The organism is Streptomyces sp. NPDC102490, from assembly GCF_044765285.1.
Lineage (GTDB): Bacteria > Actinomycetota > Actinomycetes > Streptomycetales > Streptomycetaceae > Streptomyces.
The window spans coordinates 228,345-312,527 of the sequence record NZ_JBIWJU010000013.1 but is presented as its reverse complement, the minus strand read 5'-3'; the positions used below and the strand labels follow the sequence as shown (position 1 = coordinate 312,527).

The following is an 84,183-nucleotide window of genomic DNA, read 5'->3' as shown; positions in this document are numbered from 1 at the left end:
AAACGCCCGGTTACATTTCGAACCCGGAAGCTAAGCCTTACAGCGCCGATGGTACTGCAGGGGGGACCCTGTGGGAGAGTAGGACGCCGCCGAACAATCATTGAAAGGGCTGGTCCCGGAACTTCGGTTCCTGGACCAGCCCTTTTTTGTTTTGCTTTACTTCGAGTTCACGTTGCGCCCCGACCATCCCACATATGGGTACTGCAGCATTGCTCAGGGCCGCCGGCGTGGGCGTCGGTGACGAGGTCGTCGTCCCTGCCTTCGGGAACGTGGAAGTCGCCGAGGCCGTGGCCCAGGTGGGCGCGTCGCCGGTCTTCGCCGACATAGATCCGGCGACGTACTGCCTGGACGCCTCTCTAGTGGAGGCCGCGCTGACGCCTCGGACCGCAGCCGTCGTCGTCGTGCACCGGTTCGGGCGGCCGGCGGACATGGGCTCCCTGCACCGGATCGGGCAGCGGCACGGACTGCTCGTGCTGGAGCGGGGCGAGTCCGAGGTGCCGTACGAGGAGATAGCGCGGCGCAGGCAGCGGGCGGCCTACCTCGACGGGAAGTTGAGGGGCGTGCGGACCCCCGACGGGGGTGACGGCCACACCTATCAGCAGTACGTGGTGCGGGTGCCGGGCAACGGGCGGCCCGATCGCGACGCGTTCGCCCGTGCCGTGCGGGGGAGGGGAGTCGAGTGCCGGGTGCCGGTGAAGACGCCCGTGCACCGGATGCCCGGATTCCGGCGGTGTGTGTCCCTGCCGGAGACGGAGCGGGCCGTCGACGAGACGCTCGCGCTGCCCGTCGAAGCCGCGTTGACCAAGCGGGACATGCAGCGGATCGTGTCCGCCTGCAATGCGCTCGGAGGGCTGCTGCAACCCGCGCACTGAGAGAAAGGCCGTGGTTGGGAGCACCGGCTTGTTCGGGGTATGATCTATTCCGTTGCCGCGAGGGACACCTCGAAAAGCGACAGGCCCCTATAGCTCAGTCGGTAGAGCGTCTCCATGGTAAGGAGAAGGTCAACGGTTCGATTCCGTTTGGGGGCTCCAGCACGAAGGCCCCGCCCGAATGGGCGGGGCCTTTCGCATGTCCGGGGCCGGACCCCGGGCCAAATCCCGGGGCCCGCAGGCTAGTCCGCGTGGGGCTCCGGGACGCGCATCGCGAGAATCGCCATGTCGTCGGACGGGGCGTCGGACGCGAAGCGCTCCACTGCGCGCATGATGCGGGCCGCCACCGCGCCCGCCGTCAGACCCGTGCAGGTCGTGAGGACGTCGGCGAGGCCGTCGTCGCCCAGCATGCGGGTGCCCTCGCGGCGTTCGGTGACGCCGTCCGTGACACAGAGCAGGACGTCGCCCGGATCGAGGGTGACCGTCTGCTCGTACAGCTCCAAGTCCTCGATGACGCCGAGGAGGGGCTGCGGTTCGGCCGCCGGCTCCACCGTGCCGTCCTGGCGCAGGCGGAGCGGGAGCGGATGGCCGGCGCAGACCACCTTCAGCTCCGCGCTGCCGTCCTGCTGCGGGCGCATCTCGCCGTACAGCAGCGTGAGGAAGCGGCTGCGGGCGCCCTCGTCGAGGATGGCGGAGTTGAGGCGCTCCAGGACCGCCGGGCCGCTCAGGCCCTCGCGGGCGAGCAGACGCAGGGCGTGCCGGGCGAGGCCCGTGACGGCGGCCGCGTTGGGGCCCGTACCGCAGACGTCGCCGATGGCGAAGCCGTACGCGTCGTCGCTGATGGGGAAGAGGTCGTAGAAGTCGCCGCCGACCTCGTTGCCCTCGCCGGCCGCGCGGTAGATGACCTCGACCTCGACGCCGTCGATGACGGGCAGCTCCGGGGGCAGCAGGCTGCGCTGGAGGGACTGGCTGATGGCCGTGCGCTCCGAGTACAGCCGGGCGTTGTCCAGGGCCAGGGCGGCCCGGCGGGACAGGTCCTCGGCGAGTTCGAGGATCTCCTGGCGGAAGTGGTCGTCGGTGGGCTTGCCGAGGGTGAGCATGCCGATGACGCGGTTGCGGGCGACCAGCGGCAGGACGACGGTCTCGCCGCCGACCGCGGAGGCGGTGGCGAGGGACGGGCCGATGCCGGTGTTCATCGGCTGGGAGGCGCCGCCGCTCAGGCCCAGGTCGCGCATGGAGGTGCGCAGCGCCGCCTGGTGGGCCAACTCGGCGGGGGCCGTCCACACCCGTGCGCCCGGCGTGGGGACCGGGTCGGGCGGGGCGATCTTCGACAGCAGGGACTTGATGCCGTCGATCAGCTCCTCGTCCTCGTGCAGGACGTAGGACAGGTACGGGTCCGAGGCCTGGTCGGCGATCGTGTAGACGGCGCACCAGGTGGCCAGCGTGGGAACCGTCATCTGGGCCATGAGGGCCAGCGTCTGGTCGCGGTCGAGGGTGCCGGCGAGGAGGTCGGAGGCCTCGACGAGGAAGCTGAGCGAGCCGCGGCGCAGCCGCTCCAGCTCGCCGAGGCGGGCCGACTCGACGGCCAGCGCGATGCGGTCGGCCGCGAACTGGAGGCGCAGCGCCTCCTCGTTGGAGTACCGGCCGGGGGCCTCGGCGGCGACGCCCAGGGAGCCGGTGAGGCGGCCCTCGACCTTGAGGGGGACGGTGACGACCGAGCGCATGCCCGTGCCGTTGAGCAGCGGGACCGCGCCGGGGACGGACTCGAGGTCGTCGTGGACGGCCGGCATCCGCGCCGAGCCGTAGCGGCCGGGTCCGGCCTCCACGGGGACGCGGGCGAAACGCTGGCGGGCGGAGGGCAGGCCGGTGGAGGCGCGGACCTCCAACTCCGTTTCGTCGTCGGTCGCCAGGAGCAGGAAGGCGGCGTCGGCGTCGAGCATGTCGCGGGCGCGTTCGACCGTGCGCTGGAGGAGCCCGTCGAGGTCGTCCGGGGCGGGGGAGCCGATGAACACCTCGAAGGGGTCCGCGCTCTGGCCCTCGGAGGACGCCGAGTCGGAGGCCGGCACGCGCAACGGGGTCTGGAGCACCGCGCGTTCGTGGTCGCGGACCAGGAGGCAGACCGTGGACGGCTCGCCGTCGGAGTCGCGGACGCGCAGGTGGGAGGCGTAGACCGGGGTGACGCGGCCGTTGGCGCCCCGCATGCCGTAGCTGCCCTCCCAGCGGGAGAGCTGGAGCGCCTCGGCGATACCGGTGCTGGTGCCGGGGGTGTGCGGCCAGGCGGCGAGGTCGGTCAGGGGCTTGCCGGTGACCTGGTCGGCGGCGTAGCCGAAGAGCTCCTCCGCGTCCTCGTTCCACGACGTGACCGCGCCGGTGCGGTCGATCTGGACGACGGCGACGCGGACCCGGCCGTCGGCGAGCGGCAGCAGCGCGGCCGGGAGGGACGGGCCGGCCGCGCGGGTGCCGACCTGACGCTCGGGCAGATGGAGGTGGAACCAGACGTTCTTCAGCGTGGGCGTGTACTCCACGCCCCAGCGGTCGGCCAGGGCCGCGCACAGTTGGAGGCCGCGGCCGCCCTCGCGGTCGGGGCTGCCCATGTCGGCGGGGGAGCCCTGGAGGGGCACCTCGCGCTCCGGGTAGTGGTCGGCCACCTCGATCCGTACGCCGTCGTCGCTGCGCAGGCACAGGACGTCGGCGGTGGTGCCGGCGTGGACCACGGCATTGGTCACCAGTTCGCTGGTGAGCACCACGGCGTCGTCGACGATGTCGGCATGGCCCCAGCCCTGGAGCGTGTCGCGGACGAAGGACCGGGCGCTCGCCACGGATCGTCCGACGGGCTCGAAGCTGGCGGCCGCGCGCGCGGTGATCACAGAACTCCTCGACCCTCTCTCCCCGGGCACGGCCTCACGGCCGACCGGCTCGTGCCGCTGCTGCGGCAGTCCACCCGTCGGCCCGGGATCCGGGGGCTGCTCCCCCGGGATCAGTCCGGTGGTCATTCCGGCCGCCCCTCCGATGCCCGCTCGTCTCCGTGCCACCGCCCAGACCGGACGGACCGGTTTGGCTGGACAGCCGTATGCAAGGTTACTTACCTTCGCCGTCCATCCGGATGCCGGTCTGCAGTGTTTCCGCCCAGAGGGTGTGCGGACGATGTGCGAAGCTGCCGAACTGTTATGGCCTGGTTCGGCCGGGGTGAAACACTGGGCAGGCTGCTGGTGAAGGTCCGGGCAGGTGAATGCGCGCCGAGCCGGATGGGCAGCAGCCCTGGAAGCGGTCCGGCGCGCCGGGCCGGACCGCCGGGCAGTACGGGAAGCAAGCGGCAGAAACCGGTCCGCCGAGTGTGGGCGGCCGGGCACAGCGGTATCGGTCGACCCCTGCGGGAGGGACACAGTGGAGTCTGGCGCAGCGACGCGGGCCACGAAGACGCGCGCGAAAGGCGGACAGTCCCTGAGTAACCAGGGCACATCGCGGGGTGGCGGCGCGCGGAGCGGCAGTACGACGGTGGACACGGCCGCGCTGAACCGGCTGCTGGCGGCGCTGGTGTCCATGCGCGAGGGGAATTTCCGCCGGCGGCTCACGGTGTCCGGCGACGGCGTGATGTCGGAGATCGCGGCGGTCTTCAACGAGGTGGCCGACCGCAATCTGCACCTCACGGGTGAGCTGGCGCGGGTGCGGCGCGTGGTGGGACGTGAGGGAAAACTCACGGAACGCCTGGAGACCGGAGCCTGCGAGGGGTCCTGGGCAACCGCGATCGACCACTCGAACGCGCTGGTGGACGATCTCGTACGGCCCGTCTCCGAGGTCAGCCGGGTGCTGTCGGCGGTGGCGGACGGTGATCTGTCGCCGCGCATGGAGCTGCGGACGCAGAACGACGAGGGCACCGGGCAGCCGCTGCGCGGTGAGTTCCTGAAGGTCGGCCGGACCGTGAACAACCTGGTCGACCAGTTGTCGACGTTCACGGACGAGGTCACGCGGGTGGCCAGCGAGGTCGGCACCGAGGGCAAGCTGGGCGGTCAGGCCCGGGTGCGCGGAATGTCCGGTTCCTGGAAGGACCTGACGGACTCCGTCAACACCATGGCGTACCGGCTCACCGCCCAGGTGCGGGACATCGCGCTGGTCACGACGGCGGTGGCCAAGGGCGACCTGTCCCGGAAGGTCACGGTGCACGTGGCCGGGGAGATGCTGGAGCTGAAGAACACCGTCAACACGATGGTGGACCAGCTCTCCGCGTTCTCCTCCGAGGTGACGCGGGTGGCCCGCGAGGTGGGCACCGAGGGCGCCCTGGGCGGGCAGGCGCAGGTGCCGGGCGTGGCCGGGGTGTGGAAGGAGCTGACCGACTCCGTCAACACCATGGCCGGGAACCTGACGGCCCAGGTGCGGGAGATCTCCCACGTGACGACGGCGGTGGCCAACGGCGACCTGTCGAAGAAGGTGACCGTCCCGGCCCGCGGCGAGGTCGCGCAGCTCGCCGAGACGATCAACCAGATGACCGAGACGCTGCGGATCTTCGCGGACGAGGTCACGCGCGTGGCCAACGAGACCGGTGGCGAGGGGCAGCTCGGCGGGCAGGCGAACGTGCCGGGCGCGGCCGGCATCTGGAAGGACCTGACGGACTCCGTCAACACGGTCTTCCGGAACCTGACCACCCAGGTGCGGGACATCGCCGCGGTGACGACCGCCGTGGCCAGCGGCGACCTGTCGCAGAAGGTCACGGTGGACGTGGCCGGGGAGATGCTGGAGCTGAAGAACACCGTCAACACGATGGTGGACCAGCTGTCCGCGTTCGGTGCCGAGGTCACGCGGGTGGCCCGTGAGGTCGGTGTCGAGGGCGAGCTGGGCGGGCAGGCGCAGGTGCCCGGGGCGGCGGGGACGTGGAAGGACCTGACGGACTCCGTCAACACCGCGTTCCGCAACCTCACCGGGCAGGTGAGGAACATCGCCCAGGTGACGACGGCCGTGGCCAACGGCGACCTGTCGCAGAAGGTCACCGTGGACGTCTCCGGTGAGATGCTCCAGCTGAAGAACACCGTGAACACCATGGTGGACCAGCTCTCCAGCTTCGCCGACCAGGTCACGCGGATGGCCCGGGACGTGGGCACGGAGGGCCGCCTCGGCGGTCAGGCCCGGGTCGACGGTGTCTCGGGGACCTGGAAGGAGCTGACGGACTCCGTCAACTCCATGGCCGGCAATCTCACCTCGCAGGTGCGCAACATCGCGCAGGTGACGACGGCGGTGGCGCGCGGTGACCTGTCCCAGAAGATCGACGTCGACGCGCGCGGGGAGATCCTGGAGCTGAAGAACACCATCAACACGATGGTCGACCAGCTCTCCAGCTTCGCCGAGCAGGTCACCCGGGTGGCCCGTGAGGTGGGTACGGAAGGCCGCCTGGGCGGGCAGGCGCAGGTGCCCGGTGTCGCCGGTGTGTGGCGTGACCTGACCGACTCGGTGAACGGCATGGCCGGCAACCTCACCGCGCAGGTGCGCAACATCGCGCAGGTCGCCACGGCCGTGGCGCGCGGTGACCTGTCCCAGAAGATCACCGTGGACGCGCGCGGGGAGATCCTGGAGCTGAAGAACACCCTGAACACGATGGTGGACCAGCTGTCGTCGTTCGCCCAGGAGGTCACGCGCGTCGCGCGCGAGGTGGGCACCGAGGGCATCCTCGGCGGCCAGGCGGAGGTGCAGGGCGTCTCGGGCACCTGGAAGGACCTCACGCAGTCCGTGAACGGCATGGCCAACAACCTGACCATGCAGGTCCGCAACATCGCCGAGGTCACGACGGCCGTCGCCAAGGGCGACCTGTCGAAGAAGATCACCGTCGACGCCAAGGGCGAGATCCTCGAACTCGTCACCACCGTCAACACGATGGTCGACCAGCTGTCGTCCTTCGCCGAGCAGGTCACGCGGGTGGCCCGTGAGGTGGGCACGGAGGGCATCCTGGGCGGCCAGGCGAGCGTGCCCGGTGTCGTGGGCATCTGGAAGGACCTCAACGACAACGTCAACCTGATGGCCAAGAACCTCACCGTCCAGGTGCGGAACATCTCCCAGGTGGCCGCGGCCGTCGCCAACGGCGACCTGACGCGGACGGTGACGATCGAGGCCCGCGGCGAGGTCGCGCAGCTCGCCGACACCTTCAACACCATGGTGCGGACGCTGCGGTCCTTCGCCGACCAGGTGACCAAGGTGGCCCGCGAGGTGGGCACCGACGGCATCCTCGGCGGCCAGGCGCAGGTGCCGGGGGTGGCCGGCACCTGGAAGGACCTCACCGAGTCGGTGAACCAGATGGCGTCCAACCTGACCGGTCAGGTGCGCAACATCGCCATGGTCACCACGGCCATCGCCAAGGGCGACCTGACCAAGAAGATCGACATCGACGCGCGCGGCGAGATCCTGGAGCTGAAGACGACCATCAACACGATGGTCGACCAGCTGTCGTCCTTCGCCGAGGAGGTCACCCGGGTGGCCCGCGAGGTGGGCACCGAGGGACAGCTCGGCGGCCAGGCACGTGTACGGGACGTCGACGGCACCTGGCGGGACCTGACCGAGTCGGTGAACGAGATGGCCGGGAACCTCACCCGGCAGGTGCGTGCCATCGCGCGCGTGGCGACCGCGGTGACGCGCGGCGACCTGAACCTCAAGATCGACGTGGACGCCTCGGGCGAGATCTCCGAGCTCCAGGACTACATCAACAAGATGATCGCCAACCTGCGCGACACCACGATCGCCAACAAGGAGCAGGACTGGCTCAAGGGCAATCTGGCCCGGATCTCCGCGCTGATGCAGGGCCGCCGGGACCTCCAGGACGTGGCCTCGCTGATCATGAGCGAGCTGACGCCGGTGGTCTCCGCCCAGCACGGGGCGTTCTTCCTCGCGATGCCCCTGGTCGACGGCCAGGAGCAGGCGGGGGCCGAGGACGACGCGTACGAGCTGCGCATGCTGGGGTCGTACGGCTACTCGATGGGCTCCATGCCCACCTCGTTCCGGCCGGGGGAGGCGCTGGTCGGCACGGCCGCCGAGGAGAAGCGCACGATCCTGGTGGAGAACGCGCCGAGCGGCTACCTGAAGATCTCCTCCGGGCTTGGGGAGGCCCCGCCCGCGCAGGTGATCGTCCTGCCGGTGCTGTTCGAGGGGCAGGTGCTCGGCGTCATCGAGCTGGCCTCCTTCACCCCGTTCACGCAGATCCAGAAGGACTTCCTCAACCAGATCGCCGAGATGATCGCGACGAGCGTCAACACCATCTCCGTCAACACCAAGACGGAGGTGCTGCTGAGCCAGTCGCAGGAGCTGACCGAGCAACTGCGGGAGCGGTCGGAGGAGTTGGAGCAGCGGCAGAAGGCGCTCCAGTCGTCCAACGCCGAACTGGAGGAGAAGGCCGAGCTGCTGGCGCAGCAGAACCGCGACATCGAGGTGAAGAACACCGAGATCGAGGAGGCCCGGCAGGTCCTGGAGGAGCGCGCCGAGCAGCTCGCGGTGTCCATGCGCTACAAGAGCGAGTTCCTCGCCAACATGTCGCACGAGCTGCGTACGCCGCTCAACTCGCTGCTGATCCTGGCCAAGCTGCTCGCCGACAACGCCGACGCGAACCTCACCCCGAAGCAGGTCGAGTTCGCCGAGACGATCCACGGTGCGGGCTCCGACCTGCTCCAGCTGATCAACGACATCCTCGACCTGTCGAAGGTGGAGGCGGGCAAGATGGACGTCTCCCCGACGCGCATCGCGCTCGTCCAGCTCGTCGACTACGTGGAGGCCACCTTCCGGCCGCTGACCGCCGAGAAGGGCCTGGACCTGTCGGTGCGGGTGTCGCCCGAGCTGCCCGCCACGCTGCACACCGACGAGCAGCGGCTGCTCCAGGTGCTGCGCAATCTGCTGTCCAACGCCGTGAAGTTCACCGACTCGGGCGCCGTCGAGCTGGTCATCCGGCCGGCCCGGGACGACGTTCCGCAGGCCATCCGGGAGCAGTTGCTGGAAGCCGGTTCGATGTCCGACCCGGACGCGGAGCTGATCGCGTTCTCCGTGAGCGACACCGGCATCGGGATCGCGGCGAGCAAGATGCGGGTGATCTTCGAGGCGTTCAAGCAGGCCGACGGCACCACCAGCCGCAAGTACGGCGGTACGGGCCTCGGGCTGTCGATCTCGAGGGAGATCGCGCAGCTGCTCGGCGGTGAGATCCACGCGCAGAGCGAGCCGGGTCGCGGGTCGACGTTCACGCTCTACCTGCCGCTGCACCCGAGCGAGCTGCCCCCGCAGGGCTACCAGCAGCCGCTGCCCTCCGTGGAGGCCGGTGAGCTGCCGGCGTCCACGGGCGGCGCGGGCGAACGGTCGGACACGGAGTCCGAGACGCCGGCCGAGTCGGCGTCGTACCAGGACGCGCGGAACGGTGCGACGGCGCTGTTCCGACGCCGGCCCAAGGCGGCCGCCGAGACCGAGGACCGGCCCGAGCCGCAGGAGCGGCAGCCGGCCGCCGGACAGGAGACGGCACCGCGTTCCAGCCGGGGCATCCGGTTCGGCGGGCAGAAGGTGCTGATCGTCGACGACGACATCCGCAACGTCTTCGCCCTCACCAGCGTCCTGGAGCAGCACGGCCTGTCCGTGCTGTACGCCGAGAACGGGCGCGAGGGCATCGAGGTCCTGGAGCAGCACGAGGACGTGGCGGTCGTCCTGATGGACATCATGATGCCGGAGATGGACGGGTACGCGACGACCACGGCGATCCGCCGGATGCCGCAGTTCGCCGGTCTGCCGATCATCGCGCTGACCGCGAAGGCGATGAAGGGCGACCGGGAGAAGGCGATCGAGTCCGGCGCGTCCGACTACGTGACGAAGCCGGTAGACCCCGACCACCTGCTGACGGTGATGCAGCAGTGGATGCGCGAGGAGTGAGCGCGGGCAGCAGCCGGTGGCGGCGGCCGGAGGCGAGGGGCTCGCGGGAAGTGACCGGTACGTCCGGACGCCGGGCCCGTAGTACGTTCGGGCACGGTGTCCCCGTACGTACGGGCACCTTCCGTGCGGTCCGCTCGGGCGGTGTGCGAACGTGGGGTGTGTGTAAACGGCGGGAACCCGCGACGTGCACGCGGCGTCGCTGACTCAGCGTGCCCGAAGCCGTGTAGGAGTACGGGATTCGGGGAACCTTCTGGTCCCCCGCCGCGTTTCTGCTATGAGCACAGTGACATCACGGTGACAGGGTGTGGCGACAGGCGGGGTGCGGCTACGATGACCGGCACAAGGACGGACGGCGCAAGGGAGTCGTCCCCCGGGGCGGCACCCGCCGGTGCCGCGCCAAGTCCTGTGGACAGGGGAGGCCCCACGCCGGGGCGAGGAGGGCGGGCCATGGTGCAGAAGGCCAAGATCCTCCTGGTCGATGACCGGCCGGAGAATCTGCTTGCGCTGGAGGCGATCCTCTCGGCGCTCGATCAGACGCTGGTGCGGGCATCGTCCGGGGAGGAAGCGCTCAAAGCACTGCTCACGGACGACTTCGCGGTCATTCTGCTGGACGTCCAGATGCCGGGCATGGACGGTTTCGAGACCGCCGCGCACATCAAGCGGCGGGAGCGGACCCGGGACATCCCGATCATCTTCCTCACCGCGATCAACCACGGCCCGCACCACACCTTCCGCGGGTACGCGGCGGGCGCGGTGGACTACATCTCCAAGCCGTTCGACCCCTGGGTACTGCGGGCCAAGGTCTCGGTCTTCGTCGAGCTGTACATGAAGAACTGCCAGCTGCGTGAGCAGGCGGCCCTGCTGCGGCTCCAGTTGGAGGGCAACGGCAAGGCGGAGGCCGGCGAGGCCAAGGAGCCGGCCGGGCTGCTCGCCGAGCTGTCGGCGCGGCTGGCGGCCGTGGAGGAGCAGGCGGAGGCGCTGTCCAAGCAGCTCGGCGACGAGTCGACGGACGCGGCGGCGGTGGCGACGGCCGCCCACCTGGAGCGCAAGCTCACCGGGCTGCGGCGGGCGCTTGACGCCCTGGAGCCGGGCTCGTCCGGCGGCCAGGCCGCCGTCAACTGACGCCGCGCGTGCCCCTGGTGCCCGCGCGTCCCGCCGGGGCGGTCCGTGTGGCCGTCCGTGATGCGGCCTGTGCGGCGGTCCGTGAGGACTTGTCAGCAACTGTTGCGGAAGCGTCAGTTCCGTCCGCACGTCTGGGCGACACGAACGGGTGAAGCGGTAGGCACACGTGTCGACCGCCGTCTCCCCCGGTAACCTCACACCCATGGCCTCACGTCCCTCCGCAGCCAAGAAGCAGCCCGCGAAGAAGGCGGCCGCTCCCGCGAAGGGTCCCGCCAAGAAGGCCGCCGCGAAAAAGGCGCCCGCGAAAAGGGCCCCCGCCAAGAAGGCCGCGGCGAGGAAGCCCGCGCCCCCACCGGCTCCGAGCCCCACCGGAAGCGTCTACCGACTGGTGCGCGCGCTCTGGCTGGGCCTCGCGCACGGCGTGGGCGCCGTCTTCCGCGGCATAGGGCAGGGCGCCAAGAACCTCGACCCGGCCCACCGCAAGGACGGCGTCGCCCTGCTGCTGCTCGGCATCGCGCTGATCGTCGCCGCGGGCACCTGGGCCGACCTCAAGGGCCCCGTCGGCGACCTCATCGAGATCCTCGTGACCGGCGCCTTCGGCCGCCTCGACCTGCTCGTGCCGATCCTGCTCGGCGCCATCGCCGTACGCCTGATCCGGCACCCCGAGAAGCCCGAGGCCAACGGGCGGATCGTGATCGGCCTGTCCGCGCTCGTCATCGGCGTGCTCGGCCAGGTGCACATCGCCTGCGGCTCACCGGTCCGCAGCGAGGGCATGCAGGCCATAAGGGACGCCGGCGGCCTGATCGGCTGGGGCGCGGCGACCCCGCTGTCGTACACGATGACCGACGTGCTGGCCGTGCCGCTGCTGGTGCTGCTCACCGTCTTCGGGCTGCTCGTCGTCACGGCCACCCCGGTCAACGCCATTCCGCAGCGGCTGCGGCAGCTCGGGGTGCGGCTCGGCGTGGTCGACGACCCGGAGGCCGACGCGTTCGCGGACGACGACGAGCGCTACGACGAGCAGTGGCGCGAGGCGCTGCCCGCCCGGCCCCGCAAGCGCGGGGCACCGGCCGCCGCCGAGCCCTACGATCCCGACGCGGCCGAGCAGGAGGCACTCGGCCGGCGCCGCGGCAGGCCCCGGCGGTCGGCCGTGCCGCAGCCCGAGATGAACCGTCCGATGGACGCCGTGGACGTCGCCGCGGCGGCCGCCGCCGCGCTCGACGGCGCCGTACTGCACGGGATGCCGCCCTCGCCGGTGGTCGCCGACCTCACCCAGGGCGTGAGCACGGGGGACCGCGAGTCCACGACCCCGACGCCCATGCCGGTGCCGGCCGCGCGGCCGCAGCCGGGCAAGCTCAAGAAGGACGCCGCAGAGGCGCCCGGGCGGGAACCGGCGGGCGGCGCGGTCCCCGACCTCACCAAGACGCCGCTGCCCAAGGAACGGGACCTGCCGCCGCGCGCCGAGCAGCTCCAGCTCTCCGGCGACATCACCTACGCGCTGCCCGCCCTCGACCTCCTCACGCGCGGCGGCCCCGGCAAGTCGCGCAGCGCCGCCAACGACGCCATAGTGGCCTCCCTGACCACCGTCTTCACCGAGTTCAAGGTCGACGCCGCCGTCACCGGCTTCACCCGCGGCCCGACGGTCACCCGGTACGAGGTCGAGCTGGGCCCCGCCGTGAAGGTCGAGCGGATCACCGCGCTGACCAAGAACATCGCGTACGCCGTCGCCAGCCCCGACGTGCGGATCATCAGCCCGATCCCCGGCAAGTCCGCGGTCGGCATCGAGATCCCCAACACCGACCGGGAGATGGTCAACCTCGGCGACGTGCTGCGCCTGGCCGAGTCCGCCGAGGACGACGATCCGATGCTGGTCGCCTTCGGCAAGGACGTCGAGGGCGGCTACGTCATGCACTCGCTGGCGAAGATGCCGCACATGCTGGTCGCCGGCGCCACCGGCTCCGGCAAGTCGTCCTGCATCAACTGCCTGATCACCTCGATCATGATGCGGGCGACCCCGGAGGACGTCCGGATGATCCTGGTCGACCCCAAGCGCGTCGAGCTGACCGCGTACGAGGGCATCCCGCACCTGATCACGCCGATCATCACCAACCCCAAGCGGGCCGCCGAGGCGCTCCAGTGGGTCGTGCGCGAGATGGACCTGCGCTACGACGACCTCGCCGCCTACGGCTACCGGCACATCGACGACTTCAACCGCGCGGTGCGCGAGGGCAAGGTCAAGCCGCCCGAGGGCAGCGAGCGCGAACTCCAGCCGTACCCGTACCTGCTGGTGATCGTGGACGAGCTGGCCGACCTGATGATGGTCGCGCCGCGCGACGTCGAGGACGCGATCGTGCGCATCACGCAGCTCGCGCGCGCGGCCGGCATCCACCTGGTGCTCGCCACCCAGCGGCCGTCCGTGGACGTCGTCACCGGTCTGATCAAGGCCAACGTGCCCTCGCGGCTCGCCTTCGCCACCTCCTCGCTCGCCGACTCCCGGGTCATCCTCGACCAGCCCGGCGCCGAGAAGCTGATCGGCAAGGGCGACGGTCTCTTCCTCCCGATGGGCGCGAACAAGCCGACCCGTATGCAGGGCGCGTTCGTGACCGAGGAGGAGGTCGCCGTCGTCGTCCAGCACTGCAAGGACCAGATGGCGCCGGTCTTCCGGGACGACGTCACCGTCGGGACCAAGCAGAAGAAGGAGATCGACGAGGACATCGGCGACGACCTCGACCTGCTGTGCCAGGCGGCCGAGCTGGTCGTCTCCACGCAGTTCGGGTCGACCTCGATGCTCCAGCGCAAGCTGCGCGTCGGCTTCGCCAAGGCGGGGCGGCTGATGGACCTCATGGAGTCGCGGAGCATCGTCGGACCGAGCGAGGGCTCGAAGGCGCGTGACGTTCTCGTGAAGCCCGACGAGCTGGACGGCGTGCTCGCGCTGATCCGGGGGGAGTCTGAAGGGTAGGGCCCGGGTAGGCGAAGGGTTACGCCGACGGAGGGTCACGAGGGCCGGGCGGCCGATCGTGACTCACCCGTTAGGGATCATTGAGCAACCGTTTCCCCAGGCCCTACGTCAAGTTGAGGGAAGTGACAAACAGGTAGTCCACCATCGGGGTGCCGGGCCATTCCGATGGCGTAAAGGTCGTACCGCCCGGTTGCCCCACCCGTTTGCACCCCCCCTAGACTGAACGCCCAGCACAGGCGGCTAACGCTCGAAAGGCGCCCCCGTGTCCAACGGCAACTCCCCCGAAGACGAGCGTCCGATCGAAGACGTGTCCCACGACGCCCCTGCACACGTTCCCGAGGAAGCCCGCCCCTCGGTGGGCCGCGCCCTGCAGCAGGCCCGGATCGCCGCCGGGCTGACCGTCGACGACATCTCCACCGCCACCCGCGTCCGCATCGCCATCGTGCACGCCATCGAGGCGGACGACTTCGCGCCCTGCGGCGGCGACGTCTACGCGCGCGGTCACATCCGCACCCTGGCCAAGGCCGTCGGGCTCGACCCGGCCGACCTGCTCGCGCGGTTCGACGCCGAGCACGGCGGACGCCCGGAGCCGACCCCCGCCGCGCCCCTGTTCGAGGCGGAACGCATCCGTCCCGAGCGGCGCGGACCCAACTGGACCGCCGCCATGGTCGCCGCGATCGTCGCGGTGATCGGTTTCGTGGGCTTCACCTTCGTCAAGGGCGGCGACGACGGCGGCAACGAGGCGAGCGTCGCCGAAGGGGCCCAGCCGTCGTCCGGCGAGTCCGCCTCGTCGGGCGCCAAGCCCGACAAGCCCGCCGACGCCAAGACGGAACCGAGCGACAGCGCCATCGCCGCCGCGCCCGCGGACAAGGTGACCGTCAAGGTCAGCGCCACCGAGGGCCGCAGCTGGATCTCCGCCCAGGACCACAACGGCCGGCTGCTCTTCGACGGACTGCTCAAGCAGGGCGACTCCAAGACCTTCCAGGACAACGAGAAGGTCAGGGTGGTTCTCGGCGACGCCGGAGCCGTCCAGCTCTACGTCAACGGCAAGAAGATCGAGGACGACTTCCGGCCCGGCGCCGTCGAGCGCCTCACGTACACGAAGGGCGACCCGCAGGTCGGATAGGGACGCGGGGGACGAGTCGGGACGGGGTTGGCCGGGATCGGCCAACCCCTTCGACATGGGCCGTCGGCGGGACGAAGTAGTCTTGAGCCCATGCCTGAAAGCCGTACCGTCGCACTCGTCACCCTTGGCTGCGCCCGTAACGAGGTGGACTCGGAGGAGCTCGCAGGCCGTCTGGAGGCGGACGGCTGGAAGCTCGTCGACGACGCCGAGGAAGCGGACGTCGCCGTCGTGAACACCTGCGGCTTCGTCGAGGCCGCCAAGAAGGACTCCGTGGACGCCCTCCTGGAGGCCAACGACCTCAAGGGCCACGGAAGAACGCAGGCCGTCGTGGCGGTGGGCTGCATGGCCGAGCGGTACGGCAAGGAGCTGGCCGACGCCCTCCCGGAGGCCGACGGCGTCCTCGGCTTCGACGACTACGCCGACATCTCCGACCGCCTGCAGACCATCCTGAACGGCGGCATCCACGCCGCCCACACCCCGCGCGACCGGCGCAAGCTGCTGCCGATCAGCCCCGCCGAGCGGCAGGAGGCCGGCGCCTCGGTCGCCCTGCCGGGGCACGCGCCCGCCGACCTCCCGGAGGGCGTCGCCCCCGCCTCCGGGCCCCGCGCGCCGCTGCGCCGCCGGCTGGACGGCTCCCCGGTCGCCTCCGTGAAGCTGGCCTCCGGCTGCGACCGGCGCTGCTCCTTCTGCGCCATCCCGTCCTTCCGCGGCTCCTTCATCTCGCGCCGCCCCAGCGACGTGCTGAACGAGACGCGGTGGCTGGCCGAGCAGGGCGTCAAGGAGATCATGCTGGTCTCCGAGAACAACACCTCCTACGGCAAGGACCTCGGCGACATCCGGCTGCTGGAGTCGCTGCTGCCGAACCTCGCCGACGTCGACGGCATCGAGCGGGTGCGGGTCAGCTACCTCCAGCCCGCCGAGATGCGCCCCGGTCTGATCGACGTGCTCACCTCCACCGAGAAGGTCGTGCCCTACTTCGACCTCTCCTTCCAGCACTCCGCGCCGAACGTGCTGCGCGCGATGCGCCGCTTCGGCGACACCGACCGCTTCCTGGAGCTCCTGGACACCATCCGGAGCAAGGCGCCCGAGGCGGGCGTCCGCTCCAACTTCATCGTCGGTTTCCCCGGCGAGTCCGAGGCCGACCTCGCCGAGCTGGAGCGGTTCCTCAACCACGCCCGGCTGGACGCCATCGGCGTCTTCGGGTACTCCGACGAGGAGGGCACCGAGGCGGCGACCTACGACGACAAGCTGGACGAGGACGTCGTCGCCGAGCGGCTGGCCCGGGTCTCCCGCCTGGCGGAGGAACTGGTCTCGCAGCGGGCCGACGAGCGCGTCGGCGCGACCGTGCGGGTACTCGTCGAGTCCGTGGCCTCCGCCGGGGACGGGGACGGTGTCCGCGGCCGCGCGGAGCACCAGGCCCCGGAGACGGACGGCCAGGTGCTGCTCACGAGCGGCGAAGGTCTGAGTGTCGGTCGTATGGTCGACGCGAAGGTGGTCGGTACGGAGGGCGTCGACCTGGTGGCCGAACCGCTGCTGGGCTCGCCCGAGTGGAGTGAGGAGGCCGGCAGATGACCGGAGTCCCGGCGTCCGCGGCGGGCGGCTCCTCCAGTGCGCGCAGGACCGGCCCGCGCGGCGCCTCGGGCGCGGCACAGGAACCGGGCGAGTGTACGGGCTCGGGGCCTGTCGTGGACCGGGGCACGGCGGCGCGGGGCGCGACCGAGGGCGGTGCGGCCGGACGCGGTGGCAAGATCGCGGCCGCGGCCGTCAATCAGGCGAGCGTCTGGAACGTCGCCAACCTGCTGACGATGCTCCGGCTGCTCCTCGTGCCGGCCTTCGTCGCGCTGATGCTCGGCAACGGCGGGTACGACCCGGCCTGGCGCTCCTTCGCCTGGGCCGCTTTCGCCGTCGCCATGATCACCGATCTCTTCGACGGGCATCTGGCGCGCACCTACAACCTGGTCACCGACTTCGGGAAGATCGCCGACCCCATCGCCGACAAGGCGATCATGGGCGCGGCGCTCATCTGCCTGTCCGCGCTGGGCGACCTGCCGTGGTGGGTGACGGCCGTCATCCTCGGCCGGGAACTCGGGATCACCGTCCTGCGTTTCGTGGTCATCCGGTACGGAGTCATCCCCGCGAGCCGGGGCGGCAAGCTCAAGACGCTCATCCAGGGCATCGCCGTCGGCATGTACGTCCTGGCGCTGACGGGACCCCTGGCCACCCTGAGGTTCTGGGTGATGGCCGCGGCGGTCGTCCTGACCGTGGCGACCGGGCTGGACTATGTGAAGCAGGCCATTGTGCTGCGCCGCCGGGGAATCGCCGAGCGCAGAGCGGCGTTGGAGGGGACGGAAGGTTGAGTTCCACGGCCGCCGACGTGGTGCGACTACTCACGGTCAAGGGCGAGACCCTCGCGGTCGCCGAGTCACTGACCGGTGGAATGGTCGCCGCCGCGCTCACGGCGGTCCCGGGAGCGTCCAAGGCCTTCCGGGGCTCCGTCACCGCCTACGCGACGGAACTGAAGCGGGAGCTGCTCGGCGTCGACGGCGAGCTGCTCGCGGCGCGCGGGGCGGTGGACCCGCAGGTCGCCGCCCAGATGGCGGCGGGTGTGCGGACGGCGCTGGGCGCCGACTGGGGCGTCGCGACGACGGGCGTCGCCGGCCCGGACCCGCAGGACGGGCAGCCCGTGGGAACTGTCTTCGTGGCCGTGGCCGGGCCTTTCGGGGCCGGGCGGGGTTGCGCCGATGGCGGAAAAGTGGAGGCGCTGCGGTTGAACGGCGACCGCGCGGAAATTCGTATGGAGAGTGTACGGAGCGTACTCGCGCTTCTTCTGAGGGAGCTTGCGAGCGAACAGACCGGGAATGAGCGGGCACAGGATACGGAACGGAACGGGGGGTTTTGATGTTTGCAGCCCTGAGTGAACACGACATCGCTCCCCGCACGGCCGCGGCGCGAGGCGGTACGGTGGGGCGTGAAGGATGCGGTTACACGGTCCGAGGAGGGAGCCACCGATGATTCTGCTCCGTCGCCTGCTGGGTGACGTGCTGCGTCGGCAGCGCCAACGCCAGGGCCGTACTCTGCGCGAAGTCTCCTCCTCCGCCCGAGTCTCACTCGGCTATCTCTCCGAGGTGGAGCGGGGGCAGAAGGAGGCGTCTTCCGAGCTGCTCTCCGCCATCTGCGACGCGCTGGACGTACGGATGTCCGAGCTCATGCGGGAAGTGAGCGACGAACTCGCCCTCGCCGAGCTGGCCCAGTCCGCTGCGGCGACGCCCAGCGAGACCGTACCGGCACCGGTGCGCCCGATGCTGGGTTCCGTCTCGGTGACCGGCGTGCCACCGGAGCGGGTGACCATCAAGGCGCCCGCCGAGGCAGTGGACGTCGTCGCCGCCTGAGCGCCCGAGAACGTGTGCGTGTGAGGCCCCGGCCGGGGTCGCTCCGGGAGACCGGAGGGACGAGGCCGGGGCTTCCGCATGCCCGGGCGCGTCCCCGGCGCGCGGTGGTCCGCGGGTGGGTGGGCGCCGTCGGCGGGGCGGCCGCCCCGTTTGCCGGTCTGCGGGGGTGCGGTCATCGTGGAGGGAGATGTCCGGGGGGCGAACCGACGGAGGCGTGGATGTACGTCGTCAAGAGCCCGTTGTCCGACGCGGACCTCAAGATCGTCTCGGAGGCGTTGCAGGGCGCCCTCGTCGACCTGGTCGACCTGGCCCTGGTGGCGAAGCAGATCCACTGGAACGTGGTCGGCCCGCGCTTCCGCTCCATACACCTCCAGCTGGACGAACTGGTCGGCACCGCCCGCACCCACTCGGACACCGTGGCGGAACGCGCCTCGGCGCTCGGCGTTTCCCCGGACGGGCGGGCCGCGACGGTCGCCGTCGGCAGCGGCATCGACGTGACCCCCGAGGGCTGGGTGGACGACACCACCGCCGTACAGACCATCGTGGACGCGCTGCGCGCGGTGATCGGGCGGATGCGCGAGCGGATCGCGGCGAGCGGTGACCCCGACCCGGTGAGCCAGGACATCTTCATCCAGATCACGGCCGATCTCGAGAAACAGCATTGGATGTTCCAGGCCGAAAACGGATGACGCGGGATGACCTCGGCGCGGACGGCTCGCCGGGCGGCCGCGCTGGGCCTGGGCGTGCTGTGGTGGTGGGCCGTGCTGCGCCTGGCGCTGGAGCCCGGCGCCGGGGTGATCGAAGGGACGGTCGCGCTCGGCGGCTGGGGGCTGAGCGTGCTGCCGGTGCACTGTGTGCCGCGACGCCGGGCCGCGGGGGCCCTGGGCGCGGGGCGGTGGCGACGGGCGCTGCGCGGGGCGGGGCGGGGCGAGGACCGGGCCCGGCCCGCCCGGACCGGCGCTGACCTTTACCGCGGGGCGTGACGTTCCGGTGGCGGGTGGCGGGTGGCGGGTGGCGGGTGGCGGGTGACCGGTGGCGGGTGGCCGGTGGCCGGTGGCCGGTGGCTACGGTCGGTGTCCCGGGGTCGCTGGAGTTCGCCGACGGGTTCGCCGACGGTCTGCGCGCAGTGCTGGTCGGCGGCTGAGACCGCCTCCGGCTGGGCCGGCCCTCGGCTTCCTCGGCGGTCTCGTCGGCGGTTTCGCGGCGGCTTTCTCAGCGCCGTGTCCGGGCTCCCGCGACGCCGCCCGGACGCGGCGCGGGTCCGCGCTGGCAGGCCGGGCACCAGTACGTGGGGCGCTCGCGGGAGCCGTCGCCCTGGTCGGCAACCCGGACCGACGTGCCGCAGCGCAGGCAGGGGCGGGGGGCCCGGCCGTACACGAACAGGTCCTGGCCGCGCAGTCCCGTGGTGCGGCGGACCGGGCGGTCGCGGTTGGCCTCCAGGAGCTTCTTCGCGAGCGTGGGCAGCAGCGCGGCCCGGTCGGCGGGCAGCTCGCCGACCGGCAGCCAGGGCGTGACGCCGAGCAGGAAGCACAGCTCGCTCTTGTAGACGTTGCCGATACCGGCGAGATTGCGCTGATCCAGCAGGGCCTCGCCGAGCGGGCGGGCCGGGTCCGCGCACAGGTTGTCCAGCGCCTTGGCCGGGTTCCAGTCGGGGCCGAGCAGGTCGGGGCCGAGATGGCCGACGGCGCGCTGCTCGTCGGCGGTGCGCAGGAGGTCCAGCACCGGGAGACGGTAGCCGACGGCCGTGCGGTCGGCGGTGCCGAGGATCACCCTGATCTGGTGCGCCGGGCCGCCGCTCCAGCGCTGGCCGGGCGCGAACACCTTCCAGGACCCGTCCATCCGCAGGTGCGAGTGCACCGTCAGGCCGCCCTCGACCCGGGTGAGCAGGTGCTTGCCGCGCGGGGTGACGTCCAGGACGGTGCGGCCGGTGAGGTCGACCGTGGCGTACCGGGGGACGCGGAAGTCGCTGCGGGTCAGCACCTTGCCCGCGAGGGCGTCGTGCAGCCGTCGCGCCGCCTGCCAGACCGTGTCTCCTTCGGGCATGGCTCAAGGGTGACAGGGTCACGCCCTGATGCGCAGACCGCGCGGGGTGGCGATGAACCCCGCTCCCTCCAGGAGGGGGCCGAAGGGGGACGTCAGGGCCGCCGTGCCGTTGACGCGCTCCACCGTGACCGTGCCGAGGGAACCGGCGCGGGCCGCCTCCGCGAGCGCCTCGGCTGCGGCCCGCAGACGCGGGTCCTCGGTGGGCAGCCGGTCGGGGTCGGAGGGCCACAGCAGGAGGGTCTTGCCGCCGCGCTCCATGTAGAGCGCCGGTTCGCCCTCGACGAGCACCACCAGGGAGCCCGCCTTGCGGCCGGGCTTGTGCGTGGCACCGGTGGGCGGCTCGGGCCAGCCGAGGGCCGCACCGTACGCGTTCGCCGGGTCGGCGGCGGCCAGTACGACTGCCCGCGGACCGGCGGCGCCGTGGCCGCGACGGCCGGGGAATCCTGCGTCGTACGGGCCGCGCGGGCCCTGGAAGCCCCCGTGCGCGCCGCCCCCGCGCGGGCCGCCGGCGCCGGGCTCGGCATAGTCGCGGGGTGAGATGTAGTCGCCCCGGGAGGGTGAACGGCCCAGGTGGTCGGGGTCGGCGAAGATGTCGTCGAAGGGCGCCGGGCCTCCGGGGCCTCCCGGACCCTCAGGGCCGCCTCCCGGGCCTCCCGGGCTGCCGGAGGCGAAGTCGGCGAAGGGGTCCGGAGCGCCGTCGGGCCCCACGGGGCCGCTGGACGCGGAGTCGCCGAAGGGGGCCAGGGGATCGAGGGGGTCGGGGGACGAGCCGTTGGCCGCCGCGGCGGAGCCGCCGGGTGCGGGCCGGTTCGCGGCGGCGCCGCGGGTGAACTCGTCCGGTCCTGCCTGGCCGTCACCGCGTTCGCGGGCGTTCGCCACCGCGCGCAACCGGTCCACGGCGCCCTCCATGGCGAACTGCGCCGCCCCGAGCCCCTCCACCACATAGCCGCGCCGGGCCTGGCCGCTCTCCTCGAACGCGGCCAGGATCCGGTACACCGCCGAGAGGCCGCCCTCGACGCCCTCCGCGGCGACGGCACCGCGGGTCACCACGCCGTGCCGGTCCAGGAGCGTGCGGGCCAGGGCGTGGGCCCGCACCGTGCCGTCGGCCTCGCGGGCCGGGAGCAGCGACCAGCGGCCCGCGACCGTCGGCGGGCCGGAGCGGGACGCCGGGCGGGCGGCGGCCGCCAGCGAGCCGTACCGACCGCGGGGCACCGCGCGCTTGGCACGGTGGGCCGTGGAGCCCGCGGTGCGCCCGGAGCCCAGCAGGGAGCGCAGGGGCGCCAGCGTGTCGTTCGTCAGCCGTCCGGACCAGGCCAGGTCCCACAGGGCGTCGGCCAGCTGCGGATCGGTGGCCTCCGGGTGGGTGGTGGCGCGGACCTGGTCGGCGATCTGGCGGAAGAACAGGCCGTATCCGCCCGAGAGAATGCTCAGGACGGACTCGTGCAGGGCGGTCGTCTCCAGGGGATGCGGGGGCGGCAGGAGCAGCGGGGCCGCGTCCGCGAGGTAGAGGGAGACCCAGCCGTCCTTGCCGGGCAGCGAACCCGCTCCGGCCCACACCACCTCACCGGCGGCCGTCAGCTCGTCCAGCATCGCCGGGTTGTAGTGCGCCACGCGGGAGGGGAGGACCAGCTTCTCCAGGGCGGAGGCGGGCACGGAGGCGCCCTGGAGCTGCTCGACGGCGCGGACCAGCCCGTCGACGCCGCGCAGCGTGTGTCCCTTGCCGATGTGCTGCCACTGGGGGAGGAACTGGCCGAGCGCGGCCGGCGCCACCGGCTCCAGCTCGTGCCGGAGCGCGGCCAGGGAACGGCGGCGCAGCCTGCGCAGGACGGTCGCGTCGCACCACTCCTGGCCGATGCCGGCCGGATGGAACTCGCCCTGCACGACCCGCCCCGTCCCCGCGAGGCGTTGCAGGGCGCCCTCGGTGACCGCGACGCCCAGACCGAAGCGGGCCGCAGCGGTGACCGAGGTGAAGGGGCCGTGGGTGCGGGCGTGGCGGGCGAGGAGGTCGCCGAGGGGGTCCTTGACCGGCTCCGTGAAGGCCTCCGGCACACCGACGGGCAGCGCCGTGCCCAGCGCGTCGCGCAGCCGGCCCGCGTCCTCGATCGCCGCCCAGTGGTCGGCACCGGCGATCCGCACCCTGATCGCGCGGCGGGCCGCGGCCAGCTCGGGCGCCCACTGCGGCTCCGCGCCCCGCTCGGCCAGCTCCGCGTCCGTCAGCGGGCCGAGCACCCGCAGCAGGTCGGCGACGCCCTCGGCGTCCTTGATGCGGCGGTCCTCGGTGAGCCACTGCAGCTCGCGCTCCAGCTCGGTGAGCACCTCCGCGTCGAGCAGCTCGCGCAGCTCCGCCTGGCCGAGCAGCTCGGCCAGCAGCCGCGAGTCCAGGGACAGGGCGGCGGCCCGGCGCTCGGCGAGCGGTGAGTCGCCCTCGTACAGGAACTGGGCGACGTAGCCGAAGAGCAGGGAGCGGGCGAACGGGGACGGTTCCGGGGTGGTGACCTCGACCAGGCGGACCTTGCGGGCCTCCAGGTCGCCCATCAGCTCGACCAGGCCGGGTACGTCGAAGACGTCCTGGAGGCATTCGCGGACGGCTTCCAGGACGATCGGGAACGAGCCGTACTCGCTCGCCACCTCCAGCAACTGCGCGGCGCGCTGACGCTGCTGCCACAGCGGGGTGCGCTTGCCCGGGCTGCGGCGCGGCAGCAGCAGCGCGCGGGCGGCGCACTCGCGGAACCGGGACGCGAACAGCGCCGAGCCGCCCACCTGGTCGGTGACGACCCGGTCGACCTCGCCCTTGTCGAAGACGACGTCGGCCGCGCCCACCGGCGCCTTCTCGGCGTCGTACTCGAGGCCCGGCTTCGCGGGGTCCTGGTCGAGGAAGTCCAGGCCCATCAGGTCGGCGTCCGGCAGGCGCAGCACGATGCCGTCGTCGGCGTGCATGACCTGGGCGTCCATGCCGTACCGCTCCGACAGGCGGGCGCCGAGGGCGAGGGCCCAGGGGGCGTGGACCTGGGCCCCGAAGGGGGAGTGGACCACGACCCGCCAGTCGCCCAGCTCGTCCCGGAAACGCTCGACCACGATGGTGCGGTCGTCGGGGACGTGGCCGCAGGCCTCGCGCTGCTCGGCGAGGTACGACAGCACGTTGTCCGCGGCCCAGGCGTCCAGGCCCGCGGTGACCAGGCGCAGCCGGGCGTCCTCCTTGGACAGGGAGCCGACCTCGCGCAGGAAGGCGCCCAGCGCGCGGCCCAGCTCCAGGGGGCGGCCCAGCTGGTCGCCCTTCCAGAACGGCAACCTGCCCGGCACGCCGGGCGCCGGGGAGACCAGGACCCGGTCGCGCGTGATGTCCTCGATCCGCCAGGAGCTGGTGCCGAGCGTGAAGACGTCCCCCACGCGGGACTCGTACACCATCTCCTCGTCCAGCTCGCCGACCCGGCCGCCGCCCTTCTTCGGGTCGGCACCGGCCAGGAACACCCCGAAGAGCCCGCGGTCGGGGATCGTGCCCCCGGACGTCACGGCGAGCCGCTGGGCTCCCGGGCGGCCGGTGACCGTGCCGGCGATCCGGTCCCACACCACGCGCGGGCGCAGCTCGGCGAAGGCGTCGGAGGGATAGCGGCCCGCGAGCATGTCCAGGACGGCGGTGAAGGCCGACTCCGGCAGCGAGGCGAACGGCGCGGCGCGGCGGACGGTGGCGAGGAGGTCGTCGACCTGCCAGGTGTCCAGCGCGGTCATCGCCACCAGCTGCTGGGCCAGCACGTCCAGCGGGTTGGCGGGGATCCTGAGGGCCTCGATGGCGCCGCTGCGCATCCGCTCGGTGACCACGGCCGACTGCACCAGGTCGCCGCGGTACTTCGGGAAGACCACGCCCGTGGAGACGGCGCCGACCTGGTGCCCCGCGCGGCCGACGCGCTGGAGCCCGGAGGCCACGGAGGGCGGCGACTCCACCTGGATCACGAGGTCGACGGCGCCCATGTCGATGCCCAGCTCCAGGCTGGAGGTGGCGACCACGGCGGGCAGCCGGCCCGCCTTGAGGTCCTCCTCGACGAGGGCGCGCTGCTCCTTGGAGACCGAGCCGTGGTGGGCGCGGGCGATCACGGGCGGGGCGCCCTGGGCGGCGCCCGAGCCGCCCATCAGCTCGGCGGGGGAGTGGTGCTCGTCCAGGGGCTCGCCGGTGGCCCGCTCGTACGCGATCTCGTTGAGCCGGTTGCACAGGCGCTCGGCCAGCCGCCGGGAGTTGGCGAAGACGATCGTGGAGCGGTGCGACTGGACCAGGTCGGTGATCCGCTCCTCGACGTGCGGCCAGATCGACGGGCGTTCCGCGCCCTCGTTGCCGTCCGCGACCGGGGAGCCGCCCAGCTCGCCGAGGTCCTCGACCGGGACGACGACGGACAGGTCGAACTCCTTGCCCGACTCCGGCTGGACGATCTCGACCTTGCCGCGCGGGGCGAGGAACCGGGCGACCTCGTCCACGGGGCGGACCGTCGCCGACAGGCCGATGCGGCGGGCCGGTTTCGGCAGCAGCTCGTCCAGTCGCTCCAGGGTGAGGGCGAGATGGGCGCCGCGCTTGGTGCCCGCGACCGCGTGCACCTCGTCCAGGATCACCGTCTCGATGCCGGTCAGCGCGTCGCGCGTGGCCGACGTCAGCATCAGGAACAGGGACTCCGGGGTGGTGATCAGGATGTCCGGCGGCCGCGTGGACAGGGCGCGGCGCTCGGCGGCCGGGGTGTCGCCGGAGCGGATGCCGACCTTGACCTCGGGCTCGGGCAGGCCGAGGCGGACGGACTCCTGCCTGATGCCGGTCAGCGGACTGCGGAGGTTGCGCTCGACGTCGACGGCCAGTGCCTTGAGCGGGGAGACGTACAGGACGCGGCAGCGCTTCTTGGGGTCGGCGGGCGGGGGCGTCGAGGTCAGCTGGTCCAGCGCGGCGAGGAAGGCGGCCAGCGTCTTGCCCGAGCCGGTGGGGGCGACCACCAGCACGTCCGAACCCTGCGAGATGGCCTGCCACGCGCCCGCCTGGGCGGAGGTGGGCGCGGAGAAGGCCCCCGTGAACCAGCCGCGGGTCGCGGGGGAGAAGCCGTCCAGGGCTCGGTGTGCGGAGCTGACCATGGATCCATCGTGCACCCGACCACTGACAATCGGCCCGAGCCGGGCGGACCGGCCGGACGTGGCCGGTGCCGGGCGCCCGACCGGCCGGACGTCGCGACTGCTCGGGCGAGCCGGGCGTGCGCGGGTGTCCGAGCCGGGCTGTCGCCGGAGGCGGGTACCGACGCCGCCTATGCCGGGGGCGAGGCGCACGCCTCCCGCGCTCCCCAGGCCCCGGGCGCCCCGTACCCCACGCCCCGCGGGGGCGGGGCGGGGAGCGCGTGCCGCATCGGCGTGAGTCACCGACGTGCGCCGGGCGTCCCGAGCCCGGCTGCCGGGATGGCCGCCCCGGACCGTCGCCGGGGACGAGGTGAGGCGCGGCGAGCGTGGCGGAGAATGGGGGGCATGGCGGGATCGGGTGAGCGGGCGCGGCACTGGCGGTACGCGGAGCTGCCCGACGTCGACCTGCTCCGCGCCCAGTACATACGGAAGACCTTCGTGCGCCACACGCACGAGCACTTCGTCATCGCCGCCATCGCCGACGGTGTGGAGGTCTTCCACCACGGCGGGAGCGACCAGTACGCCGGGGCCGGCTCGCTCGCCCTGGTCAACCCGGACACCCCGCACACGGGGCGGGCCGGCGTGCCGGAGGGATGGCGGTACGGGGCCGTCTACCCGGCGCCCGAGCTGGTGGCCGGGATCGCGGCGGAGACGACGACGTTGCGCGGGACGCCGGGGTTCGTCCGGCCGGTGCTCGACGACCCGTACAGCGTCGAGCTGGTGCACCGCGTGCTGCGGGCCGCCGACGACGGCAACGCGCTCGCCGCCGACACCCTGCTGCGGGTGGCCGTGACCCGGCTGCTGCGGCTGAACGGCGGCCCGCTGCCCCGGCGCCAGGTGCGTACGGCCGGGGCCAGGACGGCGGCACGCGCGCGTGCCGTGCTGGAGGAGCGGATGGCCGACCCGCCGAGCCTGGAGCGGCTCGCCGGGGAGCTGGGAAGCAGCCCGTTCGCGCTGCTGCGGGCCTTCCGGCAGACCTACGGTATGCCGCCCCACACCTGGCTGACGGACGCCCGCGTGCGCCGGGCGCGGCGGCTGCTGGACACCGGCACCTCCCCGGCCGAGGCCGCCGTCGCCGTCGGGTTCACCGACCAGCCGCACCTGAACCGGCACTTCGCGCGGATCGTCGGCGTGCCGCCCGGTGCCTACCAGCGCGAGCGCAAGAACGTACAAGACGCGCGGCGGGGGCTGCTCGTACCGTTCGAGGCGTGACAGAACAGACAGCCCTTCCCGATGCTCCCGGGACGCGGGGCGCCGGCCCCAAGCCGGACGCCGCTGTCGTACGGGACGCCCTCGGGGTCGGGGTCGCCGTCGGACTGTCCGGGTTCGCCTTCGGGGTGACCTCGGCCGGCAGCGGACTCTCCCTGGCCCAGACCTGCGCCCTCAGCCTCCTGGTGTTCACCGGGGCGTCCCAGTTCGCGCTCGTCGGCGCCCTCGCGGCCGGCGGGAACCCGCTCACCGCGGCGGCGGGGGCGTTCTTCCTGGGGGTGCGCAACGCCTTCTACGGGTTGCGCCTGTCGCAGTTGCTGGCCCTCCCGCGCGCGGTGCGGCCGTTCGCCGCGCAGTGGGTCATCGACGAGACGGCGGCGGTGGCGCTCGCGCAGCCCACGCGGCGCGCCGTCCGGATCGGGTTCACCGTCACCGGACTCACCCTGTACGTCCTGTGGAACCTCACCACGCTGCTCGGGGCGCTGGGCGCGGAGGCCATCGGGGACACCGACGCGTGGGGTCTCGACGCGGCCGGTCCTGCGGTCTTCCTCGCGCTGCTCGCGCCGATGCTGAAGAACACCACCGAGCGCGTGGTCGCCGCCCTGGCCGTTCTCCTGGGGCTCGGCCTGCTGCCCGTGCTGCCCGCGGGCGTGCCCGTCCTGGTGGCCGCGCTGGCGGCGCCGCTCGTCCTGTGGGCGCGCGGACGCCGCGCGGGTGGTGCCGAGGATGGTGCGGTCCGCGGGGCCGCCGAGGGGGAGGGCGAGCGATGAGCGTGTGGATCGCGATCGGCGCGACCGCGGTGGGCTGTTACGTGGTCAAGCTTCTCGGGCTGCTGGTGCCCGCGGGCGCCCTGGAACGGCCCGTGGTCCGGCGGCTCGCCGCGCTGCTGCCCGTCGCCCTCCTCGCGGCGCTCACCGCCCAGCAGACCTTCGCCGACGAGCAGACCCTCGTGCTGGACGCGCGGGCCGCCGGAGTCGCCGCGGCCGCCGTCGCGCTGCTGCTGCGCGCGCCGTTCCTGCTCGTCGTCGCGGCGGCCGTGGTGGTCACCGCGGGCGTACGGGCCATGGGCGGCTGAAGCGGCGGGTCGGCCGACCGGCGGATCAGCCGAGGGGACGGCCGTACGCCCGCAGGGTGCACAGGGCCTCCAGCGTCACCCGGGCGCGGATCTCCAGCGCCGGGAGGGGGGCCCACCGGCGCCGGCGCACCGGCCAGCCGCCGTCGTCCTCCTGCTCGGCCGCGAGGAAGTCGAGGGAGCGGGCCATCTCGTCGTCCGTGAACCACGCGCGCGCGAGCGAACGCGGGTCCCTCGCGTAGTCGTGCGGGAAGCGGTGCTCGCCCCGGGCGTGGCCGGGAGGGACCGGGTACGCGTCGAGAGCGCCCGGGTCCAGCACGGCGAGGCGCTGTTCGCGCACCAGGCGACCCAGCCGGTCGGCCGCGGCCCGCGCGCGCGGGCGGTCCGGAGCGGCGTCCAGGAAGGCCACGGCGGCCTCGACCTCGTGCGGGTGCGGGGACGTCAGCGACTCGGCCGCCTGCCAGCAGAAGTCCGTGGCGCGGAACAGCCAGGCGTGCCAGACCTCGTTGCGGTGCAGCAGTCCGACCACCGGACCGGTGACGAGCAGCGCGCCGGGAGGGTCGGCCATGACCGGCACGAAGGGCGCGGCCGGATACCCGTCCCGGCTCGCCCGGGTCACCGGCAGGGCGCCGTCGGGCGTGGACACGGAGGTCAGATAGCGGCAGATCCGCTCGGCCCGCTGCCCGCCGCAGCGGCCGACGGCGTCCAGGACGCGCAGGGCACACGCGGTGTGCAGCGGCTGACTGACCGGGCCGCGCAGATCGGGCTCCAACGCATGGCCGTACCCGCCGTCCTCGTTGCGGTACGCCTCCAGCGCGGTCTCCACCGGGCCGGGGTCCCCACCGCGGAAGTGGTACGCGAACAACCGCTGCTCCAGTACGCGCGCGGTAAGCCAGACGAAGTGCTCCGCGCGCGCGAGCGGTGCACGGGACTGAGGGGTGCGGTCAGTCGCGGGCGGAGGGATCGCGGGGAGTGGGGACGCTCCGGTTTCGGCCATGGACAGACCGTAGGCCGGAAAGCGGTTCCGGCAGGCGGTCCCGGCTCAGGGCCCACTCTCAGGGGCGGGATACTGGAGGCATGCGGTTGACGGTCTTCTGGGAGCGGATGACGGATCACTTCGGTCCGGGGTACGCCGACACCTTCGCGCGCGATCACGTGATGACGGAGCTGGGCGGGCGCACGGTGCACGAGGCGCTGGACGCCGGCTGGGACGCCAGGGACGTGTGGCGAGTGGTGTGCACCGTCATGAACGTGCCGCGGGAACAGCGGTGACGGTTCACGAAGATCGCCGTACCGTGCTCCCCGGTCCGTGGCGTGGGCGAGACTTGCTCCGTGGCATCCACTGACGAGACCGGGCAGACCGCCCGGCACGCATCCCAGGCCGGTACCACGCCGCCCACGGGCCCCCCGGCCGACGCGGCCGTCGCCGGGCCGGGCGCCCGCATGCCGCGCTGGCTGCCGCGCGCGATGGTGCTGGCCCTCGCGCTCATCGCCGCCTTCCAGCTGGGCAGCTGGGCCTTCCACCAGCTCACCGGGCTGCTGATCAACGTCCTCATCGCCTTCTTCCTGGCCCTGGCCATCGAACCGGCGGTGAGCTGGATGGCCGGGCGCGGCATGCGCCGGGGGTTCGCCACCTTCCTCGTCTTCCTCGCCGTGCTGATCGCCGCCGCGGGGTTCGTCACGCTGCTCGGCTCCATGCTGGCCGGGCAGATCGTCAAGATGGTCGAGGACTTCCCGGACTACCTCGACTCCGTCATCAACTGGGTCAATGGCCACTTCCACACCGAACTGCGGCGGGTCGACATCCAGGAGGGCCTGCTCCGCTCCGACTGGCTGCGCAACTACGTGCAGAACAGCGCGACGGGCGTTCTGGACGTGTCGGCCCAGGTCCTCGGCGGTCTCTTCCAGCTGCTGACGGTCCTGCTGTTCTCGTTCTACTTCGCCGCCGACGGCCCCCGGCTGCGGCGCGGACTCTGCTCCGTCCTGCCGCCCGCCCGCCAGGCCGAGGTCCTGCGCGCGTGGGAGATCGCCGTGGACAAGACCGGCGGCTACCTGTACTCACGCGGGTTGATGGCGCTGATCTCCGGCGTGGCGCACTACATCCTCCTGGAGTTCCTCGAGGTGCCCTACGCGCCCGCGCTCGCCGTGTGGGTGGGCCTGGTGTCGCAGTTCATCCCGACCATCGGCACCTATCTCGCGGGCGCCCTGCCCATGCTGATCGCGTTCACGGTCAACCCCTGGTACGCGCTGTGGGTGCTGATCTTCGTGGTGATCTACCAGCAGTTCGAGAACTATGTGCTGCAACCCAAGCTGACGTCCAAGACCGTGGACATCCACCCCGCGGTCGCGTTCGGCTCCGTCATCGCGGGCACCGCCCTGCTCGGCGCCGTCGGCGCGCTGATCGCCATCCCGGCGGTCGCCACGTTGCAGGCGTTCCTCGGGGCGTACGTCAAGCGCTACGACGTCACGGACGATCCGCGCGTCCACGGGCACCGGGAACGCCGGGCGGTGTCCGGTACGTCCACGCGCCTGCGCAAGCTGTGGACCCGGCGCGCGGAGCAGGGGCGCCCGGAGGCAGAGGGCCCGGAGGGCCCCGTGGACGGCGGCTCCTCCTCCTGAGCACGGGCGCACCCGATCTCCCGCAGGCCGCGGCCACCGCCTCGACGGCGTCCTGAGGTGAGCCGAGACCGGCCGGCAGCTTCACTTCCACCACCGGGCTCGCCGGGCCGGGACGTACGCTCGGAAGTGCCGCGTGGTGCGCTTGACACGAAAATCGAACATCCATTCTTATGGAGGCTCCGGCGGGGCTCGTGACGGGTGATTCGAGTGGGTTCGGGGGGAGATGCACCCGAGTTATCCACAGGCCGGACCCGCATCGGGGCCCATTGTCAGTGGCAGGCATTAGCGTCTTTGACGTGAAGCGATCGAATCAAGCAAACCGGGTGGAACCCATGGCAGGAACCGACCGCGAGAAGGCCCTGGACGCCGCGCTCGCACAGATTGAACGGCAGTTCGGCAAGGGCGCGGTCATGCGCATGGGCGAGCGGCCGAACGAGCCCATCGAGGTCATCCCGACCGGGTCGACCGCGCTCGACGTGGCCCTCGGCGTCGGCGGCCTCCCGCGCGGCCGTGTCGTGGAGGTCTACGGCCCCGAGTCCTCGGGCAAGACGACCCTGACCCTGCACGCGGTGGCGAACGCCCAGAAGGCCGGCGGCCAGGTCGCGTTCGTGGACGCCGAGCACGCCCTCGACCCCGAGTACGCCAAGAAGCTCGGCGTCGACATCGACAACCTGATCCTCTCCCAGCCGGACAACGGCGAGCAGGCCCTGGAGATCGTGGACATGCTGGTCCGCTCCGGCGCCCTCGACCTCATCGTCATCGACTCCGTCGCCGCGCTCGTCCCGCGCGCGGAGATCGAGGGCGAGATGGGCGACAGCCACGTCGGTCTCCAGGCCCGGCTGATGAGCCAGGCCCTGCGGAAGATCACCAGTGCGCTCAACCAGTCCAAGACCACCGCGATCTTCATCAACCAGCTCCGCGAGAAGATCGGCGTGATGTTCGGCTCCCCGGAGACCACGACCGGTGGCCGGGCGCTGAAGTTCTACGCCTCGGTGCGCATCGACATCCGCCGCATCGAGACGCTGAAGGACGGCACGGACGCGGTCGGCAACCGCACCCGCTGCAAGGTGGTCAAGAACAAGGTCGCGCCGCCCTTCAAGCAGGCCGAGTTCGACATCCTGTACGGCCACGGCATCAGCCGCGAGGGCGGTCTGATCGACATGGGCGTGGAGCACGGCTTCGTCCGCAAGGCCGGCGCCTGGTACACGTACGAGGGCGACCAGCTCGGCCAGGGCAAGGAGAACGCGCGCAACTTCCTGAAGGACAACCCCGACCTGGCCAACGAGATCGAGAAGAAGATCAAGGAGAAGCTGGGCGTCGGCGTGCGTCCCGAGGAGCCGGTCACCGAGCCCGCCGCGGACGCCGCCTCCGCCGCCCCGGCCGACGCCGCACCGGCGGTGCCCGCGCCCACGACCGCCAAGGCCACCAAGTCCAAGGCCGCGGCAGCCAAGAGCTGACCCGTGACCCGACGAACCGACTGGGCCGAGTACCCGAGCGGCTCCGCCGGGCCGGGCGACGACGCGTACGGGGCGGCTGCGGCCCCGTACGAGACGGACTCCTCTGCCGCGGGTCCCCCCGAGGACGGCGCGGCGCGCCACGGTGACGGCGAGGCGCGCCGTGGCGGGCGGGGCCGCGGAGCGGGTGGCGCGCGCGGACGCCGGAGGCGCGAGCGGGCGGAGCCGTCCGCCGAGGACGGAGGCGCCACTTCCTCGTCGAGGGCCGAGAAGGGGGAGCCTCCGCGGGACCCGGTGGAGCAGGCACGGGCGATCTGCCTGCGCCTGCTCACCGGGACCCCGCGCACCCGCAGACAACTGGCCGACGCCCTGCGCAAGCGGGAGATCCCGGACGAGGCCGCGGAAGAGGTGCTGTCCAGGTTCGAGGAAGTCGGCCTCATCAACGACGGCGCCTTCGCGGAGGCATGGGTGGAGTCACGGCACCACGGCCGCGGGCTGGCCAGGCGCGCCCTCGCCAGAGAGCTGCGCACCAAGGGCGTCGACGCCACGCTCATCGACGCGGCGGTGTCCCAGCTGGACACCGAGCAGGAGGAGGAGACCGCGCGCGCCCTGGTCGACCGCAAGCTGCGCGCCACCCGGGGCCTCGACCGCGACAAGAGGCTGCGCCGCCTCGCGGGCATGCTGGCCCGTAAGGGCTACCCCGAGGGCATGGCCCTGCGGGTGGTCCGCCAGGCGCTGGAGGAGGAGGGCGAGGACACGGAGTACCTCGGCGACGAGGGGTTCTGAGCCGACGCCCGACCCGAGGGCGCTCGGGAGCCGGACCGGCGGGCGGGCGGACGAGGACCGCGCAGGATCACCGCCGACAAGGCCTTCGACGCGGCCGGGGCCGACCGTCACGATCGTGACGGTCAGTAGCACCGACGAGACTTCGTCGCCCTGAAGGACGGACGCCTTCTCCACGACGGTGACACGACCCCGGTGGACCGCCCCCCGACTACTGAGACCGGGCGGCGGCCACCGGCAGACCCGCCGTGCGCCAGGCCTGGAAGCCGCCGATCAGATCGGTGGCCCGGTGCAGACCCAGACGGTGCAGGGACTCCGCCGCCAGACTGGAGGCGTACCCCTCGTCGCACACCACGACCACCCGCACGTCATGGTCCACCGCCTCGGGGAGGCGATGGCTGCCCTGCGGGTCCAGACGCCACTCCAGTTCGTTGCGCTCGATCACCAGAGCGCCGGGAATCACACCGTCCCGCTCGCGCAGAGCGGCGTACCGGATGTCGACCAGCAGTGCCGTGCCGGCCTCGGCGGCGTCGTACGCCTCCTCCGGTGCGATCCGCCGGTATCCGGCGCGGACGCGCTCCAGCAGGGCGTCGATGCCCGTGGGCCCGCTCACTGCCAGTCCTGCGGGCGCTCGACCTGCTCCAGGCGCAGGGTCTGTCCGCTGCGGCTGTAGCGGCGGATCTGCGGCAGGGGCGGGTAGTAGGCGTGCACGGACACCGCGTGGCGGTCGGTCGACTCGTTGAGGACCTCGTGCACGTGATGCCGGCCGAAGGCGCGTCCCTTGCCGACGGTCAGCCGGCGTTCCCGGTCCACACCGTCGCTGAGTTCGAGGGTCTTCCAGCCGTCGGTGGGCAGGCGGGCGGCGAGCGCGTTCTCCTTGAGCTCGCCCGCTGCCGTGACGAAGGCGCCCACGGAGTCGGCGTGGTCGTGCCAGCCGGTGCCCGTACCGGGCGGCCAGCCGATCAGCCAGGCCTCGCTGCCGCCCGGCCCGGCCAGCCGCACCCAGGTGCGGCCCTCGGGGTCGAGCGGCAGGGAGGCGATCAGTTCGGCGTCGGCCGCGGCACGCCGTACGAAGTCGAGGAGCTCGGCCTGAGTCGGCGCGGCCGTGGCAGCGGAGGCGGCGGAGGCCGCGGAAAGCGAGGGGAGGGACACGGGTACCGTCCTGGGAGTTCGCGAGGGAGCGCGCGACGGCACGTCTGAGCGGCGGCGCGCGCGAAGAAGAGGGAAGGCGAATTCAGCAGGACGGACGACACACGCAGCCCGCATAGCGGACGAGGTCCATATGGACCCTCCGCCACAGGCGCACACAGGTGTCGGTCACGGTCCGGAGTAGACCATGACGGTGCCGGACGGTCAACTCAGCGTCACCATGCGGACAGTGCCCGTCCGCCCGGTGACCGGCGGGGCGCCCCGCTCAACGCGACCCGGCCGCCGCCCCCGCCCCCTCCTCGGCCTCGGTCACCGCCCCGCCCAGCGCGCTCTCCGCGGCCGCGTAGAGGTCGGCCGGGCGCACCCCGTTCAGCGCCGTGACCAGGTGGCCGTCGGGCCGCACCAGCAGCACCGTGTGCGCCGCGGCACCGGGATAGCTCTCGGTGACCAGCAGCTCGGCACGGTGGGGCAGCGCCGTCACGGCGGCCGCCAGCCTGGGCATGATCCCGGCCGTCACCCAGTGCTTGCGCTCCCACACCCCGGTACCCGGCGCGATCAGCACCACCAGCAGCGCCCCGCGCCCCAGCCGGTCGCGCAGCCGCACGAAGGTGCCGTCCTCCGCCGTGACCCGCACATCGGCGACGGGCGTCCCGGGCGGTGTGGCCACGGGCACCTCACCGGCGAGGTTCTCGGGCGCGAGGGGCGAGTCGGCGTACGTGCCGGGCGCGCCCAGCGTCCCGCGCCCGAGGTGACCGTCCGTCAGCAGCGCGTCATTGCCGCGGGCGGCGCCGGGGACGTAGGAACGCAGTCCGCCGCCGCCGCGCAGCAGCGGGAGCAGTTGGTCGGCGGCGCGCAGCCGCGCGGAGATCGCGGACCGCCGCTCCTCCTGGTAGCTGTCCAGCAGCGCCTCGCGCGGCCCGTGGTGCCAGGCCAGGGCCAGTTTCCAGGCGAGGTTGTCGGCGTCGAGCAGCCCCTCCTCGAGGCCCTGCGTGCCCAGCGCGCCCAGCAGGTGCGCCGCGTCCCCGGCGAGCAGCACGCGGCCCACCCGCCAGCGGCGGGCCAGGCGGTGGTGGACCGTGTGGACGCCGGTGTCGAGGAGCTCGTACGCCGGGGTCGAGCCTTCGGCCCATCCGGCGAGGGTCTCGCGGACCCGGTTCACCAGCAGTTCGGGCGTGACCAGGTCCTTGCCGGGCGGCAGCAGCCAGTCCAGGCGCCACACGCCGTCCGGCAGCGGGCGGCCGACCACCTCACCGGCCGACGGTCCGGTCGTCCGCCACGGCGGCATGCGGTGGAGCAGCGCCTGGTCGGTCCACGGGAGTTCGGTGCGCAGTGCGGCGACGGCGTATCGTTCCACCGCCGTACGGCCGGGGAAGCGGATGTCCTGGAGCTTGCGGACGGTGGAGCGGGGGCCGTCGCAGCCGACCAGGTAACTGCCGCGCCACCAGGTGCCGGCCGGGCCGCGGGTGTGTGCCGTGACGCCGGACTTCTCCTGCTCGATGCCGTCCAGTCGGCTGTCCACGGCGATCTTGACCAGCCGCTCACGCGTGAGCGCCGTGCGCAGGGCGCCGGTCAGCTCGTGCTGGGCGATGTGCAGGGGCGCCGGATCGGCGTCGCCGAACACGACCTCGCGTGTCACCTGCTTGCGCCGCACCGACCGCCATCCGGCCCAACGCGAACCCAGCCCCGTCAGCGGTGTGCCGGTCAGCCGCTCGACGAGCGCGACGGCCTCCTCGCGCAGGACGACGGTGCGCGCGGGGCGCGGTTCGTCCTTGCCCGGCCCCTCGTCGAGGACGACGCAGGGCACCTCCTGCCGCGCCAGCGCCAGGGCGAGCGTGAGCCCGACGGGCCCCGCTCCGGTGATGATCACCGGGTCCACGGTGCGGCGCCCCCTGCCCGTGGCGGTGTCCCGGGGGACGTGGGTGAACAGGACATTGGAGCAGGGTGCACGGTCACAGAACGTATGCAACCTATTGCCGCTGCTTGCGTCAAGCGACGGAGGCCGTGGCGATCATGCCACGGCCTCCGTTTATGGTCATACGAGATGACTGCGTGTCAGGTGTGCTAGATCTTGCCGACCGTTCCGGCGTCGGCGGTCTCGACGTCGTCCGCGCGGAGCACCGCACCGGTCGACTTCTTCGCCCGCCGCAGCCGGCGCTCGAGCCAGCCCGCGAAGGTGGTGAGGGCGAAGTTGAGCGCGATGTAGATCACGGCGACCACGGTGTAGCTGGCGATGACGTTGGCGCCGTAGTAGCCGCTCATGGTGTTGGCGGACGCGAGGAGTTCGGGGAAGGTCAGGATCGCGCCGCCGAGCGCGGTGTCCTTGAGGATCACGACGAGCTGGCTGACGATGGCCGGCAGCATCGCCGTGACCGCCTGCGGCAGCAGGATCAGCCGCATGACCTGGCCCTTGCGCAGCCCGATCGCCATCGCTCCCTCGGCCTGCCCCTTGGGGAGGGCCAGGATGCCGGACCGGACGATCTCGGCGAGGACCGAGGCGTTGTACAGCACCAGGCCGGTGACGACGGCGTAGAGCGGGCGGTCGTCCGAGCTGACGTTCGTGTACTCCGCGAACAGCGCGAGACCGAAGATCATCAGGACCAGCACGGGGATGGACCGGAAGAACTCGACCACGATCGCGGCCGGTACCCGGACCCACGTGTGGTCGGAGAGCCGGGCGATGCCCAGCGCCGCGCCGAGCGGCAGGGCGATGACCACCGCGAGGACCGCGGCCTTCAGGGTGTTCTGCAGACCCGGCCAGATGTACGTCGACCACGCCTCGGTACCGGTGAAGAACGGCTTCCACAGCGCCCACTCCAGCTGGCCCTTGTCGTTGAGGGTGCTGAACACCCACCACAGCAGGGCGGCGAGGGCGACCAGGAAGACGACCGTGAACAGGACGTTCCGCCGCTTGGCGCGGGGGCCCTGGGCGTCGTAGAGGATCGAGCTCATCGCTTCACCGCCACCTTCTTGCCCACCCAGCCGAGGATCAGGCCGGTCGGCAGCGTCAACACCACGAACACGAGCGCGATGACCGCGGAGATGAGCAGCAGCTGAGCCTCGTTCTCGATCATCTCCTTCATCAGCAGCGCCGTTTCCGCCACACCGATGGCGGCGGCGACCGTGGTGTTCTTGATCAGCGCGATCAGCACGTTCGCCAGCGGAACGACGGACGAGCGGAACGCCTGAGGCAGAACCACCAGCCGGAGCACCTGGCCGAAGCTCAGGCCGAGGGCCCGGGCCGCCTCCGCCTGGCCGACCGGCACCGTGTTGATGCCGGAGCGCAGCGCCTCACACACGAACGACGACGTGTAGAGGATCAGGCCCAGGACGGCGAGCCGGAAGTTGATCGTCTCGAAGTCGTTCCCCCCGCCGAGGGTGACCCCCAGCGTCTGGTTCAGTCCCAGCGACGCGAACAGAATGATCACGGTCAGCGGGATGTTCCGCACGATGTTCACGTACGCGGTTCCGAAAGCGCGCATCAACGGAACCGGGCCGACCCGCATGGCGGCCAGCATGGTGCCCCAGATCAGGGAGCCGACGGCCGAAAGCACAGCAAGCTGCACTGTCGTCCAGACGGCACCCGCCAGGTCGTAATCCTGAAGAAAGTCGAACACGATCTCCCGCGCTTCCGCGTGTAGGGATGCCCGCCCCGGTGCGCCGCCCCTGCCGTGGGGCGGCGCACCTCGTCAGGCCCGGCCTCAGCTCTTGATGTCGCCGATCTTCGGCGCCGGCTCGTTCTTGTAGTTGGCCGGGCCGAAGTTGTCCTTGACGGCCTTGTCCCATGACTTGTCCGAGACCATCTCCTCAAGGGCCTTGTTGATCTTGTCCTTGAGGTCGCTGCCCTTCTTGACGCCGATGCCGTAGTTCTCGTTCGTCAGCTTGAAGCCGCCGAGCTTGAACTTGCCCTTGAACTGCGCCTGGGAGGCGTAACCGGCGAGGATCGAGTCGTCCGTGGTCAGCGCGTCGATGGCACCGTTCTGCAGACCGGGCAGGCAGGCCGAGTACGTCGGGTACGGCTGCAGCTGCGCCTTGGGGGCCAGCTTGTCCTTGATGTTCTGCGCCGAGGTCGAACCGGTGACCGAGCAGAGCTTCGCGTTGTTCAGGTCCTTCGGGGACTTGATCTTGTCCTCGTCGGCGCGGAGCAGGACGTCCTGGTGGGCGAGCAGGTAGGGACCGGCGAAGTCGACCTTCTCCGAGCGCTCGGGGGTGATCGAGTACGTGGCGGCGATGAAGTCGACGTCACCGCGCTGCAGCATGGTCTCGCGGTCGGCGCTCTTCGACTCCTTCCACTCGATCTGGTCCTCGGTGTAGCCGAGCTTCTTGGCGACGTACGTGGCGACGTCCACGTCGAAGCCCGCGTAGCCGTCCGGGGTCTTCTGGCCGAGGCCGGGCTGGTCGAACTTGATGCCGATGGTGATCTTCTTGCCGTCGCCACCGGACGAGCCGCTGTCCTTGTCGTCGCCGCCGCACGCGGTGGCGGTCAGGGCGAGGGCGAGCACGGCGGCCGAGGCGGCGGAGACCTTGCGAAGCTTCATGGTGAACATCCTTTGGCTGTGATCGAGCTGCGATCGGACGATCAGAGGATCAGGCGATCAGGTGCGGCCGCGGGGAGCGGGCCGCCGGTGCGGTCGGCGCGGGGCGCCGGAGCCGCTCCGAAGTCTCAGTGAGTCTCAGTGGTGCAGGATCTTCGACAGGAAGTCCTTGGCACGGTCGCTTCGCGGATTGCTGAAGAACTGGTCCGGCGTGGCCTCTTCGACGATGCGGCCGTCCGCCATGAACACGACGCGGTTGGCGGCCGAGCGGGCGAAGCCCATCTCGTGCGTGACCACGATCATGGTCATCCCGTCCTCGGCGAGCTGCTTCATGACCTCCAGGACCTCGTTGATCATCTCGGGGTCGAGGGCCGACGTCGGCTCGTCGAAGAGCATGACCTTCGGGTCCATGGCCAGCGCACGCGCGATGGCGACGCGCTGCTGCTGACCACCGGAGAGCTGTGCGGGGTACTTGTCCGCCTGGGCGGCCACGCCGACCCGGTCGAGCAGGGCGCGGGCCTTCTCCTCGGCCTTCTTGGCGTCGGCCTTGCGGACCTTGACCTGGCCCAGGGTCACGTTCTCGAGCACCGTCTTGTGCGCGAAGAGGTTGAACGACTGGAAGACCATGCCGACGTCGGCACGCAGCCTGGCCAGCTCCTTGCCCTCGGCCGGCAGCGGCTTGCCGTCGATCGTGATCGAACCGTCGTCGATGGTCTCCAGACGGTTGATGGTGCGGCACAGGGTGGACTTACCGGACCCCGAGGGTCCGATGACCACGACGACCTCGCCGCGGTGGATCGTCAGGTCGATGTCCTGGAGTACGTGCAACGCGCCGAAGTGCTTGTTGACACTCTTCAGGACGACCAGTTCGCCGGTCCCAGCCTTGTCTTCCTTGGCCACCGATACTTCGGTCATCGCTCTCGGGCTCCGTCCTCCTGGGTTTCGCAGGACAGTAGTGACCCGGGACACGTCGCGTCTCTACATCTGAGGGAGATCTGAGCATCACGATCCGATAGCAATCGGACACGAGTCGTAGCACGGGTGAGCTGGGCGCATATCGGCCGGATAACTTCGAGCGGCCGCACCCGGAAGCCCCTTGACGCCGTCCCCCTCCATCGGCGTCACTGCACAGGACGCACGCGCGCGTGCCCGACCCCGACCGTCCCGATTTCTACCCGTCCCGAGCGTACGGCCGATGAACCGAAGGGAGCCCGGATGAGACTGCTGCTCGTCGAGGACGACAACCACGTGGCCGCAGCCCTGTCCGCGATCCTGGCACGGCACGGCTTCGACGTCACCCACGCGCGCAGCGGCGAGGAGGCGCTCCAGGCGCTCGTCCCCGACGTCGACGGCTTCGGCGTCGTCCTGCTCGACCTGGGCCTGCCCGACCAGGACGGCTACGAGGTCTGCGGCAAGATCCGCAAGCGCACCAGCACCCCGGTCATCATGGTCACCGCGCGCTCCGACGTGCGCTCCCGCATCCACGGCCTCAACCTCGGCGCCGACGACTACGTGGTCAAGCCGTACGACACCGGGGAACTGCTCGCCCGGATCCACGCCGTCAGCCGGCGCACCGTGCACGAGGAGGCCACCGGGAGCACCGAGACCGTCGTCCGCCTCGGCGCCGTGCGCATCGAGCTGCCGACCCGCCAGGTCAGCGTGGACGGTTCGGTTGTCCAACTCACCCGCAAGGAGTTCGATCTGCTCGCCCTGCTCGCCCAGCGTCCCGGTGTGGTCTTCCGCCGCGAGCAGATCATCAGCGAGGTCTGGCGCACCAGCTGGGAGGGGACCGGGCGCACCCTGGAAGTGCACGTCGCCTCCCTGCGCGCCAAGCTGCACATGCCCGCGCTGATCGAGACCGTCCGCGGCGTCGGCTACCGCCTCGTCGCCCCCACCGCCTAGCGGGGCCGGGTGAGCACACGCCTGCTCCCGCTGCTCATCGTCCTGATGGCGGCCGTACTGCTCGCGCTCGGCGTGCCGCTCGGTGTCAGCGTCGCCCGCGCGGAGCAGCAGAAGGTCGTCATCGACCGCATCGACGACACGGCACGCTTCGCCGCGCTCGCCCAGTTCGTCACCGAGGACGGGACGGGCGGCTCCCGCCAGACGGACACGGACGAGCGGCTGGCGACCCTGCAAACCGAGCTGACCAGCTACTACGAGGTCTACGGCATCAAGGCGGGCGTCTTCTACCGCAACCACATCCCGATGGCCAACGCGCCCACCACGTGGTTCCTGCCGCAGACCGGTGAGGTCCGCGACTCCTTCGACGAGGCGCTGCTCAGCCGCCGCAGCCACGACCCCGCGCAGGTGTGGCCCTGGCAGGACGGCAGGCTCGTGGTGGCCTCGCCGGTCATCCGGGACGGAGACGTGGTCGCGGTCGTCGTCACCGAGTCGCCGACCGACTCGATGCGCTCGGCGACCCTGCGCGGCTGGCTGCTCATCGGCGCCGGGGAGGTCGCCGCGATGCTGCTCGCCGTCGGGGCCGCACTGCGACTGACCGGCTGGGTGCTCAGGCCGGTGCGGGTGCTCGACGCCACCACCCACGACATCGCCACCGGACGGCTCAAGTCCCGGGTCGCGCCGTCCGGGGGGCCGCCCGAGCTCAGGCGCCTGGCCCGGTCGTTCAACGAGATGGCCGACCACGTGGAGGACGTGCTGGAGCAGCAGCGCGCCTTCGTCGCCGACGCCTCGCACCAGCTGCGCAATCCGCTCGCCGCGCTCCTGCTGCGCATCGAGCTGCTCGCCCTGGAACTGCCCGAGGGCAACGAGGAGATCGCCTCCGTCCAGACCGAGGGCAAACGCCTCGCCCGGGTCCTGGACGACCTGCTCGACCTGGCGCTGGCCGAGCACAGCCAGGCCGACCTGAAGGTCACCGACATCGGCGCGCTGGCCGCCGAGCGGGTGGCGGCCTGGGCCCCGACGGCCGAGGCCAAGGGCGTACGGCTGGTCGGCGACTGCCCGCCGACCACGGGCTGGGCCGACCCGGTGAGCCTGTCCAGCGCCCTGGACGCGGTCATCGACAACGCGGTGAAGTTCACGCCGCGCGGCGAGACCGTCCGGGTCGGGGTCTCCTCCACGGGGGACGCCGCCACCGTCGTCGTCACCGACAACGGTCCCGGACTCACGGACGAGGAGCTCGCGCGCGTGGGCGACCGTTTCTGGCGCAGCGGCCGGCACCAGAACGTCAAGGGCTCGGGCCTCGGCCTGTCCATCTGCCGGGCGCTGCTCGCGGCGGGCGACGGCTCGATCTCCTTCGGCCACCACGAGCCGCACGGACTGGAGGTCACGGTCACCGTGCCCAGGACCGGCACGGCACCCACGGAGCCGCGGCAGCCGCGCCCCTAGGGCTTGACCGACCGGTAGTAGCGCCGGGCGCCCTCGTGCAGTTCCAGCGGGTCGGTGTAGATCGCGGTGCGCAGGTCCACCAGCTGCGCGGAGTGCACGTGCGCGCCGATGCCGTCGCGGCTGTCGAGCACGGTCCGGGTCAGCCACTCGGTGAGCCGCGGATCGACGTCCGCGCGGGTCACCAGCAGGTTGGACACCGCCATCGTCGGCACCACCGCGCCGTTCTGGACCGTGGGGTAGGCCGACTCCGGCATGTTGGTGGTGCGGTAGTAGCGGGTCGCGCCGCCCGACTCGTGCAGCTTGGTGACCAGGTCGTCGCCGATCGGTACGAACCGGAAGGCGGAACTCGCCGCGATCTCCTTGAGGCCGTCCGTCGGCACGCCGCCGGACCAGAAGAACGCGTCCAGCTCGTCGCCGAGCCGCCCGGGGCCGGTGTCGATCCCGTCCGCGCGGGGCGTGATGTCCGTCTCCGGGTCGATGCCCACGGCCTTCAGCAGCCGGGTGGCGATCAGCCGCACCCCCGAGTTGGGCAGCCCGATGGCCACCCGCTTGCCGCGCAGATCGGCCACCGACTGGATGTCCGAGTTGCTCGGCACGACGAGCTGCACGTAGTCGTCGTAGAGCCGGGTGACCCCGCGCAGCCGCTCGGCACCCGGGTTGCCGGCCAGTTTGTACGTCTCGACCGCGTCGGCCGCGGCGATGGTGAAGTCGGCCTTTCCGGACGCCACCTGCTCGACGTTCTCCTGCGAGCCCGCGCTGGTCATCAGCCGCACGTTCAGGTCGGGCATGTCCTTGCGCAGCTCGGCGCGCAGCAGCTCGCCGTACTTCTGGTAGACGCCCGCGCGGGTGCCCGTGCTGAACGTGATCGTCCCGCTCGGCGGCTTCTCGCCCAGCGGCAGCAGCCACCACAGCAGCAGCCCGAGCACGACGGCACCGGCGACCGCGCCCTGGACGGCCCGGCGCCTGCCGACACGGGAGAGCAGCGTGGACATGGGGGCGATCCTGCCAGGCGGCACCCGCACTGACCAGGGCCGGGCTCACACCGCGGCACCACGGCACCGTGAGGTGCCGCGCGGCACGTCGACACCGCGCGGTACCTCGGCACCGGGAGCGCGGGCGCCGCCGGACGGAGGTCAGTCGCCGACCGACGCCTCCGCCTCCGCCGCCCGGGGCGCCCCCTCGGCGGGGGCGGCGGGACGGTCGGGGTTGTCGCCGCGCCGGAAGAGGCGCATCGCCAGCGGCTCGGTGAAGCGCGCGGTGAGGGGGCCGAGGACGACCAGGATGAGGACGTACGCCGTGGCCAGCGGTCCCAGAGACGGCTCGATGCCGGCCGAGACCGCGAGGCCCGCGATGACGATGGAGAACTCGCCGCGCGCCACCAGCGCGCCGCCCGTCCGCCACCGGCCCTTGACGGAGATCCCGGCCCGCCGCGCCGCCCAGTACCCGGTGGCGATCTTCGTCACGGCCGTCAGCAGGGCCAGCGCGAGCGCGGGCAGCAGGACCGGCGGAATGCTGGCCGGGTCCGTGTGCAGGCCGAAGAAGACGAAGAAGACCGCCGCGAACAGGTCCCGCAGCGGGCTCAGCAGCGTGTGCGCGCCCTCCGCGACCTCCCCGGACAGCGCGATGCCCACCAGGAAGGCGCCCACCGCGGCCGAGACCTGGAGCTGCTGCGCGACACCGGCGACGAGGATCGTCAGGCCGAGCACCACCAGGAGCAGCTTCTCGGGGTCGTCGCTGGAGACGAAACGGGAGATGAGGCGGCCGTAGCGCACCGCCACGAACAGCACCAGGCCCGCCGCGGCCAGCGCGACCGCCAGCGTGATGCTCCCGGTCATCAGACCGGCACCGGCGACCAGGGCCGTGACGATCGGCAGGTAAACCGCCATCGCCAGGTCCTCCAGGACCAGCACGCTCAGGATCACCGGCGTCTCGCGGTTGCCGACCCGGCCCAGGTCGCCGAGGACCTTCGCGATCACCCCGGACGACGAGATCCACGTCACGCCGGCCAGGACCACGGCGGCCACCGGGCCCCAGCCCATCAGCAGCGCGGCCACCGCGCCCGGCACGGCGTTGAGCGCGCAGTCGACGAGGCCGGCCGGATAGTGGGACTTGAGGTTGGTGACCAGGTCGCTCGCCGTGTACTCCAGGCCCAGCATCAGCAGCAGGAGGATGACACCGATCTCGGCGCCGGTCGCGACGAACTCCTCGCTCGCGCCGAGCGGGAGCAGGCCCCCCTCGCCGAAGGCCAGGCCGGCCAGCAGGTACAGCGGAATGGGGGAGAGGCGGTAACGGCCGGCGAACCGGCCGAGCAGCCCGAGCCCCAGGATGATGGAACCGAACTCGATCAGCAGAACCGCGGAGTGCACCGGCTCACTCCTGCCCGAGTATCGCCGCGGCGGCGTCGACGCCCTCACGGGTGCCGATGACGATCAAGGTGTCACCACCCACGAGCCGGAAGTCCGGGGCCGGCGAGGGAATCGCCTCGGCCCGCCGCAGCACCGCCACGACCGAGGCCCCCGTGTCGGTCCGCATCCGGGTGTCGCCCAGCAGCCGTCCGTTCCAGCGGGAGGTGGCGGCCACCTCGACCCGCTCGGCGACCAGTCCCAGATCGGTGGTGTAGAGCAGGCTCGCGCTGTGGTGGGAGGGCTTCAGCGCGTCGATCAGCGCACCCGCCTCGGGGCCGCTCAGCCGCAGCGAGTGGGCACAGGAATCGGGGTCGTCGGACCGGTACACGTTCACCGTGCGGGCGCCGTCGCGGTGGGCCACCACCGACAGGTGGCGGTGCTCGCGGGTCACCAGGTCGTACTGGACCCCGATACCCGGGAGCGGCGTCGCCCTCAGGCGTGGAGCTGACACGTGCTTTCCCCTCATTCGTCCTGCGCCGGCTGCCGCGTCGCCGGCCGGCCTTGCTGCGTTCGCGCACGTGGGTGCCGTGCTCGCGACCTCGCCATGCTGCCATCCGCACGTACGGTGGCGATATGGGTGTCGTGACGGATATACGCAGCCGGTCGCGGTCGGCGAGGCTGGCCGCGGGGGTGTCGTGCGAGCGGGCCGGGAGGAGCGGGAACAGGAACGTGTCGCTGTTCTGGCGGATCTTCTCGCTCAACGCCGCCGGCCTGGTCGTCGCCACCGCACTGCTGCTGGGACCGGTCACCGTGTCGACCCCCGTGCTGGCCGGGGAGGCCCTCGTCCTGCTGGCGGGCCTCGCGGCCCTGCTGATCGGCAACGCGGTCGTCCTGCGCATCGGACTCACCCCGCTGCGCCGGCTGGGCCGGGCCATGTCCACCGCCGACCTGCTGGTGCCCGGGACCCGGCCCGAGGTCTCCGGACCGGCCGAGGCGGCGCAGCTGATCGCTACGTACAACACGATGCTGGACCGGCTCCAGGCCGAACGCGCCGCCGGTGCCGGCCGGGCGCTGGAGGCCCAGGAACGCGAACGGCACCGCATCGCGCGCGAACTCCACGACGAGGTCGGCCAGACCCTCACCGCCGTCCTCCTCCAGCTCAAGCGCGTCGCCGACCGCGTCCCCGGGGACCTGCGCGACGAGGTGACCCTGGCCCAGGAGGCCACCCGGGCCGGACTCGACGAGATCCGCCGCATCGCGCGCCGCCTGCGCCCCGGCGTCCTGGAGGAACTCGGCCTGGCCAGCGCCCTGCGCTCGCTCGCCGCCGAGTTCACCCACCACGGACTGACCGTCCAGCACCAGATCCCCGGCGACCTGCCCCCGCTCGCCCCGGAGGCCGAACTCGTCCTCTACCGGGTCGCCCAGGAGGGCCTGACCAACACCGCCCGCCACGCCTCGGCCGCCCGCGCCGCACTCACGCTGCGCCCGCTGCCGCCGTCCGAGGGCGGCGGTGTCGAACTGCTCGTCCGCGACGACGGCACCGGCCTCGGCACGGCCGCCGAGGGCGCCGGTATCCGCGGGATGCGGGAGCGGGCCCTGCTGATAGGAGCCGACATCCACTTCGCACCCGCCCCCGGAGGGGGCACCGATGTACGCCTGCGCGTCCCCGCGCCGCCCGGGGACCGTTCCGCAGACCGAACCGGAGACAGCCCCTGATGTCCCAACGGCCCCCGATCCGTGTCCTGCTCGCCGACGACCACACCCTGGTACGCCGCGGAGTCCGCCTCATCCTGGACGGCGAACCCGATCTGACCGTGGTCGCCGAGGCCGGTGACGGTGCCGAAGCGGTCGCCGCCGCGCGGGCCACCGAGGTCGACCTGGCGGTCCTGGACGTCGCCATGCCCCGCATGACCGGCCTCCAGGCGGCCCGCGAACTCTCCCGCCGCCTGCCCGAGCTGCGCATCCTGATCCTGACCATGTACGACAACGAGCAGTACTTCTTCGAGGCCCTCAAGGCGGGCGCCTGCGGATACGTCCTCAAGTCCGTCGCCGACCGCGACCTGGTCGAGGCGTGCCGGGCCGCCGTGCGCGACGAGCCCTTCATCTACCCCGGCGCCGAGCGGGCCCTCGTCCGCTCCTACCTGGAGCGCGTGCAGGGCGGCGGCGGGCTGCCCGAGCGGCCGATCACCGAGCGCGAGGAGGAGATCCTCAAGCTCGTCGCCGAGGGCCACACCTCCAAGGAGATCGGCGAGCTGCTGTTCATCAGCGCCAAGACCGTCGAACGCCACCGCGCCAACCTCCTCCAGAAGCTGGGCGTCCGTGACCGGCTGGAACTCACCCGGTACGCGATCCGCGCGGGGCTCATCGAGCCGTGAGCCCCGCGCCCGCCGCCCGCACCGGCCCTCAGCAGCCGATCGGCGCGGAGCCCACGGCCACGTCGTCGAACCAGAGGGTGTCGTCGCCCGTGGCGTAGCTTTCCCAGCCCAGTCGCAGCGCGGTGGGCCGGGGCGCGCCGCCGCGGGCGAGCCACTGCTGGTCGACGTCCTGCGTCGGCACCCCGTCGGCGTGCAGGCCGGGAACCTGTGCGTCGCCGAGCCAGGTGTCCAGGTGACCGGCCGAGGTGTCGACCGCGAACCGCAGGCACTGCCAGCCGTCCGTCGGCAGCGGCCTGCTCAGCGCGACCCCGGCCGGGCTCTGCGCGGGCAGGGTGGCGTCGTCGCTCTCCCGGTTCCACTGCAACGCGCCGTTCTGGCCGCCCACGCGCAGCGCCCGGCCGCCCTGCGCCGAGTCCGGCATCGCCACGAAGGTGACGTGCGAGGTGGGCAGCGCGGTGGTGTGCCGGACCCACAGGCGCACGTACAGGACGGGGCCGACCGACGACAGGTCCGCGGTGTGGGCGACGAAGGCGTGGTTGCAGTAGCCGGTCCGGCCGTCCACGCGCAGCGACCTGCCGCCCGCGTGCGACACCGCCGAGTCGACGGCGACCGCGCCCGTGCCCCGGCAGTCGGGCGCGGTGAACCGCCAGTCGCCGGACGGCTCGGGGCCGGCCTGGTCCTCGAAACCCGAGCAGATCACGGCGTCCCCGCACTCCGCGGACGGCGGCGGTGTGGTCGCGGGAGGCGTGGTCGGCGGCGGAGTGGCCGGTGGCGTGGTGGTGGTCGGCGGTGGGGTGGTCGGTGTCCCGCCGTCACCGCCGCAGGAGGAGCCGTTGAGCGCGAAGTCGTCCGGCGCCGGGTCGGCGGACCGCCAGGTCCCCTGCACCCCGAACTCGGCGGTGCCGCCGGCGGCCAGCGCGCCGTTCCAGTCGGCGTTGACGGCGACGACGGACGCGCCGGTCTGCGTGACGCTCGCGTTCCACGCCGACGTCACCTGCTGATCGCCGGTGTAGGTCCAGGTCAGACGCCAGTCGTTCACCGCGGGGCCCAGGTTGGTGATCCGCACCCGAGCGGTGTAGCCGCCCGCCCACGCGTCGACGGTGTAGTCGACCCGGCAGGCGGCCGCCGCCGCACCGCTCGCGGGCATCGCCACCAGGACCGACACCACCAGCGCCACGGCGGCCACCGCCGCGGTCCACGGCCGGCGCAGTAATCGGAGAACTCGGGTGCGCACAGGGTGCCTCCAGTGCGGGAGAAGGGATGCGCGAGCGCCCCCCGTTGTGGGAGCGCTCCCACGACAGGACAGCGCGGGTCTGACAGTGCACTGTCAAGACGTGTGTGGCATGGAGCGCGATCGCGACCGCCTACCCTTGTTGCCATGAGCAGCATCGACCGGAGCCAGTCAGTGGGCGGCACGCGCACCTACGAAGTACGCACCTACGGGTGCCAGATGAACGTCCACGACTCCGAGCGATTGTCCGGTCTGCTGGAGGACGCCGGCTACGTCCGCGCCCCCGAGGGCGCCGACGGCGACGCGGACGTCGTCGTCTTCAACACCTGCGCCGTACGGGAGAACGCCGACAACAAGCTGTACGGCAACCTCGGCCACCTCGCCCCGAAGAAGGCGAGCCGCCCCGGCATGCAGATCGCGGTCGGCGGCTGCCTGGCGCAGAAGGACCGCGACACCATCGTGAAGCGAGCCCCCTGGGTGGACGTCGTCTTCGGCACCCACAACATCGGCAAGCTCCCGGTGCTGCTGGAGCGCGCCCGCGTGCAGGAGGAGGCGCAGGTCGAGATCGCCGAGTCCCTGGAGGCGTTCCCGTCCACGCTGCCCACCCGGCGCGAGAGCGCGTACGCGGCCTGGGTGTCCATCTCGGTCGGCTGCAACAACACCTGCACCTTCTGCATCGTCCCGGCACTGCGCGGCAAGGAGAAGGACCGCCGCCCCGGCGACATCCTCGCCGAGGTCGAGGCCCTGGTCGCCGAGGGCGTCAGCGAGATCACCCTCCTCGGGCAGAACGTCAACGCCTACGGCTCCGACATCGGCGACCGCGAGGCGTTCAGCAAGCTGCTGCGCGCCTGCGGCACCATCGACGGGCTGGAGCGCGTCCGCTTCACCTCCCCGCACCCGCGCGACTTCACCGACGACGTCATCGCCGCCATGGCCGAGACGCCGAACGTGATGCCGCAGCTGCACATGCCGCTCCAGTCCGGCTCCGACCCGGTGCTCAAGGCGATGCGCCGCTCCTACCGCCAGGAGCGCTACCTCGGCATCATCGAGAAGGTGCGGGCCGCCATCCCGCACGCGGCGATCACCACCGACATCATCGTGGGCTTCCCCGGCGAGACCGAGGAGGACTTCGAGCAGACCCTGCACGTGGTGCGCGAGGCCCGGTTCGCCCAGGCCTTCACCTTCCAGTACTCCAAGCGGCCCGGGACCCCGGCCGCCGAGATGGACGGCCAGATCCCCAAGGCGGTCGTCCAGGAGCGCTACGAGCGCCTGGTCGCCCTCCAGGAGGAGATCTCCTGGGAGGAGAACAAGAAGCAGGTCGGCCGCACCCTGGAGCTGATGGTCGCCGAGGGCGAGGGCCGCAAGGACGGCGCCACCCACCGCCTCTCCGGCCGCGCCCCCGACAACCGCCTGGTGCACTTCACCAAGCCCGACCAGGAGGTCCGCCCCGGCGACGTGGTGACGGTCGAGGTCACCTACGCCGCCCCGCACCACCTCCTCGCCGAGGGCGCGGTGCTCGACGTGCGCCGCACGCGCGCGGGCGACGCCTGGGAGAAGCGCAACACCGCCGAGCAGGCCAAGCCGGCCGGTGTGCTGCTCGGCCTGCCGAAGATCGGCGTCCCCGAGCCCCAGCCGGCCGTGGCGAGCGGCTGCGGCTGCGACTGACCGCGGGGGGTGCCGCGGGGGGCGGCGGCACGGGGCTACGCTGCCGATCATGCTTGTCGCCGCCGCCGTCTGCCCCTGCCCGCCGCTCCTCGTACCGGAGGTCGCCGCGGGTGCCGCACCCGAGCTGGACGCCGCGCGCGCCGCGTGCACGGACGCGCTGGGCGTGCTCGCCGCGTCCCGGCCCGACCGGCTCCTGGTCGTCGGGCCCGCCGACTCCGCCGGGCCCGAGGTCTACCCGCAGGGTGCGAAGGGCTCCTTCCGCGGCTTCGGCGTGGACCTGGACGTGTACCTGGGCGCCGACGGCGGCGACGCGGACGGGGCCGAGCTGCCCTACGGGTTCGCCGTGGGCGCCTGGCTGCTCGGGCGGACCGACTGGACCGGTGTCCCCGTCGAGGGCATCGGCGTGGGGGACGCGCTGTCCGCCGAGCGCTGCGCCGCCCTCGGCCGGGACCTCGCCGCGCGGGCCGGGCGGACGGCACTGCTGGTGCTGGGCGACGCCAGCGCGTGCCGCACGCTGAAGGCGCCCGGCTACCTCGACGAGCGGGCGGCGCCGTTCGACGCGGAGGTGGGCCGCGCCCTGGGAGCGGCGGACCCGGCCGCACTCGCCGCGCTGGACGTCGTCCTGGCCCGCGAGCTCAAGGTGTCCGGCCGGGCGCCCTGGCAGGTCCTCGCGGGCGCTGCCGTGGACACGGACCTCGCCGGCACCCTGCTGTACGAGGACGCGCCCTACGGGGTCGGGTACGTCGTAGCCGCCTGGTCATAACCGACCGGGCGGCAACGGGCCCGCCGACGGCCGGACCCGGTCCGGTTCGGCGTCCGAGCGGGGTCGATCCACCGAGCGCTTTCGCGCACGGTCGGAGCCCTGCCCGCTGCTCCGATCCCGGGCGAGCCGGAGCCGACGCCACCGCTCGGACCCCGCACGAGCCGGAGCCGACCCAGCCGTTCCGGGTCCCGTACGGCCCGGAGCCGGCCCACCGTTCCGGCTCCGTGACCGTCCGAGGACGGTGGGCGTCCGGTCAGGACGCCGGGGGCGGTCCCGCCGGAGGGGTGCTGCCGGGCGTTCCGCCGGGCGTGTGGCCGTCTCCTTCCCCGCTCTTGTCGTCCTTGTGCGCGAGGCGGTCCATGGCGTCCTTGGCCTTACCCGTGCCCGTCTGGATCCGGTCGCTGTACTTGCCCTTGGTCCGCTCGTCGACGGTCCGCGCCATCTTGTCGAGACCGCGATCGATCTTGTCGCCGTGCTGCTGCGCGAGGTCGGAGACCTTGCCCTTCGCCGGTTCGAGTCTGGCCTTCAAGTTGTCCAGGAGACCCATGGTTCGCCTTCCCTCACGGGGCAGTCAGGTGCGGGCGCCCTTGTCGGCCTCGTTGTCGACGGCCTCCCCGGCGGACTGCTGCTTGGGAATGCCGACGCTCTCCGGGTCGTCGGCCTCGGCGGCGGCCCCACCGGCTTCGTCCGTCTCCGCCGTGTTCCGGGGACCGGCCTCCGCCGTCTCCACGGCCTCGGCCGCCTTCACCTCCGCCGCGCCCTCGGTGTCCGGGGTGTCGGTCCGCGTCTCCGCGCCCGACGTCTCCTCGGTGCTCTTCGACCTCCGAAAAAGCCGTGCAAAAACGCCCATATCAACTCCATACGTTACTCGTGCGGGCGACATCCCGCGGCATCCGGTGCGTCCGTTCGCGTGGCCGGGGCCATGACCCGGTGGTCCGGGGAGCGGGAACCTCGCAACGGGCAACGACCCCGGACGCGGGCCGTCACGTAACTCGTTCGAGGGCGAGGTGAGAGGTTTGCGAGACTGGTGCGGTGAGCAGCACACCCCCCGCCCCCCGCGTCATCGCCGTAGTCGGACCCACCGCGGCCGGAAAGTCCGATCTGGGCGTCTTCCTGGCCGAGCGACTCGGCGGCGAGGTCGTCAACGCCGACTCCATGCAGCTCTACCGTGGGATGGACATCGGCACCGCCAAGCTGACGCCCGAGGAACGCGCTGGCGTACCGCACCACCTGCTGGACATCTGGGACGTGACGGTCACCGCGTCCGTCGCCGAGTACCAGCGCCTCGCGCGGGAGCGCATCGACGCGCTGCTCGGCGAGGGGCGCTGGCCGATCCTGGTCGGCGGTTCCGGCCTCTACGTCCGCGGAGCCGTCGACAACCTGGAGTTCCCCGGCACCGACCCGGAGATCAGGGCCCGCCTGGAGGAGGAGCTGGAACGGCGCGGCTCGGGTGCGCTGCACGCCCGCCTGGCCGCCGCCGACCCGGAGGCGGCACGGGCCATCCTGCCCAGCAACGGGCGCCGGATCGTGCGCGCCCTCGAGGTGATCGAGATCACCGGCAGGCCCTTCACCGCCAACCTCCCCGGTCACGACTCCGTCTACGACACCGTGCAGATCGGCGTCGACGTGGCGCGCCCCGAACTGCACGAGCGCATCGCCCTGCGCGTCGACCGGATGTGGGAGGCCGGTCTGGTCGACGAGGTCCGCGCACTGGAGGCGCAGGGGCTGCGCGAGGGGCGTACGGCGTCGCGCGCGCTCGGCTACCAGCAGGTCCTCGCGGCGCTCGCCGGCGAGTGCACGCTCGACGAGGCGCGCGCCGAGACCGTCCGTGCCACCAAGCGCTTCGCGCGCCGTCAGGATGCGTGGTTCAGGCGCGACCCGCGGGTGCATTGGCTGAGTGGGGGTGTGGCGGATCGCACGGAACTTCCGCGGCTCGCCCTGTCGTTGGTCGAACGACCGGTTACAGCCTGATCACGTGATGGCATCGGGACGCCCCGGCCGTCATCCGGGCCTGGGGCGGCGTGCCATCATCGAGCTTCGATCGACCGAGTGAGTCCTAGTTGGGAGGGCGCGTGGCGATGGAGGCCGGCCCTCGCGACACCGCACGGAGCACCGAGCACGGCACCGCCGATCCCGGCGGACCGGAGCCCGAAGGCGGCGCCCTGAGCCCCGACGGCCCCGACGAGACGCCCGAGGGCGTCGCGGCCGACGGTCCCGCGCCCGACGAGATGTACGGGGACGAGGTCGAGGTCGAGCTGCGTCCCCAGCGCCGCCTGCGGATCTGGCAGCTCGCGCCCATCGTGTGCCTGGCCGCGCTCGGCTCCCTGATGTTCGCCTTCCCGCTCGCCTTCGACTTCGGCGACAGCGGCGCCGTGATCGCCATGCTGGGCCTGCTGATCTGCTCCTGCGCGGCCGGCTGGGGCATGATGGCCGCCCGCCGGGTCGGATACACCTGGCCGGGCCTGCCCCAGCGCGGGTCGGGGCGCCGTGCCGACTGGCGCACGATCCTCGTGTACGCCCTCGCGGTCGTCGCGGTCGTCGTCCTGGCCGTGTGGCGGGTCGCCCGCCTGCGGGGCTGACGAAGCCCTGCGCCCGGGGGGCGTCCTCCGCCCCTCGTCGTCGTACCGCGCCCACCCCGTACGATCGAGGAATGAGCACGCGGATCGCCTTCCTCAAGGGTCACGGCACCGAGAACGACTTCGTGATCGTTCCCGACCCGGAGAACGCCATCGACCTGCCGCCCGCCGCCGTGGCCGCCCTGTGCGACCGCCGCGCGGGGCTCGGCGGTGACGGGCTGCTGCACGTGGTGCGGTCCGCGGCGCACCCCGAGGCCCGGGACATGGCCGCCGAGGCGGAGTGGTTCATGGACTACCGCAACGGCGACGGCTCGGTCGCCGAGATGTGCGGCAACGGCGTGCGGGTCTTCGCGCGCTACCTCCAGCACGCCGGCTACGTCGGAGAAGGCGACCTCGCCGTCGCGACGCGCGGGGGAGTCAAGCGCGTGCACCTCGCCAAGTCCGTGGCCGGGGGCGGCTCCGCCGCGGGCGACGTCACCGTCGGCATGGGCCGCGCGCTGCTGCCCGAGGGAGACGTCGAGGTGAGCGTGGGCGAGCGCAGCTGGCCCGCGCGGAACGTGAACATGGGCAACCCGCACGCGGTCGCCTTCGTCGCCGACCTCGCCCACGCCGGCGACCTGTACGCCCCGCCGTCCCACGCGCCCGTCGGCGCCTACCCGGACGGGGTCAACGTCGAGTTCGTCGTCGACCGGGGCCCCGGCCACGTCGCGATGCGCGTCCACGAACGCGGCTCCGGCGAGACCCGCTCCTGCGGCACCGGCGCCTGTGCCGTCGCCGTCGCCGCCGCCCGCCGGGACGGTGTCGACCCGGCGGTCACCGGCACCCCGGCCACGTACACCGTCGACGTGCTCGGCGGCACCCTGGTGATCACCGAGCGTCCGGACGGTGAGATCGAGATGACCGGGCCCGCCGTGATCGTCGCGGAGGGCGAGTTCGACTCCGCCTGGCTGGAGGGGGTACGCGTCTGAACGAGGACCCGGTGACCATGGCCGAGGTGAACCACAGCCCGGTCCATGACACTCAGTGCGAAAACGTAAACCCTCGGACCATCGCTCGAATGGGTGATCCGTTTCACGCTCGGCGAGAGGCGGTCGGCCGCACGTGATGGGCTCGATAGCATCAAGCACCGGCCCGGACGGGGGACCGACAGCATCCCCTGAGCCGTGTCCGCCCTGGGATTCCCCGTCCGCCGGTCCGTGCAGCCGGAGGTGCCCATGAACGCGGAGGCCGTGAATCCAGCGAGCCGGGGCCCCGTGCCGCCCGCGGCCACCGGTGCCGCCGCGCCGGCGCCCCGCAGGAAGGCCCGCCCCCGGATCGACCTGCGCCGGCTGGGCCGCGCCGCCCTGCTCGGCTCCGCCGCCCGCAGCCGGGGCCTCCCCGACGCCATCGGCCACGTCGTCGAGGCCCACCGCGCCCACCACCCCGACGCCGACCTCGACCCGCTGCGCCGCGCCTACGTCCTGGCCGAGTCCTCGCACCGCGGCCAGATGCGCAAGAGCGGCGAGCCGTACATCACCCACCCCCTCGCCGTCACCCTGATCCTCGCCGAACTCGGCGCGGAGACCACCACCCTGACCGCCTCGCTCCTGCACGACACCGTCGAGGACACCGAGGTGACGCTCGACCAGGTCGGCGAGGAGTTCGGCGCCGAGGTCCGCTACCTCGTCGACGGCGTCACCAAGCTGGAGAAGGTCGACTACGGCGCCGCCGCCGAACCCGAGACCTTCCGCAAGATGCTCCTCGCCACCGGCAACGATGTCCGCGTGATGTCGATCAAACTCGCCGACCGGCTGCACAACATGCGCACCCTCGGCGTCATGCGCCGCGAGAAGCAGGAACGCATCGCCAAGGTCACCCGCGACGTCCTCATCCCGCTCGCCGAACGGCTCGGCGTCCAGGCGCTCAAGTCCGAGCTGGAGGACCTCGTCTTCGCGGTCATGCACCCCGAGGAGTACGCGCACACGCGGGAGCTGGTCCAGGAGAACGCCGCCCGCGCGGACGACCCGCTCACCGCCGTCGCCGACGAAGTGCGCGAGGTGCTGCGCGAGGCCGACATCCAGGCCGAAATCCTCATCCGCCCACGCCACTTCGTCTCCGTGCACCGCGTCTCCCGCAAACGCGGCACCCTCCGCGGCGCGGACTTCGGCCGCCTCCTGGTGCTCGTCCAGGAGGACGCCGACTGCTACGCCGTCCTCGGTGAACTGCACACCTGTATGACGCCCGTCGTCTCGGAGTTCAAGGACTTCATCGCCGTCCCCAAGTTCAACCTCTACCAGTCGCTGCACACGGCGGTGGCCCGCGCGGAGGACGGCCAGGTCGTCGAAGTCCTCATCCGCACCCATCAGATGCACAAGGTCGCCGAGGCCGGTGTGGTCGCGCTCGGCAACCCGTACGCCCAGCCGTCCGAGGAGCAGAGCGCGGGCGACGGCGAGCGCGCCGACCCGACCCGGCCCGGCTGGCTGTCCCGGCTGCTCGACTGGCAGCGCGGCGCCCCCGACCCCGACACCTTCTGGTCCACCCTCCGCGCGGACCTCGCCCAGGACCGGGAGATCACCGTCTTCCGCCCCGACGGCGGCACCCTCGGCCTCCCCGAGGGCGCGACCTGCGTCGACGCCGCCTACGCCCAGTACGGCGAGGACGCGCACACGACCATCGGCGCCCGGGTCAACGGCCGCCTGGCGACCATGAGCACGGTGCTGCGGGACGGCGACACCGTGCAGCTCCTGATGGGGCAGGACCCCGCCTCCGAGCCGTCCAGGGACTGGCTGGACCACGCCCACACCCCCGCCGCGCGGATCGCCATCCAGCGCCGGCTCGCGGCCCACCCTGAGCCGGCGCCCGAGCTCGAGGAGCCGGCCCGCGGCCCCGCCGCCCCTGAGGCCCACCCCGACGCCCCCCGCCCGGCCGCGGGCGGCGCATCCAGCCGCCCCGCCTCCGCCGACGTCCTCGTCGACCCGCCGGGCGCCACCGTGCGGCTGGCGGGCTGCTGCACCCCCGTACCGCCGGACGAGATCACCGGCTTCGCCGTGCGCGGGGGAGTGGTGACCGTGCACCGCGCCCCGTGCGCCGTGGTGGCGCGCATGAAGGACGCCGGGCGCCCGGAGGTCGGGGTGCGCTGGGGCGAGAGCACCGGATGCCGGGTGACTCTCCTCGCCGAATCGTTCGGCCGCCCGCACCTCCTGGCCGACCTCACCGAGGCCATGGCCCTCGAAGGCGCCGAGATCGTCTCCGCGACCGTCGAACCACCCGACCGCCAGCGGGTCCGGCACAGCTACACCGTGGTGCTCCCGGACGCCGCCCGGCTGCCCGCCCTCATGCGGGCCATGCGCGACGTGGCCGGCGTGTACGACGTCAGCCGGGCCCAGCCGCAGCCGACCGGCGCCTGAACCGGCACACCGCGCGCGGGGACCCGTTCGGGTGTCCCGGGCGCGCGCCGCCGCCGCGCGGCAGGCGCGCGCTGATAGCCGTGAGGGATGCCGCACACCCCGCACCCCCCGACTCCGCGACCCCGCGCACGCTCCCGGCGCCGGCTCAGGGCCGCGGCGCTGCTCGCCTCCGCCGTCTCCGTCTGCCTGGTCGCCGCGAGCGCCCCGCCGACCCCGCTGGGTGTCGGCGACCGCCTCTTCCCGCAGCTGGGCAACCCCGGCTACGACGTGACGGCGTACGACCTCTCCTTCACCTACTCGGGCAGCAACAGCGAACCGCTGAAGGCCGTCACCACCATCGACGCCCGGACCACCGCCGACCTGGACCGGCTCAACCTCGACTTCGCCCACGGCAAGGTCGACTCCGTCGAGGTCGACGGCGAGCCCGCCGCCTTCGCCACCGCCGGTGAGGACCTCGTCGTGACGCCCGAGGACGCGCTCGACGAGGGCGAGCGGACGCGGATCACCGTGCGGCACAGCAGCGACCCCGTGTACTCCGAGGACCGCCCGGGCGGCTGGGTGCGCACCGCCGACGGCCTCGCCATGGCCAACCAGGCGGACGTCGCCCACCTGGTGTTCCCCTGCAACGACCACCCCTCCGACAAGGCACGGTTCACGTTCCGCATCACCGCGCCCGACGGGCTCACGGCCGTCGCCAACGGCCTGCCGACCGGCGTGGACCGGACCGGCGGCTCGACCACCTGGACCTACCGGAGCGGGCACCCCATGGCCACCGAGCTGGCCCAGGTCTCCATCGGCCGCTCCACGGTGCTGCACCGCGCGGGGCCGCACGGGCTGCCCGTCCGGGACGTCGTGCCGACGAAGCACCGCGCGGCGCTCGAACCGTGGCTGGAGAAGACCCCGGACCAGATCGCGTGGATGGAGCGGAAGGTCGGGCCCTACCCCTTCGAGACGTACGGGCTGCTCATGGCCGACGCCACCACCGGCTTCGAACTCGAGACCCAGACGCTCTCCCTCTTCGAACGGGAGCTGTTCACCGAGCCCGCCTACCCCCAGTGGTACGTCCAGTCGATCATGGTGCACGAGCTGGCCCACCAGTGGTTCGGCAACAGCGTCAGCCCCGGCACCTGGTCCGACCTGTGGCTCAACGAGGGGCACGCCACCTGGTACGAGGCGCTGTACGCCGAGGAGACCGCGGACAAGCCCATGGCGGCGCGCATGAAGGCCGCCTACGGAGCCTCCGACCGCTGGCGCACCGCGGGCGGACCCCCCGCCGCCCCCAAGCCGCCGAAGAACGGCAGCAAGACCGGAATCTTCCGCTCCAACGTGTACGACGGCGCCGCGCTCGTGCTCTACGCCCTGCGCCAGGAGATCGGCAGCACCGCCTTCGAAGGGCTCGAGCGCGCCTGGGTCGCCCGCCACCGGGACGGCACGGCGACGACCGCCGACTTCGTCCGGCTCGCCTCCGAGATCTCCGGACGCGACCTGGACGGCTTCTTCCATGGCTGGCTGTACGGCGAGAAGACCCCGCCGATGCCCGGCCACCCGGACTGGAAGCAGACTCCGGCCGAGAAGGCGCCCGCCGAGGCGGCCGGGAAGGCACACGGGGAATAAGCCGGTGACGAGACGGCCCGTGCCGTGCGACCATCTTCGGGACGGCGCGGTACGGCCCCGGGAATCTCCCCGGCGGCTCGCACGTTGTAGTCAGTGTCGCGGCGCATGTGCCGCGGCCACCCCTTCCCAGCTACGTAAGGATCCAATGACCTCCTCTTCTTCCCCCTCCCAGGACACCAAGCGTCTCGCGCAGACCTATCCCGAGGGCCTCCGGGCCGATGCCCTGATGGAAGAGGACGTCGCCTGGAGCCACGCACACGCAAACGACTCGCAGTGGGACGGCGAGCAGTTCGACCGCTCCGACCGCGCGGCCCTGCGCCGGGTGGCGGGCCTGTCCACCGAGCTCGAGGACGTCACCGAGGTCGAGTACCGCCAGCTCCGCCTGGAGCGGGTCGTCCTCGTCGGCGTCTGGACCTCGGGCACCGTGCAGGACGCGGAGAACTCGCTGGCCGAACTGGCCGCCCTCGCCGAGACGGCGGGCGCGCTCGTGCTCGACGGCGTCATCCAGCGCCGCGACAAGCCCGACGCCGCCACCTACATCGGCTCCGGCAAGGCCGAGGAGCTGCGGGACGTCGTCCTCGACACGGGTGCGGACACCGTCATCTGCGACGGTGAGCTGAGCCCGGGGCAGCTGATCCACCTCGAGGACGTCGTCAAGGTCAAGGTCATCGACCGCACGGCCCTGATCCTGGACATCTTCGCCCAGCACGCCAAGTCCCGAGAGGGCAAGGCGCAGGTCGCGCTCGCGCAGATGCAGTACATGCTGCCGAGGCTGCGCGGCTGGGGTCAGTCGCTGTCCCGGCAGATGGGCGGCGGCAAGGGCGGCGGCCTCGCCACCCGTGGTCCCGGTGAGACCAAGATCGAGACGGACCGGCGCCGGATTCGCGAGAAGATGGCGAAGATGCGCCGGGAGATCGCGGAGATGAAGACCGGCCGCGAGATCAAGCGCCAGGAGCGCAAGCGCCACAAGGTGCCCTCCGTCGCCATCGCGGGCTACACCAACGCCGGCAAGTCCTCGCTGCTCAACCGCCTCACCGGCGCGGGCGTGCTGGTGGAGAACGCGCTGTTCGCCACCCTCGACCCGACGGTGCGCCGCGCGGAAACGCCCAGTGGCCGTCTGTACACCCTGGCCGACACCGTCGGCTTCGTCCGGCACCTGCCGCACCACCTGGTCGAGGCGTTCCGCTCCACGATGGAGGAGGTCGGCGACTCCGACCTGATCCTGCACGTGGTCGACGGTTCGCACCCCGTCCCGGAGGAGCAGCTGGCCGCCGTGCGCGAGGTGATCAGGGACGTCGGCGCCACCGACGTACCCGAGATCGTCGTGATCAACAAGGCCGACATGGCCGACCCGCTGGTGCTCCAGCGGCTGCTGCGGGTCGAGAAGCGGTCCATCGCGGTCTCGGCGCGCACCGGCCGGAACATCGACCAGCTGCTCGCGCTGATCGACAACGAGCTGCCGCGTCCCTCGGTCGAGATCGAGGCGCTCGTGCCGTACACCCACGGCAAGCTGGTGGCCCGCGCGCACGACGAGGGCGAGGTGATCTCCGAGGAGCACACCCCGGAGGGCACCCTGCTCAAGGTGCGGGTGCACGAGGAACTGGCGGCGGAGTTCGCGCCGTACGTTCCGGCGCCGCTCGCCTGAGACCCGCGCGGCCGTACGACCGGCCGACGACCGAGGGCCCGTCCCCTGCCGAGGCAGGAGGCGGGCCCTCGTCACATGGTCACGCGCGGATCACTGACCGCCGTACGTCTTGCTCATGTCCTGGTACATCGCCTCGGCCGACGGGCCCAGCTGCGGGCCCGCCAGCCAGGTGTTCTCCAGCGGGCCGATCGAGGTGTTCGAGACCAGCTTGGTCTCTCCGTCCACCACCCGGAACCAGCCGCCGCCCGACGAACCGCCGGTCATGGTGCAGCCGATGCGGTACATCGTCGGCAGCGACGGGCTCAGCGACAGACGGCCGGGCCGGTCGACGCACCTGAACATCTCCAGGCCGTTGTACGGCGGCGCCGCCGGGTAACCCCAGGCGCCCATGCTGGGCACCTCCGTCGCCGACGGGGCCGAGAAGTCCACCTCCAGCGCGGCGCCGACGGTCTCCTCCAGCGACTTGCTGCCCTGCTCCGGCTTCACGTGCAGCACCGAGTAGTCGTACGCGGCCCCGTCACCGCCGCTCTCCGAGCCACCCTTGATCCACTGGTCCGAGGTCGACGCCCAGTCGGCCCACCAGGTGCCGTACGGCGCCATCTCGGTGGTCGTCGCGTTCGCCAGCTCCGCCTCGGACTTGCCGTAGTCGTTGTACGACGGGACGAAGGCGATGTTGCGGTACCAGCCGCCGCTGCCGCCGGCGTGCACGCAGTGGCCCGCCGTCCACACCAGGTTGGACTTGCCCGGGTGGTTCACGTCCTTGACGACCGTGCCGGAGCAGACCATCGAGCCCTCGGGGGAGTCGAAGAAGACCTTGCCGACCGGCGCCGCGTTCTCGTGGTACGGCTTCTTCTCGGCCACGGCCTCGACGGGAGTGGGCTCCGGGTCGGTGGCGCCCTGGTCGGCGGCCGCGTCCTGGGTGACGGTCTTGTCGGCCTCCTTCGCGGACTTCATCCGGTCCGGCTTCCACAGGCCCTCGATCATCGGGTTGACGAAGTCCTTGGCCTCACCGAGCCACTTGTCCCTGTCCCAGTTCTTCCAGCCGCCGTCCTTCCACTGGTCGACGTCGATGCCGCGCTCCTTGAGCCGGTCCGCGAGGCCGGGCGGCAGGCCACTCTCGCCGCCACCGGTGTTCCCGGCGTCGGCGGCCTGGGAGGTGCCGCCGCCGGGCTCGGCGTCGGCCTTGTCCTGCTCCGACCCACAGGCGGTGGCGGTGAGCGTGAGCGCGACGACCAGACCGGCCGCGGCGAGTGCGGTGCGCCGCCCGCGCCGTGGCGCGGCGGACACAGGTGTGGAACGCATGGTGGGACAACCCCCGTGGAAACGTATGAATGTCTGATGAAGCGAATGAACGGCTGTATGCCGGGATGTTTGGATGCCTGAATGCCCGCTGCCGGACTCAGCGCGGTGCTCGGCGCCCGGTCACTGGCCGGTGAACTTACCGCTCACCGCGTCGAACACGCCCTTGGCCTCCTTGCCCAGGCGCGGACCGGCCAGCCAGCCGGCCGTCACCGGGCCGATCGAGGTGTTGGAGACCAGCGCGGGCTTGCCGTCGGAACCGGCGGCGACCCAGCCGCCGCCGGACGAGCCGCCGGTCATGGTGCAGCCGATGCGGTACATCGTCGGGTCGGAGGCGTTGATCGACAGCCGTCCGGGCTTGTCCTGGCACTGGTACAGCTTCTGGCCGTCGTACGGCGGCGCGGCCGGGTAGCCGGTCGCCTTCATGTTCTCGATCTCCGGCACGGCCGGTGCGTCGAAGTCCACCGGCAGCGCGGCGCCGACCGTCTCCTCCAGCGACTTGCCGCCGCTGCCCTTCTCCGGCGTCACATGGATCACGGCGAAGTCGTACGGGGCGCCCTCGCCGCCGGTCGCCCCGCCCTGCTCGATCCACTGGTCCGAGGTCTGCGCCCAGTCGCCCCACCAGACACCGTAGGGAGCGAGCTCCTCCTTGGAAGCGGTCTGCAGTTCCTCGACCGACATGTTCGCGTCGTTGTACGACGGGACGAAGGCGATGTTGCGGTACCAGCCGCCGCTCTTGCCCGCGTGCACGCAGTGACCGGCCGTCCACACCATGTTGGACTTGCCGGGGTGGGCCGGGTCCTTCACGACCGTCGCCGAGCACACCATCGAACCCTTGGGGGAGTCGAAGAGGAGCTTGCCGGCCGTGGCGGCGTTGTCGTGGTACGTGGCCGGTACGGCCTCCGCCTCGACGGGGGCGGGCTCCGGGTCGGTGACGCCCTGGTCACCGGAGATGTCGTTCTCGTCGACCTCCTGGTCCGGCTCCTCGGCGTCCCGCATCCGGTCCGGGTCCCACAGGCCCTCGATGATCGGGTTGACGTAGTCCTGCGCCTCGCGCAGCCAGTCGTCCCGGTTCCAGTTCTTCCAGGCGCCGTTCTTCCAGTCGTCGACGTCGATCCCGTGTTCCTTGAGCTTGTCCTTGATGTGGTCCGGGATCCGGATGCCGCCGTTGGCGTCGTCCGCGGCGGACGCGGAGGCCGAGGCGTCGCCGGCCGCCTCGGAGTCGCCGTCCTCGCACGCCGTGGCGGTGAGCGCGAGCGCCGAGACGAGCGCCACGGCGGCGGCCGCGGAGGAGGTTGCGCGCCGCCCGCGCCTGTTTCCGCGCGTGCTGAACGACGGCCGTATGGATCGCATGGTGTTGACTCCCCCTGCTGTGAACGAACGTGGTGCCGCGGTCGAACCGCCGAGCGGCGGTGACCGGGAACGGCACCACACACTATGCGGTGGCTGTGGGGGAGTTCCGACGGAACGGCAACGGTTCGGACACAGCGCCCTGACCAGGCACGCGCCGCCCGCCGGTGCGGAGGGCCGGGCCGCGGAGCCGGAGCGGACCGCGGCATCCCCGCCCCGGCAACGATCTTCGGGCGGACCGTAACCCCGTGCACGGCCCTCGGTTGTAGCGGTGGGGGCCCGCTGTCCGGACGTGGTCCCCCAGGCCGGGAGCGCCCGGCACGTCACCGTGTGTCCGGACGGCGGGAGGTCGACAAGCCGTGGCGGGATCCCCGTACGGGAGCTGTGCGTCCGGAGACGGGAACACCGGGCCGGTCGTGACGCGGGAGCCCGCGAGCGGGACGTCCGCGCGGGCGCACGCCGGGCACGAGGCAACCGCGCGGGAGCGCACCGGGCGGAGCGAGCGGAGCGGCGCTTCGCGGCGGCAGCCGGCGCGTGAACCGGCCGCGCGTACCTACGCGCGCGCCCTCCCGGTCGTCCCCGTCCGGGCCCGGGGACTCACCATCGAGGCCGCCGACGGCCGCCGCTACCTGGACTGCGTCTCCGGTGCGGGCACCCTGGCCCTCGGCCACAACCACCCCGTCGTCCTGGAGGCGATCCGCGCGGTCCTCGACTCGGGCGCCCCCTTGCACGTCATGGACCTCACCACCCCGGTCGAGGACGCCTTCGTCAGCGAACTGCTGCGCACCCTGCCGCCGGGACTCGCCGACCGCGCGCGCGTGCGGTTCTGCGGCCCGACCGGTACGGACCCGGTCGCCGCCGCCGTCGCGCTGGTCCGCGCCGCCACCGGACGGACCCGGGTGATCACCCTCGCCGACGCCGACGAGCCGCTTCTCGACGACGACCCGGGCCTGGGGCCGCCCGCCGGGCTCCTCCTGGAGCCGGTCCGGAGCGACGCCGGGGTGCTTCCGGCGCCGGACGCGCTGGTACGGCGCCTGCGCGCCCGCGCGGCCGAACGGGCCGTCCCGCTCATCGTCGACGAGACCGAGACGGGCGTCGGCCGGACCGGTGCCTACTGGGCGTTCGAGCACAGCGGAGTCACCCCCGACGTGCTGATCCTCGCCAAGGCGATCGGCGGCAGCCTGCCGCTGGCCGTGCTGGTCCACAACGACGATCTGGACGACCCGAACCGGCCCGGCGGACCCGCGGCCGGTGCCTTCCGCGGCAACCAACTCGCCCTGGCCGCGGGCGCCGCCACCCTCGCCCACGTCCGCGAACGCCGCCTCGCCGCACACGCCGCCGCGCTGGGCGCCCGGATGCTGACCCGACTGCGTGACCTGGCCGCTCAGTTCGCGTGTGTGGGCGACGTGCGCGGGCGGGGCCTGATGGCCGGTCTCGAACTGGTGGCGCCGGACGACGCGCCCGACAGGTCTGCCCACGGCGCCCGTCCCGGCACCGCCCGCTGCGGTGCCGCCGACCTCGCCGCCGCCGTCCGCCGGGAGTGCCTGCGGCGCGGGCTGATCGTGGACGTCACGGGCCCCGGCGCGAACGTCGTACGGCTGCTGCCGCCGCTCATCGTCACCGAGGAGCAGATGGCGGCCGTCCTGGACCGACTCGCCGACGCCGTAGGGGCGGTGGACCGCGGCCGCCCCGGCGGCGCCGCCCCGTGACGCGGGGAGCGCCCAGAGACGAGACCCACCCCCAGGACACGGCCCGCCAGGAGGACCCGCGTTGCACCCCGACTCCGCCCCCGAACCGCCCCCCGCGGCCGCCTCCGCACCCGGCGCCCCGACCGCTCCGGGGCCGGTCGCTCCCCGGCCTGGAGCCCTCCCCGGGCCGCGGTCCGCGCCGCTCGCCCAGCACCCCGCGGCCGACCCCCTGGACACCCTCGATCCCTACGCCGCCGCCCAGGCCGCGGGCACGGAGAACCTGATCCGCTGCTGGGCCCGCGAGGCCGACGTGCCCGCCCCCGGCGACGGCGTCCTCCGCGTGCCGCTCCCGGCCTCCGGTACGGCCCTCGTCGTGCCCGTGCGCTACTGGTCCCCGACCGGCCGGCACCGCTTCGGCCCGCCGCGGCTGACCGGCGCCCCCGACTCGGCGCCGCCCGTGGACGCGGTCACGCTCGCCGCGCTGCTTGTGCGCGAGACGGCCGGTGCCCCGGGGCCCGACGGTCCCGACCTCGTCGCGCGCGTGGCCGACTCCGTCCGCCGCACCGCCGTGTTCCTCCGGCACCGCGCGGACCGGCCCGTGGACGCTCCCGACGGCCGCCGCGACGGTCCGGGAGACCGCGGCGACGCATCCCCGGACCGTGGTCACCCCGACCTCTTCCTCGCCGCCGAGCAGGCGCTCCTCCTCGGGCATCCGCTGCATCCCACCCCGAAGAGCCGTGAGGGCCTCACCGAGGCCGAGGCCCGCCGGTACTCACCGGAACTGCGGGGGTCCTTCCCCCTGCACTGGCTGGCCGTCGCCCCCTCCGTGCTGGCCACCGACTCGGCCTGGACCGAGCGCGGCCGCCTGGTCACCGCGCCCGCGCTCACCGCACGCCTCGCCGCGGACGGTCCGGCACCGGCGGAGGGTCCGGTGCCGCCGGACGGGTTCGCCCTGCTGCCGTTGCACCCGTGGCAGTTCCGCGCGGTGCTGCATCAGCCGGACGTCGCCGCACTCATGGACGCCGGACTGGTCAGGGACCTCGGCGCCCGGGGCCCGGCCTGGCACCCCACGTCCTCCGTGCGCACCGTCCACCGCAGCGGTGCCCCCGCCATGCTCAAGCTCTCGCTGGCCCTGCACATCACCAACTCCCGGCGGGAGAACCTCCGCAAGGAGCTGCACCGGGGCGTCGAGGTCCACCGGCTGCTGCGCCGCGGCCTGTCCCGCCAGTGGCGGGCGGCCCACCCGGACTTCGACATCGTCCGCGACCCGGCCTGGCTCGCCGTCGACGGACCGGACGGCACACCCGTGCGGGGCCTCGACGTCGTCGTCCGGCACAACCCCTTCCGGCCCTCGGACGACGTCTGCTGCGTGGCCTCCCTCGTCGCGCCGCGGCCGCACACCCGCGCGGAGGACGATTCCCCGGGCCACCGGGGGCCCGGGAACGGCGTGTCCGGCACCGCCGCGCGCACCCGGCTGGCCGAGGTCGTCACCCGGCTCGCCGGACGGACCGGCCGTCCGTGCGGGGCCGTCGCCGTCGAGTGGTTCCTGCGCTACCTCCATCACGTCGTCCGTCCCGTGCTGTGGCTGGACGCCCGCGCGGGCATCGCCCTGGAGGCCCACCAGCAGAACACGCTCGTCCTGCTGGACGCCGACGGCTGGCCTGCGGGCGGCCGCTACCGCGACAACCAGGGCTACTACTTCCGCGAGTCCCGGCGCGCGGAACTGGACGCCCGGCTGCCCGGGATCGGAGCACACAGCGACACGTTCGTGGCCGACGCCGTCACCGACGAGCGCTTCGCCTACTACCTCGCCGTCAACAACGTGTTCGGTCTCATCGGCGCCTTCGGTTCCGAGCGTCTCGCCGGGGAGGGAACACTGCTGGCCGCCTTCCGCCGCCTCCTCGGCGAGCTGGCCTCGGGCCCCCGCGCACTCGGCTCGCTCCCCGCACACCTCCTGGACTCGCCGGTACTGCGCTGCAAGGCGAACCTGCTGACCCGGCTGCACGGCCTCGACGAACTCGTCGGCCCGGTGGACACCCAGTCCGTCTACGTCACCATCGCCAACCCCCTGCACGCCGGGGCGAGCCGCCGTCCCGAAGGAGCGACCCTGTGAACCCCACCGACGCGAGCGCCGACGACACCCTGGACCTGCACCTGCCCGAGGAGTTCGTCGCCCTCTTCCGGACCGCGGGGGACGACGCGACGGGGGACGAGGTCGCGGAGGCGGCGACAGCACGCGCGCGGGGGGACCTCCTCGACGGTCTCGCCGACTGGGGGCCGAGCGAGACCTCCGCCGGCGTCTTCCACCTGGTGCCCGTCGACGTCGAACGGGACGTCGCGCTCATCGCCCGCTGGATGAACGACCCCGCCGTCGCCGCGTACTGGGAGCTGAGCGGCCCGCAGAGCGTGACCGCCGACCACCTCCGGGCCCAGCTGGCCGGGGACGGACGCAGCGTCCCGTGCCTCGGGACGCTGGACGGGGTGCCGATGAGCTACTGGGAGATCTACCGGGCCGACCTCGACCCGCTGGCCCGGTACTGCCCGGTCCGGCCGCACGACACCGGCGTCCACCTGCTGATCGGCGAGGACGCCGACCGCGGGCGGGGCCTCGGGACCGAGCTGATCGGCACCGTCGCCGACCTCGTCCTCGCGGCGCGCCCCGCCTGCACGCGGGTGCTCGCCGAACCCGACGTCCGCAACCGGTCGTCCGTCGCGGCGTTCCTCGGCGCCGGGTTCCGGCGGGCGGCCGAGGTGGACCTGCCCGGCAAGCGGGCCGCCCTGATGATCCGCGAACGGGTGGCGCGGGAGGCCCGGTGACCCGCCGCGCCCGCCGCCTCCGCCGTCTCACCGTTTTCCGCCGAGTCCGTCGTCCCGCCGCCTTCCGCCGCCTCCGCCGTCTCATCGTCTTCCGCCGCCTTAGTCGTCCCGCCGCCTCCGCCGTTCCCGTCGGCCGCCCCTCCCGTCACGTCTCACCGGCCAGCCGCCCAGGAGCCACCCTTGCCCCGCCTGTCCTCGCGGTCACTCACGCCCCTCGCACCCGCCTTGCCGACCCGTTTGTCAGTCCCGGGCCGTAGGGTGGTCGCGCTATGACGAAGCCCTCACTCCCCGAACTCCTGCACGCCGCCGTCACCGCCGTCGGCGGCACGGAGCGTCCCGGCCAGGTGGCCATGGCCGAAGCCGTCGAGGAAGCCATCGACGGCGGCTCCCATCTGCTGGTCCAGGCCGGCACCGGCACCGGAAAGTCGCTGGGCTACCTGGTGCCCGCCCTGGCGCACGGGGAGAGGGTGGTCGTGGCCACGGCGACCCTGGCCCTCCAGCGCCAGCTGGTCGAGCGGGACCTGCCCCGCACGGTCGACGCGCTCCACCCGCAGCTGCGCCGCCGCCCGGAGTTCGCGATGCTCAAGGGCCGGTCGAACTACCTGTGCCTGCACCGGCTGCACGAGGGCGTCCCGCAGGACGAGGAGGACGGCCTCTTCGACCAGTTCGAGGCCGCCGCTCCCACCAGCAAGCTGGGCCAGGACCTGCTGCGGATGCGCGACTGGGCGGGCGAGACCGAGACCGGCGACCGCGACGACCTGACGCCCGGCGTCTCCGACCGTGCCTGGGCGCAGGTGTCGGTGTCGTCCCGGGAGTGCCTGGGCGCCTCGAAGTGCGCCTACGGCGCCGAGTGCTTCGCCGAGACGGCCCGGGAGCGCGCCAAGCTCTCCGACGTCGTCGTCACCAACCACGCGCTGCTCGCGATCGACGCCATCGAGGGCGCGCCCGTGCTGCCGCAGCACGGGGTGCTGATCGTCGACGAGGCGCACGAGCTGGTCTCCCGGGTCACCGGGGTCGCCACCGGCGAGCTGACCCCCGGCCAGGTCAACCGTGCGGTGCGCCGCGCCGCGAAGCTGGTCAACGAGAAGGCGGCCGACCAGCTCCAGACCGCCGCCGAGGGCTTCGAGCGGCTGATGGAGCTGGCGCTGCCGGGCCGCCTCGAGGAGATCCCGGAGGACCTCGGTTACGCCCTGATGGCGCTGCGGGACGCCTGCCGTACGGTCATCTCGGCCATCGGGACCACCCGCGACAAGTCCGTGCAGGACGAGGACGCGGTCCGCAAGCAGGCGCTGGCCTCCGTGGAGTCCGTGCACGACGTGGCGGAGCGGATCACGAACGGTTCCGAGTGGGACGTCGTCTGGTACGAGCGTCACGACCGGTTCGGTGCCTCGCTGCGGGTCGCTCCGATGTCCGTGTCCGGACTGCTGCGGGAGAAGCTCTTCACCGACCGCTCGGTCGTCCTGACCTCCGCGACGCTGAAGCTGGGCGGCGACTTCAACGGCGTCGGGGCGTCCCTGGGCCTCGCCCCCGAGGGCACCGAGGGTGACGACGTGCCCCAGTGGAAGGGCGTCGACGTGGGCTCGCCCTTCGACTACCGCAAGCAGGGCATCCTCTACGTCGCCAAGCACCTGGCCCGCCCCGCCCGGGACGGCGACCGGGGCGACATGCTCGACGAGCTCACCGAGCTGATCCAGGCGGCGGGCGGCCGCACCCTGGGCCTGTTCTCCTCGATGCGCGCGGCCCAGCTGGCCGCCGAGGAGCTGCGCTCGCGGATTCCCGAGTACCCGATCCTCCTCCAGGGCGAGGAGACCCTCGGTGAGCTGATCAAGAACTTCGCCGCCGACCCGCGGACCTGCCTCTTCGGCACGCTGTCGCTGTGGCAGGGCGTCGACGTGCCCGGGCCCAGCTGCCAGCTGGTCGTCATGGACAAGATTCCGTTCCCGCGGCCGGACGACCCGCTGATGAGCGCCCGCCAGAAGGCGGTGGAGGAGGCCGGGGGCAACGGCTTCATGGCGGTCGCCGCCACCCACGCCGCGCTGCTCATGGCCCAGGGCGCGGGCCGGCTGGTCCGCGCGTCGGGCGACCGCGGGGTGGTCGCCGTACTGGACCAGCGGCTGGCGACGGCCCGGTACGGCAGCTATCTGAAGGCGTCCCTGCCCGACTTCTGGTTCACCACGGACCGCAACCAGGTCCGCAAGTCGCTCGCCGCGATCGACGCGAAGGCCAGGCAGACCGAGGGCACCGAGCAGGCCGGGAGCGCCGAGCAGACGGAGGGCGCGGAGCAGGTCGAGGGCGGCTGACCGCGGCCCGGCCCGTGCACCGGGCCGCCGCCTCCCCGGCACCATCCGTCCCCGGACAGCGCTGGGCCCCGGAACCGGCGCAGAGGTCCCGGGGCCCGGTCGGGTCGGCGGGGCGCTGTCGCGCGTACCCGCCCGCCGTGGCGCTCAGACGCGACGCAGTACGGCCACCACCTTGCCGAGGATGGTCGCGTCGTCACCGGGGATTGGCTCGTACGCCGAGTTGTGCGGGAGGAGCCAGACGTGGCCGTCCTCGCGCTTGAAGCGCTTCACGGTGGCCTCGCCGTCCAGCATGGCCGCCACGATGTCGCCGTTCTCCGCGACCGGCTGGCGGCGGACCGTGACCCAGTCGCCGTCGCAGATCGCCGCCTCGATCATCGAGTCGCCGACGACCTTCAGGACGAACAGCTCACCGTCGCCGACCAGCTGCCGGGGGAGCGGGAAGACGTCCTCGACGGACTCCTCGGCCAGGATCGGACCACCGGCGGCGATACGGCCCACCAGCGGGACGTACGAGGCGGCGGGCTTGCCGGCCGTGTCCGTGGGCTGCACCGAGGCGGCCTGGTCGGAGCCGCGCACCTCGTAGGCGCGCGGGCGGTGCGGGTCCCGGCGCAGGAAGCCCTTGCGCTCCAGTGCCATCAGCTGGTGCGCCACCGACGAGGTGCTGGAAAGACCGACGGCCTGCCCGATCTCCCGCATCGACGGCGGGTACCCGCGTCGCTGCACGGAGTCGCGGATGACCTCGATCACCCGGCGCTGGCGGTCGGTGAGTCCCGAGCTGTCCGCCCGGATGCCGGGAGGTCGTCCCGGCAGGGAGCGCTTGTGCCCCTCGGGATTCGCGGCGTCGCTCATCGCGTGCACCGGCTCAGGTCGGCCCTGGGGGCGGTCCTGGGCAGTGATGGTGGCACTGTCGGCGGTGGTGGTCACGTCGGCCCCTCTCGATGGTCTCCCTGCTGCACAACGGTAGTAGCTTTCGAAAGGTTGCGCCAAACACACGTTCGAGTGAAAAAACGCGAATCACTCGCCCGTCTTGCATGTCTGGGTGTATGGCTACCGTGGCGCCTGGCGGACAAAAGGGCTTATTGCTGTACTCTTCACCGCCGTGGTGACAACCTCCGGGATGTCGCTCCAGTCTGCCATCCGGCATTCCGTTCGACGGGGCGGGTCTCCCATCCGTTGCGGTAGTCCCACGCCCCCTCCCCGCGGTGCCCACGGTATCTCCGCATGCCTCCGGGCGATACGGCCGCGACAAGGCCCCGCGACGCGCGGCGCCGCCCGGCCGGCCGCGCACGCTCAGGTGCGACACGCGTGCGGGGCGTGTATGTATGGGCCAATCCCCACATCTAGTGGTTGGATAGCGAGAGCAGCCCACAAGTTGTGGTCCCCCGGGTCTTCGAGCCCACCGCGATCGCCTATGCTGGGGGCTGCTTCGAGGGGCCGGAAGGGCCTTTCGAGGCCGTTGAGTCTGCTGTGAGGAGGGTTCGGAGGCCATGCACTGCCCCTTCTGCAGGCACCCCGACAGCCGTGTCGTCGACAGCCGTACGACCGACGACGGCACGTCGATCCGCAGGCGCCGCCAGTGCCCTGACTGCTCCCGCCGGTTCACGACCGTGGAGACGTGCTCGCTCATGGTGGTGAAGCGGTCCGGGGTCACCGAACCGTTCAGCCGCACCAAGGTGATCAACGGTGTGCGCAAGGCCTGTCAGGGCCGGCCCGTCACGGAGGACGCGCTCGCCCAGCTCGGCCAGCGGGTCGAGGAGGCGGTGCGGGCCACCGGAAGCGCCGAGCTGACCACCCACGACGTGGGGCTGGCCATCCTCGGACCGTTGCAGGAGCTCGACCTCGTCGCCTATCTGCGATTCGCCTCCGTCTATCGGGCGTTCGACTCGCTCGAGGACTTCGAGGCCGCGATCACGGAACTGAGGGAGACGACGGGGCACCCCGGCGAGGACGACGACACCGGCGCGGGGAGCCAGGAGAACGACCGCGGGCCCACGGGGGCAGGACAGGTCCCCGAGCCCGCAGGCGCCGCCGACTGATCGGCGGGCCGGACCCGGACTTCGGCGCCCGGGACCGGCCGGACGGCGGCGAGTGAACAAGACCTGTTGCGGGCGGAGCCAGCGATGCCCGCAACACCAGACAGAACACCGTGCCCACGGGAACAATCGGGGCACTTCAGGGCGTTTTCGCCCGTACAGGGAGGCGGCATGACAGAGACGGCGAGCGGTCCGGCACGGAGTTCCCGCGCCAAGGCCACCAAGGCGGGCAAGGGACTCCGCGTCGAGCGCGTCCACACCACTCCCGGCGTCCACCCCTACGACGAGGTGGCGTGGGAGCGTCGTGACGTCGTCATGACCAACTGGCGCGACGGCTCGGTCAACTTCGAGCAGCGGGGCGTCGAGTTCCCCGAGTTCTGGTCGGTGAACGCGGTCAACATCGTCACCAGTAAGTACTTCCGGGGCGCCGTGGGCACCCCGCAGCGCGAGGTGAGCCTGAAGCAGCTCATCGACCGCATCGTGAAGACGTACCGGAAGGCCGGTGAGGACAACAAGTACTTCGCCTCGCCCGCCGACGCCGAGATCTTCGAGCACGAGCTGGCCTACGCCCTCCTGCACCAGATCTTCAGCTTCAACAGCCCGGTGTGGTTCAACGTCGGCACGCCCCAGCCGCAGCAGGTCTCCGCCTGCTTCATCCTGTCCGTCGACGACTCCATGGAGTCGATCCTCGACTGGTACAAGGAAGAGGGCATGATCTTCAAGGGCGGCTCCGGCGCCGGCCTGAACCTCTCCCGGATCCGCTCCTCCAAGGAACTGCTCTCCTCCGGCGGCAACGCCTCGGGACCGGTCTCCTTCATGCGCGGTGCCGACGCCTCCGCCGGCACGATCAAGTCCGGCGGTGCCACCCGCCGCGCGGCCAAGATGGTCATCCTCGACGTCGACCACCCCGACATCGAGGACTTCATCCAGACCAAGGTGAAGGAAGAGGAGAAGATCCGCGCCCTGCGCGACGCGGGCTTCGACATGGACCTGGGCGGCGACGACATCACGTCCGTCCAGTACCAGAACGCCAACAACTCGGTCCGGGTGAACGACACGTTCATGAAGGCCGTGCAGGACGGCGGCAAGTTCGGCCTGACGTCCCGCATGACCGGCGAGGTCATCGAGGAGGTCGACGCCAAGGCGCTCTTCCGCAAGATGGCCGAGGCCGCCTGGGCCTGCGCCGACCCCGGCATCCAGTACGACGACACCATCAACGCCTGGCACACCTGCCCGGAGTCCGGCCGCATCAACGGCTCGAACCCGTGCAGCGAGTACATGCACCTGGACAACACGTCCTGCAACCTCGCCTCGCTGAACCTGATGAAGTTCCTGAAGGACGACGGCAAGGGCAACCAGTCCTTCGACGCCGAGCGCTTCTCCAAGGTCGTCGAGCTGGTCATCACGGCGATGGACATCTCCATCTGCTTCGCGGACTTCCCGACCCAGAAGATCGGTGAGAACACCCGCGCCTTCCGCCAGCTCGGCATCGGCTACGCGAACCTCGGCGCCCTGCTGATGGCGACCGGCCACGCCTACGACTCCGACGGCGGCCGCGCCCTGGCCGGCGCCATCACCTCCCTGATGACCGGCACGTCGTACCGCCGCTCCGCCGAGCTGGCCGCGATCGTCGGCCCGTACGACGGCTACGCCCGCAACGCGAAGCCGCACCTGCGGGTCATGAAGCAGCACTCCGACGAGAACGCCAAGGCCGTCCGCATGGACGACCTCGACACGCCGATCTGGGCCGCCGCCACCGAGGCCTGGCAGGACGTGCTGCGCCTCGGCGAGAAGAACGGCTTCCGCAACTCCCAGGCCTCCGTCATCGCCCCGACCGGCACCATCGGTCTCGCGATGTCCTGCGACACCACCGGCCTGGAGCCCGACCTCGCGCTGGTCAAGTTCAAGAAGCTGGTCGGCGGCGGCTCGATGCAGATCGTCAACGGCACCGTCCCGCAGGCCCTGCGCCGCCTGGGCTACCAGGAGGAGCAGATCGAGGCGATCGTCGCCCACATCGCCGAGAACGGCAACGTGATCGACGCGCCCGGTCTCGCCCACGAGCACTACGAGGTGTTCGACTGCGCGATGGGCGAGCGCTCCATCTCCGCGATGGGCCACGTCCGCATGATGGCCGCCATCCAGCCCTGGATCTCCGGCGCCCTCTCCAAGACGGTCAACCTGCCGGAGACGGCGACCGTCGAGGACGTCGAGGAGGTCTACTTCGAGGCCTGGAAGATGGGCGTCAAGGCGCTCGCCATCTACCGCGACAACTGCAAGGTCGGCCAGCCCCTGTCCGCCAAGACCAAGACGGTCAAGGACACGGAGAAGGCGGAGATCACCGAGAAGACCGAGGCGGCGATCCGGGAGACGGTCGAGAAAGTCGTCGAGTACCGCCCGGTCCGCAAGCGCCTCCCGAAGGGACGTCCCGGCATCACCACGTCCTTCACCGTCGGCGGCGCCGAGGGCTACATGACCGCCAACTCCTACCCGGACGACGGTCTCGGCGAGGTCTTCCTCAAGATGTCCAAGCAGGGTTCGACCCTCGCGGGCATGATGGACGCCTTCTCCATCGCGGTCTCCGTCGGCCTCCAGTACGGCGTGCCGCTGGAGACGTACGTCTCGAAGTTCACCAACATGCGCTTCGAGCCGGCCGGCATGACGGACGACCCGGACGTGCGGATGGCGCAGTCGATCGTCGACTACATCTTCCGCCGCCTGGCGCTGGACTTCCTGCCCTTCGAGACCCGCTCCGCGCTCGGCATCCACTCCGCCGAGGAGCGTCAGCGCCACCTGGAGACCGGGTCGTACGAGCCGGCCGACGACGAGGTCGACGTCGAGGGCCTGGCCCAGTCGGCGCCGCGCGCCCAGGAGCTGAAGGCCGTCGCCACGCCGAAGGCCGAGGTCGAGGCCGCCAAGCCCGCTCCGCAGCAGGCGCACACCAGCGCCGAGCTGGTGGAGATGCAGCTGGGCATCCAGGCCGACGCCCCGCTGTGCTTCTCCTGCGGCACCAAGATGCAGCGCGCCGGATCCTGCTACATCTGCGAGGGCTGCGGCTCGACCAGCGGTTGCAGCTGATCCGAGGAGTGACCCGCGGGGGTGACCCGCGGGTTCAGAAGGGGACCGGCCACCGGCCGGTCCCCTTCGGCGTGTGCCTGCGATCTTCCTGCGACCTGCCGGCGCTCACCTCGGCGCACGGTTCGCGCGCGAGCGATGACTTCGGGCGCCGGATCGGGTCTGCCCCTGCGACACACCCGACCCACGAGACCTTCCGGGGCTGCGATGACAACCGTCAGTGTCAATGAGATCGCCTTGGGCGTCGAGTCGTTCGGTGACGACGACGCGCCACTCGTCCTGCTCGCCGGAGGGACGACGATGCTCTCGTGGCCGGACGCGCTCTGCGAGCGCCTCGCCGCCGGCGGGCGCCGGGTCGTGCGCTACGACCTGCGCGACAGCGGAGAGTCGACCACGGCGGACCCGGAGGCGCCCGCCTACACCCTGCGCGACCTCGCCGCCGACGCGGCCGCGCTGGCCGACGCGCTCGGCGCCGGGCCCGCGCACCTCGCCGGGATCGGCGTCGGAGGGATGGTCGCCCAGGTGGCCGCGCTCGACCACCCGGACGCGTTCTCGGCGCTCACCCTGGTCGGTACCCGCGCGGTCGCGCCCGGCCCGCCCGACGACGACCTGCCCGACCACGACCAGGCGACGATGAGCCGGCTGTTCGCGACGCCGATGCCCGACTGGACCCACCGCGAGGCGGTGGCCGAGTTCGCCGCCACCGGCGCGGAACTCCTCGGCGACGACCCCGTCGCCGCGCGCGCGACCGCCGCGCGCATCTGGGACCGCACGCCCGGCACCGCCGCCCCGCTCCAGCTGGCCAACCAGCTGGGCATCGTGTTCTCCAGGCTCGACTGCGCACCCCGCTGGCGGGAGCGCCTGCCGGAGATCGAGATCCCCACGCTCGTCGTCCACGGTCGCCACGACCCGTTCTTCCCCGTCGGCAACGGCGAGGCGATCGCGCGCGAGATCCCCCGGGCGCGGCTGCAAGTCCTCGAGGACGCGGCCACCGCGATCCCCGACGCGGCGGTCGGCGAGGTCGCCGAGGCGATGCTCTCGCTCCCAGCCGCCGTCAAGGCCGACGAGGCGCGCCCATCACCCGGGTGAACGTCGCGGGGTCCCCCTCGAAGCCGTGCACGCCGGCCCGGAACTCCCACGCCCCCGTCTCGTCCCGGACGAACTCGGCGACCGTCGCCGCCGTGGCGCCCGGGACGGCGGCGAAGTCCTCCGCGGCCAGGTCCGTGTAGCCCTCACGGATGCGCAGGCCGGGGTTGGTCACGTGGCTGAAGGTCCGCTCCTCGGTGTGCTGCTGTATGGCGACGCCCACCACCACGCGCGCGTACCGGGCGTCCAGCCGCTCCAGCTCCAGCGTCATGACCTCGTCGAAACCGAAGCCCTTGCCGTCCTTGCTGTCCCGGTTGAGATAGATGGTGCCGTCCGGTGAGCGACTGTCGAAGTGCACCACGTAGGCCGGGGCGCCGTACGGATCGTCCACCGGATAGGTCCCGGCGACGAGATCCAGGTCGGTGGCCGGCTGTCCCGCCGGACTCGGGTCCCACCGCAGCGCGACCTCGACCTTGCCCAAACCCTTGCTGAGGCCGTTCACAGACTTCCCCTTCCCAGGTCCCCCGCCCTGCCCGGCCCCCTGAACTGCCGGACGATGACGGCCGGTTGCCCATCCTGCCACGCACCGGGACGAGCGCGCGGGCAAGCGGTCCTCCGGAGAGCGACCGGTGCCACCTTCCCTGGCCTTACCATGGCGCGGTGCTGGTCAAGTGGATTCGCTGCACCGTGGTGGACCGCCGCGGTTTCGAGCGGGGGCAGCGGAAGTGGGCGGGGCTTCCGGGGGAGCCGGGTTTTCGGGGGCAGGGGGGTGGCTGGAGCCGGGGGCGGCCGGACGTGGCGCACGTCTTCGCCTTCTGGGAGAGCCGTGCCTTCTACGACTCCTTCATGGCCCGCTCCCACGACAGGCTGGCCTCCGCGCAGCTGGGCACCTTCAAGGACGCCCAGGTCAGGCTCTTCGACTACCGGTTCGACGTGAAGACCGGGTTCGAGCCGCGCTTCACCGACGCCGACCTGCTGCGGGTGGCGCTGTGCCGGGTCCACGAGGAACGGGCCGAGCACTACGTCCTCATGCAGGAGAAGGTCTGGAACCCGGCCATGGCCGGCTCGCCCGGCATGATCCGCGGCCTGTTCGGCGAGGCTCCGGGGGACGGGTACAACGAGTACCTCGTGCTGTCCATGTGGCTGTCGGCCGCCGAACACGGAAAGTACCGCACCGAGCGGGTGGAGCGGCTGGCCCTGCGTGCCCAGACGGAGGCCGACATCGCGGCGCTGACGGGCGACATCGTGCAACTGGAACCCTCCTGGACCGTTTGAGATCCGGACCCGCTCCGACTCGCCCAGGTGTGGGAACCGTGTGACGTACGCCGTACGGGGCCCGTACGAGTGCTTGGTTCCGTCCGTCTCGATCTAGGGTTCTGGCATGGCACGACCACGGCGCATCGTCCTTGTCCGGCACGGCGAGTCGATCGGCAACGTCGATGACACCGTGTACGAGCGCGAACCCGACCACGCGCTCGCCCTCACCGACCGCGGCCGGGCGCAGGCCGAGGAGACCGGCAAGGGGCTGCGCGAGGTGTTCGGCCGGGAGCGGATCAGCGTGTACGTCTCCCCGTACCGCCGCACCCACGAGACCCTCCGCGCCTTCCACCTCGACCCGGAGCTCATACGGATACGTGAGGAGCCCCGGCTGCGCGAGCAGGACTGGGGCAACTGGCAGGACCGCGACGACGTGCGCCTGCAGAAGGCCTACCGCGACGCCTACGGGCACTTCTTCTACCGCTTCGCCCAGGGCGAGTCCGGTGCCGACGTGTACGACCGGGTCGGCGGGTTCCTGGAGAGCCTGTTCCGCAGCTTCGAGGACCCCGACCACCCGCCGAACGTGCTGCTGGTGACGCACGGGCTCGCCATGCGGCTGTTCTGCATGAGGTGGTTCCACTGGACGGTCGCGGAGTTCGAGTCGCTGTCCAACCCCGGGAACGCCGAGATGCGGATGCTCGTTCTCGGTGAGGACGGCAAGTACACCCTTGACCGGCCCTTCGAACGCTGGCGAGATCCGGAACCGTACGGGATCACCGGATAGAGTGGCAGGGCGATGACCGCTCATTCTTCTCCCGACGGGCGCCTGGACCGGGCCCTGTCCAGCCTGCGCGGACTGTCGGTGGGGGACGCGCTGGGCTCACAGTTCTTCGTCCCCGCGAACTATCCGCTGCTGGGGCGCCGCGAGCTGCCGCCCGGCACCTGGCAGTGGACGGACGACACGGAGATGGCGTGCTCCGTGGTCTCCGTGCTGGCCGCCCACCACCGCATCGACCAGGACGCGCTGGCCCTCTCCTTCGCCCGGCACCACGACTTCGACCGCGGGTACGGTCCCGCGGTCAACCGGCTGCTGCGGCTGGTCCGGGAAGGCGGCGACTGGCGCGAACTCGCCGCGGCGCTGTTCAACGGGCAGGGCTCCTGGGGCAACGGCGCCGCGATGCGCATCGCGCCGCTCGGTGCCTGGTACGCCGACGACCCGGAACAGGCGACCCACCAGGCGGAGATCTCGGCCTACCCGACGCACCAGCACCGTGAGGCGGTGGTCGGCGCCATGGCCGTCGCGGCGGCCGCGGCACTGGCCGCCGATCCGGCCGGGCCGCCCTCCGCGCACGCGCTCCTCGACGGTGTGATCGCGCTGGTGCCGAAGAGCGCGGTGGGCGCCGGACTGCGACGCGCCCGGGACATGCTCGACTACGGCGACGCGACCACCGTGGCGGCGGTCCTGGGCTGTGGCCGGCGTACGACCGCGCATGACACGGTCCCCTTCGCCCTCTGGTCCGCGGCCCGTGCCCTCGGCGAGTACGAGACCGGGTTCTGGACGACCGCGCAGGCCGGTGGGGACGTGGACACGACCTGCGCCATCGTGGGCGGAGTGATCGCGGCCGGGAAGGCGGGGGCGCCACCGGCCGAGTGGGTGGAGCGGGTCGAGGCGTTGCCCGCCTGGATGTCGGCCACGGCCTGACCGGCTCCCCGCGGAAACTCTCCGTGCGTGACGGGAACTCTGTGTAACCGCCGACGCGTTGTCATGACAACCGCTGCCCGGGGTGCGTCCCCGGGCAGGTCCGGAAGGTCATGGGGGTGTGGGTCGTGGAGGCACTGTCGGCATGCGCCGCGCTGTTGGTCGCGCTGTTCGTCGTGCTGTCCTTTGCGCTGTCCGCCGCCCCGGTGAGATGCGCTCGGGCGACCGTGAGCCGGCGGGGTGGGCCCCGGCGGGCGTGCGGGACGCCCGCCGGTGGACCGCGCCCGGCCCCGAGCCCCGCAGGGTCAGCCCATACCCGGGCCGGCCGTGCCGGACAGGGCCTCCAGGTCGCTCTTGCGTACCCGGATCACCAGCCAGGCCGTGGCCAGGGCGAGTACGGCCATGGCGGCGGCCGGGATGAAGGCGGCCGAGATGCCCTGGGCCAGCACGTCGTGCGACCAGGGCGCGGGCAGCTGGTGGGTCTGGGCGAACTCCGCCTTCTGCTCCGGCGAGCCATTGGTGAGGAAGTCCGGCACCTGCTTCTCCGCCTCGTCCCTGCTGGCCGTGCCGAAGACCGTGGTCAGGATGGCGAGACCGATCGATCCGCCGACCTGCTGCATCGCATTGAGCAGTCCCGACGCCGCACCCGCCTCGTGCTGGGCGACCCCGGAGACCGCGGTCAGCGTCAGCGTCACGAAGTTCAGTCCCATGCCGAACCCGAAGATCAGCATCGGTCCCAGGATTCCGCCGGCATACGAGCTGTCGGAGCTGATGAGGGCCTGCCAGCCGAGCCCGAACGCGGCGAGTGCCGAGCCCGCGATCATGAACGGCTTGGGGCCGAAGACGGGCAGGAAGCGCTGCGACAGACCCGCGCCGAGCGCGATCACGACGGTGACCGGCAGGAAGGCCAGACCGGCCTCGATGGGGGTGTAGCCGAGCACGTTCTGCACGAACAGCACGATGTAGAAGAACATGCCGAACATCGCCGCGGCCAGGCTCAGCATGATCAGGTACGTGCCGGAGCGGTTGCGGTCGGCGAACATCCGCAGCGGCGTGATCGGCTCCTTGGCTCGCTGCTCGATGAGGACGAAGGCCAGCAGCAGGACCGCGGCGGCCGCGAAGGAGCCAATGGTCAGGTTGTCCCGCCAACCCTCGTCGGCGGCCCGGATGAAGCCGTAGACGAGAGACGCCATGCCCGCCGTCGAGGTCACCGCCCCGGCGATGTCGAAGCGGCCGGAGTGCCGTTCGGACTCGCTGATGTAGAGCGGCGTCAGCACCGCGATCAGCACACCGATCGGCACGTTGACGAAGAGCACCCAGCGCCAGTCGAGCCACTCGGTGAGCATGCCGCCCGCCAGCAGGCCGATGGCGCCGCCACCTGCGGAGACGGCGGCGAAGACGCCGAAGGCCCGGTTGCGTTCCGGCCCCTCCGGGAACGTGGTGGTGATGAGGGCCAGCGATGTGGGCGACGCTATCGCGCCGCCCACGCCCTGCAGAACGCGCGCCGCGAGAAGCTGCCAGGGTTCCTGGGCGAAGCCGCCGAGCAGCGAGGCGAAGGTGAAGAGCAGGATGCCGGTCATGAAGACCCGGCGCCTGCCGAGGATGTCACCGGCTCGGCCGCCGAGCAGGAGCAGACCGCCGAAGGTGAGCGTGTAGGCGCTGACGACCCAGGTGAGGTCGGTGGTGCTGAAGTCGAGCGCGTTCTGGATGTGCGGGAGCGCGATGTTCACAATCGTCGCGTCGAGTACGACCATGAGTTGGCAGGCCGCGATGACGGCGAGTGCGATGCCGGGATGCCCCTCCCGGCGGGCCGCTCCCGGCTTCTGGTCTTTGATCAGAGAAGAGGTTGTCACTATGTGTCCCCCACGAACGACTTAGTGAACGCTCGCGTTCACTGTTGCTTCAACGTTAGTGACCCGGAGACAGTGAACGCAACCGTTCACTTGTCGCGTCGTCGCGCGTCCGGTCCCCCGTCGTGGCCGCGCGATGTGTTCTTCATCCCCGAATACCCGTTTTCACCGCTTTCTGGAGACCTTCGACATGGTTCCTTCGCACTGGGCGGCCGCCTCCGCCCAGACGCCCTCCCGCCGGCGTGGCGCGGTCCTGGAACGCGCGATCCTCGAGGCCGCACTGGATCAACTCGGCACCGTCGGCTGGAACGGCCTGACGATGGAGGGAGTGGCCGCGGGCGCTCAGACCGGCAAGGCGGCCGTCTACCGGCGCTGGCCGTCCAAGGAAGACCTCGTCGCGGACGCGCTGCGGTCCGCACTGCCGGACTTCGACACGGTCCCCGACCTCGGAAGCGTGCGCGAGGATCTGCTGGAGCTCTGTCGCGAGGTGCGCGACGCCATGTACAGCCGCCCCGGATTCGCTGTGCGGTCCGTGATTCACGAATGCGACGCCACGCAGGCCGAGCGCTTCCATGCCGTGATCATCAAGGGGGTGGTCGAGCCGACCCTCAAGGTGCTGCGTGAGGTCATCCACCGCGGAATGGAGCGGGGAGAAGTCCGGCACGACGCGGCCAACGGATATGTCTTCGACACCATCCCGGCGATGATGATGTATCGCTCGAAGATTTGTGCAAGTGAATGGACGGACCGCGAGCTCGAGGAAATGATCGACCAGTTGATAGTCCCGCTGCTGCGGCCCGACGCCCCCTGATCCCGGCCGACGCGGCGACCGGTCCCCTTTGGGCAACCGGGGTGTCGTCCGGGGATCGCGGCGGCGTAGGCTGGGTGCGCCATGCCGTACGAACCACCTACTCACACCGTCGAGCGCTCTCTTCGCGCCACGACCGGAGCGAAGATCATTGCCGGTGTCGACGAGGTGGGGCGCGGCGCGTGGGCCGGCCCGGTCACCGTCTGCGCGGCGATCACCGGACTGCGCCGGCCCCCGGTCGGCCTGACGGACTCCAAGCTGCTCACCATCAAGCGACGCACCGAACTCGCCGTGGAGTTGCGGACCTGGGTCACGTCCTACGCCCTGGGTCACGCCTCTCCGGAGGAGATCGACGCGCTGGGCATGACCGCCGCGCTGCGCCTGGCGGCGGTGCGTGCCCTGGAGACCCTGCCGGTCCGCCCCGACGCCGTCATCCTCGACGGCAAGCACGACTACCTCGGCGCCCCGTGGCGGGTGCGTACGGTGATCAAGGGCGATCAGTCCTGCGTCGCCGTCGCGGCGGCCTCGGTGCTCGCCAAGGTCCAGCGCGACAAAATGATGGCCGAACTGGGTGCCGACCATGCAGACTTCGGTTTCGCGGACAACGCCGGGTATCCGTCGCCCGTGCACAAGGCCGCACTGGCGGAGCGGGGCCCCACCCCGCACCACCGGTTGTCGTGGGCGTATCTTGATGCGCTGCCCCAGTGGCGGCACCTCAAGAAGGTCCGCAGTTGGGTGGACGGAAGCGTTCCGGAAATCGAGGGCCAGCTCGGATTCGATTTCTGACGGTTCCGCTCGCAGGCATGTGCCACCCGCCGACGCGAGCCGCACCAACGTTTGATAAATATCAGCTCATGCCTCTCATTCCCGAGGAGCCTCAGATTCACGAGAAGGCCCAGGGTCTCCGCGCCACTCCGGCCAGTGGCCGCACCGCGCCGACCCCCCGCCCCGTACCCGGCCCCCGTCCCGCGGCTCCGCCCCGCCCCGGCCGTCCCGGCCCGGCGCGGCCGGCACCACCGGCGCAACGCGCCTCGCGCGACACGGCCGCGGCCCCACCCGGACCCTCGGGTCCGGTCACGCCGGCAGCCACCCCGGCCGCCCCGCAGATCCAGTTGATCCCGGCCACGCCGGACGGTGCGCTCGACGCCGCCGAAGAGGCCGTGGACCTGCTGCTGGACTCGGGTCGTACCCCCGGTGACGTGCTGGTGATCACCACCGGCGAAGCCCATCCGTGGGCGGCCCACGAACTCTCCTTCGGCGATGCCGCCTACTGGGCGCAGCACGACGCGGGCGACGACGTCTTCTACGCCGACGCCGCCGTCGCGGACCGTGCCGCGTCGCGGGCCGTGGTCGTGGTCGCGCTCAACGGCGGCCCCGAGGCCGCCGCTGTCACCGCCCTGACCGTGGCCCACTCGCGGGCCGGCGCCCTGCTGATCGTCTGCGGCGACCCGCAGCGGATCAACTCGGTGCTGGGCGCGGGCGTCTGAGTCCGTTCCGCCGAGTGCGGAGGACGCCGGGGTGACCCCCGGGGGCGCATGTTTGGCGCCCCCGCACGGAGGCCGTTGCGGCGTGCCCGGGTACGCCGAAGACATCCGGCGCCGCAGCGGATCGGGTCCACCGGGGAAACGGTGGACGTGCCGGCCGTGAGGACCCGGACGAGGTGTGGCGGTACGGGCGCTGCCGGGCCCGGCAGGCGGGGCCGAAGGGGGCGTACGCCGGTCGGGTCACGGGTGAGCCGGGCCACCGCACGGGTCGAGGGCGAGCCGTGTCACCCCTCGGGCAGGTACGCCGTGGCCCCCGAGGCCCTGCCGTCCGCGGTGCTCAGCGGGCGGCGGCGCGGCGCAGCACGTCCGAGGCGACCCCGCCGGTGCGTGGCGGCGGGGGCGGTGCCTCCGCCGTGGCGAACGGCTCCGGCGTCGACGCCGCGCTGGGCCGACGGCCGCCGCGGCCCTCGCCGAGGACCTGCCAGCCGTCCCGGGTGAGCGTGATGTACGCGCCGCAGCGCAGCCCGTGCAGGGTGCAGGCGTCCCGCAGCCCCCACATCCACGCGCCGTCCTCCGGCGTCCAACGCGCGTCGCCCTCACGGCAGTAGAGCAGCACGGCGGTGCGCACGGGAGTGCGGCGCCGCAGGTCGTGCGGGATGACCCGGCGCAGCTGGGAGAGCAGCGCGTTGCGGAACATCCAGCCGTCGGCGGGGGAGCGGCGGCTGGTGAACGAGGCGCTGGCGCGCAGTCGTTCGTCCGGATCGAGTACGGCCACGACCGCCGTCGCCGGTTCGGGGCGGTGCCGCGAGTGCAGCCCGGTGACGACCTCGCGAGGATTGCGCAGCAGCGGGATCCCGGCGGCGGCCCACTCCGCCGGTTCGAGCATGCGAGTGGCGGAAACGGCGGACGACGAAAGCGAGGCCGCCGAGGACGGAGCGAATCCGAAGGTCACGTTCCTCCCTTCGGCTACGCGCCCACACTGCGGGCAGGGTCGGATGCGGGGGGAGCGCGCACCGCAGCGAAGCCCTGCCGGGTGACGGAGGGGCCGTGCGGGGAGCGGACTTCAATTCTTCCTGCCGAACTGGGATGCGGCAACGAGCAATTGAGCCCGAGGACCCATATCGGCTGATGTGCGTCCTATATCCCTACCCGGAGTGTCACCGGACGACGCATGGGGCACGGTACGCGCCGCGGTCCGTCCCGGATTCGCCGATTGTCGGTGCCATCGGGTTGCATGGGGTCATGGACCACGTGGAACTCCGTACCGAAGCCGACACCGTCCTCGCCGAGCTCGTCGGCGATCGTGCGGGCTCGGCACGGCTGCGGGAGGATCAGTGGCAGGCGGTGGCGGCCCTGGTGGAGGAGCACCGGCGTGCTCTGGTGGTGCAGCGCACCGGCTGGGGCAAGTCGGCCGTGTACTTCGTCGCCACCGCCCTGCTGCGCCGGCGTGGCGCGGGGCCCACGGTGATCATCTCTCCCTTGCTGGCGCTGATGCGCAACCAGGTCGAGGCGGCCGAGCGGGCGGGGATCCGGGCGCGCACGATCAACTCGGCGAACCCGGAGGACTGGGAGACGATCTACGCGGAGGTCGAGCGGGGTGAGACCGACGTCCTCCTGGTGAGCCCGGAGCGCCTGAATTCCGTGGACTTCCGTGACCAGGTGCTGCCGAAGCTCGCCTCCACCACCGGTCTGCTCGTGGTGGACGAGGCGCACTGCATCTCCGACTGGGGCCACGACTTCCGCCCCGACTACCGCCGACTGCGCACGATGCTCGCCGAGCTGCCCGCCGGGGTGCCCGTGCTGGCCACCACCGCGACCGCCAACGCGCGGGTCACGGCCGACGTGGCGGAGCAGTTGGGCACGGGGGGCGGGGACGCCCTGGTGCTGCGGGGGCCGCTCGACCGGGAGAGCCTCCGGTTGGGCGTGCTCGAGCTGCCGGACGCGCCGCACCGGCTGGCGTGGCTGGGGGAGCGGCTGGGCGACCTGCCCGGTTCCGGGATCATCTACACGCTGACGGTGGCGGCGGCCGAGGAGGTCGCGGCGTTCCTGCGCCAGCGCGGATACCCGGTGGCCTCCTACACGGGCAAGACGGAGAACGCCGACCGGTTGCAGGCCGAGGAGGACCTGCTGGCGAACCGGGTGAAGGCACTCGTGGCGACCTC

General features: G+C 72.3%; 69 protein-coding genes, 1 tRNA gene and 1 rRNA gene (1 of these 71 cut by a window edge). 47 read left to right on the top strand and 24 right to left on the bottom strand.

What is annotated here, in order from left to right; genetic code table 11:
• From rrf to ACIRGB_RS29285, 3 genes are all read left to right on the top strand, one after another.
• Nucleotides 1-95 (top strand): 5S ribosomal RNA (gene rrf, locus ACIRGB_RS29295); the annotation flags it as partial.
• Nucleotides 96-209: 114 nt separating this feature from the next.
• Nucleotides 210-872: a DegT/DnrJ/EryC1/StrS family aminotransferase gene (locus ACIRGB_RS29290; protein WP_403871405.1), complete on the top strand. Its 663-nt coding sequence runs from the start codon at nucleotides 210-212 to the stop codon at nucleotides 870-872.
• An 83-nt stretch (nucleotides 873-955) separates the two neighbouring features.
• Nucleotides 956-1,031: transfer RNA gene (locus ACIRGB_RS29285), tRNA-Thr, on the top strand.
• Nucleotides 1,032-1,111: 80 nt separating this feature from the next.
• On the opposite strand, the gene ACIRGB_RS29280 is transcribed toward ACIRGB_RS29285, so the two are convergent.
• A complete protein-coding gene (locus tag ACIRGB_RS29280; protein WP_403871371.1) occupies nucleotides 1,112-3,862 on the bottom strand; it encodes a SpoIIE family protein phosphatase in 2,751 nt (916 codons plus the stop codon).
• Between the two features lie 391 nt (nucleotides 3,863-4,253).
• Between ACIRGB_RS29280 and ACIRGB_RS29275 the strand changes: the two genes are divergently transcribed.
• The 11 genes from ACIRGB_RS29275 (at nucleotide 4,254) to ACIRGB_RS29225 (ending at nucleotide 19,480) form a co-directional block, all read left to right on the top strand.
• A complete protein-coding gene (locus ACIRGB_RS29275) occupies nucleotides 4,254-9,743 on the top strand; it encodes a HAMP domain-containing protein (protein WP_403871368.1) in 5,490 nt (1,829 codons plus the stop codon).
• Nucleotides 9,744-10,190: 447 nt separating this feature from the next.
• Entirely contained in the window at nucleotides 10,191-10,865 is a 675-nt protein-coding gene (locus ACIRGB_RS29270) for a two-component system response regulator (protein ID WP_104631028.1), read from the top strand.
• 202 nt (nucleotides 10,866-11,067) lie between these two features.
• Nucleotides 11,068-13,821 carry a DNA translocase FtsK gene (locus tag ACIRGB_RS29265; protein WP_403871365.1) on the top strand — a complete coding sequence of 918 codons (2,754 nt, stop codon included), beginning with the start codon at nucleotides 11,068-11,070 and terminating at the stop codon, nucleotides 13,819-13,821.
• A 262-nt stretch (nucleotides 13,822-14,083) separates the two neighbouring features.
• The gene (locus ACIRGB_RS29260) at nucleotides 14,084-14,947 is read left to right on the top strand and encodes a helix-turn-helix domain-containing protein (protein ID WP_403871363.1); all 864 of its coding nucleotides are present in this window, start codon (nucleotides 14,084-14,086) and stop codon (nucleotides 14,945-14,947) included.
• A gap of 90 nt (nucleotides 14,948-15,037) precedes the next feature.
• Nucleotides 15,038-16,519, top strand: a complete 1,482-nt coding sequence (gene rimO, locus ACIRGB_RS29255; protein WP_403871360.1) for a 30S ribosomal protein S12 methylthiotransferase RimO — start codon at nucleotides 15,038-15,040, stop codon at nucleotides 16,517-16,519.
• A complete protein-coding gene (gene pgsA / locus ACIRGB_RS29250) occupies nucleotides 16,516-17,304 on the top strand; it encodes a CDP-diacylglycerol--glycerol-3-phosphate 3-phosphatidyltransferase (RefSeq protein WP_403871357.1) in 789 nt (262 codons plus the stop codon). Before rimO ends, pgsA begins: the two co-directional genes overlap by 4 nt.
• Nucleotides 17,301-17,846: a CinA family protein gene (locus ACIRGB_RS29245; RefSeq protein WP_403871354.1), complete on the top strand. Its 546-nt coding sequence runs from the start codon at nucleotides 17,301-17,303 to the stop codon at nucleotides 17,844-17,846. The genes pgsA and ACIRGB_RS29245 overlap by 4 nt, the downstream gene beginning before the upstream one ends.
• A gap of 109 nt (nucleotides 17,847-17,955) precedes the next feature.
• Entirely contained in the window at nucleotides 17,956-18,336 is a 381-nt protein-coding gene (locus ACIRGB_RS29240) for a helix-turn-helix domain-containing protein (protein WP_007387871.1), read from the top strand.
• A 218-nt stretch (nucleotides 18,337-18,554) separates the two neighbouring features.
• Nucleotides 18,555-19,025, top strand: coding sequence for a Dps family protein (locus tag ACIRGB_RS29235; protein ID WP_403871351.1), 471 nt, complete (start codon nucleotides 18,555-18,557; stop codon nucleotides 19,023-19,025).
• Nucleotides 19,026-19,031: 6 nt separating this feature from the next.
• Entirely contained in the window at nucleotides 19,032-19,319 is a 288-nt protein-coding gene (locus tag ACIRGB_RS29230; protein ID WP_403871349.1) for a hypothetical protein, read from the top strand.
• Entirely contained in the window at nucleotides 19,316-19,480 is a 165-nt protein-coding gene (locus tag ACIRGB_RS29225; protein WP_403871346.1) for a hypothetical protein, read from the top strand. Before ACIRGB_RS29230 ends, ACIRGB_RS29225 begins: the two co-directional genes overlap by 4 nt.
• 68 nt (nucleotides 19,481-19,548) lie before the next feature.
• Here the strand turns inward: ACIRGB_RS29225 and ACIRGB_RS29220 are convergent, their stop codons facing one another.
• Both ACIRGB_RS29220 and ACIRGB_RS29215 read right to left on the bottom strand, forming a co-directional pair.
• Nucleotides 19,549-20,379: a DNA-formamidopyrimidine glycosylase family protein gene (locus ACIRGB_RS29220; RefSeq protein ID WP_403871343.1), complete on the bottom strand. Its 831-nt coding sequence runs from the start codon at nucleotides 20,377-20,379 to the stop codon at nucleotides 19,549-19,551.
• Between the two features lie 18 nt (nucleotides 20,380-20,397).
• Complete coding sequence (locus tag ACIRGB_RS29215) at nucleotides 20,398-25,479, bottom strand: ATP-dependent helicase (RefSeq protein ID WP_403871340.1); 5,082 nt, start codon at nucleotides 25,477-25,479, stop codon at nucleotides 20,398-20,400.
• Between the two features lie 381 nt (nucleotides 25,480-25,860).
• Here ACIRGB_RS29215 and ACIRGB_RS29210 point away from each other — a divergent pair, with 381 nt between their 5' ends.
• The 3 genes from ACIRGB_RS29210 to ACIRGB_RS29200 are packed head-to-tail and all read left to right on the top strand — an operon-like array spanning nucleotide 25,861 to nucleotide 27,799.
• On the top strand, nucleotides 25,861-26,727 hold the full coding sequence (locus tag ACIRGB_RS29210) for an AraC family transcriptional regulator (RefSeq protein ID WP_403871337.1): 867 nt from the start codon (nucleotides 25,861-25,863) through the stop codon (nucleotides 26,725-26,727).
• Nucleotides 26,724-27,494 (top strand): AzlC family ABC transporter permease, encoded by a 771-nt coding sequence (locus tag ACIRGB_RS29205; protein WP_403871334.1) that lies wholly within the window; start codon nucleotides 26,724-26,726, stop codon nucleotides 27,492-27,494. The genes ACIRGB_RS29210 and ACIRGB_RS29205 overlap by 4 nt, the downstream gene beginning before the upstream one ends.
• Nucleotides 27,491-27,799 carry an AzlD domain-containing protein gene (locus tag ACIRGB_RS29200; protein WP_403871331.1) on the top strand — a complete coding sequence of 103 codons (309 nt, stop codon included), beginning with the start codon at nucleotides 27,491-27,493 and terminating at the stop codon, nucleotides 27,797-27,799. Before ACIRGB_RS29205 ends, ACIRGB_RS29200 begins: the two co-directional genes overlap by 4 nt.
• A 25-nt stretch (nucleotides 27,800-27,824) precedes the next feature.
• Here ACIRGB_RS29200 and ACIRGB_RS29195 read toward each other — a convergent pair whose 3' ends face one another.
• Nucleotides 27,825-28,793 carry a hypothetical protein gene (locus ACIRGB_RS29195; RefSeq protein WP_403871328.1) on the bottom strand — a complete coding sequence of 323 codons (969 nt, stop codon included), beginning with the start codon at nucleotides 28,791-28,793 and terminating at the stop codon, nucleotides 27,825-27,827.
• Nucleotides 28,794-28,873: 80 nt separating this feature from the next.
• Between ACIRGB_RS29195 and ACIRGB_RS29190 the strand changes: the two genes are divergently transcribed.
• From ACIRGB_RS29190 to recX, 4 genes are all read left to right on the top strand, one after another.
• Entirely contained in the window at nucleotides 28,874-29,068 is a 195-nt protein-coding gene (locus tag ACIRGB_RS29190) for a DUF3046 domain-containing protein (protein ID WP_403871325.1), read from the top strand.
• A gap of 171 nt (nucleotides 29,069-29,239) precedes the next feature.
• The gene (locus ACIRGB_RS29185) at nucleotides 29,240-30,415 is read left to right on the top strand and encodes an AI-2E family transporter (protein WP_403871402.1); all 1,176 of its coding nucleotides are present in this window, start codon (nucleotides 29,240-29,242) and stop codon (nucleotides 30,413-30,415) included.
• A gap of 332 nt (nucleotides 30,416-30,747) precedes the next feature.
• Nucleotides 30,748-31,872 (top strand): recombinase RecA, encoded by a 1,125-nt coding sequence (gene recA / locus ACIRGB_RS29180; protein WP_403871322.1) that lies wholly within the window; start codon nucleotides 30,748-30,750, stop codon nucleotides 31,870-31,872.
• 3 nt (nucleotides 31,873-31,875) lie between these two features.
• Nucleotides 31,876-32,655 (top strand): recombination regulator RecX, encoded by a 780-nt coding sequence (recX, locus tag ACIRGB_RS29175; protein ID WP_403871320.1) that lies wholly within the window; start codon nucleotides 31,876-31,878, stop codon nucleotides 32,653-32,655.
• A 208-nt stretch (nucleotides 32,656-32,863) separates the two neighbouring features.
• Here the strand turns inward: recX and ACIRGB_RS29170 are convergent, their stop codons facing one another.
• From ACIRGB_RS29170 to ACIRGB_RS29135, 8 genes are all read right to left on the bottom strand, one after another.
• On the bottom strand, nucleotides 32,864-33,265 hold the full coding sequence (locus ACIRGB_RS29170; protein ID WP_403871317.1) for a rhodanese-like domain-containing protein: 402 nt from the start codon (nucleotides 33,263-33,265) through the stop codon (nucleotides 32,864-32,866).
• Nucleotides 33,262-33,804 (bottom strand): cysteine dioxygenase, encoded by a 543-nt coding sequence (locus ACIRGB_RS29165; protein WP_403871314.1) that lies wholly within the window; start codon nucleotides 33,802-33,804, stop codon nucleotides 33,262-33,264. Before ACIRGB_RS29165 ends, ACIRGB_RS29170 begins: the two co-directional genes overlap by 4 nt.
• Nucleotides 33,805-33,886: 82 nt before the next feature.
• Complete coding sequence (locus tag ACIRGB_RS29160) at nucleotides 33,887-33,958, bottom strand: putative leader peptide (RefSeq protein ID WP_309544753.1); 72 nt, start codon at nucleotides 33,956-33,958, stop codon at nucleotides 33,887-33,889.
• Nucleotides 33,959-34,066: 108 nt separating this feature from the next.
• Nucleotides 34,067-35,677 carry an FAD-dependent monooxygenase gene (locus ACIRGB_RS29155; protein WP_403871311.1) on the bottom strand — a complete coding sequence of 537 codons (1,611 nt, stop codon included), beginning with the start codon at nucleotides 35,675-35,677 and terminating at the stop codon, nucleotides 34,067-34,069.
• Between the two features lie 185 nt (nucleotides 35,678-35,862).
• Nucleotides 35,863-36,750 (bottom strand): amino acid ABC transporter permease, encoded by an 888-nt coding sequence (locus ACIRGB_RS29150; RefSeq protein ID WP_403871308.1) that lies wholly within the window; start codon nucleotides 36,748-36,750, stop codon nucleotides 35,863-35,865.
• Nucleotides 36,747-37,415, bottom strand: coding sequence for an amino acid ABC transporter permease (locus tag ACIRGB_RS29145; RefSeq protein ID WP_133890094.1), 669 nt, complete (start codon nucleotides 37,413-37,415; stop codon nucleotides 36,747-36,749). Before ACIRGB_RS29145 ends, ACIRGB_RS29150 begins: the two co-directional genes overlap by 4 nt.
• Before the next feature lie 84 nt (nucleotides 37,416-37,499).
• Nucleotides 37,500-38,336: a glutamate ABC transporter substrate-binding protein gene (locus ACIRGB_RS29140; protein WP_403871305.1), complete on the bottom strand. Its 837-nt coding sequence runs from the start codon at nucleotides 38,334-38,336 to the stop codon at nucleotides 37,500-37,502.
• Nucleotides 38,337-38,471: 135 nt separating this feature from the next.
• Nucleotides 38,472-39,248 (bottom strand): amino acid ABC transporter ATP-binding protein, encoded by a 777-nt coding sequence (locus ACIRGB_RS29135; protein ID WP_403871302.1) that lies wholly within the window; start codon nucleotides 39,246-39,248, stop codon nucleotides 38,472-38,474.
• 300 nt (nucleotides 39,249-39,548) lie between these two features.
• On the opposite strand from ACIRGB_RS29135, the gene ACIRGB_RS29130 reads away from it, so the two are divergent.
• Both ACIRGB_RS29130 and ACIRGB_RS29125 read left to right on the top strand, forming a co-directional pair.
• Nucleotides 39,549-40,235, top strand: a complete 687-nt coding sequence (locus ACIRGB_RS29130; RefSeq protein ID WP_403871299.1) for a response regulator transcription factor — start codon at nucleotides 39,549-39,551, stop codon at nucleotides 40,233-40,235.
• Between the two features lie 9 nt (nucleotides 40,236-40,244).
• Complete coding sequence (locus ACIRGB_RS29125; RefSeq protein ID WP_403871296.1) at nucleotides 40,245-41,678, top strand: ATP-binding protein; 1,434 nt, start codon at nucleotides 40,245-40,247, stop codon at nucleotides 41,676-41,678.
• Here the strand turns inward: ACIRGB_RS29125 and ACIRGB_RS29120 are convergent.
• The 3 genes from ACIRGB_RS29120 to ACIRGB_RS29110 all read right to left on the bottom strand — a co-directional run bounded on the left by ACIRGB_RS29120 (nucleotide 41,675) and on the right by ACIRGB_RS29110 (nucleotide 44,534).
• Nucleotides 41,675-42,670: a TAXI family TRAP transporter solute-binding subunit gene (locus tag ACIRGB_RS29120; protein WP_403871293.1), complete on the bottom strand. Its 996-nt coding sequence runs from the start codon at nucleotides 42,668-42,670 to the stop codon at nucleotides 41,675-41,677. The genes ACIRGB_RS29125 and ACIRGB_RS29120 overlap by 4 nt on opposite strands.
• Nucleotides 42,671-42,811: 141 nt before the next feature.
• The gene (locus tag ACIRGB_RS29115; RefSeq protein WP_403871291.1) at nucleotides 42,812-44,044 is read right to left on the bottom strand and encodes a cation:proton antiporter; all 1,233 of its coding nucleotides are present in this window, start codon (nucleotides 44,042-44,044) and stop codon (nucleotides 42,812-42,814) included.
• A 4-nt stretch (nucleotides 44,045-44,048) separates the two neighbouring features.
• Entirely contained in the window at nucleotides 44,049-44,534 is a 486-nt protein-coding gene (locus tag ACIRGB_RS29110) for a cation:proton antiporter regulatory subunit (RefSeq protein WP_403871288.1), read from the bottom strand.
• A 122-nt stretch (nucleotides 44,535-44,656) separates the two neighbouring features.
• On the opposite strand from ACIRGB_RS29110, the gene ACIRGB_RS29105 reads away from it, so the two are divergent.
• Entirely contained in the window at nucleotides 44,657-45,739 is a 1,083-nt protein-coding gene (locus ACIRGB_RS29105) for a HAMP domain-containing sensor histidine kinase (RefSeq protein ID WP_403871285.1), read from the top strand.
• The gene (locus tag ACIRGB_RS29100) at nucleotides 45,739-46,398 is read left to right on the top strand and encodes a response regulator transcription factor (protein WP_356362669.1); all 660 of its coding nucleotides are present in this window, start codon (nucleotides 45,739-45,741) and stop codon (nucleotides 46,396-46,398) included. Before ACIRGB_RS29105 ends, ACIRGB_RS29100 begins: the two co-directional genes overlap by 1 nt.
• 28 nt (nucleotides 46,399-46,426) lie before the next feature.
• On the opposite strand, the gene ACIRGB_RS29095 is transcribed toward ACIRGB_RS29100, so the two are convergent.
• Complete coding sequence (locus ACIRGB_RS29095) at nucleotides 46,427-47,632, bottom strand: cellulose-binding domain-containing protein (protein ID WP_403871282.1); 1,206 nt, start codon at nucleotides 47,630-47,632, stop codon at nucleotides 46,427-46,429.
• Between the two features lie 144 nt (nucleotides 47,633-47,776).
• On the opposite strand from ACIRGB_RS29095, the gene miaB reads away from it, so the two are divergent.
• Both miaB and ACIRGB_RS29085 read left to right on the top strand, forming a co-directional pair.
• A complete protein-coding gene (gene miaB, locus ACIRGB_RS29090) occupies nucleotides 47,777-49,294 on the top strand; it encodes a tRNA (N6-isopentenyl adenosine(37)-C2)-methylthiotransferase MiaB (RefSeq protein ID WP_403871279.1) in 1,518 nt (505 codons plus the stop codon).
• A 49-nt stretch (nucleotides 49,295-49,343) separates the two neighbouring features.
• Entirely contained in the window at nucleotides 49,344-50,057 is a 714-nt protein-coding gene (locus tag ACIRGB_RS29085; protein ID WP_403871277.1) for a class III extradiol dioxygenase subunit B-like domain-containing protein, read from the top strand.
• A 253-nt stretch (nucleotides 50,058-50,310) separates the two neighbouring features.
• Here ACIRGB_RS29085 and ACIRGB_RS29080 read toward each other — a convergent pair whose 3' ends face one another.
• Complete coding sequence (locus tag ACIRGB_RS29080; RefSeq protein ID WP_403871274.1) at nucleotides 50,311-50,604, bottom strand: antitoxin; 294 nt, start codon at nucleotides 50,602-50,604, stop codon at nucleotides 50,311-50,313.
• 24 nt (nucleotides 50,605-50,628) lie between these two features.
• Nucleotides 50,629-50,907, bottom strand: coding sequence for a hypothetical protein (locus ACIRGB_RS29075; protein WP_403871271.1), 279 nt, complete (start codon nucleotides 50,905-50,907; stop codon nucleotides 50,629-50,631).
• A gap of 182 nt (nucleotides 50,908-51,089) precedes the next feature.
• Here ACIRGB_RS29075 and miaA point away from each other — a divergent pair, with 182 nt between their 5' ends.
• The 6 genes from miaA (at nucleotide 51,090) to hflX (ending at nucleotide 59,278) form a co-directional block, all read left to right on the top strand.
• On the top strand, nucleotides 51,090-52,028 hold the full coding sequence (miaA, locus tag ACIRGB_RS29070; RefSeq protein WP_403871268.1) for a tRNA (adenosine(37)-N6)-dimethylallyltransferase MiaA: 939 nt from the start codon (nucleotides 51,090-51,092) through the stop codon (nucleotides 52,026-52,028).
• Nucleotides 52,029-52,135: 107 nt separating this feature from the next.
• Entirely contained in the window at nucleotides 52,136-52,636 is a 501-nt protein-coding gene (locus tag ACIRGB_RS29065; protein WP_403871266.1) for a hypothetical protein, read from the top strand.
• Nucleotides 52,637-52,707: 71 nt separating this feature from the next.
• On the top strand, nucleotides 52,708-53,601 hold the full coding sequence (gene dapF / locus ACIRGB_RS29060) for a diaminopimelate epimerase (protein ID WP_403871263.1): 894 nt from the start codon (nucleotides 52,708-52,710) through the stop codon (nucleotides 53,599-53,601).
• 246 nt (nucleotides 53,602-53,847) lie between these two features.
• Nucleotides 53,848-56,019 (top strand): RelA/SpoT family protein, encoded by a 2,172-nt coding sequence (locus ACIRGB_RS29055; protein ID WP_403871398.1) that lies wholly within the window; start codon nucleotides 53,848-53,850, stop codon nucleotides 56,017-56,019.
• An 87-nt stretch (nucleotides 56,020-56,106) separates the two neighbouring features.
• The gene (locus ACIRGB_RS29050; RefSeq protein ID WP_403871260.1) at nucleotides 56,107-57,633 is read left to right on the top strand and encodes a M1 family metallopeptidase; all 1,527 of its coding nucleotides are present in this window, start codon (nucleotides 56,107-56,109) and stop codon (nucleotides 57,631-57,633) included.
• A gap of 145 nt (nucleotides 57,634-57,778) precedes the next feature.
• Complete coding sequence (gene hflX / locus ACIRGB_RS29045; RefSeq protein ID WP_403871257.1) at nucleotides 57,779-59,278, top strand: GTPase HflX; 1,500 nt, start codon at nucleotides 57,779-57,781, stop codon at nucleotides 59,276-59,278.
• Nucleotides 59,279-59,368: 90 nt separating this feature from the next.
• On the opposite strand, the gene ACIRGB_RS29040 is transcribed toward hflX, so the two are convergent.
• Nucleotides 59,369-60,580, bottom strand: coding sequence for a trypsin-like serine peptidase (locus ACIRGB_RS29040; protein WP_403871254.1), 1,212 nt, complete (start codon nucleotides 60,578-60,580; stop codon nucleotides 59,369-59,371).
• A 120-nt stretch (nucleotides 60,581-60,700) separates the two neighbouring features.
• Nucleotides 60,701-61,930, bottom strand: coding sequence for a trypsin-like serine peptidase (locus ACIRGB_RS29035; protein WP_403871251.1), 1,230 nt, complete (start codon nucleotides 61,928-61,930; stop codon nucleotides 60,701-60,703).
• A gap of 413 nt (nucleotides 61,931-62,343) precedes the next feature.
• Here ACIRGB_RS29035 and ACIRGB_RS29030 point away from each other — a divergent pair, with 413 nt between their 5' ends.
• The 4 genes from ACIRGB_RS29030 (at nucleotide 62,344) to ACIRGB_RS29015 (ending at nucleotide 68,732) form a co-directional block, all read left to right on the top strand.
• On the top strand, nucleotides 62,344-63,636 hold the full coding sequence (locus tag ACIRGB_RS29030) for an aminotransferase class III-fold pyridoxal phosphate-dependent enzyme (protein ID WP_403871248.1): 1,293 nt from the start codon (nucleotides 62,344-62,346) through the stop codon (nucleotides 63,634-63,636).
• 61 nt (nucleotides 63,637-63,697) lie between these two features.
• Nucleotides 63,698-65,728 (top strand): IucA/IucC family protein, encoded by a 2,031-nt coding sequence (locus ACIRGB_RS29025; protein WP_403871245.1) that lies wholly within the window; start codon nucleotides 63,698-63,700, stop codon nucleotides 65,726-65,728.
• Complete coding sequence (locus tag ACIRGB_RS29020) at nucleotides 65,725-66,432, top strand: GNAT family N-acetyltransferase (protein WP_403871242.1); 708 nt, start codon at nucleotides 65,725-65,727, stop codon at nucleotides 66,430-66,432. Before ACIRGB_RS29025 ends, ACIRGB_RS29020 begins: the two co-directional genes overlap by 4 nt.
• A 269-nt stretch (nucleotides 66,433-66,701) precedes the next feature.
• A complete protein-coding gene (locus ACIRGB_RS29015; protein ID WP_403871239.1) occupies nucleotides 66,702-68,732 on the top strand; it encodes an ATP-dependent DNA helicase in 2,031 nt (676 codons plus the stop codon).
• A 144-nt stretch (nucleotides 68,733-68,876) separates the two neighbouring features.
• Here ACIRGB_RS29015 and lexA read toward each other — a convergent pair whose 3' ends face one another.
• Nucleotides 68,877-69,656, bottom strand: coding sequence for a transcriptional repressor LexA (gene lexA, locus ACIRGB_RS29010; protein ID WP_127895100.1), 780 nt, complete (start codon nucleotides 69,654-69,656; stop codon nucleotides 68,877-68,879).
• A gap of 563 nt (nucleotides 69,657-70,219) precedes the next feature.
• On the opposite strand from lexA, the gene nrdR reads away from it, so the two are divergent.
• From nrdR to ACIRGB_RS28995, 3 genes are all read left to right on the top strand, one after another.
• Entirely contained in the window at nucleotides 70,220-70,768 is a 549-nt protein-coding gene (gene nrdR / locus ACIRGB_RS29005; protein ID WP_403871235.1) for a transcriptional regulator NrdR, read from the top strand.
• A 168-nt stretch (nucleotides 70,769-70,936) separates the two neighbouring features.
• Entirely contained in the window at nucleotides 70,937-73,840 is a 2,904-nt protein-coding gene (locus tag ACIRGB_RS29000; RefSeq protein WP_403871232.1) for a vitamin B12-dependent ribonucleotide reductase, read from the top strand.
• A 204-nt stretch (nucleotides 73,841-74,044) separates the two neighbouring features.
• Nucleotides 74,045-74,926 (top strand): alpha/beta fold hydrolase, encoded by an 882-nt coding sequence (locus ACIRGB_RS28995; RefSeq protein ID WP_403871230.1) that lies wholly within the window; start codon nucleotides 74,045-74,047, stop codon nucleotides 74,924-74,926.
• Here ACIRGB_RS28995 and ACIRGB_RS28990 read toward each other — a convergent pair.
• Entirely contained in the window at nucleotides 74,892-75,425 is a 534-nt protein-coding gene (locus ACIRGB_RS28990; protein WP_403871227.1) for a TerD family protein, read from the bottom strand. The genes ACIRGB_RS28995 and ACIRGB_RS28990 overlap by 35 nt on opposite strands.
• A 158-nt stretch (nucleotides 75,426-75,583) precedes the next feature.
• Between ACIRGB_RS28990 and ACIRGB_RS28985 the strand changes: the two genes are divergently transcribed.
• From ACIRGB_RS28985 to ACIRGB_RS28975, 3 genes are all read left to right on the top strand, one after another.
• Nucleotides 75,584-76,198, top strand: coding sequence for a YdbC family protein (locus tag ACIRGB_RS28985; RefSeq protein ID WP_403871224.1), 615 nt, complete (start codon nucleotides 75,584-75,586; stop codon nucleotides 76,196-76,198).
• A 106-nt stretch (nucleotides 76,199-76,304) separates the two neighbouring features.
• On the top strand, nucleotides 76,305-76,964 hold the full coding sequence (locus ACIRGB_RS28980; protein WP_403871221.1) for a histidine phosphatase family protein: 660 nt from the start codon (nucleotides 76,305-76,307) through the stop codon (nucleotides 76,962-76,964).
• 12 nt (nucleotides 76,965-76,976) lie between these two features.
• Nucleotides 76,977-77,882, top strand: coding sequence for an ADP-ribosylglycohydrolase family protein (locus tag ACIRGB_RS28975; RefSeq protein ID WP_403871217.1), 906 nt, complete (start codon nucleotides 76,977-76,979; stop codon nucleotides 77,880-77,882).
• Nucleotides 77,883-78,184: 302 nt separating this feature from the next.
• Here ACIRGB_RS28975 and ACIRGB_RS28970 read toward each other — a convergent pair whose 3' ends face one another.
• Nucleotides 78,185-79,732: an MFS transporter gene (locus ACIRGB_RS28970; RefSeq protein ID WP_403871214.1), complete on the bottom strand. Its 1,548-nt coding sequence runs from the start codon at nucleotides 79,730-79,732 to the stop codon at nucleotides 78,185-78,187.
• Nucleotides 79,733-79,919: 187 nt separating this feature from the next.
• Between ACIRGB_RS28970 and ACIRGB_RS28965 the strand changes: the two genes are divergently transcribed.
• The 3 genes from ACIRGB_RS28965 (at nucleotide 79,920) to ACIRGB_RS28955 (ending at nucleotide 82,024) form a co-directional block, all read left to right on the top strand.
• On the top strand, nucleotides 79,920-80,540 hold the full coding sequence (locus tag ACIRGB_RS28965; protein WP_403871211.1) for a TetR/AcrR family transcriptional regulator: 621 nt from the start codon (nucleotides 79,920-79,922) through the stop codon (nucleotides 80,538-80,540).
• 81 nt (nucleotides 80,541-80,621) lie between these two features.
• Entirely contained in the window at nucleotides 80,622-81,323 is a 702-nt protein-coding gene (locus tag ACIRGB_RS28960; protein ID WP_403871208.1) for a ribonuclease HII, read from the top strand.
• A 68-nt stretch (nucleotides 81,324-81,391) separates the two neighbouring features.
• Nucleotides 81,392-82,024 carry a hypothetical protein gene (locus ACIRGB_RS28955; RefSeq protein ID WP_403871205.1) on the top strand — a complete coding sequence of 211 codons (633 nt, stop codon included), beginning with the start codon at nucleotides 81,392-81,394 and terminating at the stop codon, nucleotides 82,022-82,024.
• Nucleotides 82,025-82,358: 334 nt separating this feature from the next.
• Here the strand turns inward: ACIRGB_RS28955 and ACIRGB_RS28950 are convergent, their stop codons facing one another.
• The gene (locus ACIRGB_RS28950; protein ID WP_403871203.1) at nucleotides 82,359-82,973 is read right to left on the bottom strand and encodes a hypothetical protein; all 615 of its coding nucleotides are present in this window, start codon (nucleotides 82,971-82,973) and stop codon (nucleotides 82,359-82,361) included.
• A 290-nt stretch (nucleotides 82,974-83,263) separates the two neighbouring features.
• Between ACIRGB_RS28950 and ACIRGB_RS28945 the strand changes: the two genes are divergently transcribed.
• Nucleotides 83,264-84,183, top strand: partial view of a DEAD/DEAH box helicase gene (locus ACIRGB_RS28945; protein ID WP_403871200.1) — the start only. The gene runs 1,240 nt beyond the window's last position; 920 of the gene's 2,160 nt are visible here — the first part of the coding sequence; its start codon is at nucleotides 83,264-83,266; its stop codon lies beyond the right edge, outside the window.

Excerpts from the sequence above, each read along its gene's own strand:
- ACIRGB_RS29280 (WP_403871371.1), bottom strand. The coding sequence starts at position 3,862 with ATGACCACCGGACTGATCCCGGGGGAGCAGCCCCCGGATCCCGGGCCG.
- ACIRGB_RS29270 (WP_104631028.1), top strand. The coding sequence starts at position 10,191 with ATGGTGCAGAAGGCCAAGATCCTCCTGGTCGATGACCGGCCGGAGAAT.
- ACIRGB_RS29265 (WP_403871365.1), top strand. The coding sequence starts at position 11,068 with ATGGCCTCACGTCCCTCCGCAGCCAAGAAGCAGCCCGCGAAGAAGGCG.
- rimO (WP_403871360.1), top strand. The coding sequence starts at position 15,038 with ATGCCTGAAAGCCGTACCGTCGCACTCGTCACCCTTGGCTGCGCCCGT.
- pgsA (WP_403871357.1), top strand. The coding sequence starts at position 16,516 with ATGACCGGAGTCCCGGCGTCCGCGGCGGGCGGCTCCTCCAGTGCGCGC.
- ACIRGB_RS29240 (WP_007387871.1), top strand. The coding sequence starts at position 17,956 with ATGATTCTGCTCCGTCGCCTGCTGGGTGACGTGCTGCGTCGGCAGCGC.
- ACIRGB_RS29235 (WP_403871351.1), top strand. The coding sequence starts at position 18,555 with ATGTACGTCGTCAAGAGCCCGTTGTCCGACGCGGACCTCAAGATCGTC.
- ACIRGB_RS29230 (WP_403871349.1), top strand. The coding sequence starts at position 19,032 with ATGACCTCGGCGCGGACGGCTCGCCGGGCGGCCGCGCTGGGCCTGGGC.
- ACIRGB_RS29220 (WP_403871343.1), bottom strand. The coding sequence starts at position 20,379 with ATGCCCGAAGGAGACACGGTCTGGCAGGCGGCGCGACGGCTGCACGAC.
- ACIRGB_RS29215 (WP_403871340.1), bottom strand. The coding sequence starts at position 25,479 with ATGGTCAGCTCCGCACACCGAGCCCTGGACGGCTTCTCCCCCGCGACC.
- ACIRGB_RS29210 (WP_403871337.1), top strand. The coding sequence starts at position 25,861 with ATGGCGGGATCGGGTGAGCGGGCGCGGCACTGGCGGTACGCGGAGCTG.
- ACIRGB_RS29200 (WP_403871331.1), top strand. The coding sequence starts at position 27,491 with ATGAGCGTGTGGATCGCGATCGGCGCGACCGCGGTGGGCTGTTACGTG.
- ACIRGB_RS29195 (WP_403871328.1), bottom strand. The coding sequence starts at position 28,793 with ATGGCCGAAACCGGAGCGTCCCCACTCCCCGCGATCCCTCCGCCCGCG.
- ACIRGB_RS29190 (WP_403871325.1), top strand. The coding sequence starts at position 28,874 with ATGCGGTTGACGGTCTTCTGGGAGCGGATGACGGATCACTTCGGTCCG.
- ACIRGB_RS29185 (WP_403871402.1), top strand. The coding sequence starts at position 29,240 with ATGCCGCGCTGGCTGCCGCGCGCGATGGTGCTGGCCCTCGCGCTCATC.
- recA (WP_403871322.1), top strand. The coding sequence starts at position 30,748 with ATGGCAGGAACCGACCGCGAGAAGGCCCTGGACGCCGCGCTCGCACAG.
- ACIRGB_RS29150 (WP_403871308.1), bottom strand. The coding sequence starts at position 36,750 with ATGAGCTCGATCCTCTACGACGCCCAGGGCCCCCGCGCCAAGCGGCGG.
- ACIRGB_RS29140 (WP_403871305.1), bottom strand. The coding sequence starts at position 38,336 with ATGAAGCTTCGCAAGGTCTCCGCCGCCTCGGCCGCCGTGCTCGCCCTC.
- ACIRGB_RS29135 (WP_403871302.1), bottom strand. The coding sequence starts at position 39,248 with ATGACCGAAGTATCGGTGGCCAAGGAAGACAAGGCTGGGACCGGCGAA.
- ACIRGB_RS29130 (WP_403871299.1), top strand. The coding sequence starts at position 39,549 with ATGAGACTGCTGCTCGTCGAGGACGACAACCACGTGGCCGCAGCCCTG.
- ACIRGB_RS29120 (WP_403871293.1), bottom strand. The coding sequence starts at position 42,670 with ATGTCCACGCTGCTCTCCCGTGTCGGCAGGCGCCGGGCCGTCCAGGGC.
- ACIRGB_RS29105 (WP_403871285.1), top strand. The coding sequence starts at position 44,657 with ATGGGTGTCGTGACGGATATACGCAGCCGGTCGCGGTCGGCGAGGCTG.
- ACIRGB_RS29100 (WP_356362669.1), top strand. The coding sequence starts at position 45,739 with ATGTCCCAACGGCCCCCGATCCGTGTCCTGCTCGCCGACGACCACACC.
- miaB (WP_403871279.1), top strand. The coding sequence starts at position 47,777 with ATGAGCAGCATCGACCGGAGCCAGTCAGTGGGCGGCACGCGCACCTAC.
- ACIRGB_RS29085 (WP_403871277.1), top strand. The coding sequence starts at position 49,344 with ATGCTTGTCGCCGCCGCCGTCTGCCCCTGCCCGCCGCTCCTCGTACCG.
- ACIRGB_RS29080 (WP_403871274.1), bottom strand. The coding sequence starts at position 50,604 with ATGGGTCTCCTGGACAACTTGAAGGCCAGACTCGAACCGGCGAAGGGC.
- ACIRGB_RS29075 (WP_403871271.1), bottom strand. The coding sequence starts at position 50,907 with ATGGGCGTTTTTGCACGGCTTTTTCGGAGGTCGAAGAGCACCGAGGAG.
- ACIRGB_RS29065 (WP_403871266.1), top strand. The coding sequence starts at position 52,136 with ATGGAGGCCGGCCCTCGCGACACCGCACGGAGCACCGAGCACGGCACC.
- dapF (WP_403871263.1), top strand. The coding sequence starts at position 52,708 with ATGAGCACGCGGATCGCCTTCCTCAAGGGTCACGGCACCGAGAACGAC.
- ACIRGB_RS29055 (WP_403871398.1), top strand. The coding sequence starts at position 53,848 with ATGAACGCGGAGGCCGTGAATCCAGCGAGCCGGGGCCCCGTGCCGCCC.
- ACIRGB_RS29050 (WP_403871260.1), top strand. The coding sequence starts at position 56,107 with ATGCCGCACACCCCGCACCCCCCGACTCCGCGACCCCGCGCACGCTCC.
- hflX (WP_403871257.1), top strand. The coding sequence starts at position 57,779 with ATGACCTCCTCTTCTTCCCCCTCCCAGGACACCAAGCGTCTCGCGCAG.
- ACIRGB_RS29040 (WP_403871254.1), bottom strand. The coding sequence starts at position 60,580 with ATGCGTTCCACACCTGTGTCCGCCGCGCCACGGCGCGGGCGGCGCACC.
- ACIRGB_RS29035 (WP_403871251.1), bottom strand. The coding sequence starts at position 61,930 with ATGCGATCCATACGGCCGTCGTTCAGCACGCGCGGAAACAGGCGCGGG.
- ACIRGB_RS29015 (WP_403871239.1), top strand. The coding sequence starts at position 66,702 with ATGACGAAGCCCTCACTCCCCGAACTCCTGCACGCCGCCGTCACCGCC.
- nrdR (WP_403871235.1), top strand. The coding sequence starts at position 70,220 with ATGCACTGCCCCTTCTGCAGGCACCCCGACAGCCGTGTCGTCGACAGC.
- ACIRGB_RS29000 (WP_403871232.1), top strand. The coding sequence starts at position 70,937 with ATGACAGAGACGGCGAGCGGTCCGGCACGGAGTTCCCGCGCCAAGGCC.
- ACIRGB_RS28995 (WP_403871230.1), top strand. The coding sequence starts at position 74,045 with ATGACAACCGTCAGTGTCAATGAGATCGCCTTGGGCGTCGAGTCGTTC.
- ACIRGB_RS28980 (WP_403871221.1), top strand. The coding sequence starts at position 76,305 with ATGGCACGACCACGGCGCATCGTCCTTGTCCGGCACGGCGAGTCGATC.
- ACIRGB_RS28975 (WP_403871217.1), top strand. The coding sequence starts at position 76,977 with ATGACCGCTCATTCTTCTCCCGACGGGCGCCTGGACCGGGCCCTGTCC.
- ACIRGB_RS28965 (WP_403871211.1), top strand. The coding sequence starts at position 79,920 with ATGGTTCCTTCGCACTGGGCGGCCGCCTCCGCCCAGACGCCCTCCCGC.
- ACIRGB_RS28960 (WP_403871208.1), top strand. The coding sequence starts at position 80,622 with ATGCCGTACGAACCACCTACTCACACCGTCGAGCGCTCTCTTCGCGCC.
- ACIRGB_RS28955 (WP_403871205.1), top strand. The coding sequence starts at position 81,392 with ATGCCTCTCATTCCCGAGGAGCCTCAGATTCACGAGAAGGCCCAGGGT.